The organism is Streptomyces sp. NPDC091376, assembly GCF_044757085.1.
GTDB classification, from domain to species: Bacteria; Actinomycetota; Actinomycetes; order Streptomycetales; family Streptomycetaceae; genus Streptomyces; species Streptomyces pratisoli.
Map to the genome: position 1 here is coordinate 57,672 of NZ_JBIVUF010000015.1, position 115,343 is coordinate 173,014.

Here is a 115,343-nt window from a genome sequence, read left to right on the forward strand (position 1 = left end):
CGATCCGGATCCGGGCCTCGGTGCGGGTGCTGAAGGTGTGCCGGTGGACGTACTCGACCTTCAGCACGTTGTTGAACGCCTCGCTGACGGCATTGTTGAATGGAAAGTGAAGCGTGAAATGAAGGACACTGGTTCCACGGACGCCGCAGCCGTTGTAGCGGCCGAATGGCGGGCGATCCTGGAGTTCGACCCCGACCTCATCGATCCTGCAATGGTCCGAGCCGCTTACGCCCAGCCCGGCTGCAGGAACTGTATCCGCGCGTCAGCCACGGGATCCTGCACCTGAGCCGGTGCACGGGCTTCCCCTCATCGCATGACGTCCCCCTGGTGTACCCCCTGGTCAAGGGAGGCTTCCAAGTCTCCGGCGCATCCGACACCGGAGTCCTGGGCGAGGTGGCCACGGTCGAGGAGGCGTTCGCTCTGGTGGCGGTCAACCTGCCGGAAGGCTGCGGACCAGCCATCATCGGAACGGCCAACGACCTGTGACCGCAGACAGTGCGACCCCCCAGTGGCTGGAGGAGGGCTCCTTGGGACAGGGAACGGGGAAGTTCATCGGGCGTGGCTGGAGGCCGGGACGGGAGGCGGGGCGACGGGTGTGGTGCCGTGCTGTTGCTTGCCTGTCGGGGTGGCGACGTAGAGGGCGCGGCGGGTGCGGGCGGGGACGTCCTGGACGGTGCGCTGCAGCGGTTCGGTGGAGATGAGCGAGGCGGTGAAGGCCGCGACGAGCGTGGTGGGCGTACCGAACGAGAAGCGCGCCGTCCAGTGCGGCTCGCTGGGGTACCCGCCCCAAGCAGGCCAGGCCAGTTCGCCGGAACCGCTGGTGGCGTAGCGGTGGCGTACACCGCCGAGTCCCTCCGGGGTGAGGAATGTCTGCGTGCCGTCGGTCCTTACGGCGTGGCTCCAGCCGCGGGTGAGCAGAGGCGCGTACGCCTCGTACCGCGGTATAACGCCCACACCGCACATCCAGCGCACCCACCAATCCCCAGGTCAGAGCCCTTGCTTCGCCGGCTCCAGGATCGCGACGCACTCCACATGGTGCGTCATCGGAAACAGGTCGAACGCCCTCAGCGTCCGCGGCCTGTACCCGTTCTCGCGGAAGTACGCCAAGTCCCGTGCCAGTGCCGCCGGGTCGCACGCCACGTACGCGATGCGGCGGGCGCCGAGGTTCGAGACGTACTCGACGGTGGACCGGCCGGCTCCCGCGCGGGGCGGGTCGAGGACGACGAGGTCGGCCTCGGTGATGCCGGTGCGCGGGAGGACGGACTCGACCTTGCCCTGCTCGATGCGGACGCGCGGGAGGTCCTGGAGGTTGTGGCGGGCGTCCTCGACGGCGCGCTTGCCGGACTCGATGCCGAGGACCGCGCCCTTCTCGCCGACGCGCTGGCCGATGGCGCCGGCGAACAGGCCCACGCCGCAGTAGAGATCGAGGGCCGTGTCGCCCTTACGGGGCAACAGGCCCTGCATCACGGCCTCGACGAGGGTCTGCGCGGCCTTCGGGTGGACCTGCCAGAAGCCGCCCATCCCGACGCGGTAGGTGCGGTCGTCGGCCCGTTCGCGGACGAAGGGGCGGCCGTGGACCCGGTGGACGCTCTCGTCATTCTCGTGGATCCGGAGGACGGAGACCGGCTTGTCGAGCTCCACGATCGGCAGCCGCGCGCCGGGGCGCGGCGTGAGGATCACCTGGCGGTCGCCGGAGCCGGTGGCGGCGATGGCCTCGATCGACGCCATGCCCTCCCAGGTGCGCTTCTCGATGCCGAGTTCGGTGACTCCCGGCGCCGCGATCATGCAGTGCTCGACGGGCTCGACCTCGTGGGAGCGGTGGCGGCGCAGTCCCGCCCGGCCCTCGGCGTCGACGGCGTACTGGACGCGCGTGCGCCACGCGGGCACCTCGCCGGCGGGCAGCTTGTCGCCCTCCGCCGGCATGACCGTGCCGTCCCAGCCGGCCTCCTCGGGGGTGAGGCTCGCGAGACGCTTCAGCTGCTCCGTGACGACCTCGCCCTTGAAGCGGCGCTGCGCGCCCGGCTTGGCGTGCTGCCAGTCGCAGCCGCCGCACCTGCCGGGTCCCGCGAACGGGCACGGCGCCTCGACGCGGTCCTTGGACGCCTCCAGGACGCGTACGGCGTCGGCGCGCAGATAGCGGGAGCCCTCCTCGCCCTCGGTGACGCGGGCGACGACCTTCTCGCCGGGCAGCGCGTGCCGGACGAAGAGGACCTGCCCGGCGTCGGTGCGGGCGATGCAGTGGCCGCCGTGCGCGACGGGGCCGATCTCGACCTCGTACTCCTGCCCGACGAGCGAGGCATCGGAAGCGTTCGGCATGACGGGGTGACTCCAGGGATACGAGAGGGGCTGTCGTCCGTGCGCGGACGACAGCCCCCCAGTCTACGTGGGTGCGAGGGCACCTCAGCCCTTGCTGCTGGGCTCCTTGGGGCGCTCGTTCACCGGCCCGCGGCGGACCGAGCCCGGCGCGTTCCAGTCCTGGCGCTTCTTGGCCCGCTTCTTCGCGAGTTCGGAGGACTCCAGCTGGTACGGGACGGAGGTGACCATGATGCCGGGGGTGAACAGCAGCCGGCCCTTGAGGCGCAGCGCGCTCTGGTTGTGCAGCAGGTGCTCCCACCAGTGGCCGACCACGTACTCGGGGATGATCACGCTGACCGCGTCCCGCGGGCTCTCGCGCCGCAGGCCCTTCACGTAGTCGACGATCGGCCGGGTGATCTCGCGGTAGGGCGAGTGGAGGATCTTCAGCGGGACGTTGATGCCGCGCCGCTCCCACTCGTCCTTGAGCGCCTTCGTCTCGGCCGGGTCGACGTCGATGCTGAGCGCCTCCAGCCGGTCGGAGCGCATCAGCTTGGCGTAGGCGAGGGCGCGCAGGGTGGGCCGGTGGACCTTGGACACCAGGACGATGGAGTGGACCCTGGAGGGCCGCACACTGTCGTCGCTGGGCTCGTCGGGCGCGGCGATCTCCTCCGCGACCCGGTCGTAGTGCCTGCGGATCGCGCTCATCGTCACGTAGAAGATCACCATGCCGAGCAGCGCCACCCAGGCACCGTGAGTGAACTTGGTGACGAGAACGACGACCAGCACCAGCCCGGTGAAGAAGGCACCGAACGTGTTGATCGCCCGCGAGCGGATCATGTGGCGCCGCTTGGCCGGGTCGCGCTCGGTCTTCAGATGGCGGTTCCAGTGCCGGACCATGCCGGTCTGGCTGAGCGTGAAGGAGACGAAGACGCCGACGATGTACAGCTGGATCAGCTTGGTCGAGTCGGCTCCGTACACCCAGACCAGCAGGATGGCCGCGCCGGCCAGCAGCACGATGCCGTTGGAGAAGGCGAGCCGGTCACCGCGGGTGTGCAGCTGGCGCGGCAGGTAGCGGTCCTGGGCGAGGATCGAGCCGAGCAGCGGGAAGCCGTTGTACGCGGTGTTCGCCGCCAGGAAGAGGACGAGCGCGGTGGCCGCGGCGAGGACGACGAAGAAGAACGTGTCGTCGCCGAAGACGGCGGCCGCGACCTGGGAGATCACCGGGTTCTGGACGTAGTCGGAGCCGACCGGTTCACCATTGCGGATCAGGTCGTGGGCGGGGTTCTCGGCCATCCTGACGTCGGTGGCCATGGCGAGGCCGATGATGCCGCAGAACATGGTGACGGCCAGCGCTCCCATGAGCAGCAGCGTGGTCGCGGCGTTCTTGCTCTTGGGCTTGCGGAAGGCGGGGACGCCGTTGCTGATGGCCTCGACGCCGGTGAGCGCGGCACAGCCGGACGAGAAGGCACGCAGCAGCAGGAAGACCAGGGCGAAGCCGGCCAGGCCCTGGTGCTCCGGCTTGATCTCCAGGTCGGCGGTCGGGGCCCGCATGGTGTCGTCGAGGACGAAGCCGCGGTACGCGCCCCAAATGATCATGATGAAGACGCCGAAGACGAAGACGTACGTCGGGATCGCGAAGAGCTTGCCCGACTCCTTCACGCCGCGCAGGTTCATCAGGGTCAGCAGCACGATGATGACGATGGCGCAGAGCACCTTGTGCTCGACGACGAAGGGGATCGCGGAACCGAGGTTCTCCACGCCGGAGGAGATCGACACGGCGACGGTGAGGACGTAGTCGACGAGGAGCGCGCTGGCGACGGTGAGACCGGCCTTGGGGCCGAGGTTGGTGTTCGCCACCTCGTAGTCGCCGCCGCCGCTCGGGTACGCGTGGACGTTCTGCCGGTACGAGGCGACGACGGTGAACATCAGGACCACGACGGCCAGCGCGATCCAGGGGCTGAAGTGGTACGCCGACACACCCGCGATGGAGAGGACCAGCAGGACCTCTCCGGGGGCGTACGCCACCGAGGAAAGCGGGTCGGAGGCGAAGACCGGCAGTGCGATGCGCTTCGGCAGGAGCGTTTCTCCGAGCCTGTCGCTGCGCAGCGCCCGGCCGATCAGGATCCGTTTGGGCACGTCGGTCAGTTTGGACACGCTGAGGATCGTAAGGGTTTCTCTTGACAGCGCCCAGCCGAGGCTGTCACTGCCGCCGAATCCGCCGTCCGTCGCGACGCTGCGCCGATGACGCGTGCACTCAGCGCTACGCCAGGTGCGGCGCCCCCGCCTTCGGCACCGCGGATGAGGGCAACGTCGGTGCCGCGTCATAAGCTCGTCAAGGGCAACCACCGCACACTGATGCCCCGTCGTTGCCCGGCAGAGCCGAGAGAGAAGAGTGAACAGGGTGTTTGCGCAGGTCAGCGGGTTGACCGGGATGACCAGGACTGCGGGGTAGTCAGGTGCACATCGTCATCATGGGCTGTGGGCGTGTGGGAGCGGCGCTCGCGCAGACCCTGGAGCAGCAGGGGCACACGGTCGCCGTCGTCGACCAGGACCCCACGGCCTTCCGCCGCCTGGGCGCCGGTTTCGGCGGCCGCCGTGTCACCGGTGTCGGCTTCGACCAGGACACGCTCCGCGAGGCTGGCATCGAGGAGGCCGGTGCGTTCGCCGCGGTGAGCAGCGGTGACAACTCGAACATCATCGCCGCGCGGGTCGCCCGCGAGATGTTCGGGATCGAGAACGTCGCGGCGCGGATCTACGACCCGCGTCGGGCCGAGGTGTACCAGCGCCTGGGCATCCCTACCGTGGCCACCGTCCGCTGGACGGCGGACCAGATGCTGCGCCGGCTGCTGCCGTCGGGCGCGGAGCCGCTGTGGCGCGACCCCAGCGGGGGCGTCCAGCTCGCCGAGGTGCACACGTCACCGGCCTGGATCGGGCACAAGGTGAGCAAGCTGCAGGAGGAGACGGGCGTGCGGGTCGCGTTCCTGACCCGGCTGGGCGAGGCGGTCCTGCCGACGTCCCAGACCGTGCTCCAGGAAGGCGATCTGGTGCATGTGATGATGCGGACGGACGAGGTCGAGAAGGTCGAGGCGGCGTTCGCCCAGGGTCCTGAGGAGGGCGGTCACTGATGCGGGTCGCGATTGCCGGGGCCGGCGCGGTGGGTCGTTCCATCGCGGGAGAGCTGCTGGAGAACGGGCACGAGGTGCTCCTCATCGACAAGGCGCCCACGGCCATCTCGGTGGAGCGGGTGCCGCAGGCGGAGTGGCTGCTGGCCGACGCCTGTGAGATCACGTCGCTGGACGAGGCGGCGCTGCAGCGCTGCAACGTCGTGATCGCGGCGACGGGTGACGACAAGGTGAACCTGGTCGTGTCGCTGCTGGCGAAGACCGAGTACGGCGTGCCGCGGGTCGTCGCCCGCGTGAACAACCCCAAGAACGAGTGGCTGTTCAACGAGTCGTGGGGCGTGGATGTCGCGGTGTCCACACCGCGTCTGATGTCGGCGCTGGTCGAGGAGGCGGTGAGCGTCGGCGACCTGGTGCGGCTGCTGCGCTTCAGCCACGGCGACGCCAACCTGGTCGAGCTGACCCTGCCGCCGGAGTCGGCGCTGGCCGGCACCCAGGTCGGCGATGTGGCCTGGCCCGAGGACACCTCGCTGGTGACGATCATCCGCGGCCCCCGGGTCCTCACCCCGCACAACGAGGAGACCCTGGAGCCGGGTGACGAGCTTCTCTTCGTGGCCGCCCAGGCGCGTGAGGAGCAACTGGAGGACCTCCTCTCGGTCCGCCGCGAGAACCCGACGACGACGGGCTGAAGCGGCCGGCCGGGACCGCCTCGGTCACGAACCGCGGACGAGGCGGCCGAAGGCAGGCAGAAGGGCTCGGGACCATGTGTCCCGGGCCCTTTCGCGTACGAGTCTGTGCCTCGTGCGCGTACTGCCTATGCCTCGTGCGCGTACTGCCTATGCCTCGTGCGCGTACTGCCTATGCCTCGCCGTCGCGCGCGGCGGCCTCCTTACGGGCCTCCTCCTCGCGCTCCTGCGCTTCCATCTCGGCGAAGACGTCGATCGGCGGCGGGGCCTTCGCCAGGAAGACCCAGGTCAGGTACACCGCCAGCAGGAACGGCGGGATCTTCAGGGTGACCAGCACCCAGCCGAGCTGTGTCGTGTCGGCCCACCAGTAGAGCGGGAAGAGGATCGCGCACTTGGCGAGCAGGATCAGACCCCAGGCCCAGCTGGCCTTGGCGTAGGCCTTCTTGCGGCCCGGGTTGCGGGTGCGCCAGGAGAGGTTCTCCTTGAAGACCGGGCCGAGGATCAGGCCGATCAGCGGCACTCCGGCCAGGGTGGTGATGATGTACGCGAGGGCCAGGCCCAGCGTGTACAGCATGCCCGGCAGGTAGAAGTCCTTCGCGTTGCCGGTCATCATCGCGAAGACGACGCCGAAGGCGACCCCGAAGACGCCGCTGAACGCGTGCTTCACGGTGTCCCTGCGGATCAGCCGCACGGCGACGAGGAGCAGCGACAGTCCGAGGGCCGCGATCGCCGAGAGGTGCAGGTCCTTGTTGATCGTGAAGATCGTGACGAAGAGCAGCCCGGGCAGGACCGTCTCCACCGTGCCCCGGATCCCGCCGAAGGCCTCGAAGAGGGCCGCTTCGGTCACGGCCCTGGACTGGTGGCCGTGGCCGTCGTGGTCCTGCTCCTGCTTGGTCGGCTTGTCGAGGGACGTCACCGGCTACTCCTGTCCGAGCGGTCGGAGCTCGTATTTGGGATTGAACAGCACCCGCCGGCCGTGACTCATGGCGATCCGGCCGGACGCGATCATCTTGCGGCCCGGTTCTATGCCCACGATGGAGCGCCGGCCCAGCCACACCACGTCCAGGGCGGCGGAGCCGTCGAACAGCTCCGCCTCCAGGGCCGGGACCCCGGCCCGCGGTCGCAGGGTGACCGTGCGCAAGGTACCAGTCACCTTCACGATCTGCCGGTCCCCGCAGTCGCAGATGGGGGTGCAGCCCGATGCCTGCGCGTCCTCCTGAAGCTCCTCCGATTCGAGTTCCTGCTGGGAGCTGGACAGACGGTCGAGCATCCGGCGGAAGCGGCCGGCCGGCTTCTCCGCGTTCCCGGATCGAGGTACAGCACTCATACCGAAAGCCTACCGGGGTGGTCCCCGGACATCGTCAAGAGCCGATCGGTGCCGGTCTGCGGTGGATCAGCGCTCGAAGCGGTAGCCCATGCCCGGCTCGGTGACGAAGTGTCTCGGGTGCGAGGGGTCGGCCTCCAGCTTGCGGCGCAGCTGGGCCATGTACACCCGGAGGTAGTTGGTCTCCGTGCCGTACGAGGGTCCCCACACCTCCTGGAGCAGCTGCTTCTGGCTGACCAGCCGGCCGGTGTTGCGGACCAGCACCTCCAGCAGGTGCCACTCGGTCGGGGTGAGCCGGACGTCGCGGCCGTCCCGGTTGACCTTCTTCGCGGCGAGGTCGACGGTGAAGTCCTCGGTCTCGACGACGACGATCTCGTCGTCACCGCCGGCCGGCTCGGCGCGGCGGACCGCCGCCCGCAGCCTGGCCAGCAGCTCGTCCATGCCGAAGGGCTTGGTGACGTAGTCGTCGGCACCGGCGTCGAGCGCCTCGACCTTCTCGTCGGAGGTGTGCCGGGCGGAGAGCACCAGGATCGGGACCCGGGTCCAGCCGCGAAGCCCCTTGATCACCTCGACGCCGTCCATGTCCGGCAGTCCGAGGTCGAGGACGACGACGTCGGGATGGCGTGCCGCGGCGAGCTGCAGCGCCGTCGCCCCGTCGGGGGCCGCGTCCACGTCGTACTTGCGCGCCTTCAGATTGATCACGAGGGCGCGTACGATCTGCGGCTCGTCGTCGACCACGAGCACTCGGGTCATTGAGTGCCTTCCTTCCGTCTTTCGTCCATGCGCCGGGGGTGGGTCCGTGCGTCGGGATGGTGGGTGCGCCGGGTCAGCCGATGACCTGGGCGGGGAGTTCGGAGCTGACCGGAGCGGTGCCGGACTCCGCCCGGAGGGTGAGGACCATCGTCAGACCGCCGCCGGGAGTGTCCTCGGCGGACAGTGTGCCGTCCATCGCCTCGGTGAAGCCGCGGGCCACGGCGAGGCCGAGCCCGACGCCGGAGCCGCGCGGGGCGTCGCCGTAGCGCTGGAAGGGCTCGAAGATTCGTTCCTTCGCGTCGTCCGGGACGCCTCGGCCGCGATCCACGACCCGTACCTCGACGCGGTTGCCGAGCGCGCTCGCGGACACCACGACGGGTGTCGCGTCGGGACTGTACTTGACGGCGTTCTCGACGATGTTGGCGACGGCCCGTTCCAGCAGCCCCTTGTCGACGCGCACCATCGGCAGTGTTTCGGGGATCTCCAGTTCGACACTTCCCTCGGGGACGCCGACGAGCGCCATGGGGACGACCTCGTCGAGGTCGATGTCGCGGATGAGCGCGGTGACGGTGCCGGTCTGGAGGCGGGACATGTCGAGCAGATTGCCGACGAGGTGGTCGAGCCGGTCGGCGCCCGCCTCGATGCCTTCGAGGAGTTCGGCCTGGTCGTCCTCGGACCATTCGACGTCGTCGGAGCGGAGCGAGGAGACGGCGGCCTTGATCCCGGCGAGCGGGGTGCGCAGATCGTGGCTGACCGCGGCGAGGAGCGCGGTACGGATCTTGTTGCCCTCGGCGAGCTTGCGGGCCTCCTCAGCGGCGCCGACGAGGCGCTGGCGGTCCAGGACGACCGCGGCCTGGGCGGCGAAGGCGCCGAGGACCCGCCGGTCCTCGGCGGGCAGGACCCGCCCGGACAGCGCCAGCGCCATGTCGTCGCCGACCGGCATGTCGACCTCGGCGTCCTCGGGGCGGCGGGCGGGGCTGGGTCCGACGCTGCCCGCACAGGTCCACGGTTCGACGTCGCTCTCCCGCTCCAGCAGCGCCACGGACTCCATGCCGAAGGTCTCGCGGACCCGCTCCAGCAGCGCCTCCAGGCTCGCCTCGCCGCGCAGCACGCTGCCGGCGAGGAACGAAAGGATCTCGGACTCGGCGCGCAGCCGGGCGGCCTGGTGGGTGCGGCGGGCCGCGAGATCGACGACGGAGGCGACCGAGACGGCGACCGCAACGAAGACGACGATGGCGACGATGTTCTTCGGATCGGCGATCGTGAACCGGTGGAGCGGCGGGGTGAAGTAGTAGTTCAGCAGCAGCGATCCGACCGCGGCGGAGGCGAGGGCCGGGAGCAGCCCGCCGAGGAGGGCCGCGGCCACGGTCAGCGCCAGGAACAGCAGCATGTCGTTGGCGAGGCCGAGGTCGGCGTCGGCGTGCGTGAGCAGCAGTGCCAGCAGGGCGGGTCCGGCCACGCCCACGAGCCAGCCCCAGATGATGCGGGAGCGGCCGAGGCGGGCGCCCCGGGCGACGGGGAGCCCGCGGCCCTTGGCGACCGCTTCGTGGGTGACGATGTGGACGTCCAGGTCGGGCCCGGACTCACGGGCGACGGTCGCGCCGACGCCGGGTCCGAAGACGTACTGCCAGGTCTTGCGGCGTGAGGAGCCCAGCACGATCTGGGTGGCGTTGACCCCGCGCGCGAACTCCAGCAGCGCGGACGGGACGTCGTCCCCGATCACATGATGGAACGTACCGCCGAGATCCTCGACCAGCGTGCGCTGGACCGCCAGCTCCTTCGGCGACGCCGCCGTCAGCCCGTCGCTGCGCGCGATGTAGACGGCCAGCACCTCCCCGCCCGCGCCCTTCTCCGCCAGCCGCGCGGCACGGCGGATGAGCGTGCGCCCCTCGGGGCCACCGGTCAGACCGACCACGATCCGCTCCCGGGCCTGCCAGGTCGAGCGGATGTTGTGTTCGCCCCGGTACTGCTGCAGGTACTCGTCGACGCGGTCGGCGACCCACAGCAGGGCCAGTTCCCGCAACGCGGTCAGGTTCCCCGGCCGGAAGTAGTTGGACAACGCCGCATCGACCTTGTCGGACTTGTAGATGTTGCCGTGTGCCATCCGCCGCCGCAGCGCCTGCGGCGACATGTCGACCAACTCGATCTGGTCCGCACGGCGCACGACCTCGTCCGGCACCGTCTCCCGCTGCCGCACCCCGGTTATCGACTCGACGACGTCACCCAGCGACTCCAGATGCTGGATGTTCACCGTCGAGACCACGTCGATGCCGGCCGCGAGCAGCTCCTCGACGTCCTGCCACCGCTTCGCGTTGCGCGAACCCGGCACGTTCGTGTGGGCCATCTCGTCCACCAGGGCGACCGCCGGACGCCGCTCAAGGACCGCGTCGACGTCCATCTCCGTGAACACCGTGTCGCGGTACTCGATCTCGCGGCGCGGGACCTGCTCCAGCCCGTGCAGCATGACCTCGGTACGCGGCCGGTTGTGATGCTCGACGAAGCCCACGACGCAGTCCGTGCCCCGCTCGATGCGACGGTGTGCCTCGGAGAGCATCGCGTACGTCTTGCCGACGCCCGGCGCCGCTCCCAGGTAGATCCGTAGCTTGCCGCGTCCCATGGCCTCATTGTCCTTCACCGGCAACCGCGCGTCGGTTGCTGCGCCCGTCACGGACGCCTTGTTGAAGTTACATCCATGAAATCGGGCAAATAGGACAGGTTGCGGTGCTCAGGGGCCTATTGACGCGATTCTGACGCCCCTGGCGAGAGCGCGGATCCGGTGGAACGACGGTGGGCCGCACCCCGGAATCCGGGGTGCGGCCCACCGCACGACAGACCGGCCCGCCCTTCGGGCGGGCATCCGGCTCAGCGCACCTCGGTGATCTCCGGGCCGCGCTGCAGCTGTCCCATGCCACCGGAGAAGCGGGACGTCTCCTGGTCCTCCTGCTGGACGCCCTCGGGCACCATCTGCGCATCGTTCGGCAGCTTCAGGACGATCGGGTCGCGGGGCGCCATCGGACCATCGCCGCGGACCACAACCGTGTCCCGGAAGATCTGCTCCAGCAGGCCGGCGGCCTGCGGCTGCACCGCACCCTGCCCGGAGATCACTCCACGCAGGAACCAGCGCGGCCCGTCGACGCCGACGAAGCGCACCAGCTGTACGCCACCGGTGCCGTCCGGCAGCTGGACCGGGACCTGGGCCCGCAGCTCCCAGCCGAGGGGACCCTCGACCTCGTCGATGATGCCGCCCTGCTGGGTGATGCCGGAGGCGATCTCCTCGCGGACCTCGCCCCAGATGCCCTCCTTCTTGGGCGCGGCGAACCCTTGCAGCTGGACCGCGCTGTCCCGCAGCACGACCGTCGCCGCCACGATCGCGTCGCCCGCGACCTCCACGCGCAGCTCCATGCCCTCGACACCGGGCACGAAGAGACCACCCAGGTCCACACGGCCCTCTTCGGGCTTGGAGACCTCGGAGACGTCCCAGGGGCCGTCGGGCCGGGGCTCCGGCGGAAGGTTCACCCGGCGCGGCGCGTCCTGCTCCGCCGCCTCGTCCGTGTCGAGCTCGTCGACGACCTGCTCGGCCTCGCCCGCCACATCCTCGGCGGCACCGCTCTTCTTGCGACGTCCGAACACGTCACTGTCCTTCCCGGTCGGATACGACCGAAGCGTATCTATTCCCACCCTGTGAGCCGCCCGAGCCGTCAACGGCGGCGTGACCGCCGGTGGACCCGAAGCCCCCCTCGGCCCGCGCCGAGCCGGGAAGCTCCGCCACCTCGTGGAAGCGCACCTTCTCGACCTGCTGGACGACCAGTTGGGCAATCCGGTCGAACCGCTCGAACCGCACGCTCTCACGCGGGTCCAGATTGACCACGATCACCTTGATCTCCCCACGGTACCCGGCATCCACCGTCCCTGGGGCATTCACGAGGGCGAGGCCGCACCGGGCCGCCAGCCCCGAACGCGGATGCACGAAGGCCGCGTACCCGTCCGGGAGCGCGACAGACACTCCCGTGGGCAGAACCGCGCGTTCGCCGGGTGCGAGCTCGGCGGCCTGTGTGGTCACCAGATCGACACCGGCATCGCCCGGGTGTCCGTATTGCGGAATCGGTACCTCCGGGTCCACGCGCCGGATCAGTACGTCGACGGGATCGCGCATCAGGGGTTCACCTCGAAGGCGCGGGCGCGCCTGACCTGGTCGGGGTCGGCCATCGCCGCCTGGATCTCCTCCGGGCGGCCGTTGTCGATGAAGTGGTCGACCTTGACTTCGATGAAGAGGGCCTCGGCGCGGACGGCCACGGGCCCGTCGGGGCCGCCGATCCGGCCGGTGGCCCGGGAGTAGATCTTGCGGCCGCTGACCGCGGTGACCTCGGCCTGAAGGAACAGCACCGTGTCCACGGGCACGGGACGCACGAAGTCGGTCTCCAGCCGTCCCGTCACCGCGATCACCCGCAGCAGCCAGTTCAGCGAGCCGAGCGTCTCGTCGAGCGCGGTGGTCAGGACACCGCCGTGGGCGAGGCCCGGCGCGCCCTGATGGGCGGGGGCCACGGTGAACTCGGCGGTGAGACTGACACCCTCGCCGGCCCGCGCCTCCAGGTGCAGCCCGTGGGGCTGCCCGCCGCCGCAGCCGAAGCAGTACTCGTAGTGCGCGCCGAGAAGCTCACCGGGAGCGGGCGCGTCGGGGTGCCGTACCGGCGCTATGGCGTCGGCCGGAGGGGTCAGTGCAGTGCTCACAGGCGCAGACCTTACCCGCGCGGCTACCCGCAGGTCGCGCCGTGCCAAGCTTGGTTTCATGCAGCCCTCCGCCACACCCGCCGGCTCCCCTGCCGCGCCCCGTTACGACGAGCGCCTGACCGCCCCCCGCTCCTGGTGGCTGATCACTGTCATGGTGGCGCTCTCGGGCGGGCTGGTGCTGCTTCCGCTGGGTCCGGTGCCGATGCTGGGCGGGCTCATCGCGGCGGGCGCGCTGGCGGCGGCCGCGGTGAGTTCGTACGGCTCCGCCCGGATCCGGGTGGTGGCGGGCTCGCTGGTCGCGGGCGATGCCCGGATTCCCGTGTCGGCACTCGGCGAGGCCGAGGTGCTGGACGCGGAGGAGGCGCGGGCCTGGCGCTCGTACAAGGCGGATCCGCGTGCCTTCATGCTGCTGCGCAGCTATGTGCCGACGGCGGTACGGGTGCCCGTCACGGACCCGCAGGACCCGACTCCCTACGTGTACGTCTCGACCCGCGACCCGCGGGGCCTGGTGGCCGCTCTGGACGCCGTACGGGCCGCCTGAGGCGACGCGGCCGGGGCGGGTGGTCGGAACGATGCCCGAGGCGGGTGGCCGGGACAACGCCGGAGGTGGGCGTTCGGGGCGACGCGGCGAAGCCGGCGGTCCGGCCGTCATCGCGCCGCGTCAGTGACCGAGTTCCTTGCGCAGCTCGGGCGGGATGCCGTGCGGCAGCTCCTCCGGCTGTTCGAGCCGGGGCTGCGGGGGCAGGGCGTCCCAGGAGACCTGGCGCTTGCGCAGATCCTTCCTGATGCGCTCCGCGAGCTTCCTGGTGTCGCGCCGGTTCATCACGGCACCGACCGCGGCACCGATCATGAAGGGCATCAGGTTCGGCAGATTCCGCACCATGCGCTTCATGATCTGCTGGCGCAGTTCGCGCTTCATATGGCCGCCGAGGGCGGCGTTGATCGTCGACGGTTTGGTCACGTCGACGCCGCGCTCCTCCGACCAGCTGTTCAGATACGCGACGGAGCGTTCCTTGAGATTGCCGGGCGCACGCAGGCCGTAGACCTCGTGCAGCTCGGCGATGAGCTTCAGCTCGATCGCCGCGACGCCGATGATCTCCGTGGCCAGTTCGGCCGGCAGCGCGGGCGGCACCGGCATCATGGCCGCGGCGCCGATGCCGGCGCCCACGGTCGAGGTCCCGTTGGCCGCGCCCGCGATCAGCTTGTCGGCGAGCTGCTCCGGGCCGAGGCCCGGGAACTGTGCCCGCAGGGTGGCGAGATCGCGGACCGGGATGCGCGGCGCGTACTCGATGAGCCGGTCGGCGATGAAACCGAGCGTCGCCTTGGCGGCCTCGCCGCTCTTGCGAACGCCGGTCCTGGCCGCCTCGCCGCTCCTGCGAACGCCGGTCCTGGCGACCTCGCCGCTCCTGCGCACTCCGTGCCTGACCGCGTCCAGGCGCCGAGCCCTGGTCGAGGGCTGTGCCTGGGGCGCGGCCTCGAGCGAGGCCGATCGGCCCCGCTCGTCGTCACGCACACCCGAAGAGGGCAGGTCGACATCGCCGTCCTGCCCGTCGGACGACTCGGCGCCGTCCCACGGGCCAGGACCGCCCGGATGTGCCTCCGGGGAGCCCTTGCGCCGGAAACGCCGCTTCGCCGGCCGGTCCGCCGGTCCGTCGCCTGCCATGCCGACCGGACCTCAGTCGCAGTCGCGGCAGATCGGCTGACCGTTCTTCTCTCGGGCCAGCTGGCTGCGGTGGTGCACCAGGAAGCAGCTCATGCAGGTGAACTCGTCGGCCTGCTTGGGAAGTACCCGGACCGCGAGCTCCTCGTTCGAGAGGTCGGCTCCCGGCAGCTCCAGGCCTTCTGCGGCCTCGAACTCGTCGACGTCGACCGTGGAGGTCGTCTTGTCGTTCCGCCTGGCCTTCAGCTCTTCGAGGCTGTCGGAATCGATGTCGTCGTCGGTCTTGCGTGGGGTGTCGTAATCCGTAGCCATGTCGCTCTCCCCCTCTGGGTGTTTGCGGTGTCTCAGCGCACGTAACGCGTGAGAGGCCGGACTTGTGCCCGACCTGAGGCGGAGATTTTGCCTCACATCAAGGTCTGTTACTCAATCGACACCCAATCCGACCCCTCAAGAGTGATCAGCTTGGATGGCGATCAGGACCGTACACGGTCCTAATGTCGCACTTCACGGGCGCCACCCCGTGTACTTCCCGTCATTCGGACCCCCGGAAACCCGGACGTTCCCGGCGTTCCCGAGGATCTTTGATGACGGAGAGTACATGGCCGGAAAATCGCCCCTGTGATCGATCACACATCGAACTTTCGGTCACGGGTCCCGAAAATTCCGCGTAAAGCGAACAGGGGGCGATTCCGGAGACGGTCTCGGAAACACGTCTCAGACCGGCAGGGTGACACGCATGACGAGGCCGCCGCCCTCGCGCGGCTCCGCGATGATACGGCCACCGTGGGCACGCGCGACGGATCGCGCGATCGACAGGCCGAGGCCCACGCCCTTGTCGCTTCCGGTGCGCTCCTGTCGAAGCCGCCGGAAGGGCTCGAAGAGATTGTCGATCTCGTACGCCGGCACCACGGGGCCGGTGTTCGCCACCACCAGCACCGCCTGGCCGTGCTGGATTCCCGTGGTGACGTCCACCCAGCCGCCCTCCGCGATGTTGTACCGCACGGCGTTCTGCACGAGGTTCAGGGCGATCCGCTCCAGGAGCACACCGTTGCCCTGGACGACGGCGAGCGCGCGCTCTCCGCGGATCTCCACGCCCTTCGCCTCGGCCTCCGTCCTGGTCTGGTCGACGGCGCGGCCCGCGACCTCGGCGAGATCGACCGGTTTGCGTTCGACGATCTGGTTCTCGCTGCGGGCGAGCAGCAGCAGGCCCTCCACCAGCTGCTCACTGCGCTCGTTGGTGGCGAGGAGGGTCTTGCCGAGTTGCTGGAGTTCGGGGGGGGCCTCCGGATCGGAGAGCTGCACCTCCAGCAGCGTGCGGTTGATCGCCAGGGGCGTGCGCAGCTCGTGCGAGGCGTTGGCGACGAACCGCTGCTGGGCGGAGAAGGCCCGCTCCAGGCGGTCCAGCATCTCGTCGAACGTGTCCGCCAGCTCCTTCAGCTCGTCGTCCGGCCCGTCCAGCTCGATCCGCCGCGTGAGGTCGGAGCCGACCACGCGGCGCGCGGTGCGGGTGATCTTGCCGAGCGGGGAGAGGACGCGGCCCGCCATGGCGTAGCCGAAGGCGAACGCGATGACGCTGAGGCCGAGGAGCGCGAAGAGGGAACGCGTGAGGAGCTCGTCGAGAGCGTGCTGGCGCTGCTCGGCGAAGCACAGCTTCAGCGCCTCGTTCCGCTCCTCGTTGTCGACCAGGCCGTTCAGTCGCGGACAGGTGGGACTGGTGATCGCGACGTCCGCGCCGGGCGCGGTGCGGACCTGGATGGACTGCTGGATCCCGTCGTGCAGCGCCTGGGCCGCCAGCAGATAGATGATCGACAGCAGCAGGATGCCGGCGATCAGGAACATCCCGCCGTACAGCAGGGTGAGCCTTATGCGGATCGTCGGGCGCAGCAGGGGCCCGACGGGCTCGCGCGGGTCCGAGGTGGGTTTCGGGGGCGCCGTGGGGGGCGCGGGTGCCGTCGCCACGGGGTCAGATCCGGTAGCCGGAGCCCGGGACGGTGACGATCACCGGGGGCTCGCCGAGCTTGCGGCGCAGGGTCATGACGGTGACGCGGACGACGTTGGTGAACGGGTCCGTGTTCTCGTCCCAGGCTTTCTCGAGGAGCTGCTCGGCCGAGACGACCGCGCCCTCGCTGCGCATCAGGACCTCCAGCACGGCGAACTCCTTCGGGGCCAGCTGGATCTCCTTGCCGTCGCGGAACACCTCGCGACGGTTCGGGTCGAGCTTGATGCCGGCGCGCTCCAGGACCGGCGGCAGCGGCACGGTCGTACGCCGGCCCAGGGCCCGGACGCGGGCGGTGAGCTCGGTGAACGCGAACGGCTTGGGGAGGTAGTCGTCCGCGCCCAGCTCCAGGCCCTCGACGCGGTCGCTCACATCGCCGGACGCGGTCAGCATCAGGACGCGGGTGGGCATGCCCAGTTCGACGATCTTGCGGCAGACGTCGTCGCCGTGGACGAAGGGGAGATCGCGGTCGAGGACGACCACGTCGTAGTCGTTGACCCCGATCCGCTCGAGGGCCGCGGCGCCGTCGTACACGACGTCGACCGCCATGGCCTCCCGGCGCAGTCCGGTGGCCACCGCATCGGCGAGCAGCTGCTCGTCCTCGACGACGAGTACGCGCACGTGGCTGGTCCTTCCTCTTGGGCTGCCCCGACTCCGTGATCAGGGCAGGTGAAAAGGTCAGTGGCGATTTCTGTGGCACTGACTGTGTGCCTCCATCCTGCCCCTTACGCGCGTAAACCGGCCGTAAGACGGAGAACGGTCCCCGGGCGCATCAGGAATTCACGGAACTCACGGCCGAGTTGAGGTTTCTCTGAGGAGGGGCCTGGGGAGGACGACTGCACACCCGCGATCACGCCATGTATGTGGCTTGCCACACCCCGCTCTCTGTCCCCCAGAGGTTGGGCGTGATCGACCCGCCACCGACCCACGACGAGGGGGCGCAACCATGGACGCATTCACCGCAGGACTACTGCAGCGCATCAAGGCCACGGAGACCGACCTCACGCGGGCCCGCGAGACGGGCGACGACTTCCTGGTGGACGTCGAGCAGGAAGAGCTGGACGACCTGCATCGCCTCGCCGCGGAGCACGGCGTGGAGGTCGGCGCCGTCAGCGCCTGACCACCCCGGGAAGGGCCCGGCGCCATGGGACGGCGCCGGGCCCTTCCGCATGCGCGGGCCGTTCCTCCCGCCGACGAGAGCGGGCCGGGCCCGCCCGGGGGACGCCCGCGGGCGTTCAGTCGTGCCAGGCACCCAGGTCGTCGAGGAGGCGCTGGAGAGGGGCGAAGACGCCCGGTGAGGCGGCGACGGTCAGGTCACCGGAGGCGGGCTCGCCGGGGCGGGAGCCGGTGAGGGCTCCGGCCTCGCGGGCGATGAGGTCGCCGGCGGCGAGGTCCCAGGGGTGGAGGCCGCGCTCGTAGTAGCCGTCCAGCCGGCCGGCGGCCACATCGCACAGGTCGACGGCGGCGGAGCCGCCGCGCCGGATGTCACGCAGGCGCGGGATGAGCCGCTGGGCGACGTCGGCCTGGTGGCTGCGTACGGACTGGACGTAGTTGAAGCCCGTCGACACCAGCGCCTGGTCCAGCGGCGGCGCGGGCCGGACCCGCAGCCGCCGGTCGCCGCAGTGGGCCCCGCGCCCGAGCACGGCCCGGTACGTCTCGCCCCTCATGGGCACCTCGACGACGCCGACGACCCTCTCGCCGTCCCGCTCGGCCGCGATGGACACGGCCCATGTCGGCAGGCCGTAGAGGTAGTTCACCGTGCCGTCGAGGGGGTCGATGACCCAGCGGACGCCGCTCGTGCCCTCCACCGACGCTCCCTCCTCGCCGAGGAAGCCGTCGTCCGGCCGGGCGTCGGACAGAAAGCCGGTGATCAGCTTCTCCGCGGCGATGTCCATCTCGGTGACCACGTCGATCGGACTGGACTTGGTCGAGGCGACGGCGAGATCGTCGGGCCTGCCGTCACGCAGCAGCGCACCTGCCCTGTGTGCGGCTTCCAGGGCCAGGGACAGGAGTTCGTCGAGCAGGGGGTCGGTCACCGGGGCTCCCGTGTTCGGATCGGCGCGTAGGGATCTGTACCTGCGGAGCTACGCGTAGGGACTGTCCGCGCCGGCCGCCGCCGGACGCTCGGACCGCGCCGGGCAGCACCCGATCGGACAGAGGTCGTGAGAGGGCCCGAGTGCCCCGAGCGCACACCGTTCCACCACCTTCCCCCGCTCGGTCGCCGCCCGCTCCAGCAGCAGATCACGGACGGCGGCCGCGAACCGCGGGTCCGCGCCGACGGTCGCCGAGCGCCGCACCACGAGCCCCAGCTCAGCGGCTTTGGCGGTGGCCTCCGTGTCCAGGTCGTAGAGGACCTCCATATGGTCCGAGACGAAGCCGATCGGCACCATCACGACCGCGGGCGCCCCTTCGCCGTGCAGCTCCTCCAGGTGGTCGCAGATGTCGGGCTCCAGCCACGGGATGTGCGGTGCGCCGCTGCGCGACTGGTAGACGAGCCGCCACGGGTACGCGATGCCCGTCTCCTCCCGTACGGCGTCGACGATCACCTGAGCCACGTCGAGGTGCTGCTTCACATACGCTCCGCCGCCGCCGTGCTCGGCGACCGGCCCCGAGGCGTCCGCCGCCGCGTCCGGGATGGAGTGGGTGGTGAAGGCCAGCCGCGCCCCCGCCCGTAGGTCCTGCGGCAGGTCGGCGAGCGAGGCGAGCACACCGTCGACCATGGGGCCGACGAAACCCGGGTGGTTGAAGTAGTGCCGCAGCTTGTCGACCCTCGGCAGCGGCAGTCGCTCGGCCTCCAGCGCGGAGAGCGCGTCCGCGAGGTTCTCGCGGTACTGCCGGCAGCCCGAGTACGAGGCGTAGGCACTGGTCGCGAGCACCGCCACCCGCCGCCGCCCGTCCATGACCATCTCCCGCAGGGTGTCGGTCAGATAGGGCGCCCAGTTCCGGTTGCCCCAGTACACCGGCAGGTCGAGGCCGACGCCCGCGAAGTCCTTGCGGAGCGCGTCGAGCAACGCCCGGTTCTGGTCGTTGATCGGGCTGATCCCGCCGAACCGGAAGTAGTGCTGACCGACTTCCTTGAGGCGCTCCCTGGGGATGCCCCGGCCGCGCGTCACGTTCTCCAGGAAGGGGACCACGTCGTCCGGGCCCTCGGGCCCGCCGAACGAGAGGAGCAGCAGGGCGTCGTAGGGAGCGGGGTCGCGAGGAGCGGGGTCGTGCTGTTCGGCCATGGTGCGATCCTCCCACCAGCGTCCGGCAACCGGGCAACCGCGTTGGAGTAAGGCTTACCTAACCCGTAAGCTGTTCCGGCCGATCACATTCCTTACGGAGCGCCCTCTTGCCCAGTCCCTACCGCGCGATATTCGCGGCCCCCGGCACCGTGGCGTTCTCCGCCGCCGGCTTCTTCGGCCGCATGCCGCTGTCCATGATGGGCGTCGGCATCGTGGCCATGGTGTCCCAGCTGACCGGGCGCTACAGCCTCGCCGGCTGGCTCTCCGCGACGCTCGCGCTCTCGGCGGCCGTCCTCGGCCCTCAGGTGTCCCGGCTGGTCGACCGGCACGGGCAGCGCCGGGTCCTCCGCCCAGCCCTGCTGGTCTCGGTGGCCGCGGTCGCGGGACTGCTGGTCTGCGCCCAGCAGGGCGCACCCAGCTGGCTGCTCTTCGTGTTCACCGCCTGCGCCGGCTGCATCCCCGCCGTCGGCGCGATGACCCGGGCCCGCTGGGCGGAGATCTACCAGGGTTCGCGGCGCGAACTGCACACGGCGTACGCCTTCGAGTCGATCGCGGACGAGGTGTGCTTCATCATCGGTCCGATCATCTCGATCGGGCTGTCCACGGTCTGGTTCCCGGAGGCGGGGCCGCTGCTGGCCACCGCGTTCCTCGTGATCGGCGTCCTGTGGCTGACGGCCCAGCGCGCCACCGAACCCGTGCCGCATCCGCGCGCGCAGGACAGCGGCGGTTCCGCGCTCCGCTCCCCCGGTCTGCGGGTCCTCGTCGGCACCTTCGTCGCGACCGGCGCGATCTTCGGCTCGGTGGACGTGGTGACGGTGGCCTTCGCCGAGGAGCAGGGCAGCAAGGCGGCGGCGAGCCTGGTGCTCGCGGTGTACGCGCTGGGCTCCTGCCTGGCCGGAGCGGTCTTCGGGCTGCTCCATCTCAAGGGTGAGCCGGCCCGCAGGTGGGTAGTGGGTGTCTGCGCGATGGCCGTGAGTATGATCCCCCTCCAACTGGCCGGGAATCTTGTGGTCCTGGCCGTGGCGCTCTTTGTCGCGGGCCTGGCCATCGCGCCGACGATGGTGACGACGATGGCCCTCGTCGAGGCACACGTACCACGCACCAGACTGACCGAGGGCATGACCTGGACCGGTACCGGACTCGCGGTCGGCGTCTCGCTCGGCCTGTCGGCCTCAGGATGGATGGTGGACGAGTACGGGGCCGGTGCCGCGTACGCGGTGCCCGCGGTGGCGGGAGCGCTCGCGGTCGTGGTCGCGGTCCTGGGGTATCGCCGGCTGCGCGAGCCGGTGCCGACGCGGGAGGGGCGGGATGACGAGCACATCCAGGACCACGACGGAGAACGCGTGGCGTAACTGGGCGGGTACGGTGACGTCGCACCCGGTGCGGGAGGTCACCCCCGCCTCGGCGGCCGAACTGGCCGAGGCCGTGCGCCGGGCAGCCGAGGACGGTCTGCGGGTGAAGACGGTCGGTACGGGCCACTCGTTCACCGCGATCGCCGCGACCGACGGTGTACTGGTCAGGCCCGATCTGCTCACCGGCATACGGGAGATCGACCGTACGGCGATGACGGTGACCGTCGAGGCCGGTACGCCGTTGAAGCGGCTGAACACCGCGCTCGCGCGTGAGGACCTGTCGCTCACGAACATGGGCGACATCATGGAGCAGACCGTCGCGGGCGCGACGAGCACCGGGACGCACGGCACGGGCCGCGACTCCGCCTCGATCGCGGCGCAGATCAGGGGCCTCGAGCTGATCACGGCCGACGGTTCGGTGCTGAACTGCTCCGAGAAGGAGAATCCGGAGGTCTTCGCCGCGGCCCGGATCGGCCTCGGTGCGCTGGGGGTGGTCAGCGCGATCACCTTCGCCGTGGAGCCGCTGTTCCTGCTGGCGGCCCGCGAGGAGCCGATGACCTTCGACCGGGTCACGGCGGAGTTCGACGAGCTGCACGCGGAGAACGAGCACTTCGAGTTCTACTGGTTCCCGCACACCGGCAACTGCAACACCAAGCGCAACAACCGCAGCGCGGGACCCGCCGCCCCGCCCGGAGCGGTCAGTGGCTGGATCGAGGACGAGCTGCTCTCCAACGGGCTGTTCCAGGTGGTCAATTCGGTCGGCCGCGCGGTACCGGCGACGATCCCCGCGATCGCGAAGCTGTCCAGCCGCGCCCTGTCCGCCCGCACGTACACGGACATTCCCTACAAGGTCTTCACAAGTCCCCGCCGGGTGCGGTTCGTCGAGATGGAGTACGCGCTTCCGCGGGAGGCGGCGGTCGGGGCACTGCGCGAGGTGAAGGCGATGATCGACCGCTCCCCGCTGCGGATCAGCTTCCCGGTGGAGGTGCGGACGGCGCCGGCCGACGACATCGCGCTCTCCACGGCCTCGGGCCGCGAGAGCGCGTACATCGCGGTGCACATGTACAAGGGCACCCCGTACCGCTCGTACTTCACCGCGGTGGAGCGGATCATGACCCAGCACGGCGGCCGTCCCCACTGGGGCAAGATCCACACGCGAGACGCGGAGTACTTCGAGAGCGTCTATCCGCGATTCGGCGAATTCACGGCGCTGCGTGACCGGTTGGACCCGGAGCGTGTGTTCGGCAACGACTATCTGCGGCGGGTGCTGGGCGCCTGAGGCGTGTCCGCTCCTGTGGGCGGGGGCGTGGGCTTCGAGGCCGGGGGCTGCGGGGGAGCCCCGCCGCCGGTGGACGCGGAGGGGGAGGGAGTGGGGGTGGGTTCGCCCTCATCTCCGTCGCCCCGGCCGCCCTCCGTGCCCGGGGCGGAACCGGAACCGTTGCTGCTGCCCGGGTCGGCACCACCGTCCGCACCCGCGCCCGGTTCGGTGCTGCTGCCGCCGCTGCCGTCCGGGTCGCCGGAGCCGGCGTCCGGCGTCGTACGCCCCTCCCCGCCCCCGTTCCCCTCGGGGCCGGCGGGCGAAGGGGACTCGTCCGGAGCGGAGTTGCCGCCTCCGCCGCCGCGCACGGCCGTGCCGACGGTGGTGCCCCGGCCTCCGCTCAGGTCCTGACCGGAGGCGAGTTCGTATCCGGTGATGCCGATCATCGCCACGGCGAAGACCACGGCGGCGGCGAGCAGGGACCTCTTCCAGCCGCGGACGCGGGTGCCGTGGGTGGTCGCCTCCCCGAACTCCCCGTGCGCGGAACCCGGCTCCTGCCGCGCGTTCGAACGGGGCGGCACCTCAACGCCCTTGGGGCGCACCTGATGGGTGACTTCGCGGATCTGTTCGCCGGTTCGCCTGAACAGGTGCTGGAAGACCGAGCCGCCGCAGGTGGCCACGACGCTCACCACCCCGGCGCCGAGGATCGTTCCGTAGACGCCGAGTTGGGAGGCGAGCACCGCCGCCGCGACCGCCGCGATCGCACTGCCCGCGACCTGCGGAACGTTCAGATCGAGCCGCCGTTCCTTGTGCTGTGCCGTGCCGTTGTCCCGCTTCTGATGCATCTCCAGCCTCTGCTTACCCATCTACCCCACCGTGCAACAAGAAGGGACATATAGGCGAATCGAATAGTTCCGATTCAGGAGATTCTGTGAAGCTTGCCACCCTCGAATTCGGGGTAGGGCGACCCAACTTCCGTCCCCCACGACAAGTTCGGCGGCGCGCCGGTCCACCCCGATGGCCCGAATGGAGTACTGTGGCGAGCCCTGGGTCCGGTCTCTCTCACGGGTGTACGGCCTCAGGGAAGGGGGCCGAAAGCGGCACTCGAACCGGCGGCGCCGCGGCATCGCACGGTCGCCTGCTGCACAGCGTGACGAACTCCGTCACGTTGCGTTGCGAAATAGGTAACCGTGCCATAACGGCGATCCAGGGCCCATGCCCGACACGCCGGGTAACTCGGCAAGGTTGTGGCAGGCTGCACCCGGGCAGGCCACACTCGACTAGCGGAAGCAGCGACGCACGTGACGTCGGCAGGCACCACCCGGGAGGTCCCCATGCCCGAACTGCGTGTCGTGGCCGTCTCCAACGACGGCACACGACTGGTGCTGAAGGCTGCGGACAGCACGGAGTACACGCTTCCGATTGATGAGCGGCTGCGCGCCGCCGTCCGCAACGACCGCGCCCGCCTCGGCCAGATCGAGATCGAGGTGGAGAGCCATCTCCGCCCCCGCGACATCCAGGCGCGTATACGCGCGGGTGCCTCCGCGGAAGAGGTCGCCCAGCTCGCCGGCATTCCCGTCGAGCGGGTGCGCCGCTTCGAGGGCCCCGTGCTCGCGGAGCGCGCGTTCATGGCGGAGCGCGCGCGCAAGACTCCCGTACGGCGTCCCGGCGAGAACACAGGACCACAGCTCGGCGAGGCGGTGCAGGAGCGCCTGCTGCTGCGCGGCGCCGAGAAGGACACCGTGCAGTGGGACTCCTGGCGCCGTGACGACGGCACATGGGAAGTGCTGCTGGTCTACCGGGTCGCGGGTGAGCCGCACTCGGCGAGCTGGACGTACGACCCGCCGCGGCGGCTCGTCCAGGCCGTCGACGACGAGGCGCGGGCGCTGATCGGTGAGACCGACGACGCGATCGCCGTCTCGCAGGAGCCGAGCTTCCCGTTCGTGCCGCGCATCGCCCGGCTGCCCCGTGACCGGCCGCTGGACCGCGCGCTCGATCGTGCACTGGACCGTCCGGCTCCCCTGCCGGCCGCCCCGGCACCGGAGCCGGAGGAGAGCGAGCGGGACTCGCTGACCAGCCTGCTGGAGGCGGTGCCGAGCTTCCGCGGGGACCTGGTCGTTCCCGAGCGGCCCGCCACGGAGGCGCCCGCCGGCGAGCCCGTCCAGGAGCCCGGGACCGAGGAGCCGCCCGCCCCGGCGGCATCCGCGGGTGCCGGCTCGGCGTACGCGGACGTGCTGATGCCCCGCTCGGTCACCGGCCACCGCGACCGCCTCACCGGCACCACGGACCGCCAGGCCGAGGCGGACGGCGTCCGCCCGGGGCGGCGGGCCGCAGTGCCGAGCTGGGACGAGATCGTGTTCGGCACGCGGCGGAAGAAGCAGGAGTAGGGAGTCCGGGGCTCCGCCCCGAACTCCTCGTCGGTCGCCTGCCGGGCTCCTCGGGAGCCCGGCAGGCGATCGGGCTATTGCGGGTCGGGCCCCGTGGCCACCGGGCGGGCCGGGTCAAAGGACCATTCCGACCACGAGCCCGCGTAGAGGGCGGCGGGGATGCCGGCGACGGCGAGGGCGAGGACCTCGTGGGCGCCGGAGACGCCCGAGCCGCAGTAGACGCCGACCTCGGGGGCGTCCATGGCGCCGAGACGCTTGAAGCGGTCCGCCAGGTCCTCCGCCGGCAGGAAGGTGGCGGCGCCGGCCATGACGTTCTCGGTCGTCGGTGCCGAGACCGCGCCGGGAATGTGCCCGCCGACGCGGTCGATCGTCTCGACGTCGCCCCGGTAGCGCTCGGCGGCCCGTGCGTCGAGCAGCAGCCCGGAACGGGCCAGTGCCGCCGCACCGTCCGCGTCGAGCAGCGGGAGGGCGCCCGGCACCGGAGTGAAGTCGCCGGGCTCCGGAGCGGAATCCTCCGTCGTCAGGGGGCCGTCCCACGCCTCCAGGCCGCCGTCCAGGACCCGTACGTCGGCGTGCCCGGTCCACCGCAGCAGCCACCACGCCCGCGCCGCGGCCCAGCCCTGGCCGCCGTCGTAGACGACGACCGGCACGCCGTTCGACACGCCCGCGCGGCGCATCGCAGCGCCGAAGGCCGCCGCGTCCGGCAGCGGATGCCGGCCACCCGCCCCGGGCGGCCCCGCCAGCTCGGAGTCGAGGTCGACGTACACGGCGCCGGGGATGTGCCCGGCCTTGTACGCGGCCCGCCCGTCGAAGGGAGCGGCGCCGGCCGCCTTGGCCGTGCTCAGCTGCCAGCGGACGTCGAGCAGCACCGGCGGCCGTGGACCGGCCGCCTCGCTCGCGAGTTCGGTTGCGGTGAGGATGGGGTTCATCACGCCATCTTCGCGCAGACGCGGCCGGCCCGTGACAGCGGTGGACGAGGAAGGGTGGGGCATGCCAGAACGGGCATCCTCCCCGTGGGATCCCGGGAAGCGAGCGGCGCGGCCGTGGCGCACCGCGTGCCCGGTGGTGCAAGCATCTGCACGGGGTGTACGACCGTCCCGTACGGCTTCTCGTACGGGTCCGTACCGCGGCCCCGTCCGGTCCCCCGCACGGCCACGACGACGATGGTCCGAGGAGAGAGTGACGATGACGACCGAGGCGACTCGGCGCAGACCCGGCACACCCTGCTGGGTGAGCCTCATGGTGCACGGACTTGACGCGACTCAGGAGTTCTACGGGGCACTGTTCGGCTGGGAGTTCGTCCCCGGTCCGCAGCAGCTGGGTCCGTACGTCCGCGCGCTGATCGACGGCAAGGAGGTGGCGGGCATCGGGCAGCTTCCGCCGGACCGCCATCTGCCGATCGCCTGGACGACGTACATGGCCTCGGACGACGTCGACGAGAGCGCCGAGCAGATCAGGATGTGCGGCGGCACGATCGGCGTCGGGCCGCTCGACGCGGCCGACGCGGGACGCCTCGTCATCGCGTCCGACCCGGAGGGCGCGGTCTTCGGCGTCTGGCAGGCCGCCGCCCACACCGGCACCGCTCTCTTCGGCACCCACGGCACGCCGGTCTGGAACGAGCTGGTGACCAGGGAGACTTCGGCGGTCGCCAAGTTCTACCAGTCGGTGTTCGGCTACGACCTGGAGCCGGTGGTCTCCGCCGACTTCGACTGTCTGACCCTGCATCTGGAGGCCCGGCCGGTGGCCTCGATCCACGGTGTGGGGCATGCGCTGCCCCGTGACAAGGGCTCGCACTGGATGACGTACTTCGAGGTCGAGGACACCGACGAGAGCACGGCCCGGGTGGTGGACCTCGGCGGCCATGTGCTCCGCGCGCCGCGCGAGGGCAGCAGCGGACGGCTGGCGACGGTCGCGGACCCGGAGGGCGCGGTGTTCACGATCGTACGCACCGCGACACCCGGCTGACGGGAGCCCGTGCGGCCGTCGGACCGCCTGACCCTCAGTCCTTGGGCGGCAGGCAGCGCGCCCGGCGTCGGGACGGCGGTCATGGCCTGACCAGCTCGCGGGTGATCTCCTGGGCCAGCTTCACGATGACGGGCATCGCGGCGGTGATGAACAAGGACCCGAAGGTCACGTCGCCGAGCGCGTAGAAGCACTCCTGTGTCCTGCCGTTGACGACGAACTGGCTGGTCTCGCGTGCCACGTGAAGGCCGCCGTGCGGATGCACCGAGGCCGCGGACGCCGTGACCAGGGACTGCACGAGGGGCGCCGCGGCCGTGGGTACCCGGTGCGGAGCGACGGAGGTGGCGTTCACCACCACGTCGGCGTGGAGCCGTCGGCCCTGCGTGGCGACGCCGAATCCCCGGCGGGTACGGCCGACCTCCTGCAGCCCGTCCATGATGCGCAGTTGGCCCGCTTCGCTCATGGCCAGCAGCCGGGCGGCGCTGGAGGGCGGCATCGGGCAGCACAGGGAATGGAGCGCGCGGTAGTGGTGGCGCAGGAGCCCGGCGCGCTCCCGCTCCGGCATCAGCGGCCAGACGTCGACGGCGACGGGCAGGGTGTGCTGCAGGATGCGCAGTCCGAGGGTCTGCGCGTCGTAGAGGTCCAGTTGGCGTCGTAGCCGGCGGGTGGGGTCCTCGCGCAGCAGGGCGAACTCGGTCTCGAGCTCGGCCGGGTGCTGTCCTGCGGCGGCGAGTTCGTCGTGCAGTACCTCAACGACCTGGGTGAGGCCGACCTGCCCGCGACGGCTCAGGGTGTGGAAGTGGTCGGGAGTGAAGTGCCGCATGGTGTGGGCGATCGGCCGCTGGCGCACCGCGGGCAGCACCCCGTGGCGGGAGAGCAGGTAGATCGGTCCTTGATGCCCGCCGGCCCGCAGGGCGAGACTCACATCCACGGCGGTCAGCCCCGTGCCGAGGACGGCGACGGTGGCCTGCGGGTCGATGCCGGCCAGGGCCTTGGACACCGGGTAGGGGTCGGGGACGAACCCGGGTTCCGGTCCGTCCAGACGGAATCCGTCGTACGGCGTGCCCGCTCCCAGGCAGAGGACGACGCGGTCGGCCCGGTGCTCCGTGCCGCGCTCCGTGGTCAGCGTGGCGCCCGCGGCCGACGGGGCGGCGTGGACCACCCGTTCGCGTACGACGTGGACGCTCCAGCCACGGTCCCTGAGCCCGGCCACGCCGTCGTGCGCCACCGACTCCAGATAGTCGCCGAAGAGTGTTCGAGGAGGGAAGGCCGCGGCGTTGAAGGGATCGGCCTGCTCCGTTGCTTCGGGTCGCCACCGGTGGCCATCGGAGAGCCACCGGTCGAAGTGATCGCGGTCCCCGGCGCGGACCGACATGGCACGCGAGGGGAGGTTCACCAGAATGCAGTCGGCGTCACGCTGGTAGGGGCGGCCTCGCCACAGGCGGTCGGACGGCTCGAAGACGGTGACGGCGGCCGGCGGCGCGGACGTCCGGGACAGTGCGTCCAGCAGACACACCGCTCCCCCGCCGCCCCCGACCACGGCGATCCTGCGCATGCGGCCCATGCCGTGCACCTTCCGTCGGCGCCTTTCCTCGGCCCGCGGTCACGCGTCCGATTCCCGCAGAGGCTGCCGGAGACATCTCCTATTGTGCTCCGGCGTGCACGGTCGGCCACCTGAGCCGGGCCGGCCGCACTCCCGGAGCGCGTCCCGGAGTGCGGCCGACGTGACCGAGAGTCATGGGTGTGCCGCGGCGCCGTTCAGAAGGGCAGCTTCCACTGCTCGTTCGGGGAGGTGGGAACGCAGTCGTAGAGGGCGAGTTGCGTACCGTCGGCGGAGTTGCCGCCCGGCACGTCCAAGCAGCGGCCCGACTGCGGATTGCGCAGCGTGCTGTTGGTGTGGACCTCCCACCTCTGTGCCCCGGTGCCGTTGCAGGTGTGGAGCTGCACCGGCGACCGGTTGGCGGTGGCGCCGCCCGCGATGTCCAGGCACTTGCCGAACGCGCGGATGGTCTGGCCCACCCGGCTCCACTTCTGGGCGTCGGTCCCGTTGCAGGTGTGGAGCTGGACGGGGGTCCCGTCGGTGGTGGCCGCGCCGCGGACGTCCACGCACTTGCCCGCCAGCCCGGTGATCGGGCCCGTCAGGCCTTTGATCCGCACGTTGCGGAACCGGACGTCGTCACCGGTGCCGTGGTTCTGCAGACCGATGTGGCCCTGCTGGAGGGAGCGCGCCGGATCGGTGTTGGTGAAGTCGTTGATCTTCACCCCGTTCAGGAACACCTGGAGGTGCTCGCCCTCCACGAGCAGTTCGTAGGTGTTCCACTCGCCCGGCGGGTTCAGCGCCCCGTCCCTGGCGGCGATGTCCGCCGACGCGAATCCGTAGACCGCGCCGGTGGTCCTGTCGGCCGTGTCGGTCGCGTCGATCTGGATCTCGTAGCCGTTGTCCACCGCCGACCAGGGGTCGGAGCTGGGCGGGAAGCCGATGAAGACGCCGGAGTTGTCGTCGCCGGGCATCATCCAGTCCAGCTTCAGCGAGTACGAGGTGTACTCCTGGGCGCTGTACCAGAGGAGGCCGAGCCCGCCGGTGGTGGTGAGCGTGGCGTCGGAGTTGGTGAAGGAGCCGGGCCCGGCTTGCGACCAGCCGGTCGTGGAGCCGTTGAAGAGCGTGGTGTAGCCGCTCTCGGGACGGCAGTCGGCGGCGGCCTGCCCGGCGGCGTACCGGATCCCGCCGAGCAGCTGGGCGCGGAACGCGCCGTCGGCGTACGACTGCTGGGTGTGTCCGCCGCCGGTGTAGAAGGACCGGCCGCCCTCGTACGTCTTGCACCAGGTGTGCGGGTGGTCCGCGCCCATGGTGCCGCCGTTGTACGAGGACTCGTCGAGCGTGGCGAGGACATGGGCCGTGGAGCGCGGATTAGTGCGGTAGTTGTACCACTCGTCGGTGCGCACCCAGCTCTGGCCGAGGTGCGAGGTGGCCGGGTGTGCCCGGTCCTCGACCCTGACGGTGGCCTGCTGGATCGCCGGGTGGGAGTCGAACCAGGCGCCCATGAGCTGCCCGTAGAACGGCCAGGAGTACTCGGTGTCGGCCGCGGCGTGCACGCCGACGAAGCCGCCACCGCCTCGGACGTAGGACTCGAACGCGGCCTGTTGGTTGGCGTTGAGCACGTCACCGGTGGTGTTGAGGAACACGACCGCCTCGTAGCCCGCGAGGTTCGAGGTGGTGAAGGCGGCCGGGTCCTCGGTGGCGGTGACGGTGAAGCCGTTGCCCGCGCCCAGGTCCTTGACGGCCTGGACGCCGGCGGGGATGGAGTCGTGCCGGAAGCCGGCCGTCCTGGTGAAGACCAGCACGTCGTAGGCGGTGTCGGCGGCATCCGCCTCGGTCGCCACGGGCGGGGCGAGAGCTGTCAGCGCGGCCGCGGCGACCGCGAGCGCGGTGCGTACGGACCGTCCCGGGATTCTCATGACATCACCCACTGCTCGTTGGGGGAGGTGGGGACGCAGTCGTAGAGGGCCAGTTGCGTACCGTCGGCGGAGTTGCCGCCCGGCACGTCCAGGCAGCGGCCCGACTGCGGATTGCGCAGCGTCCCGTTGGTGTGCGTGTCCCACCGCTGGGCGCCCGTCCCGTTGCAGCCGTACAACTGGACCGGCGTCCCGTTCGCCGTGGCACCGCCGGCCACGTCCATGCACTTGCCCAGGGCCTGGAAGGTCTGGCCGACCCGGCTCCACTTCTGCGCGTCGGTGCCGTTGCAGGCGTAGAGCTGCACAGGCGTGCCGTCCGCCGTGGCTGCCCCACGGACGTCCGCGCACTTCCCGGCGAGACCGGTGATCCGGCCCGGCTGCCCGAGGTCGAAGCTGTCCACGTCGTACAGCGCCCCGGAAACGGCGCCCTTGAAGACCAGGTACAGCGTGGTCGTGCCGGCCGGCGCGCCGCTCAGCGTGGCGTTGACCGTGGTGAACGTGTCCCAGGCGCCCGTCACCGGAACGGCGACCGAGCCCAGCAGTGTGCCGGTGGCGGAACCGGCCCGTACCTCCAGGGTGCCGCCGGCGCCCGCGGAGGAGACCCGTGCGGAGAGCCTCCTCGCGTCGCCCAGAGCGTAGGGAGTGAAGGCGATCGAGTCGCCGTTGTGGATGTCACCGACGGTCTTGCCGCCCTGGGCCGCCGGTTTGTTCATGATGGTGACTCCGGTGGAGGTGGAGAAGTGCTCCGCCTGGCGGTGGCGGGGCTGGGTGATGCTCTGCGCGTGCGTGGTGAGCGGGGGCCGGCCGCCCGCGCCCGCGTCGGTGTACTCGGCGTCCCACACCCCGAAGATGTTCGCCGCGTCGTCGTGCTCGCCGTCGACCGGCACGGTGATGGAGCCGGTGCAGCCGTTCTTCGAAGTGACGGCATGGCCGTGGTTGTCGTGACCCAGTACGTAGGTCATCTTGACCTTCGCGCAGTCGATCGTCCCGTCCTCGGGGTCGACGACGGTGATCTCGTACGGCACGCTGTCGCCGAAGGAGAAGAGGGTCCCGTCGACGGGCAGCTTCACGGTGACCGTGGGGGCGGTGTTGCCGACCGTGATCGGCAGGCTCGCGGTGCCGGTGTTTCCGTCGGGGTCGCGGACGGTGAGCACCGCGGTGTACTGGCCGTTGGCGGTGTAGGTGTGGCTGGGGCCGGCGGAGGTCGAGGTGGAGCCGTCGCCGAAGTTCCAGGAGTAGCTGAGGGCCCCGCCTTCGGGGTCGCTGGAACCGGCCGACGAGAAGGCCACGGTGAGGGGGGCCTGGCCGGAGGTCCGGTCGGCCGAGGCCTTGGCGACGGGCGAGCGGTTGCCGCCGCCGACGTACTCGATGCGGTAGAGCGCCGAGTTGGCGTCGCCGCTGAAGTAGCCCGTGCCGTAGTCGAGCACGTAGAGAGCGCCGTTGGGCCCGAAGGCCATGTCCATCACCTGGGTGCCGGACCAGGGGAAGGCTCCGATGGTGCCGGGCGTGCCGTTCGCGTTGACGTCGATCGTCTTGATCCAGCGGCGGCCGAACTCGCCGGCGAAGAAGTGGCCGTCGAGGTCCTGGGGGAACTTGACGTCCGAGGTGCCGGCGGCGTCGTACCGGTAGACCGGGCCACCCATCGGGGACTCCGAACCCGACCCGAACTCCGGCGGGCTGCCCGCCTCACCGCCGTAGCGGATCCACGAGGCCTTGGCGGCGGGCAGCGTGGTCAGGCCGGTGTTGCGGGGCGAGTTGTTCGACGGCCCGCCGGCGCAGTTGTACTTCGCGCCCGCCGGGCCGGACGGGAAGGTGTACTCGGTGTACGTCTCGGCCGTCGTGCCGGTGCCGGTGCAGTAGGGCCAGCCGTAGTTGCCGGGTGCGGTGATCCGGTTGAACTCGACCTGGCCGCCCGGGCCGCGGGTGGCCGAGGCTCCGCCGGCGTCGGGCCCGTAGTCGCCGACGTAGACGGTGCCGTTCCCCTTGTCCACGCTCATACGGAACGGGTTGCGGAAGCCCATCGCGTAGATCTCGGGCTTCGTGGCGGCGGTGCCTGGCGCGAAGAGGTTGCCCGAGGGTATGGAGTACGTGCCGTCCGCGTTCACCTTGATCCGCAGGATCTTGCCGCGCAGGTCATTGGTGTTCGCCGAGGTGCGCTGCGCGTCGAAGGCCGGGTTTCGGCCCGTGCGTTCGTCGAGGGGCGCGAACCCGTCGGACTGGAACGGGTTGGAGTCGTCGCCGGTGGAGAGGTACAGGTTGCCCGCTGCGTCGAAGTCGATGTCCCCGCCCACGTGGCAGCAGATGCCACGGTCGGCCGGGACCCTCAGCACGATCTTCTCGCCGGCGGTGTTGAGCGTCCAGTCGGCGTTGAGTGTGAACCGGGAGAGCCGGCTCTCGCCCTGCCAGGCCGACCAGTCGGTGCCGTCGGAGGGGGCGTCGCCCGCCGGGGTGGAGAGCGGCGGGGCGTAGTAGAGGTAGACCGCCCGGTTCGTGGCGAAGCCCGGGTCGACGCCGACGCCCTGCAGGCCCTCCTCGTCGTGGGAGTACACGGGCAGCGTGCCGATCACCGTGGTGGTGCCCGAGGGGTCGGTGCGGCGCAGTCTGCCGTCGCGCGAGGTGTGCAGCACCGAGGTGTCGGGCAGTACCGCGAGCGACATGGGCTCGCCCATGGACGCCTCGCCGCGGGCCATCTGTATCTGCTGGAAGTCGGCGGGGTCGACGGGCTCGTGGGCCTGTGCGGTGGTCTGCGGCAGGACGGTCACGACTGCGGCCGCCAGGAGCACCAGGGCCGGCCAGAGGGCTCTGAGGCGGTGCGCGCGCATGCGGGGGCTACGGGATACGGACATGGTTGTCCCCTATCTCCTGACTGTGGGGAAGCCAGGCAGGGCGCGCGCCGTCGCGCCGGATGCCATGGGTGAGCGGGACGTACGGCCGTGCCGATGGGGGCTGTTCTGCCGCAAAAGTAGAGGCTTTGCGCTGCCGCGCCAAGACCTTCGACGGCGCAGGTGCAGACTTTTTCCCGACTCGAACGAAAGTCTCAACTACCTTGCATAAAGCATGAGTTGAGGATCATCCCGGATCATCCGGTGCCGCTCTGCCGTCGCCCCCGGGACCGGGTCGCCCGGGGCCACGGCTCTTGCTGCGGGTGGTGGACCCGGCGGGCCGTGCGCCGCGCCCGGGCGGACCGACCGTCAGCGGGCGGTCCCGCTGTTCCCGGCCGGCGGTACGTCGCGGCGCAGCAGGTCCTCGTAGGACTCCCTGCGGACCACCGCGCGGGCCTCGCCGTCACCGCAGAAGACGACCGGAGGGCGGCGGGCGCCGTTGTAGTTGTTCGAGAGCGAGTAGCAGTAGGCACCCGTCACCGGGACGGCCACGACGTCACCGACCCGCGGGTCGCTCAGGGGCACGTCGCGGATGAGGGTGTCGCCGCTCTCGCAGTGGCGGCCCACGAGGTCGCAGGGCTCCCCGCCGCCGATCCGGGACGCGAGCGTCGCCTCGAACCGCTGGCCGTAGAGCATGGGTTCGAGGTTGTCCGCCATGCCGCCGTCGACGGCCACCAGGGTGCGCGGACCGGGCTTGACCGTGACCACGCGGTACAGCGTCGCGGCCGCCCCGGCCACCAGCGACCGGCCGGGCTCCAGGATCAGCCGGGCCCCGGCGGGAAGGTGCTCGCGGGCGGCGTCGGTGAGCGTACGTACGTACGCGTCGATCGTCGGCGGGCGGTCCTCGTAGGTGTAGCGGACGCCGAGGCCGCCCCCGAGGTCGTACACGGCGTGCTCTCCGAGTTCCGCGATGCCGCCCACCGCCTCCACCGACCGCCGGAACGGCTCGGTGTCGAGGAGTTGGGAGCCCACGTGGACGTGGAGTCCCTCCAGCCGCAGCCGGCTGCTCGCGCGCAGCCGCGCCACGGCCTCGACGGCCTGCGGGATCGCGAGGCCGAACTTGGAGTCGCGCCGGCCCGTGACCATCGCCTCGTGCGTGTCGGCGTCGACCTCCGGGATCACCCGCAGCAGGACGCGCTGGTGCCCCGTGGTGACGATCCGTTCCAGTCGGTCGACGTCGTCGAAGTTGTCCACGACGATCGTGCCGGCCCCGGCCTCCACGGCCATCGCCAGTTCCTCGTCGGTCTTGGCGTTCCCATGGACCACGATCTTCGCGGGGTCGGCTCCGGCGGCCAGCGCGGCGACCAGCTCGCCGCCGCCGGCCACGTCCACTCCGAGGCCCTCCTCGACCATGACGCGGACGACCGCGGTGCAGGGGAAGGACTTCGAGGCGAAGACGGCTTGGCTGTTCGGCCAATAGCGGGCCAGAGCCTCCGTGTACGCCCGGGCCCGACTGCGAAGGGCGTTCTCGTCCACCACGACCGCCGGGGTGCCGAAGCGGTCGGCCAGCTCGGTCACACGGCATCCGCCGATCGTCAGCTCACCGTCTTCTGCCTGGTCGGAGCCGGGAGGGAAGAGTCCGACGAGGTCGTCGGCGGTGGTGTTCGGTGCTGTGGTGACGGTCATGGAGGTGGAGTTCCCCTCGCTCGGCGGGCCGGATAGGTGGCTATCCTGGCAGTTGCCGGTCGACGTCCACTGCGTCCGATCACCCCATGAAACGAGGCTCTCGTTGTCCGATCTCACAAGTGCCGGCGGTGCCGCGACGCCGCCCGCTCCGGGCACCCTGGGGCAGCTGGTGGACGGCATCGGCGGGACCCGGATCCGGCTGCTCGTCGCCCCCGCCGGTCTCGGCGCACCCGTCAGCGGCACCGTGATCCACGATCCCGGCGACCCGCTTCCCCCGTCACCGGCGGCGGTGCTGCTCCTCGTCGGTTCCGGTGTCGGAAGCGCTTCGGACACGGACGTCCTGCGCGGCGCCGCGGAGGCCGGTTTCACGGCGGTCGTGGTCAAGCGACGGGGGCAGGACGCGCAACGCTTCCTCGACGAGGCGCGTTCCTGCGGCGTAGCGGTCCTCGCGGCCGACGACGAACTGCCGTGGCGCAGCGTCGATGCGACGCTCAGCTGCACCCTGGCCTCCTTCGGCAGCGGCGCGCTGACGGGGTCCGCCCCGCCGGGTTCGGTTCCGGCCGCCGGTGGGGAGCTGTTCGAACTCGCCGACGCCCTGGCCGTGGTGGTCGGCGGATCGGTGGCCATCGAGGACCTGGACCAGAACGTGATCGCGTACTCGAAGCTCACCGGGGTACGCATCGACGCCGTACGCGAACGAGGCATCCTCCAGCGCCGGGTGCCGGACATGCCGGAGCAGCGGCGCCAGTACCGCCAGGTGCTGGCCGCCGCGGGCCCGGTGCGCTTCCCCGCGATGGCGGAGGAACTCCCGCGCGCCGCCGTGGCGATCCGCGCGGGAACGCTGCCTCTGGGCACGCTGTGGGCCATCGAGCCGGAGCAGGGGCTGACGGCGAAGGCCGGGGAAGCCCTGGTGGAGGCGGCCCGGCTGGCCGCCCCGCATCTGCTGCAGGCGCTCAACCTCCCCGAGGCGGAGCGGCGGATGCGCCGCGACACCCTGCGCGCGGTGCTCAACAACGCCGGGCCGCCGCCGGACGAGGCCGCGGAGGCACTGGGGCTGCGGCCGGGGACGCGGTTCTGCCTTGCCGTCTTCGCGCCGGGCGGCGGGCAGACCGGCGCCGCCGGGAACGGCCGGCGCGGCGCCGCGGACGCCGCGCTGCTCACCCACGCCGAGTCGGTGCTGACCCGGCACTGCGCGGCCCACCGCGCGGACGCGACCGTCGCCGCGACGGCGGGTGCCGTGTACGTACTGCTGTCCGCGGCGGCGCCCGGCGTCGGCCGCCGGTTCGCCGAAGGGGCGCTGGTGGCACTGCGGCGGGCGGCGGGCGAGGACGTGCGCGCCGCGGTCACCCGCCCCTACGACGATCTCGGCCGGGCCGCGGCGCTCCGGCGCGAGGCCGACGCCATCCTGCGTGCGACGGCCGGCCGGGGCAGGAAGGATCCGGTCGCCACGACGGCGGACGTACGCCACCGGATCCTGCTGGACCGGCTGGGCGACGAGCTGGAGCGCGACCCCTGGCTGCGGCTCTCCGAGATCGACGAGCTCCTGGAGCACGACCGCACGGGCGGCACGGACTACGCGGCGACGGCCGTCGCATGGCTCGACGCCCTCGGCGACATCGCGACCGCCGCAGCACGGCTGAAGGTGCATCCGAACACCCTGCGCCACCGGCTGCGGCGGATTCGCGAACTCTTCCGTGTCGACCTCGACGACCCGGACGTCAGGCTCGCCGCCTGGCTCGAACTCAGACGTGCGGCGGAGTCCGGTCGGGCTCCCCGGCCTGCGGCGGCACCGGCTGCGCACCACCGGCGGTGACGGCGTCGCTCACCCCGGTCCCGTCGTCCGCACCAGGACCGCCGGGACCGCCGGACCGGCCGAGCCGCGAGTGACGGCGGCCGAACCCGAGGTAGAGCACGGCGGCCAGCAGCAGCCATGCGCCGAACAGGGTCCAGGTGATGCCGGGCAGCAGATAGGCCAGGTAGAGACAGGACAGTGCCGAGAGGATCGGCACCACGGGGTAGAGCGGCACCCGGAAGGGCCGTGGGGCGTCCGGTGCGATGCGTCGGAGCACCACGACCGCCGCCGCGACCGCCACGAACGCGATGAGCGTGCCCATGCTGGTGAGGTCGGCCAGGTGCTGCAACGGCACGAAGGCGGCCAGCAGTCCGACGCCCGCGCCCACGATCCAGGTGTTGCGCGCCGGGGTGTGACGCTTGCGGTCGACCCGGCGGAAGACCTCCGGGATGAGGCCGTCGCGCGCCATCGAGAACAGGATGCGGGTCTGCCCGAAGAGGGTGACCAGCACGACGCTGAAGATCGAGATCACGGCACCGGCCGACAGGACCAGCGCGGGCCATCCCGATCCGGTCACGTCCCGCAGGATCTCCGCGAGGACGGCCTCGCCGGCATCGGCCTGCTCACCGAAGCGGCCGACCGGCTGTGCTCCCACACCCGCGAGGGCGACGGCGACGTAGAGCGCCGTGACGGTGATCAGGGTGAACAGCAGCGCCAGCGGGATCGTACGGCTCGGATTGCGCACCTCTTCGCCGGCCGTGGAGACGGCGTCGAAGCCGACGAACGAGAAGAAGACACCCGAGGCGGCCACGGTGATGCCGCCGATGCCGTGCGGCGCGAACTCGGCGAAGTTGTCGCTGTCGAACGCCGTCAGGGCCACGGCGACGAAGAAGACGAGGACCCCGATCTTGATGCAGACCATGACCGCGTTCACCGCCGCGGACTCGCGGGTGCCGCGCGCCAGGAGGAGGGAGCACAGCAACACGACCACCAGCGCAGGGACGTTGACGTATCCCCCGTCACCCGGCGGACTGCTCAGCGCGGCCGGCATGGTGAAGCCGAAGAGCGAGCTGGTGACCTCGTTGAGGTACTGGCCCCAGCTCACCGCGACGGTCGAGACGGCGACGCCGTACTCGAGGATCAGGCACCAGGCGACGAGATACGCCGCGCCCTCGCCGAGCGAGGCGTAGGAGTACGAGTACGTGCTGCCCGACACGGGCACCGCTCCGGCGAGCTCCACGTAACACAACGCACCGAGTCCGGCCACCACAGCGGCGATGACGAACGACAGCACCACGGAGGGTCCGGCCTTGGGCACCGTCGTGCCCAGGACGAAGAAGATGCCGGTGCCCACCACCGAGCTGATGCCGAGCATGGTCAGCTGCCACAGGCCCATGGTGCGGCGCAGCCGCGGACCCGACGAGTCGCCCTCAGCCTCCGCGATCATGCTGTCCAGCGGTTTACGGCGACGCAACGCCGTGGCCATCGAGCCCATGGCTTCTCCTTCACGATCCCTGCGGAACCGCTCGTCCGAGCGGTTCCAGGGATCCTGCGGTCGCGAGAGGCCCGGAACAACGGCGTGGCCGCGCACACATGGCCCCCGGCATTGGCCGATCGGACATAGACAGCCCCGCGGCCGGAAGGACCGATCCGCAACTCGGCCGATCCGCAACTGGGCCGATCGGCCGCTCGGCTCCTCGGCGACGGCCCGCCGGGAAGCACGAACGGGCAGCGGGTCGGACGCCCGGTGCGACACGGGGTAACGAGCGCCCGCTGCGGCACCGGCGTAGAAAGGGAAGGGACGCCGCTACGACCCAGGGAGTGAACGGCCATGCAGATCGTTGTGGACCTCACGCGCTGCCAGGGCTATGCGCAGTGCGTCTTCCTCGCGCCGGACGTGTTCGAGCTGCACGGTGAAGAGGGGCTGCTGTACGCGCCGGCGGTCCCGGACGGCGAGGCCGATCACGTGCGCCAGGCCGCGGCGGCGTGCCCCGTCCAGGCCATCCTCGTCGGCGAGGCGGTGAGCGCCGGTGGCCGGTGATCTGCTGGACGGACGCATCGTCGTCGTCGGCGCGTCCCTGGCCGGCCTGAGGGCCGCGGAGACGCTGCGCGAGAAGGGCTTCAAGGGGTCGCTGACCGTGGTGGGCGACGAGCCCTACCCGCCCTACGACCGGCCACCGCTCTCCAAGCAGGTGCTGCTCGGCAAGGCGCCGGCGGACACGACGGAACTGCCGATGCGCCGGGACCCGGACGCCGACTGGCGGCTGGGAGTACGCGCCACGGGCCTGGACCTGCTCGAGAAGCGGGTGCTGCTGGCCGACGGCGAGTCGCTGCCGTACGACCGGCTGCTGATCACCACCGGGACCAGGGCACGGCCCTGGCCCAACCAGGAGGAGGGCTCCCTCGACGGGGTGTTCACCCTGCGCACCCGCGACGAGGGCGAGGGGCTGGCCGAGCGGCTGGCCGCCGGTCCGAAACGGGTGCTGGTGATCGGCGCCGGCTTCACCGGTTCGGAGATCGCCTCGGCCTGCCGGGAACGCGGACTGGACGTCACGGTCGCCGAACGCGGCCCCGCGCCCCTGGTGGGCGCGCTCGGCGGGACGCTGTCGAAGCTGGCGGCCGTCATGCAGCGCAACCACGGCGTGGATCTGCGGTGCGGGGTGACGGTCACCGCCCTGCGCGGCGACGGGAACGGCCGGTTCACCGGAGCGGATCTGTCCGACGGCAGCCAGGTCGACGCGGACGTGTGCGTCGTGGCGCTCGGGGCGGTCCGCAACGTCGAATGGCTGGCGGAGTCCGGGCTGGCGGCCGGCCCGCGCGGGATCACGTGCGACGCCGGGTGCCGGGCCTTCGACATGTACGGGATCGTCACCGACGACGTCTTCGTCGCGGGTGACGTCTCCCGGTTCCCGCACCCGCTGTTCGGATACCAGCTGCTCTCCCTGGAGCACTGGGGCAACGCCGTCACACAGGCCGAGGTGGCGGCCCACAACATGGTCAGTCCGGGGCCGCTGCGGCGCCCGCACCTCACCCTCCCGACGTTCTGGTCGACCCAGTTCGGGCTCAACATCAAGTCGGTGGGCGTGCCCACCTTCTCCGACCAGGTGGTCATCGCCCAGGGATCCCTGGAGGCACGGCGGCTGGCGATGGTCTACGGCTATCAGGGGCGGGTCACCGCGGCCGTCACCGTCGACATGGCCAAGTCGCTCGACTACTACAAGCATCTGATCGAGACGGCCGCTCCGTTCCCGCCCCCTCCCGGCGCGGCGGACCGTGCGATCGCGGCCGACTTCCCGGTTCCGTCCGACGTGCCGGATCCGAAGGGGCTGTCCCACGGCCCCACCGTGGCGCTCACCGGCCATCTGCCCGATCGCCGGCTGACGCTGGTGCACCCCGACGGCTGATCCACGTGCCGCCCGACCGCGAGGAGCCATGATGGACTCCGACACCTTGCTGGCCCGGATCTCCGACTACACGAACCGCCCCGACCCCTTCCCGCTGTACGCGGAGCTCCGCGAGGCCGGACCCGTGGTCCGGCAGGCGGACGGCAGCTGTCTGATCGGCACGTACCACGAGATCGCGAGTCTGCTCCACGACCCCCGGATGAGTGCCGATCCGCGCTCCGGCACCGCCTCGCCCCCTTCCGAGGAGCCGGCCCATCTGCCGTTCCTGCGGCTCGACGACCCCGAGCACCACAGGCTGCGCAACTCGGCCATGCGGCCGTTCGGCCCGCCGCACAGCCCGGGGCGGATCGACGCCATGCGCGACGGGATCGTCGAGCTCACCCAGCACCTGGCGGAGGGCTTCCAGCCGGGCCGGCAGATCGACGTCGTCGACGATTTCGCCTACCCGCTGCCCGTCACCGTGATCTGCCGTCTGCTCGGCGTCCCGCAGGAGGACGAGCAACTGTTCCAGGCGTGGACCGAGGTGCTCGTCGCGTCCGCGGACATCGGGCCCGAAGGCGACACCGCCGAACAGGACCGGGCGGCGACGCAGGCCCGGCAGGAGATGGGCCTGTACCTGATCAACCTCGCCGAACAGCGCCGCGGCGGTCCCACCGGCGACATGCTCTCCGACTTCATCAACGAACCGGACCCCGCCTTGCGGCTCACCGGCGAAGAACTGGCCGAAACCACCATGCTGTTGTTCATCGCCGGGCACGAGACCACGGTCAACCTGATCACCAACGGCGTCCTCACCCTGCTCCGTCAGCCCGAGCAGCTGGACCGGTTGCGCCGCGAACCCGGCCTGCTGCCGCAGGCGGTGGAGGAACTGCTGCGCTACGAACCCCCGGTTCACATGCGCGAGAGGATCCCCCTCGCCGACATCGACGTCGCCGGCACCACGATCGCCGCGGGCACGTCCGTCATCCTGGCGCTGGCCTCGGGCAGCCGCGACCCCAAGCGGTTCCACGAGCCCGACCGGTTCGACCCCACCCGCCCGGACAACCAGCACCTCGGCTTCGGCAGCGGTGTCCACCTCTGCTACGGCGCCCCACTCGCCCGCATCGAGGCCGAGGCCGCGCTCGGCGCGCTGATCCCCCACCTGAGCACGGCACGCCTCATCCAGGACCCACCCCCCTACCGCCAGAACGCCATGCTCCGCGGCCCGCGCCACCTGGCCGTCCAACTGTGACGCCGACTCGGCGGCGACACCGGGAAAGCAAGAACCCGCTCAGGCAGGGGTGACGGGCAGGACGTCGGGCGAGAGCACTCCCGCCTGGGCCACGGTGCTCGTCATGCGGCGGCGGTGGTGGCGGCGGCACAGGACCTCGTAACCGACCTCCTCGGCCGGGCGGTTGACGTCGCCCACGACGACCTGCTCGCCCTCGACGACCATGTGCCCGTCGACGGTACGTGCGTTGTGCGTGGCGCGGGCGCCGCACCAGCACAGGGCCTCCACCTGGAGCTGTTCGATCCGGTCGGCGAGCTCCATCAGCCGCTGCGAGCCCGGGAACAGCTTGGTACGGAAGTCCGTCGTGATCCCGAAGGCGAACACGTCCAGGCCCAGATCGTCCACGATCCGGGCGAGCTGGTCGATCTGCACGGGGGCGAGGAACTGCGCCTCGTCCACGATCACGTAGTCGGCCCTGCCGCCCTTGGACAGCTGGTCCACGAGGTAGGCGTACAGGTCCATTCCCTCGGTGGCCTCGACCGCCTCGGTGACCAGGCCCAGCCGCGAGGACAGCTTCCCCTCGCCCGCCCGGTCGTCGCGTGTGAAGATCACGCCCTGGAGCCCTCGGGCCGAACGGTTGTGGCCGATCTGGAGCGCCAGGGTGCTCTTTCCGCAGTCCATCGTTCCGGAGAAGAACACCAGCTCGGGCATGAGGACGTGACTGCCTTTCAGTTGTCGCTGTGGTCGGGGACGGTGGGGGCGAAGGTCAGGAGCGCACTTCGAGGAGCGGGACGAGCTGTTCGACCGGGGTCATCGAGCCGTGCATGCCGACCATCGCGGACTCGTTCGGCTCGTTCACGGACGCCGTGATCACGACGTCGTCGTGGGCCGCGGCGACGACGTCGCCGATGCGCCGGTAGACCCGCTCGTCGGTCCCCGGGCCGAACCAGCCCGCCGCGATCGCCTCGTCCCGGCTCGCCACCCAGAACCGGTCGCCGAGCACCTCGCGCCAGACGGCCAGCACATCGGCCTCGGCTCCCGGGACCGCGTAGACGTGGCGGGCGCGGCCCTCGCCGCCGAGCAGGGCGACACCGGCCCGCAGCTCCCAGTCCTCGTCGAAGTCGATCCGCGACTCCTCGTCGAACGGGATGTCGATCATGCCGTGGTCGGCGGTGACGTACAGCGCGCTGCGCGGCGGCAGCTGCTCCGCCAGACGCTGGACGAGGCGGTCGACGTACATCAGCTGGCCGCGCCAGGCGTCGGAGTCGACGCCGAAGCGGTGCCCCTTGCCGTCGAGCTCGCTGTAGTACGTGTAGACGAGGGACCGGTCGCCTGCGGCGAGCTGCTGCGCGGCGAAGTCCATCCGCTCCTCGCCGGTGAGCCGGCCGTGAAACGTTCCGCCACTCAGCGCGATCTTGGTGAGCGGGGTGTCCTGGAAGGCCGGGGAGGACACCTGTGCGGTGTGCACTCCGGCCTCGTCGGCGAGCTGGAAGACCGTCGGGTACGGCTGCCACACGCGCGGCGAGGTCCACGGCTTCCAGCGCAGCTGGTTCATCAGCTCACCGGTCTCCGGATTGCGCGCGGTGTAGCCGGGCAGGCCGTGCGCGCCGGGCGGCAGACCGGTGCCGAAGGAGGCCAGTGAGGTGGCGGTGGTGGCGGGGAAGCCGGCGGTCAGGGGCCGGCCGGTGCCGCCGAGGGAACCGGCGAGGAGCGAGGTGAGGTACGGGGCGTCCTCGGGATGGGCCCTGAGCTGCTCCCAGCCGAGGCCGTCGATCAGGAAGACGCAGGCCCGGTCGGCGGGGCCGAGCTCCGCGATGGTGTGGTGCAGGCCCGGGACGCCCTGTCCGGAGGCGATCGTCGGCAGCAGGTCGGCGAGCGAGGCCGAGCCGTACGCGGGGACGGGCGCGGTGTCGAGGGCGAGCGGGACGAGGTCCTCGGGCCAGTCGGGCTGGACCATCAGCGCGTGGCCGCCGTGGCGGCCGTGGCCTCGGAGAGCGCCTGGGCGAAGGCGAGCGTCTGGCGGACCGTCTCCGGTCCGTCCCCCGCCTCGCTGACCCGCAGGCTGAGGTCGTCCGCGGTGGAGCTTCCGGTGTAGCCGTGGTCGGCGTCGCAGTTGGGGTCGCCGCAGGCGGCGGGCTCCAGGTCGATACGGGAGACCGCGCCCCAGCCGATGGTGAGGACGACCTCGCGGGGCAGGGTGCCCGGGGTGTACGACTCGGGGTTGGCGACGACGCGGCTGACGACGACGGACGAGATCCTGGGGAGCTTCACCGACTCGGTGGAGGTGGTCGCGTACGGCGTCGGGGAGCTGCTGTCCGCGGTCTGCTCGTCGGTGTGGCTGACGATGAAGCGCGCGCCGGTCAGGACGAGGACGGTGACATGACGGCGGACCTCGTTGGCGTCGAACGTGGTCTCCTGGTGCACCAGGTACGACGCGATCGGCTCACCGCCGACCGCGGCCTCCACCGCTTCGGCCACGAGAGCCGGGTAGTAGCCGCTGCGCTCGATCGCCGCGCGCAGCCCCTGGGTCGTCGTACCGGTCTTCGCCATGGGCTCCATCCTACGGGGCCGCGGGACCCCTCAGTGCGCTCGGTGACGGCCGCTTCAGTAACTGGGGAGGGTGCGCGGCCCCAGGTCGGTGCGGGGCGGCGGCGGGGCGAGCCGTACGGCGGCCCCGAGCACGCAGAGTCCGTGCTGGGCGACGACGACCGGTTCGAGGCTGATCGCGACGACCTCCGGGTGGTCGTCGACCAGGCGGGAGACGCGCAGGAGGAGTTCTTCCAGGGCGGCCGTGTCGACGGGCGCGGAGCCGCGCCAGCCGAAGAGGAGCGGTGCGGTCCGGACGGACCGGAGGAGCTCGGCCGCGTCACGGTCGGTGGCCGGGACGAGACGGTGGGCCGTGTCGCCGAGCAGTTCGGTGGCGGGGCCGGCGATCCCGAAGGACAGCACGGCACCGACGGCCGGATCGATGGCGGCGCGCACGACGGTGTCCACGCCGCGCGGGACCATCGCCTGTACGACGGGCTGGAGCTCCGCCGGCTTGCCGAGAGTGTCCGTCAACTCGGTGTAGGCCTGCCGCACTTGGTACTCGTCGGCGAGGTCGAGCCGCACGCCGCCGAGATCGGGGCGGTGACGCAGGTGCGGGGCGGTGGTCTTGAGGGCGACGGGGTAGCCGAGGCGGGCCGCGGCGAGGGCGGCGGCGTCGGGGTACGGGGCGGGGAGGGTGGGGCGTACGGGAATGCCGTACCGCTGGAGCAGCCGCCGCGCGTCGTCCTCGCGCAGGGTGACACCCCGCTCTCCGGGTGCCTCCTCGAGCAGCCCCTCGATGAACGCGGCGGCCCCGCTCTCGTCGATGTCCTCGTACTGGGGCACCTTGCCCGGCTCCGCTGCCGCCCGCCGCCACTGCGCGTACCGCACGGCTTCCGCCAGCGCCCGTACGGCCCGCTCGGCGGCGGGGTAGGCGGGGATCCGCCCGGCGGTGGCGGGGACCTTCGCCGGGGTGGCGGGCGGGTCGTCCTGTCCCGCGCCCGCCAGGAGCGGGCCCGCCGTACCCGGCCCGGTGGGGGGAACGTCCCGCCGGGCACCGGCCGCGGGCCGGCCGGCCCGGTCCTGCCCGGTGGCCTGCGGGGCCGAGCTCGTCGCCGCGGCGAGGGCGTCGGCGAGGCCGCCGAGTTCGACGTGCACGACGAGCACGGGCTTCGCCGGGGCGGACGCCGTGGCCGCGCGGAGGGCCGCGGCGAGGACCTCGCCGTCGCCGGACTCGGTGACACCGTTCTCGCCGACCCAGGGGATCGCGTTGACGATCACCGCGTCGCACGCGTCGTCCCGCAGCGCCCCCGCCAGCGCGTCGCAGAAGTCCTGCGGCGTCGCCGCCGTCGTCAGGTCGCGCGGCCGCTGGGGCCGCAGTCCCTCGGTGAGGCAGGCGTCGTACGTCAGCAGCCCGAGCGACTCGGAGTTGCCCAGGATCGCCACACGTGGCCCGACCGGCAGCGGCTGGCCCGCCAGCAGCAGTCCCGCGTCGACGAGTTCGGTGACGGTGTCGACCCGGATCACGCCGGCCTGCCGCAGCAGCTCCGAGACGGTCGCGTACGGCACCCGCGTCGTCGGCACCGCGTGCCCGGGCGGTGCGCTCCCGCTGTGCCGGGCGCCCCGCACCACCACCACGGGCTTGACCGCCGCCGTACGCCGCGCGAGCCGGGTGAACTTCCGCGGGTTGCCGATGGATTCGAGGTAGAGCAGGACGACGTCGGTGTCCGGGTCGTCGTACCCGTACTGCAGGAAGTCGTTGCCGGAGACGTCCGCCCGGTTGCCCGAGGAGATGAAGGACGACAGCCCGGCGCCCCGTCGGTGCAGGCCGCTCAGCAGCGCTATGCCGATCGCGCCGGACTGGGTGAAGAGCCCGATCCGCCCGTGCGCCGGCGCCTGTGGCGCGAGGGACGCGTTCAGCCGGACACCGTCCGCGGTGTTGATGATCCCGAACGCGTTCGGCCCGATGATCCGCATCCCGTACGAACGCGCCTGCCGCACCAGTTCACGCTGCCGCTCCCGCCCCTCCCCGCCGCTCTCCGCATAGCCGGCGGCCAGCACGACCAGCCCCTGGACCCCGTGCTCGCCGCAGTCCGCGACGACGTCCGGCACCCGCTCCGCCGGTACGGCGACGATCGCGAGGTCGACCGGCTCGCCCGTCTGCGCCACGATTTCCGCGACCGAACGGTAGGCGGGCACCCCGTCCAGCTCGCGCATGTCCAGGACGAGGGCGCGGTTCACCGCGTACGTCCGCCCGGTGTACCCGGCGTCGAGGAGGTTCCGCAGCACCGTGCGCCCGACTCCGCCGGGCGCGCGCCCGGCGCCGATGACGGCCACGGACCGGGGCGCGAGCAGCCGCTGGACCGAGCGCGCCTCGGCCCGCTGCTCCCGGGCGCGCTGGACCGCCAGCGACTCGGCGGTCGGTTCGAGGTCGAGCGTGAGATGGACGGACCCGTCCTCGAAGCTGCGCTTCTGGGTGTAGCCGGCGTCCCTGAAGACCTTGATCATCTTGTTGTTGGCGGGCAGCACCTCCGCCGCGAACCGCCTGATGCCCCGTTCCCGCGCGACCGCCGCGATGTGCTCCAGCAAGGTGGAGGCGACACCCCGCCCCTGGTGCGCGTCCTGTACAAGGAACGCGACCTCGGCCTCGTCGGCGGGCGCGGACGCCGCCATTCCGTCGGCGTTGATGCGGTCGTATCGGACGGTCGCGATGAACTCCCCGCCGATCGTCACCGCCAGCCCCACCCGGTCCACGTAGTCGTGGTGCGTGAACCGGTGCACGTCCTTGGCGGAGAGCCGCGGGTACGGCGCGAAGAAGCGGTAGTACTTGGATTCGTCCGACACCTGCTCGTAGAAGCTGACGAGCCGCTCGGCGTCCTCGGTGGTGATGGGCCTGATGCGCGCGGTGCCACCGTCACGCAGCACCACGTCGGCTTCCCAGTGGTCGGGGTACGCGTGATCCGACGGGGTCTGCATGGGGCAAGAGTACGGCTCGGACACCGGTAGCGGAGCCCGGTCGGCGGGGGCAGGCTGAGAGGGCCGATCGACGCCCGCGCCCGGGCCGGAGGCCGGTAGGAGCGCACTCCGCGACACATGAGAGACTGGTCTAGACAACCGCTAAGACTTGAAGGGCACCACCATGGCTGAGCGCCGCGTCAATGTCGGCTGGGCCGAGGGCCTGCACGCCCGCCCCGCGTCCATCTTCGTTCGTGCCGCCACGGCCTCCGGCGTTCCCGTGACGATCGCCAAGGCCGACGGCACCCCGGTCAACGCCGCCTCCATGCTCGCGGTGCTCGGCCTGGGCGCCCAGGGTGGCGAGGAGATCGTGCTCGCTTCGGACGCCGATGGTGCGGACGCCGCCCTCGACCGTCTGGCGAAGCTCGTGGCCGAGGGTCTCGAGGAACTTCCCGAGACCGTCTGAGCCCACTGAATTCACGACGGAGCCGCGGCACCCGAAATTCCGGGTGCCGCGGCTCCGCTGTTTGTACGCGTGCCTAGGCGCCCCTTTTCGGGGGCAGCACGAAACCGGCCCCTGGAATTCCTCTCGCTCTTCGTATACGGCGTCGTTGTTAAAGGCGGCCGCCCGCCGTGTTTACGGAATGTTGCGAGGACCTCACACCGGCGGGAATCCGCAGCCGGTGCGCACCGGTCGTCCGTTCGGCGTGCAGGGCGGTGAGGGCCCGCGCCCGCTCCGCGTCGCCGCGCGCCACCGCGTCGACGATCGCGCCGTGCTCGGCCCAGGCCTCCACCGGCCGGGCGGGCGGCTCGACCGCGTACATCCAGGCGATCTTGTGCCGGAGCTGCGTGAGCAGGGCGGTGAGCCCCGGGCTTCCGCAGGCCTGCGCGAGTGTCTCGTGGAACCATGCGCCGAGCGAGCGCAGATCGTCGCCCTGCCCCCGCCGCGCCCGGTCCTGGCCGAGTCTGACCAGGCCGCGCAGCACCTTGAGATGGGCCTCCGAGCGCCGCTGGGCGGCCCGCGCGGCGCCGAGCGGCTCCAGCAGCAGCCTGATCTCCAGCAGATCGGCGGCCTCCTGCTCGGTGGGCTCGGCGACACACGCGCCGGCGTGCCGGCGAGTGACGACGAAGCCCTCCGACTCCAGGGTGCGCAGTGCCTCGCGGACCGGGACGCGCGAGACGCCGTAGCGGCGCGCCAACTGCTCCTCGGTGAGCCGGCTGCCGCGCTCGAAGGCGCCGGAGACGATGTCGTCGCGGATCGCCGTGCACACCGAGCGGGCAGGAATGCGCATACCGAACCTCCGCTTTAATCGCCGCGAAACCCAGTCGAGCGACGCCTGTTCGGCGACTCTATTCCAGGTGGCGCGATTTTCCGAAGGCCCCGAGGAATCCGCGGATATCTTTTGGCCGGAATACGCCGAAGACCCCGGCTCGGGAGGAACCGAACCGGGGCCTTGACGGAAGCGGGAGGGTCAGACCGCGACGCCGTGCGCACGCAGATAGGCGATCGGGTCGATGTCCGAGCCGTAGTCGGCGCCGGTCCTCGCCTCGAAGTGAAGGTGCGGGCCGGACGAGTTGCCGGTCGACCCGGAGCGGCCGATCTGCTGACCCGGGGTGACGCTCTGCCCGACCGAGACGCCGATCGAGGAGAGGTGACCGTACTGGGTGTACGTGCCGTCGTGCATCCGGATGACGACGTTGTTGCCGTACGCGCCGCCCCAGCCGGCCTCGACGACCGTGCCCATGCCGACGGCGACGACCTTGGTGCCGGAGGCGGCGTGGAAGTCGATCCCGGTGTGGCTGCCGGAGGACCACTGTCCGCCGCCGGCGTGGTAGCTGGTGCTGACGTAGGAGCCGGCGACCGGGAGCGTGTAGGTCAGCAGGCGCTTGCGCTCGGCCTCGCGGGCGGCGCGCTCACGGGCCTCACGGGCCTCCTTGACGCGGACCTCCGCCTTGCGCTTGGCCTCGGCCTCGGCCCGCGCCTGCTCGGCGGCCAGGGCGGCCTCCTGCTGCTGGGCGTCGGCCTGGGCGCCGATCTGGTCGGCGAGCGAGTCACTGGCGACGATGGCCTGGGTCAGGCCGGTGTCCTCCGCGGGGCGGATGTCCGCCTCGGCGGCGAGCGCCGGGGAGGCGAGGGTGCCGATGACGCCGGTGGTCGCGATGGCGGCGACGGACGCGACGCCCGCGCTCCTGCGCGACAGGCGGCTCGGACCACGATGCTTCCCGGTGGCACGGGTGAACGCCATGTAGTGGCTGATCCTTTCCTTCCTTCTCGCCTACCGGGTTAGCTGACGGGTTCGGAGCAGGAAGGTCTCCTACGGGCCCCTCCGCACGGGTGCGAAGGCGTCCGATTCACCCCAGGGGGACATGTGGGTCCCCGGCTCCCCAGGCTCACGCCCGACGGGGACTCGGCGATGGCTGTCCGATGCCGCGGGTGCGGCGCGTACGACTGGCGGACAGCGCAGAAGACGCTAAGCCGATCTTCGCGCAATCACCAAACAGACACCGGCATTTGTAGTGCACGCCACAGGGCAGACACATCGCCTCCCCAATAAAACGGACATACGGGAAGGCCCCGTTGGCGGGGCCAACGGGGCCTTCTGCGGTCCGCCCGGGGTCCGGGGGATGTCCTGCCGGGCGACCGGCCGGACGCCGGACGGGGCTCCGGTGGACGTCCGGTCGGCGTCCGGAACGGTCAATCAGCCAGTGACAACGGTCACTTCACCGATGCCGAGGGCCCGGACGGGCTCCTCGATCAGGGCGGCGTCCCCGACGAGGACGGTGACGAGCCGGTCCACCGGGAAGGCGTTGACGGCCGCGGCGGTCGCCTCGACCGTGCCGGTCTCGGCCAGCCGCGCGTACATCTGGGCCTGGAAGTCGTCCGGGAGGTGCTGCTCGACCTGGTCGGCCAGCGTGCCCGCCACGGACGCCGCCGTCTCGTACTTCAGCGGGGCCACACCCACCAGGTTCTGCACGGCCACATCGCGCTCCGCGTCGGTCAGCCCCTCCGCGGCGAGGGTGCGCAGCACCTTCCAGAGGTCGTCGAGCGCGGGGCCGGTGTTCGGGGTGTCGACCGAGCCGCTGATCGCGAGCATCGACGCACCGGTGGCCCCGCCCGGGGACGAGGGCGCGGCGGAGCGCAGCACCTGCCCGAAGGCCCGCACACCGTACGTGTAGCCCTTCTCCTCGCGCAGGACGCGGTCCAGGCGGGAGGTGAGCGTGCCGCCGAGGCAGTACGTGCCGAGGACCTGGGCCGCCCAGACCCGGTCGTGCCGGTCGGGGCCGATCCGGCCGATCAGCAGCTGCGTCTGGACCGCGCCGGGGCGGTCGACGATGACGACCCGGCCCCTGTCGTCGGCGGTGATCGGCGGCATCGGACGGCTCTCGGCCGTGTCACCGGTCCAGCCGCCGAGCGTGTCGGCCAGCACGGCGTCCACATCGACACCCGCGAGGTCGCCGACGATCACGGTGGTGGCCGTGGCGGGCCGGACGTGCGCCTCGTAGAAGGCCCGTACGGCGCCGGAGTCGATGCGCTCCACGGTCTCCTCCGAGCCCTGGCGGGGCCGGGACATCCGGGAGGAGGCGGGAAACAGCTGCCTGGAGAGCTCCTTGGCCGCGCGGCGGGCCGGATTGGCCGTCTCGTGCGGAATCTCGTCCAGCCGGTTCCGTACGAGCCGCTCGACCTCGCTGTCGGCGAACAGCGGGGCCCGCAGCGCCTCGGCGAGCAGCCCGAGGGCCTTCGTGAGCCGGGAGACCGGCACCTCCAGGGAGATGCGGACGCCCGGGTGGTCGGCGTGCGCGTCGAGCGTGGCGCCGCAGCGCTCCAGCTCGGCCGCGAACTCCTCCGCCGTGTGCTTGTCGGTGCCCTCGGACAGCGCCCGCGCCATGATCGTGGCGACGCCGTCCAGGCCCTCGGGCTCGGCGTCCAGCGGGGCGTCGAGGAAGATCTCGACGGCCACGACCTGCTGGCCGGGGCGGTGGCAGCGCAGCACGGTCAGCCCGTTGTCGAGCGTTCCACGCTCGGGGGCGGGGAAGGCCCACGGCTTGGCCTCGCCGGCCTGCGGCTGCGGATGGAAGTCCATGGTCACGGCAGCGTCGGTCACTGGTCCGCCCCCTCTGCGTCGTCGTTGTCCTCGGCGTCCTCGGCCGCGACGGGCTCATAGACCAGCACCGCCCTGTTGTCCGGGCGCAGCCGGGCCTGGGCGACGGCCTGCACCTCCTCGGCGGTGATGTCGAGCACCCGCCGGACGGCGCTGAGCGCCAGCTGGGGGTCGCCGAACAGCACGGCGTACCGGCACAGTTCGTCGGCGCGGCCCGCGACCGTGCCGAGCCGGTCCAGCCATTCGCGCTCCAGCTGGGCCTGCGCGCGCTCCATCTCCTCGGCCGTGGGGCCCTCGGCGGCGAACCGGGCCAGCTCGTCGTCGACGGCGGCCTCGATGTCCGGCACCTCGACGCCGGCGGACGTCTTCACGTCCAGCCAGCCGAGCGAGGGCGCGCCGGCCAGGCGCAGCAGTCCGAAGCCCGCGGCGACGGCCGTACGGTCGTGACGCACCAGACGGTTGTGCAGCCGGGACGACTCGCCGCCGCCGAGGACGGTCAGCGCCAGGTCGGCCGCGTCGCATTCGCGGCTGCCGTCGTGGGGCAGCCGGTAGGCGGCCATCAGCGCGCGGGCCGGGACCTCCTCCTCCACGACCTCGCGCAGCTGCTCCCCGATCACGTCGGGCAGGGACCCGTCGCGCGGGGGCTGCTTGCCGTCGTGCGTGGGGATGGACCCGAAGTACTTCTCGATCCAGGCGAGGGTCTGCTGCGGGTCGATGTCGCCGACGACCGACAGCACCGCGTTGTTCGGCGCGTAGTACGTGCGGAAGAAGTTCCGCGCGTCCTGAAGGGTCGCCGCGTCCAGATCGGACATCGAGCCGATCGGGGTGTGGTGGTAGGGATGGCCCTCCGGGTAGGCGAGGGCGGTCAGCTTCTCGAAGGCCGTGCCGTAGGGAACGTTGTCGTAGCGCTGGCGGCGCTCGTTCTTGACGACGTCCCGCTGGTTCTCCATGGACTCGTCGTCCAGCGCGGTCAGCAGCGAGCCCATGCGGTCGGCCTCCAGCCAGAGCGCGAGCTCCAGCTGGTGCGCGGGCATGGTCTCGAAGTAGTTCGTGCGCTCGAAACTGGTGGTGCCGTTGAGCGAGCCGCCCGCGCCCTGCACCAGCTCGAAATGGCCGTTGCCCGGTACCTGCGCGGAGCCCTGGAACATGAGGTGCTCGAAAAGGTGAGCCAGGCCGGTACGGCCCTTGACCTCGTGGCGTGAGCCGACGTCGTACCAGAGGCAGACCGCGGCGACCGGGGTCAGGTGGTCCTCGGACAGCACCACACGGAGGCCGTTGGCCAGCCGGTGCTCGGTCGCTGTCAGGCCGCCGGAGCCGGCCTGGGCTGTGGCCGTGTGACCCATGGGCATGTGGTCCCTTCGATCGCGTTGCAGGATGTCCTGCCACTGTATGCAAAGCGTGCGGGGACCCGGCGAGGTTCCCGGCGGTTCCACCCCGCTGTTCCGGGTCGCGGTCGGTCCTGTCAGTGGGACGGTCCACAATGGTCGGCGTCAGATCCCGTTCATGGTTCATGTTGGTGAAGGAGCCGCAGCAGCGATGGCCCGCCGCAGCACGAAGACGCCGCCGCCCGACGACTTCGAGGAGAAGATCCTCGACATCGACGTCGTGGACGAAATGCAGGGCTCCTTCCTCGAGTACGCGTACTCGGTGATCTACTCCCGGGCCCTGCCGGACGCCCGGGACGGCATGAAGCCGGTGCACCGCCGGATCGTGTATCAGATGAACGAGATGGGGCTGCGCCCCGACCGCGGCTATGTGAAGTGCGCCCGGGTCGTCGGCGAGGTCATGGGCAAGCTCCACCCGCACGGCGACGCGTCGATCTACGACGCGCTGGTGCGCATGGCCCAGCCCTTCTCCATGCGGCTGCCGCTGGTCGACGGCCATGGCAACTTCGGTTCGCTCGGCAATGACGACCCTCCGGCCGCGATGCGTTACACCGAGTGCCGGATGGCCGACGCGACGAGCCTGATGACCGAGTCCATCGACGAGGACACGGTCGATTTCTCGCCGAACTACGACGGTCAGGAGCGGGAGCCCGTCGCGCTGCCCGCGGCCTTCCCGAATCTGCTCGTCAACGGCGCCTCGGGGATCGCCGTCGGCATGGCGACCAACATGCCGCCGCACAATCTGGGCGAGGTCGTCGCCGCCGCCCGCCATCTGATCAAGCACCCGGGTGCCGATCTCGAGACGCTGATGCGCTTCGTTCCCGGTCCCGATCTGCCGACCGGCGGCCGGATCGTCGGTCTGGCCGGGATCAAGGACGCCTACGAGACGGGCCGCGGCACGTTCAAGATCCGCGCGACGGTGACGGTGGAGGACGTGACGGCCCGCCGCAAGGGCCTCGTCGTCACCGAACTGCCCTTCACCGTCGGCCCGGAGAAGGTGATCGCGAAGATCAAGGACCTGGTCGGCCAGAAGAAGCTCCAGGGCATCGCCGACGTCAAGGACCTCACCGACCGTGCGCACGGTCTGCGCCTGGTCATCGAGATCAAGAACGGCTTCATCCCCGAGGCCGTGCTTGAGCAGCTCTACAAGCTGACGCCGATGGAGGAGTCCTTCGGCATCAACAACGTGGCGCTGGTCGACGGCCAGCCCCTGACGCTGGGCCTCAAGGAGCTGCTGGAGGTCTATCTCGACCACCGATTCGAGGTCGTGCGGCGCCGCAGCGAGTTCCGGCGCGGGAAGAAGCGCGACCGGCTGCATCTGGTCGAGGGCCTGCTCGTCGCGCTGCTCGACATCGACGAGGTCATCCGCCTCATCCGCTCCAGCGACAACTCGGCGCAGGCCAAGGAGCGCCTCATCGCGCACTTCTCGCTCAGCGAGGTCCAGACGCAGTACATCCTGGACACCCCGCTGCGCCGGCTCACCAAGTTCGACCGGATCGAGCTGGAGAGCGAGCGGGACCGGCTGACCGCCGAGATCGCGGAGCTGACCCGGATCCTGGAGTCCGACACGGAGCTGCGCAAGCTCGTCTCCGCCGAACTGGCGGCGGTGGCCAAGAAGTTCGGCACCGAGCGGCGCACGGTCCTGCTGGAGTCGGCGGGCACCCCGGCGCCCGCCGCGTCCCTGCAGGTGGCCGACGACCCGTGCCGGGTGCTGTTGTCCTCCACGGGGCTGCTGGCCCGTACGGTCACCGGTGAGCCGCTGCCGGACGACGGCGACAGGCGCGCCAAGCACGACGTGATCGTGTCCGCCGTGCCGGCGACGGCGCGTGGCGACGTGGGTGTGGTCACCTCGGCCGGCCGGCTGCTGCGGCTGGCGGTGATCGACCTTCCGCAGCTTCCGGAGAGTGCCCACGCGCCGAGTCTGTCGGGCGGGGCGCAGGTCTCCGAGTTCCTGTCGCTGGAGAGCGAGGAGACGGTCGTCTGTCTCACCACTCTCGACGAGGCCTCCCCCGGGCTCGCGCTCGGCACGCTCCAGGGCGTCGTCAAGCGGGTCGTGCCGGACTATCCGGCCAACAAGGAGGAGCTGGAGGTCATCGCGCTCCGGGAGGGCGACCGGATCGTCGGCGGTGCCGAGCTGCGCACGGGCGAGGAGGACCTGGTCTTCATCTCCTCCGACGCCCAGCTGCTGCGCTTCCAGGCCTCCCAGGTCAGGCCGCAGGGCCGGGCGGCCGGCGGTATGGCGGGCATCAAGCTCGCGGAGGGCGCCGAGGTGGTCGCGTTCTCGGCGGTGGACCCGGCGGCGGACGCGGTGGTCTTCACTGCCGCGGGCTCGACCGGTGCGCTCGACGACTCGGTGACGTCGGCGAAGCTGACGCCGTTCGACCAGTACCCGCGCAAGGGCCGGGCGACCGGCGGTGTGCGCTGCCAGCGGTTCCTCAAGGGCGAGGACGTGCTGGTGCTGGCCTGGGCCGGTGCGGCTCCGGCGCGTGCGGCGCAGAAGAACGGCTCACCGACGGAGCTGCCGGAGATCGACCCCCGCCGGGACGGTTCCGGCGCGCCGCTGACGAAGCCGGTCGCGGCGCTGGCGGGCCCGGCGTCGTAGGGACGGCGTGTGCCGTGACGCCGACGGAGCGGCCCGGGTTCACTCCCAGGGCTGCTCCGTCGGTGCGTCCGGCTGCTCGGGCACGTACCGCAGGACGCCCCACATGCTGTGCTCTTCCGGGGCGTCCTGCGGGCCGGTGACCCTTGCGGCGTCCAGCTGCTTCAGCAGGGCCCCGGAGTCGGTGCCCGAGCCGATCAGCACGAGCTGGGACTGCCGCTCGGTGCTGTCCGCCGGCCAGGGTTCCGGGTAGAAACGCAGGAACCGGCCGACGGCGTGCACCGCGTAGCGATTGACGGGGTCCGCGTCGCCGAAGTCGGCGAACCCCTTGATCCGGTAGAGCCCTTCGGGCCGTGAGTCGAGGAAGTCGAGCAGCCTGCGCGGGTGAAGGGGCTCGGCGGCCGTGAACGAGACGGTCTCGTAGGCGGCGTGCAGATGATCGTGGTGGCCGCTCGCGCAGTCCTCGCCGGCCCCGCAGTCCTCGCCGTCCTCCTCGTGGAGGTCCTCGAAGGACAGCTGGCCCACGCGCTCGCCGCGCGGACGGCATTCGAAGAGCACCTCGGGATCGATACGCCCGTACGCCGCCGGGATCACGGCGGCGCCGTCGGCGAGGCCCGTGATCCGCTCCCTGAGCCGCTCCCGCGCCGGATCGCCGACCCGGTCCGTCTTGTTGAGCACGATCAGATCGGCGATGCCGAGGTGCCGCTCGATCTCGGGGTGCCGTTCCCGTGTCGCCTCGAACTCGGCCGCGTCGACGACCTCGACGAGCCCGCCGTACACGATCCGCTCGTTCTCACTGGCCAGGAGCATCCGGACGAGTTCCTGCGGCTCGGCGAGACCGCTCGCCTCGATGACGATCACATCGAGGCGGGCGGCGGGCCGGGTGAGCTTGTCCAGGAAGACGTCCAGTTCGCTCGCGTCGACGGCACAGCACAGACAGCCGTTGCCGAGGGACACCGTGGAGTCGCCGAGCCGGCCGGCCACGGTCATGGCGTCGATCTCGATGGACCCGAAGTCATTGACGATCGCGCCGATCCTGGTCCCGCGGCTCGCCCGCAGCAGATGGTTGAGCAAGGTCGTCTTGCCGGATCCCAGAAAGCCCGCGAAGACGATGACGGGGATCTGCGGACTGCTCAAGACGGCTCCTGCGGTGCTGGGGGTACGCGTCGGCCCTCCAGGATAGGGCGGGTCAGGAGGCCATCGGGAGCGGCTGGGGCGGGGGCGGTCCCACGTACCGGGCGGCCGGCCGGATGATCTTGGAGTCCTCGGCCTGCTCCAGGATGTTGGCGCTCCAGCCGACGACCCTGGCCGCGCAGAACGTCGGGGTGAACATCTCACGCGGCAGCCCGCACAGCTCCATGACGACACCGGCGTAGAACTCCACGTTCGTGTGCAGCTCCCGGCCCGGTTTGAGCTCCGCGAGGATCGCCTCGACGCGCGTCTCCACCTCGACCGCGAGGTCCACGAGCGGGCCGCCGAAGCTCTCGGCGAGGGAACGCAGCATGCGTGAGCGCGGGTCCTCGGTGCGGTAGACGGGGTGGCCGAAGCCCATGATGCGTTCACCCGCGAGGACCCGTTGCCTGATCCACGGGTCGATACGGTCCGGCGTGCCGATCGCGTCGAGCGTGTCCAGAGCCCGGCTCGGGGCTCCGCCGTGCAGCGGTCCGGACAGCGCGCCGATCGCACCGACCAGGCAGGCCGCTACATCGGCGCCGGTGGAGGCGATCACCCGGGCGGTGAAGGTGGAGGCGTTGAAACCGTGGTCGACGGTCGAGACGAGGTACTGCTCGACCGCCCTCGCACGGGCGGGGTCCGGCTGCGAACCGGTCAGCATGTAGAGGTAGTTGGCGGCGTACGACAGGTCCTCGCGCGGTTCGACGGGCTCCAGCCCCTGGCCGAGCCGGTACAGCGCGGTGAGCAGCGTCGGCACGGCGGCGCAGGCCGCGAGCGCGTCCGTGCGCCGGTGCTCGGCATCCAGGTCGTACACGGGCCGCAGACCGGCGGACGCCCCCAGGAGCGAGAGCGCGGTGCGCAGTCCGGCGAGCGGGCCGGAGACCCCGCCCGCGCGGGCGATCGCCGGCAGGGCCGCGCGTACATCATCGGGCAGCCGGCGCAGTGACACGGTCCGCGCCAGGAAGTCGGCGCGCTCTTCCGGGTCCGGCAGCCGGCCGTGGAACATCAGGTGCCAGACGTCCTCGAAGCCGCTGCTCTCCGCGAGTTCCACGGCCGAGTACTGGCGGTAGTGGTAGAAGCCCTCGCGTCCCCGTACGTCCCCGAGCGCGGTGTCGGTGACGACGACGCCCGCGAGTCCGCGCGGTACGTCGAGAGGTGCGGCGGCCCCGTTGGTGCTGTGCATGGTGTGGTCCTCCCTCGGATTGATTCGACTGTCCATGCTTGACTAGATCACTGTCAATATTGATTGAATCAATACATGTACGGTGTCCTCATGACGGATCAACCGGCGGACCGGGAGCGGCTCACCACCCGCGAGGCGGCCGAACGGCTCGGTGTGAAGCCCGAGACGGTGTACGCGTACGTCAGCCGCGGGCAGCTCACCAGTCGCCGCGACCCCGGTGGGCGCGGCAGCACGTTCGACGCCAAGGAGGTCGACGCGCTCGTCCGCAGGGGGCGCCGTGAGCCCGCCGCGGGCGGCGATGCCACACAGCGCATCCGTACCGGCATCACGCTGATCGACAAGGACCGGTACTACTACCGCGGGGTGGACGCGACCGAGCTGGCCCGTCGCTACCACTACGAGGAGATCGCCGACTGGCTCTGGACCGGCAACCTGCGGGCGGGCATCCGGTTCAACGCCCCGCCCGAGCCGCTCGCCGCGGCCCGGAGCGCGGTGGCGGCGCTGCCCGGGCACAGCGGCTCGACCGACCGGCTCCGCGTTGCCGCGATCGCCGCGGCGGCCGCGGATCCGCTGCGCTTCGACCTCGGCAGGGAAGCGGTGCTCGGCAGCGCCCGCTCACTGATCCCCACCCTCGTCGACGCGTTGCCCGTGGTCGGCCGGGAGCATCGCGGCGAGGGCCGCCTCGCCTGGCGCCTGTGGTCACGGCTCACTGCCGAACGGCCCGACGAGACAGCCCTGCACGCCCTCGACATGGCCCTCTCGCTGCTGATCGACCACGACCTCGCCGCCTCGACCCTCGCGGTGCGGGTCGCGGCCTCGGCCCGCGCCCATCCGTACGCCGTCGTGTCGGCGGGGCTCGGCGCGCTCGACGGCCCGCTGCACGGTGCCGCCAGCGGGCTCGCCCACCGGATGCTCGCCGAGGTCCTGGAGCGCGGGAGCGCGGCCCCCGTCGTCGCCGATCATCTGCGCGCGGGCCGCCGGGTGCCGGGCCTCGGCCACCGGCTCTACCCGGCTCAGGACCCGCGCGCCGAGGCCCTGTTCGACGTGCTGGCCACGCTCCCCGCGGCCCGCCCCGCGCTGGCCGCCGCCCGCGAGGTCGAGGCGACGACCGCCCGCCAGATGGAACTGCACGCCAATGTGGACCTGGCGCTCGCGGTCCTGTCGGTGTCGTGCCGCATGCCCGCCGAGGCGGGCGAGACCGTCTTCGCCGTGGCACGCACGGCGGGCTGGATCGCCCACGCACTGGAGGAGTACGAGGAGCGGCCCCTGCGCATGCGCCCCAGCGGCCAGTACACCGGACCGCGGCCGCCGAGGCCGCTGCCCTGAGTGCGCGGAACGCCGGGGCCCGGGCGCATCGATGAGCCGCCGGGCCGACGGGCGACCGGACCGACGGGCGACCGGCGACCGGCGACCGGACCCACGCACGGGCAGGACGCACGAGCCGGACGCACGGGCCGGAGCCGTCAGGCCGACGGGCGACCGGGCCCACGGCCTGACCGCCGTAGCGACCGCCCGCCGGCGCCCCGCCCGGCGCCCCGCCCTGTGCCCGCCGCCGCACCCGTAGCGTCCCCGGGCATCGGTCCCGCACCGCCCGGCGCCGTCTCAGGCCCGTAGCCACACGGCGGTGTCCCGGGGCAGCCCTCCCTCCTCCAGCGGACCGCTCGTCAGCAGGACGGAGTCGTGTGCCGGCAGGGCCACCCGGTCCGCGCCCAGGTTCACCACGCACACCAGCCCGTCCTGCCGGGCGAAGGCCAGCACTCCGGGCGGGTGGGGCAGCCATGTCAACGGGCCGTCGCCGAAGCCCGGTTCGGTGCGACGCAGCCGCAGGGCGCGCCGGTAGAACGTGAGCATCGAGTCCGGGTCCGCGGCCTGGCGGTCGGCGGCGTACGCGTCCCAGTCCGCCGGCGGCGGCAGCCACGGCTCGGCGGCCGGCGGCGCGCCGGTCCACGGCAGCGACACCCGGCAGCCGTCGCGGCCGGGGTCCGTACCGCCGGAGCGGAAGTGCATCGGGTCCTGGATGCGGTCCCTCGGGATCTCCGCCTCCGGAAGGCCGAGCTCCTCCCCCTGGTACACGTAGACGGACCCGGGCAGCGCCAGCGAGAGCAGCGCGGCGGCGCGGGCCCGCCGGGTGCCGAGGCCGAGGTCCGTCGGGGTGCCGAAGGCTTTGGTCGCGAAGTCGAAGCCGGTGTCCTCGCGTCCGTAACGCGTGACCGTGCGTGTCACGTCGTGGTTGCACAGCACCCAGGTGGCCGGGGCCCCCACGGGCGCGTGCTCGGCGAGGGTCTCGTCGATGGTGCGGCGCAGCCGCTCCGCGTCCCAGGGGCAGGCCAGGAAGCTCAGGTTGAACGCGGTGTGCAGCTCGTCGGGCCGCAGGTAGCGGGCGAAGCGCTCGGAGTCCGGCAGCCAGACCTCCCCGACGAAGATGCCGTCGTACTCGTCGGCCACCGCGCGCCACGAGCGGTAGATGTCGTGCAGCTCGTCCCGGTCGATGTAGGGGTGCGGGTCGCGGCCCGGGGCGAAGTCGGGCAGGTACGCGTCCTTGGCGAGCAGCGCCGCCGAGTCGATCCGTACGCCCGCGACGCCGCGCTCGAACCAGAAGCGCAGGATCTCCTCGTGCTCACGCCGCACCGCCGGATGCGCCCAGTTCAGGTCGGGCTGCTCGGGAGCGAAGAGATGCAGGTACCACTCCCCGTCGGGCACCCGGGTCCAGGCCGGGCCGCCGAACTCCGACTCCCAGTCGTTGGGCGGGCGTTCGCCGTCCGGGCCCCGACCGCGTCTGAAGTGGAACAGCGCGCGCTCGGGGCCCCCGGGACGGGCCGCCAGGGCCGCCCGGAACCACACGTGCTGGTCCGAGACATGGTTGGGAACGATGTCGACGATCGTGCGGATGCCCAGCTGCCTGGCCTCGGCGATGAGTTTCTCGGCCTCGCCGAGGGTGCCGAAGGCCGGGTCGATGGCGCGGTAGTCGGCGACGTCGTACCCGCCGTCCGCGAGCGGGGACACGTACCAGGGGGTGAACCAGAGCGCGTCGACGCCCAGTTCGGCGAGGTAGGGCAGTCTGGTCCGGACTCCGGAGAGGTCACCCGTGCCGTCCCCGTCTCCGTCGGCGAAGCTGCGTACGTACACCTGGTAGATGGCGGCCGAGCGCCACCAGTCCGGTTCCGATGCGGACACGGTTGATCCTTTCGGGGTGCGAGGGGCGTCAGCCCTTGAGTCCGCCAGCCGTCAGTCCGCTCATGATGTTCCGCTGGAAGACCAGGAAGATCAGCAGCGTGGGCACGGACGCGATGGTGAGGGCCGCGATGAGGACGTTCTCCGGTACTCCGCTGGCGAGGGAGTAGATCCCGACGTTGAGGGTCTGCTTCGTCGGGTCGGGGAGGGTGAGCATCGGCCAGAGGAAGTCCTTCCAGACGCCGACGACCGCGAAGATGGAGACGACGCCGAGGACGGGCCGGGAGATGGGCAGCACCACGGACCACAGGGTGCGCACCCGCGATGCCCCGTCGATGGACGCGGCGTCGAGCAGCTCTCGCGGGATCGAGTCGAAGAACCGCTTGAGCAGGAAGATGTTGAAGGCGTTGGTGACGGCCGGAAGCCAGATCGCCCAGGGAGAGTTCAGCAGGTTCCGCTCCACGATCGGCACGTCCAGCACCGTCAGGTACTGCGGGACGACGAGGACGGTCGCCGGGATCATCAGGGTGGCGAGCATCATCCCGAGGATCGCCCTGCCGAACAGGGGCCGGAGCCTGGAGAGCGAGTACGCGGCCGCGACATCGAGCACGAGCTGGAACGCGAGTGCCCCGAAGGCGTAGTACAGCGTGTTGAACAGCAGCCTGGCCAGGTCCATCACCTCCCATGCCCTGGCGTACGTCTCCGGGTGCAGCGAGCCGGGGACGAGGGTCGGCGGCGACTGCACGACCTCCTGGGTGGACTTCAGCCCGCCGGTGACCATCCAGTACAGCGGTCCGAGGAAGACGACCGTGAAGAGGACGAGGACCAGCGCGAGGACGGTCCAGTAGACGTACCGGGCGTGCGGCCGGGCCAGTTGTGCGGGTGAGATGAGCGTCCGGGTGGTCATGTGCGTCGCGCTCCCCCGTTCATGCGTCGTCGGCGGTGCGGCTCAGGCGTACGTAGGCCGCCGAGAAGCCGGCCAGCAGTACGAGCAGCACCAGGCCGAGCGCCGCCGCGGCCCCGTAGTCGTTGAAGTTGAAGGCGTACTGGTAGATGAGATAGACGACGGTCGTCGTGGACCCCTCGGGGCCCGCGCCGTTCGTCAGCAGGAACGGCTCCGTGAAGACCTGCATGGTCGCGATGATCTGCATCAGCAGCATCAGCGAGAGGATGAGCCGCGTCTGCGGGACGGTGACGTGCCAGATCTTGCGCAGCAGTCCCGCACCGTCGAGTTCGGCCGCTTCGTAGAGCTCGCCCGGGACGGCCTGGAGGGCGGCCAGGTAGATGAGCGTCGCGCCGCCCATGTTCATCCAGGTGGCGGCGATGACGACGGAGAGCATCGCGGTGTCCGGGTCCTGGAGCCACTGCTGCTGCGGCAGGTGGAGGGTGTCGAGGATGCTGTTGAACAGGCCGTACCCGGGGTCGTAGAGGTACTTGAAGAGCAGGACGGACGCGACCGGCGGCAGCATCACCGGCAGATAGACCAGCAGCCGCAGATAGGCCTGGGCGTGCCGGAACTCGTTGATGACGAGCGCGACGACGAACGGGACGGCGAAGCCCAGGACGAGGGCGAGGCCGGTGAAGAGGAGAGTGCCCCGCCACGCCTGCCAGAAGGCGGGGTCGGCGAAGACCGTCCTGAGGTTGTCCCAGCCGGCCCAGGTGGTGCGTCCGTCCTCGGTCTTCTGGAAGGCCAGCAGGAACTCCCTGACCATCGGGTACCAGGAGAAGAAGGAGAAGCAGAGGACGGCGCCGATCAGGAAGGAGTGCGCGGAGAGGTGGTGGCGCAGGGCTCGCAGGAACGCCTCGCGGGACGTCGCGCGCGGGCGGGAGCCGGAGGCACGGCGGACCCGCGCCTCCGGCTGCTCGCTCGTGGAGAGTGTGGGGGCCGACATGGGCTACTGGTTCGCCAGGATCTGGTTCACCTGCTGCTCGGCGGTGGAGAGCAGTTTGTCGATGTCGGCGTCCTTGTTGGTGAGGATCCCGGACATCACGTTGTCGAGGACCTTGTAGATCTCCTGGGCCTTGGGCGGTTCGGCCTTGCCCTTGACGGGGTTGTCCATGAACGCCTTGAAGTTGGCGACCGGCATGGTGGCGTGCTCGGCGCGCTGGGCGTCGTCCTTGGTCTTGCTGTCGCGCAGCCAGAAGTTCGGCTGCGGGAGTCCGACGGGCAGTCCGTCCGCCTTGGTGCGTGACCACGCGAACTGGCCCTTGCCGACGGTGAGGTTCTTGAAGTTCAGCCAGGCGATCGCGGCCTTGATCTTGTCCGGGGAACTCCCCTTCTTGATCATGTAGTTGTTGCCGCCGAAGAGCGTGGCCTTCTCACCGGGGATCGGGCCCATGCCGAAGTTCTCATACTTCGCGCCGAGTTGCTGGACCATGTACGTGATGTCGTCGGGCGCGGCCAGGAACATGCCGAGCTTGTCGGAGGCGATCTGCTTCTGCAGGTCACCCCACTTGAGCAGCTGGGTCTGGCCCATGCTGTTGTCGTCCCAGCGCATCGCGTGGAGGTTCTGGGCGATCTGCCTGCCCAGTTCGTTGTCGAACACGGCCTTGGTGCCGCTCGCGTCGACGATGTCACCGCCGAGGCCGTAGGTGGTGGCGGTGAAGTGCCAGCCGCCGGTGTTCCCGGCGCTGTACTCGCCGAAACCGGCGATGCCCTTGCCGAGGCCGGCGATGGCCTTGGCGGCGGTGCGGACCTCGGCCCAGGTGCGGGGCGGGTTGTCCGGATCGAGACCGGCCTGCTCGAAGAGGCTCCGGTTGATCAGCAGACCCATGGTGTAGTTGCTGGTCGGGAGGCCGTAGAGCTTGCCCTCCTTGGTGAGCGAACTCATGACGTCCGGGTCGATGTCCCCCAGCGCCGGGACCGTCCTGTCGGTGACGTACGCGGAGATGTCGGCGGCGCCGTCGTTGTCGAGCACCTGCTCCAGGTCCGTGAAGTAGGTGTAGAACACGTCCGGCTGCGACTTGGCCTTGAGCATCGCGGTGAAGCGGGGCGGCTCCAGGCACTGCCCGGGCGTCGACTTCCCCTCGATCCTGACGTTCGGGTACGTCTTGCTGAACGTCCTGACGTCCTCGTTCCACTCCTTGAGCTCGGCGGCCTTGGCGGGCGGCGGCATGCAGTCGATGGTCAGCGTCACCTTGGCCTTGGGGTCCAGGGGCGCCGACGGATCGGAGGAGCCGCCTCCCTCCGAGTCCCCGCCGCCGTTGTCGCTGCTGCTCGTGCCGCAGGCGGCGAGCGACGCGGTCAGCGCGAGGGCGGTCAGGAGGGCGGCCGCGGAGGTGCGGCGGGTGCGACACGTGCTACGCGAACGACGGAACCGGGCACTTCTCATCGGTGGTCCCCTTCGGGCATGAGCGTGGAAGGCCTTCAGCAGACGCACTGCTGGCGGCGTCGCTCACTCAACCACCGACAACAGATGGCCGCAATATGTCGCGCAGGCTTTGTAAAACATCGACAGGGATACGCAGATCAGCGAGGCACCTGTGCCGTGGAGCCGCGTACCACCAGTTCCGGCTCGAAGAGCAGCTCGTCGGGAGGTACGACGCCGCCCTGGATCTGGGCACAGAGCAGCTCGACGGCGGCCCGGCCCATGGCCTCGATGGGCTGGCGGACGGTGGTCAGCGGCGGCTCGGTGCAGTTCATGAAGGCGGAGTCGTCGTAACCGACGACCGACACGTCACCGGGGACGGTGAGGCCGCGCCGGCGGGCGGCCCGCACGGCACCCAGCGCGAGTGGGTCGCTCGCGCAGATGATGCCGGTGACCCCACGGTCGATGAGGCGCGTGGCCGCGGCCTGCCCACCCTCCAGGGAGAACATCGAGCACTCCAGGAACTCCTCGGGCAGCTCCCGCCCGGCGGCCCGTGCGGCCGCCTGCGCGGCGGCACGCTTGCGCCGGGACGGCACATGGTCCGGCGGGCCGAGGACGAGTCCGATCCGCTCGTGCCCGAGCGACGACAGATGGCGCCAGGCCTGCTCGACGGCGACGGCGTCGTCGCAGGCGATGCAGGGGAAGTGGAGGTTGTCGATGGAGGCGTTGACGAGGACGACCGGGATCTTCCGGTCGGCGAGCCTGCGGTAGTGGTCGTGCGGGGCGTCCGCCTGGGCGAACAGCCCGCCGGCGAAGACCACCCCGGACACCTGCTGCTGAAGCAGCAGATCGACGTAGTCCGCCTCGGAGACGCCGCCCTTGGTCTGGGTGCAGAGCACCGGTGTGAGCCCCTGCTGAGCCAGCGCACCACCGATGACCTCGGCGAACGCGGGGAAGATGGGGTTCTGCAGCTCCGGCAGCACCAGCCCGACGAGCCGGGCGCGCTCGCCCCGCAGCTGGGTGGGCCGCTCGTAGCCGAGGACGTCCAGCGCGGTCAGCACGGCCTGGCGGGTGGCGTCCGAGACGCCCGGCTTGCCGTTGAGGACCCGGCTGACCGTGGCCTCGCTGACTCCCACCTTGTTCGCCACCTGAGCAAGTCGTCGCGTCATGAACGCAAGACTAGCGCAAGGCATGCAAACGGCTTGCGTCCATCGTCATGCTCTGCGGTAAGCGGTTTGCACATCGCGTGAGCCCGGAGGTGCGTGAGCTGCGTCTCGGGAGGAGCGAGGGATTTTCCGAAGGGCGTCCAGGCCCTTTACCGTGCATGTGTATGAGCCCCGCACCGACCGGCCGCACAGGCGCACCGCCGAGACGGTGGCGGTTCGGCTGGCCGCGGCGGGTCTTCGCGCAGGTCCTGCTGATGCAGCTGGCCATCGCCACCGGTGTCACCGTCCTGGCCACCGGCCTCTTCCTGGCTCCGCTCAGCGCCCAGCTGGACGACGAGGCGATGCGCCGTGCGCTCGCCATCGCCGAGACCACGGCGTCGCCGAAGGTCGCCGAGGGCCTCCTCACCTCGCAGCCGTCCGTACGCGGACCGGTCCAGCGCGAGGCGGAGCGCATCCGGCACAGCACCGGCGCCGAGTACGTCGTGATCATGGACGCCCGCGGGGTGCGCTGGTCGCACACCGACCCTGGACAGATCGGCGAAGTCGTCTCCACCGACCCCAGCCGGCCGCTCGCGGGCGGACATGTCATGGAGATCGACAGCGGTACGCTCGGCCGCTCCGCCCGCGGCAAGGTCCCGCTCCGTGACGACGAAGGCCGGATCATCGGCGCCGTCTCGGTCGGCATCGAGTACGACAGCGTCCGCGACCGGCTGCTCGCCGCGATCCCGGGGCTGCTCGCCTACGCGGGCGGCGCACTGGCCGTCGGCGCCCTCGCCGCGTACATGATCTCCCGACGGCTCCAGCGGCAGACCCACGACCTCGCCTTCTCCGACATCTCGGCGCTGCTCGCCGAGCGGGAGGCGATGCTGCACGGCATCCGCGAGGGCGTGGTCGCCCTCGACCGGTCGGGCCGTGTCCGGCTCCTGAACGACGAGGCACAGCGTCTGCTCGGTCTCGGCCCCGAGGCCACCGGCCGGCCGCTGGACGAGGTCCTCGGCGAAGGCCGCACGACGGATGTGCTGGCCGGCCGGGTCACCGGCGAGGACCTGGTGACCGTGCGGGGCCATCGGGTGCTCATCGCCAACCGGATGCCGACCGACGACGGGGGCGCGGTCGCCACGCTCCGCGACCGCACCGAACTGGAGCAGCTCGGCCGTGAGCTGGACTCCACCCGTGGTCTGATCGACGCGCTCCGCGCCCAGGACCATGAGCACGCGAACCGTATGCACACGCTGCTCGGGCTGCTGGAGCTGGAGATGCACGAGGAGGCCGTGGAATTCGTGACCGAGGTCGTGGGCGTGCACCGCGCCACCGCGGAGCAGGTCACCGAGAAGGTCCACGATCCCCTGCTGGCCTCGCTGCTGGTCGGCAAGGCGACGGTGGCGGCCGAGCGGGGCGTCTCGCTGCGGATCGCGCCCGGGACGCTGCTGCCCGATCGACTGGTGGACCCGCGCGGGCTGGTGACCGTCGTCGGCAATCTCGTCGACAATGCGCTGGACGCGGCGGCCGGGTCCGAGGACCCGCGCATCGAGATCGAGCTGCTCGGCGAGGGCCGCACCGTCGTCCTGCGCGTCTCCGACAGCGGGCCGGGGGTGCCTGCGGAGCGGCGCGACCTGATCTTCACCGAGGGCTGGTCCACCAAGGAACTGCCGGCTCACGGCAAGAGAGGGCTCGGGCTCGCTCTGGTCCGGCGCTTCGCGGAACGGCAGGGCGGCAGCGCCCGGGTCACCGGGGCGGGCCAGGACCTGGGCGGCGGCGCGGAGTTCACCGTCGTGCTGCCCGAAGCCCTGGCGGAACCGGGGCTGGAGCCGGGACTCGCGACGGTGGGAGAGACTCGATGACCGCGGTGCCCGACGCGCCGATCAACGTCCTGGTCGTGGACGACGACGTCCGGGTCGCGAAGATCAACGCGGCGTACGTGACCAAGCTGCCCGGATTCCGGGTCGCGGCCCTTGCCCACTCGGCCGCCGAGGCGCTCGCCCGTATCGCCGAGGTGCCCGTGGACCTGATCCTGCTGGACCACTACCTCCCGGACGAGAACGGGCTCGCGGTCGTCCGGGAACTGCGCCGCCTCGGACTGCAGACGGACGTGATCATGGTGACCGCCGCCCGTGATGTGGCCACCGTCCAGGCGGCCATGCGGCACGGCGCCCTCCAGTATCTGGTGAAGCCGTTCACCTTCGCCGGCCTGCGCACCAAGCTGGAGGCGTACGCGGCCCTGCGCCGCACCCTGGAGGGCGGCGGCGAGGCCGAACAGGCGGAGGTGGACCGCATCTTCGGCGCCCTCTCCGCCACGGCCTCCCCGGACCTCCCCAAGGGCCACTCCCCCACCACCGCAGGGCTCGTCCGCAAAGTGCTCCTGGCCGCCGATGCCCCGCTCTCGGCCCAGGAGATCGCCGAAAGCGCCGGCGTCAGCCGCCAGACGGCTCAGCGCTATCTCAAGCTCCTGGAACGCTCGGGCCGTGTCCGGCTCTCCCTGCGCTACGGCGAAACGGGCCGCCCGGAGCACCGCTACGCCTGGACGGCGAGCGGCCGGAACCAGTCCTGACCTCGGAACCATTTCTCGGCCGGGGCTCTGGTCCGGTCACACCGCGCCCGCCCCCGTGAGCGCCCGTACCTCCGTCTCGGCGTGCTTCGCCTCGTCCGGCTCATCCGCCGAGGTGATCGTGCCGATCCAGCCGGCCAGGAAGCCCAGGGGGATGGAGACCAGTCCGGGGTTCTGCAGGGGGAAGAGATCGAAGTCCAGCCCCGGGAACAGCGCCTCCGGGGTGCCGGAGACCACGGGTGAGAGCAGCACCAGCAGTACCGCCGGGATCAGTCCGCCGTACACCGACCACACTGCGCCGCGGGTGGTGAAGTTCCGCCAGAACAGCGAGTAGAGCAGCACCGGGAGATTGGCCGAGGCGGCGACCGCGAAGGCGAGACCCACCAGGAAGGCCACATTCAGGTCGCGGGCGAGCAGGCCGAGCGCGATCGCGGCCGCGCCGATGCCGGCCGCGGCGAACCGCGCCACCGCGACCTCGCTGTGCTGCTTCGCGTGGCGGCGCTTCAGGGACGCGTACAGATCGTGCGCGACCGACGCCGAGGACGCGAGCGTGATCCCCGCGACGACTGCGAGGATCGTCGCGAAGGCGACCGCGGCGACGACGGCGAACAGCACCGTGCCGCCGGTGGAGCCCGCGCCTCCGCCGAGATCGAGGGCGAGCAGCGGAACCGCCGTGTTCCCCGCGGCGTTCGACGCGCGCACGTCGTCCGTGCCGAGGATGGCCGCCGCGCCGAAACCGAGCACGATCGTCATCAGGTAGAAGCTGCCGATGAGTGCGATGGACCAGACGACCGAGCGGCGGGCGGCCCGCGCGGTCGGGACGGTGTAGAAGCGGGACAGGATGTGCGGCAGTCCGGCGGTACCGAGCACGAGTGCGAGTCCGAGGCTGATGAAGTCCAGGCGCGCGGTCCAGTCCCCGCCGTACCGCAGTCCCGGCGAGAGGAAGTCCTTGCCGTGACCGCTCTGTTCGGCGGCGGTGTTGAGCAGCTGGTTGAAGTCGCCGTGGAAGCGCGTCAGTACGAGCACGGTGAGCACGATCGCGCCCGCCATCAGCAGTACGGCCTTCACGATCTGGATCCACGTGGTGGCCCGCATACCTCCCAACGACACATAGACGATCATCAGCGCGCCGACACCGATGACGGTCCATGAGCGTGCGGCCTCGCTCGTCCCGCCGAGGAGCAGAGCCACCAGACTCCCCGCCCCCACCATCTGCGCCAGCAGATAGAGAACGGAGACGGTGACCGAGGAAGTTCCCGCCGCGATACGGACCGGTCGCTCGCTCATCCGGGCGGCGACGACATCGGCGAGCGTGAACCGCCCGCAGTTGCGGACGAGTTCGGCGACGAGCAGCAGAACGACCAGCCAGGCGACGAGGAAGCCCACGGAGTAGAGCATTCCGTCGTAGCCGTAGAGCGCGATGAGTCCCGAGATCCCGAGGAAGGAGGCGGCCGACATGTAGTCGCCGGCGATGGCGAACCCGTTCTCCATGGGCGAGAACAACCGCCCGCCCGCGTAGAACTCCTCCGCCGAGCCCCGGCGGTTGCGGCTCACCCAGGTGGTGATCGCCAGGGTCACCACGATGAAGGCGCTGAACAGCAGCAGCGCCAGGGTCTGGTGGTCGCCGGTCAACGCTCGCTCTCCCGCGTCGCCTCGGTCGCACGTGCCGCCTCGGTCCCATGTGCCGGCATGGCGCCACTCCCCGGCATGGCGCCGTGAGCCGGCTCCGCGCCGTGGGCCGAGCCCGTCACCCGTGCCGGTCCCGCCCCGGGTGCCGGTTCCGTGTCACGTGTCCGGTCGAAGACCGTCCACCGCAGATCCAGTGCCGCACGGTCCCTGCGCAGCCGGGCGTGCCGTGCGTAGGCCCAGGTCAGCAGGAAGGTGCTGAGGAACTGCCCGAGCCCTGCCACCAGGGCCACGTTCACCGCCCCGGCGACCGGCCTCGCCATCAGCCCGGGTGCTGCGGTGGCCGCGACGACGTACGCCACGTACCAGGCGAAGAAGGCGAGAGTGGCCGGGACGACGAACCGCCGATAGCGGCTGCGCACCTCCTGGAAAGCGGCACTGCGGTGCACTTCCAGGTAGATGTCGCTCGCCCGATGGCGGTGCTCCCCGGCTCCGGCGGCCTGGGGCGCGGTCGGCCCGGACCCACCCGCTCCGTCCAGTTCACCCCAGCCGGAGGCCAGCGCGTCGTACCACGGGTCGTCGATGCGCACCGCCTCGGCGCCCCGGCCCTGCTGCTTCTCCACGCTCTGCTCTTCTCCTTGTCAGCGAACCATTTCGGTCGCGTGCCCAAGGATGGACAGAACGGGGAGATCCCGGACTCTTCTCTCCTTCTCTTCACCCCATCAGGTGACGGACGTTGTCGCTCCGCCCCTGAACGTGCTGTCAGGCGTCGATGCGTGAGCGGTCCAGCGTGGCCGCGGAGCTGGTGATGAACTCCTTGCGCGGCGCGACCTCGTTGCCCATCAGCAGGTCGAAGACGTGCTCCGCCGACTCCAGATCGCCGATGTTGATCCGGCGCAACGTGCGGTGACGCGGATCCATCGTGGTCTCCGCGAGCTGGTCGGCGTCCATCTCGCCGAGGCCCTTGTAGCGCTGGATGGAGTCCTTGAAGCGGATGCCCTTGCGCTGGAACTCCAGCAGCGTGGAGCGCAGTTCGTTGTCCGAGTAGGTGTACACGTACTTGTCCTGGCCCCGCTTGGGCTGGATCAGCTCGATCCGGTGCAGCGGCGGCACGGCGGCGAAGACCCGGCCCGCCTCGACCATCGGCCGCATGTACCGCTGGAAGAGCGTGAGCAGCAGACAGCGGATGTGGGCGCCGTCGACGTCGGCGTCGACCAGCAGGACGATCTTGCCGTACCGGGCTGCGTCGATGTCGAAGGTCCGGCCGGAGCCCGCCCCTATGACCTGGATGATCGCTCCGCACTCGGTGTTCTTGAGCATGTCGGAGACGGACGACTTCTGCACGTTGAGGATCTTGCCGCGGATCGGGAGCAGGGCCTGGAACTCGGAGTTCCGGGCGAGCTTGGCCGTACCGAGCGCCGAGTCGCCCTCGACGATGAAGAGTTCGCTCCGCTCGACGTCGTCGCTGCGGCAGTCGGCGAGCTTGGCCGGCAGCGAGGAGGACTCCAGGGCCGTCTTCCGGCGCTGCGCCTCCTTGTGCTGGCGTGCCGCGATACGCGTACGCGCGGCGGCGACGGCCTTCTCCAGGACCGCGCGGGCCTGCGCCTTCGCATCGCGCTTGGTGGAGGTCAGGAACGCCTTGAGCTCCTTGGCCACGACATTGGCGACGATGCGGTTGGCCGCGGAGGTGCCGAGGACCTCCTTGGTCTGGCCCTCGAACTGCGGCTCGGCGAGCCGCACGGTCACGACGGCGGTCATGCCTTCGAGTGCGTCGTCCTTGACGATGTCGTCCTCGGCGACGCGCAGCAGCTTCGCGGAGCGCAGCACCTCGTTGACCGTCTTGGTGACGGAGCGCTCGAAGCCGGTGACGTGGGTGCCGCCCTTGGGGGTGGCGATGATGTTGACGAACGACTTGACCGCGGTGTCGTAACCGGTGCCCCAGCGCAGGGCGATGTCGACGGTGAGGTCCCGGGTGACCTCGGTCGGTGTCATGTGGCCGCGGTCGTCGAGGACCGGCACGGTCTCCTTGAAGGTGCCGTTACCGGTCAGCCGCAGAACGTCACATACGGCCTTGTCCTGGGCGAGGTACTCGCAGAACTCGCTGATGCCGCCGTCGAAACGGAAGATCTCCTGCGACTTGCCCTCGCCCTCCAGGTCGCGCTCGTCACGGACGACGATGGTGAGACCCGGCACGAGGAAGGCGGTCTGACGGGCACGCTGGTAAAGCGTGTCCAAGGAGAGCTTGGCGTCCTTGAGGAAGATCTGCCGGTCCGCCCAGTAGCGTACGCGCGTGCCGGTACGGGTCTTGGGCACCCGCTTGCCCTTGATCAGCCCGTTGGCCGGATCGAAGGGCGCGTCGGGGCCCGACTCGGTGAACATGCCGGGCACACCGCGCCGGAAGCTGATCGAGTGCGTCGCACTGCCGCGGTCCACCTCGACGTCGAGGCGGGCGGAGAGGGCGTTGACGACGGAGGCTCCCACGCCGTGCAGACCGCCGGAGGCCGCGTACGAGCCGCCGCCGAACTTTCCGCCGGCGTGCAGCTTGGTCATGACGACCTCGACGCCGGACAGACCGGTCTTGGGCTCCACGTCGACGGGAATGCCCCGGCCGTTGTCCCGGACCTCCACCGAGCCGTCCTCGTGGAGGATCACCTCGATGTGGTCGCAGTACCCCCCGAGGGCCTCGTCCACCGAGTTGTCGATGATCTCCCACAGGCAGTGCATGAGGCCACGGCTGTCGGTGGATCCGATGTACATACCCGGTCGCTTGCGAACCGCCTCGAGCCCCTCGAGGACGAGCAGGTGCCGCGCGGTGTAGTTGGAACCGTCACGGTCTGCGGTCAGCAGCGCACTCGACGGCACGGACGTTTCGGCGGTCACGCGGTTCGCTCCTCGCTGAATTTGAATCTGGCCCTGTGGGGGTAAGGGCCCGGCATCGGTCGCCGGTCAGAGGGTACCGAGGCCTGGTAGAGCCGATGTAACGCCACCCTCATGATTCAACATGCTAGTCCAGAGTCGCATACACGTTCGATCCCTCGATGGAGTGACGCGCACATCACGTTCCCTTCCGGGCATGAACCATTTAGGCTCCGGGCACGTCCTCATGAACAACCGGCAACCCCGCCGGGAGGACTGAACGACCGAGACAAGCAAGCGAAACCGTAGTGCGAAGCAATACGGCACATTCGCCGCCAACCGGCAGCAGACAGCCACCTTGAGAAGAAGTTTCAAGGAAAAGGCACGAGCGGGAACGTTTTCGGCCTGGTTGGATGTTGACCCTGGTACGACAGCTCGTCGAGCTAGAGAAGAGGCGACGTGACTACTGTTCTGACCCCCGCGAGCCCCCTGACGGCCGCTGACCGCTGCGACCGCTGCGGTGCCCAGGCGTACCTGCGAGTCGTCCTGACAAGCGGCGGTGAGCTGCTCTTCTGTGCCCACCACGGGCGCAAGTTCGAGCCGGAACTCAAGAAGATCGCCGCTGAGATACAGGACGAGACGGACCGACTGACGGCCGTACCGGCCGGCGCCGGAGAAGACGAGCGCTGACCCCGCCCCTCCCACCGACGAGCCAAAGGGCCGGTCCGGGACCGGCCAATGGGCGGCCACCCCCTCGCAGGGGTGGCCGCCCATTCTCGTAACTCTGAGCCGCACAGCGGTTTACGGTGCGCCACCACACGTGAGCCATGCACCGTCGTCCATATCCTCGAACCCGTCATTTCCTCTTCGCGCCCGGTCACCGAAAGCGTTCGATATGTGACCAACTGCTCCTGGCCTCACAGCTTGTCGGCCATCGTGGGCAGCACCTCGGAGACCCGGGTGTAGACCCCAGGGCTGTCCGCGCGGCCACATCCGCTGCCCCAGGACACGATCCCGATCAGCCGCCCCTGCGCCACCAACGGGCCACCGCTGTCTCCCTGGCAGGCATCGTGCCCGCCCTTCGCGTCCCCGGCGCACAGCATCGTGGCGGGCATGTAGCGGCCTCCCAGCGCGGTGCCGGGATACGCCCGCGCGCACACCGTGTCCGGCTGCACCTGCACGGGCGCGGCGCGCAGCGCGGAGGCGTACGTACCGGCCCCTGTCGTGTCGCCCCAGCCGTAGACCGCCGCGGCGGTACCCGGTGTGTTCGCGGCATCACCACGGGTCGCCGTCTTGATGACATGGCCGGCGGGCAGCGCGCTCGCCAGCGTCAGCACGGCCAGGTCCGAGGAGCTCGTCCGCGGGTCGTACGCGGGAGCGACCAGCACCTGCTGGACCTGGACCTCCTGACCGCCCGGCGCCCGCAGATCCTCGCGCCCGGCGATCACTCGCAGATCCTTCACCTCGCTCACGGTCGCCCCGAGCACCTCCCTGCCGAGACAGTGGGCCGCCGTGAGCACCTTCGTCGGCGCCACCACGACACCGCCGCAGAACTGACCGGCCCGGATACCCCCGAACCGGTCACGGCTGGACAGGGCGACGACCCAAGGCGTGTCGGCGGACCGCACCGGAGCACCTCCGATGATCACGCTGTCGGCAGCCGCCGGAGCCGGGGAGGCGAGCGGCGCCAAGGCGGCCGCGGAGGCCAGGGCCAAGGCGCCCGTCAGGGCTCGGGGGATGGGGCGTCGCATGGGCGGTCTCCTGACTCTCCGGTGATCTGCGTCCACTCAGGGTCGATCAGACCGCCACGGTCCGCACCCGCGCGACATCGGTGAGCAACCGGTCCTGGCCGCGCCGCGGTCGCCGTCCCTCGCCGAAAAGGCCGAGGGCCCGGTTCCCTCGCGGGATCCGGGCCCTCGTACGGGCGATGCCGCCCTCGTTCTTCCTAGTCCAGGTAGTCGCGCAGCACCTGGGACCGCGACGGGTGGCGCAGCTTCGACATCGTCTTGGACTCGATCTGACGGATGCGCTCGCGCGTCACGCCGTAGACCTTGCCGATCTCGTCGAGAGTCTTCGGCTGGCCGTCGGTGAGACCGAAGCGCATGGAGACGACTCCCGCCTCGCGCTCCGACAGGGTGTCGAGCACCGAGTGCAGCTGCTCCTGGAGGAGCGTGAAGCTGACCGCGTCGGCCGGGACGACCGCCTCGGAGTCCTCGATCAGGTCACCGAACTCGCTGTCTCCGTCCTCACCCAGCGGGGTGTGCAGGGAGATCGGCTCACGGCCGTACTTCTGGACCTCGATGACCTTCTCCGGGGTCATGTCGAGTTCCTTGGCCAGCTCCTCCGGGGTGGGCTCGCGGCCCAGGTCCTGGAGCATCTGGCGCTGCACACGCGCGAGCTTGTTGATGACCTCGACCATGTGCACCGGGATACGGATGGTGCGGGCCTGGTCGGCCATGGCGCGGGTGATCGCCTGACGGATCCACCAGGTGGCGTACGTGGAGAACTTGTAGCCCTTGGTGTAGTCGAACTTCTCGACGGCGCGGATCAGACCGAGGTTGCCCTCCTGGATCAGGTCCAGGAAGAGCATGCCGCGGCCGGTGTAGCGCTTGGCGAGCGAGACGACCAGCCGGAGGTTGGCCTCCAGCAGGTGGTTCTTGGCTCGGCGCCCGTCCTCGGCGATGATCTCCAGCTCGCGCTTGAGCTTCGGGGCGAGCTTGTCGGAGTTCGCCAGCTTGTCCTCGGCGAACAGGCCCGCCTCGATGCGCTTGGCCAGCTCGACCTCCTGCTCGGCGTTGAGCAGGGGGACCTTGCCGATCTGCTTGAGGTAGTCCTTCACCGGGTCGGCAGTGGCACCGGCCGCCGCGACCTGCTGCGCGGGGGCGTCGTCCTCGTCCTCGTCGGAGAGGACGAAGCCGGCGCTCTCGGTGCCCTCGGGCTCGTCGGCGCCCGCCTTGCCGGGCTGCGCCTCCTCGAGTGCTTCCTCGCCCTCGGCCGGCTCGTCGGTGTCCTTCTTGGCGGCGGTCGTCTTCTTCGCGGCCGTCGTCTTCTTGGCGGCGGTCTTCTTGGCCGCCGTCGTCTTCTTGGCCGCGGTCTTCTTCGCCGCGGCCTTCTTCGCGGGCGTCGCGGTCTCGTCGGCAGTGTCACCGACGGTTTCGTCGGCCGTGGCCGCCGGTGCGGCGGTGGCCGCGACGGTCTTGGCCGTGGCCGTCTTGGCCGCGACGGTCTTGGTGGCGGTGCGCTTCGCCGGGCTCTTCGCTGCGACGCTCTTGCGGGTGCGCTTGGGCGACTCCGCGGCACTGACCATCAGCGTCACACCCTCTTCCTCGAGGATCTGGTTGAGGCTGCGCAGAACATTCTTCCACTGGGTTGGCGGAATCTGGTCAGCCTCGAAGGCCCGACGCACGTCATCGCCGGCGATCTGCCCATCAGCCTTTCCCCGCTCGATGAGCGCCATCACAGACTCGGACTCGGCGATCTCCGGCGGGAGCGTACGGGATGTGCTGGCCGACACGAACAACCTCTCGGAACGATGGAAAACGGCTTCCGGCCCCGCCCATGATCGGGCCGGAGCCGACGACCGCCGGTTGGGGATGTACCGACGGCGCGGGCTGGACCTCAGAGCTGAACAGCGTCGTGAACGACGTCTGTATTCCCTCCTCGGCTGTCACCTCTTAGGTCATCGCACTGTTTCGAGGAGTGTTACGCCCAATCCGCGTGGCCCGAGTCACACCTCATTTGCGACTAAACGACCAAATGGGGAGTTCGCTCCATATTCGCCTCCACAATCGTGTCGCCGGACCCGAGGGTCCGGCGACACACGATGGGTACGCCTCGGAACGCCCCGGCCGCGGCCGCGGTTCAGTGCTCGCGCGGGGCGGGCACGACGCGCTCCACCTCCGGGTGGACGGTGAGCAGTTGGCGCATGGCCGACTCGGCGCCGTGCGCGTCGCCGGCGGCCAGGGCGTCGACGATCCTGGCGTGGTGCGCCAGGGACGCCTCGGAAGGGCGGTCACAGCCGGCGACCGGCCCTCCGGAGACCTGGAGAGCGGCGGCGACGATGCCGGACAGGTGCTCCAGCATCCGGTTGCCCGCGACCTGGATGAGGAGGGAGTGGAACTCGGCGTCGGCGCGCGTGAAGGTGATTCCGTCACCCTGTGTGAGCGAGTGACTCATGATCTCGACCATGTCGCCGAGCCGCTGCTGCACGTCCTCCCGGCCGTGGCCCGCGGCGAGCCGGGCCGCCAGCGGCTCGATCGTCCAGCGGAGCTCGCTCAGCTCACGGCGCTGGTCGTCACGCTGCGGGCCGAAGGCGCGCCATTCGATGATGTCGGGGTCGAGCAGATTCCAGTCGCTGACCGGGCGGACCCGGGTGCCGACGTTCGGGCGGGCACTGACCAGGCCCTTGGCCTCGAGGACGCGCAGCGACTCCCGGACCACGGTGCGGGAGACCTCGAAGCGCTGGCCGATCTCCTCGGGTACGAGCGGACGGTCGGCCCCGAGGTCGCCGGAGACGATCATCTGGCCCAGCTGCTGGACGAGTTGACCGTGCAGCCCGCGACCCCGGCTGCCCGCCGTACGGCGGCCGGCCCGGCCCAACTCGGTTTCCGTGGCGTCCCAGGCCGGGGGTCCGACGCGGTCGACGCCGGGCACCTCCGGGTAGGGGTAGCGGTCGAGATCGCCCGGGCCGGCGAGGCCGGACTCGGCGGGGCGGGCGGCGGTCATCATGGTGTGCGCAAGGGTACTCACGCATCCTTTGTCGGCGCGCCCCCTGCCGCCCTTGAGGTCTTTGGTGAAAAGCACACGAAAGGGTGATCGGCGCCCACCTCTCAATTGACGCCTTATAGGGAAGAAACGGTCATTCCCCTGGGAGTTACGGGCAGCTCATCGCACTGCGAACCGAACTGGTCACCAACGCGCCCTGCCGCGAAGGCCGATGAACAGATACGTGCAGAGCAGAACCGAGAACGACAATGCCAGTGCCGTGCCCACGGGTTGGACGAGCATGCGCAGCCCCGCCAGCAGCCAGCGGTCCACCTCGTAGGGCCACTGCACCCACAGCAGCTCACGCAGACGGATCGGGAGTCCGGCGACCGAACGCCCGGACGCGCCTGCGAACGCCTTCTGCACCAGCGGAACCATGACCATCGGTACGGCCAGCACGGCCGCCACTCCCGGGGCCGTGCGCCGGAAGATCCCCGCGGCGAGCAGCCCGGACCAGGCGCAGCCGACCAGGAGGCCCGTCCAACTCGCCGACAGTGAAAGCCAGTTCTCCGGCAGGGGCAAGGGCTCGGTCCCGTAGAGAAGCCACAGCACCTGCGCGTCGAGCACGACGACGGCGCAGCCGATCAGCAGCGCGGTGAGGGCCGACACCGTGAGTTTGGCGAGCAGCAGACCGAGGCGGCGGGGGACCGTTCCGCCGGCGGCCGCCAGCGCCGGGTAGCGGAACTCCTCTCCGAAGGAGAGCGCACCGAGCAGACCCGCAGCCAGCGCGGCGGGCGGCAGCGGCAGCGGTCCTGGCCATGCGGCCAGGAGGCTCGGCAGCGATGTGCGGCCGGTCTGCGCGAGGAGCGCGGAGAGCACGGCGGAGACGACGAGCACGGCCGCCACGATCACAGGGGTCGTCCGGACACCGAGAAAGCGCCGCAGTTCGTACCGCAGCGGCTGAAGCGGCTGCAGGGGCGCACGCCGAGGGCGGGAGGGGAGACGGGGACCTGGGACCCCTCGCGTCGCGTGGGAGGGCTCTCCTGGGCCGCGCGGGCCGGCGTCGGCGGGGGCGGGTGGTGCGGACGCGGCGGCGGGAGCGTTCGGTACGGGCGTGGTCGGGGTGCGCGTGGTCGGCGTGCGGGGGGTCGCGGTGGCGTGTGGAGTGGTGACGTGCGGGGTCGTGACGTGCGGGGTGGTGACGGGGCCTGCGTCGCCGATCTCCTGGGCGAGTTGGTGGACGAGGATGCCGTGCCGGAAGGCGGTCTCGCCGATCTCGGCGCAGCTGCTGCCGTACACGGAGAGCCGGCCGCCGCCCTCGGTGACGACTTCGACGGAGCGGCGTGCGGCCCGCGCCTCGCGGCCTACCACCGTGGCGAGCCGTGCCGCGTGCGGAGTGCGGACCGCGACACGTGGCCGCAGCCGGGTGCGGGCGAACTCGGCCACGTCCTGGTCGGCGACGAGCCGGCCCCTGTCGATGGTGACGACGTGATCGGCGGTCCGGGCGGCCTCCTTGGGGTCCGCGGTCGTGTAGAGAACGGTCCCGCCGTGCGCGGCATGAGCACGCAGCAGTCCGAACAGCCAGCTGTTCTCACGCGGCGAGAGGCCGCGGGCGGGATCGTCGAGCAGCAGGGTGTGAGGGTCCCCCAACAGGGCGGCGGCGAGGCCCAGTCTGCGGTCCATGCCGAGCGAGAGTGTGCCGAGCCGCGCGTCGCGCAGGGCGGCGATGCCCACGACGTCGAGCATGTCGTCGGCGCGTGAGACGGGCACTCCGGCGGCGGCACAGAGCATCCGGAGCTGACCGCGTGCGGTGCGGGCAGGATGGCCGGGAACCACACCCAGCAATGCACCCACTTCCCGGGCGGGACCCGAGATGGTGTGCAGGGGGCGGCCGCGGAAGTACGTGACGCCACGCCCCGTCTCCAGTTCGAGCATCAGACGCAGGGCCGTCGTCTTGCCCGAACCCGGGGCCCCGAGCAGCGCGGTGACGTCGCCGGGCCGTGCCTCGAAGGTCAGATCGTCCACCATGGGCGGGAGGTGTCGGCGGGGCGTGCTGGTGAGTCCGATGGCCTGGAGCATCGCTTCCCTCGCGGAGGTGGGACCGCTCGGCGGCTGGGCGGTACGCGGCAAGTGCGGATACCGCAGCACGATAACGCGACATTTCGGACTTGGTACGCAGCATCGGGGCCGGGTGTCAGACCGTCGGAACGCGCTGACGAGCGCGGGACGGAGGAGGCCTACCTAGGGAGACGGAGTCGCAGGGCGTCGCGAGCCCAGCGAGACCCGCCGGACACTCCTAGATCTCGGGGCGCAGCATGGGCGGATTCAGGAGGGTCGCGCCCCCGGCCCTGAACAACTGTGCAGGGCGCCCGCCCTGGCGAGTCGTGGTGCCTCCCGAGGGTACGAGGAAGCCCGGCGTGCCGGTCACCTTGCGATGGAAGTTCCGGGGATCCAGCGCGACGCCCCACACCGCCTCGTACACCCGCCGCAACTCGCCGACGGTGAACTCCGGCGGGCAGAACGCCGTGGCCAGTGACGAGTACTCGATCTTGGAGCGGGCCCGCTCCACGCCGTCGGCCAGGATCCGGGCGTGGTCGAAGGCGAGAGGCGCGGCCTGCTCGTCGTCCCGGGCGCCGTTCTCCTGGTTCAGCAAGCTCTCGACGGGCGCCCAGCGCGCGCTGTTCGCGTCGCCGCCGGCGCGCGGCGCCGGCAGATCCGGGGAGAGAGCGAGATGCGCGACGCTCACCACCCGCATGCGGGGGTCCCGCTTCGGGTCGCCGTAGGTGGCGAGCTGTTCCAGATGGGCCCCGTTGGCGGGCGCGGGCGAACCGGGGTCGTGCACGCACAGCCCCGTCTCCTCGACGAGCTCGCGCGCCGCCGCGCCCGCGAGGTCCTCGTCGGCCCTGACGAAGCCCCCGGGCAGTGCCCAGCGCCCCTGGTACGGCGGCTCTCCGCGACGGACGACCAGGGCACACAGCGCATGGCGCCGCACGGTGAGCACGACCAGGTCGACGGTGACAGCGAAGGGCGGAAAGGCCGACGGGTCGTAGGGCATGCCGCGATCATAGTCGTCTCCCTGACGATAAACACTCCCTTCGTGATCGGGAATGACGACTTCTTCATGCGCCGGCCCCATCCGGTCACACGCCCAACTGGAGTCCGTCGGCAGCTTCCTCGACCATCCCGAGTCCGAGCCTGCTGACGCGCACCGCGAACGGCTCCCCGGCGACCCGGAGCCCGGACAACCGCGCGGCGCCGAGGGGCGCATTGCGCAGCGGACGCAGAGCGACCGTGCCCGCCGGGGCGTCCGGCCCGATACCCGCGAGCGCGCCGAGGAGGTGGATGCCGACCGCGGCGGACACGGCCGCCGGGCGACACGCGGCAGGGTGCGGAAGCGGCACGGCGCCTGTCGTGCGCTGCTCCCCCGCGTACATGTCCGGGAGCCGATGGCCGAATGCCTGCGCGGCATCGAGGAGCCCGCGGAGCAGGGAACTCGCTTCCTTCTCGTAGCCGGCTGCTGCCAGGCCGGCGACCGCCACGGCCGTCTCGTGCACCCGCACCGCCCCGGACCGGTGGCCGTACGGATTGTGGCCCGGCTCCTTGGCACCGAGGCTGCGCAGTCCCCATCCGGTGTCGAGGTCGGGGGCGCCGAGGAGGCGTGCCAGCTGCTCCGTCTGCACCTTGTCGAGCAGACCGGGTGCGGGACGGCCGCCGCTGGTCAGCCCCGTGTCCAGGAGGTGCGCCGCGCCCCCGCCGAGATGAGGCACCGGCCGGCCGTCGCGGGCGCGCGCGGCCGCGGGCCTGCCACCCGTGCGGTCGTCGATCCAGAACGCCTCGCGGAACGCACGGCGCATGGCACCGGCCCGCTCCCGCCACCAGCCCGCCCCCGGCCGTCCGGACGCCTCCAGCAGGTCGGCGCCCAGCACGGCTGCCCGGTGCGCATGGGCCTGTGTCTCGGCACGCCGCGTCCCGGCGGGGCCCGGCTCGGACAGCAGCCCGTCCTCACCCGCGGCTGTACGCAGCCAGCGCAGACAACGCTCGGCCGCGGGCAGCAACTCGTGCAGCTCCTGCTCGGGGAGCCCCCAGCGCCATGCTTCGGCGAGAACGGCCGGAAAGGCGAGCGTCGCTTCGATTCCAGTGCAGTTGGGCGGGAGATGCGGGCCGGCGTCCCGGAACGGTCCGGGGATCCGGCCGGCGTCCCGGCCCGTTCCACCGAGCTGGGTCCTGGCGAGCGTGCGCAGCGTACCCGTGGCCAGACGCGTGCCGACCGGGAGCGCCATGCGCACCGCCCAGAGCGCTTCCGCGGGCGCGAGACCGCAGCGCCACGGCACACCCGCCGCGGGATACACGTCACGGGGATGGTCCTGGTCGCGCAGGAGCAGCGCCTCCAGGTCGGCCAGGCATGTCCGCAGCAGGCTCCGGACACGCGGATCGTCGCCCTCGACCTCCGCCTCCGCCGGTGGACCGCCTCCGTGGCACAGGGGACGCCGCACCATCCCCTCCGAGCGGACGCGGACTTCGATGGTGTGTGTCCCACCGGGTGCCAGCTCGACCTCCCATCGCAGCAGTCCGGCCGAGGCGAGAGCGTCCTGGGGAGGAGGGGACGCTGTGACGGCGGCGCGACAGCCGGTCGTGGACCAGCGCAGTCCCCCGTCGTGGACGCCGGCAGGCAGCTCCGGCCCGGCACGGCCCGTCGCCACCGCGGCCAGCTCCGCGAGATCGGTGCCGAGTGCGAGCTCGACCGGGAGCCTGACGGTCCGGGCGGACCAGCTGCGCAGCACGATGCGTTCGCTGCCGTCGGCATCCCGCGATCGCTCCACACCGATCTCGGGATCGGGCCCTGCGTCGCCATGGGTGCGTGCCACGCCGAAGAACGTTGCCCGGTTCGCGGAGACGAGTCGTCCCTGGACCATGACCGGTTCGCGTCCGGCGATCCGCAGCCGGCTGCGCGACAGCAGCCTCCGGCCCGCGCGATAGACCCCTTCCAGTCCTTGGCCGGTGAGCTGGCCGTGCTCCGCGGACACCGCCAGGCTCGGCAGCGCGACGCACATGAGGGTGTGGTGCAGCGGTGGCGGGTCTCCCGCCGGCCGTCCCGGGTTGCCGGTTGAAGCAGCACCGGGGTGGGTGCTTCGGCCCGGGCTCGACCGTGCGCTGCTGGCGGGCGCCGAACGTGCCGGCGGAACCGTTGACGGGGCGGTGAGCCAGGCCGTGCCGAGACGCGGGCCCGGTGCCGAGGCCTGAGGTGGGTCGCTGAGAGCCATGTGGGGTCTGCTGTGCCTTCTGTGGGCTCCGGGCAGCCGCGTCGGGGACGGCGGCACGGGGCGTAGGACATCGCCACCCAGGTGAACGGCCGCGCATACTGCGGGGTCACGCCGGTCATCACCGGGAGCCCGCATCGCGCTCACCGGATCGCCTGGTGGAGCGCGCCCTGCTCCGGGCCCGCGGGACACCGGGATCCGGCGCGGGGCTCTTCCTGCCGTCGGCCGGACGCGCTGTCCGGGGGCGCGACCGGGGGCGCCGACTCCCGGCGCGGGTCGCCGTGCGTTCCGGTGGCCCCGCCGGCCCGGTAGGCCCCGGCACCGCAGGCGCCTGTGCCGGCGCTTCCGGCGCGGCCGCCCGGGCTCCGACGGCGTCCACGGCGCCGCCCATGGTCTGCGTGCGCAGGCAGCGGCGCAGGTCCTCGGGGTCCAGCCCTTCGTTGCACGCCTGGTGGAGCAGTCGCGCGAAGACGTATTCGGGGTCGACGCGCAGGGCGAGGCTGAGCGCGACCCGCGCACCTGGTTCGTCCCCGGTCGACCAGGACACCCAGCCTGCCAGCGAGAGCGGTGCCGCCGCGTGCTCCGCGTAGGGACCGACGCAGCGGCGCGCCAGCGCCCGCCACAGCCTCAGCGCGCGGTGCGCCTGCGGCCCTTCCATCCAGGCCGCGGCCAGGTCCCGGGTCTCCCGGTCCTGGAGGCCGAGGATCACGGCGGCCGCCTCGTCGTGGGAGATGAGCTTGTCGTCGCCCGCATCCGCCGTCGACGGGCCGACCCCCAACGTCGCCCTGTCTCCCAGACGTTTCATCAGCCTGCGAGCGAGCCCCAGAGTCTCCGCCCCGACCTCCTCCTTGCTCCCGCCGTGCAGGATCCTCGGCACGAGGAGGGCGCCGGCGGAGTCAAGGGCCCGCTCCTGATCTGCCGCGGCCGGGGTCCGCAGCGGCTCCAGGCGCGCCTCCATCTCCCGCAGCGATCCCCGGACCTGGATGCCTGCATAGGCCGCGGCGGCGGCCATCACCGATGTGCCCGGCATCGCCATGGCCGTCCCCTCCGCCGGACAGCAACGGGAGTCCGGGCACGAGTAGCTCCAGAAACGGCCGCCGGAGATGCAGAGCGCCTCCAGGACGGGAACGTCCAGGGCGCCGCAGGACGTCCGGAGCCACTGCGCGAGGGGCCGCAACCGCTCCATCACCGCCCGGCCCGTCTCCCCTTCCGCCGGGTCCCGGCAGAGGAAGACGACGATGCCGTCGGGCCGGGTACCGCGGCGCTCGCTCCCTTCGATAAGGCATTCGGCGAGGTGCTGAGCGACGGGCAGCCACTCGTGCGGTGAGTCGGGAATACCCAGCCTCAGACGGCCGCCGAAGCGGCCGCGGTCGCCGTGGAGCGCGACGAGCACGATCGAGTCGGTCGGATGGAAGCCCAGCATGTACGGCAGGGCATCGGCCAGTTCGGCAGGTCCGCGCAGCGTGATCTGCTGCTGGTCGTCGTCGGCCGGCCCGGTGGGTTCGTGGTGCTTGTTCATGGCACGACGGTCCCGCGACCGCCACGACTCCGCGACCCCTGTGGATAACGTTATCCACAGGCCGGGTGCCTCGTTCGCGCTTTGTCCGTGCCATCGGGTTGCATGGAGGCATGACCAACGCAGACCGCGCAGAGCTCAAGGCATCGGCCGACTCCGTACTCGCACGCCTCGTCGGCGACACCACCGGCGCCGCCAGGCTGCGCGAGGACCAGTGGCGGGCCATCGAGGCGCTCGTCGCCGACAAGCGCCGAGCGCTGGTCGTGCAGCGGACCGGCTGGGGCAAGTCCGCCGTGTACTTCGTCGCGACCTCCCTGCTGCGCGAGCGTGGCAGCGGTCCGACGGTGATCGTGTCGCCGCTGCTCGCGCTCATGCGCAACCAGGTCGAGGCGGCCGCCCGCGCGGGTATCCGGGCGCGGACGATCAATTCGTCGAACATGGAGGAGTGGGACACGGTCCAGGCCGAGGTCGCCGCCGGCGAGGTCGACGTTCTGCTGGTCAGTCCTGAGCGGCTCAACAATCCCGATTTCCGGGACCAGGTGCTGCCGAAGCTCGCCGCCGCCACGGGGCTTCTCGTGGTGGACGAGGCCCATTGCATCTCGGACTGGGGCCATGACTTCCGGCCCGACTACCGCCGGTTGCGGACGATGCTCGCCGATCTTCCGTCCGGCGTTCCGGTGCTGGCCACCACCGCCACGGCCAACGCACGCGTGACCGCGGACGTCGCTGAGCAGTTGGGCACCGGCGCGGGCACCGACGCGCTGGTGCTGCGCGGGGCGCTGGACCGGGAGAGTCTCAGCCTGAGCGTGCTTCAGCTCCCCGACGCGGCCCACCGCCTGGCCTGGCTGGCGGACCATCTCGGCGAGCTCCCCGGCTCCGGAATCATCTACACCCTCACCGTCGCCGCGGCCGAGGAGGTCACGGCGTATCTGCGGCACTGCGGGCACACGGTGGCGTCCTACACGGGCCGCACGGAGAACGCGGACCGCCAGCAGGCGGAGGAGGATCTGCTCGCCAACCGCGTCAAGGCCCTGGTGGCCACCTCCGCGCTGGGCATGGGCTTCGACAAGCCCGACCTCGGATTCGTGGTCCACCTCGGCTCGCCGTCGTCACCCATCGCCTACTACCAGCAGGTGGGCCGGGCCGGCCGCGGTGTGGAGCACGCCGAGGTGCTCCTCCTGCCCGGCAAGGAGGACGAGGCGATCTGGCAGTACTTCGCCTCGGTCGCGTTCCCACCGGAGGATCTTGTGCGCCGCACCCTGGATGTGCTGGCGCAGGCGGACCGGCCGCTCTCGCTGCCCGCCCTGGAGCCTCTGGTCGAGCTGCGGCGTACGCGGCTGGAGACGATGCTCAAGGTCCTCGACGTGGACGGAGCGGTGCACCGTGTGAAGGGCGGCTGGACGGCGACCGGGCGGCCTTGGACGTACGACTCCGAGCGCTACGCGTGGGTGGCGTGTCAGCGAGAGGCCGAGCAGCAGGCGATGCGTGACTACGCGTCGGCGGTGGGGTGCCGCATGGAGTTCCTGCGGCGGCAGTTGGACGATGAGGAGGCCGCCCCGTGCGGCCGCTGCGACAACTGCGCGGGAGCCCGCTTCGACGCCGCGGTGTCCGGCGCCGCGCTGGACGCCGCACGCGGAGAGCTCGGCCGTCCGGGCGTGGAGGTCGAACCGCGAAAGATGTGGCCGACCGGGCTCCCGGCCGTCGGCGTCGACCTCAAGGGACGCATCCCGACCGGCGAACAGGCCTTCGCGGGCCGGGCGCTGGGGCGGCTCTCCGACATCGGATGGGGCAACCGGCTGCGCCCCATGCTCACCCCTCATGCCCCCGACGGGCCGGTTCCGGACGACGTGGCCCATGCCGTCGTGAGTGTGCTGGCCGACTGGGCCAAGGGTCCGGGTGGCTGGTCGTCGGGAGCCGACGACGCGCCCTCCCGCCCCGCCGGGGTCGTCACCGTCGCCTCGCGCTCCAAGCCCACACTCGTCGGGTCCCTCGGGTCCCGGATCGCCGAGGTCGGCCGGATGCCCTTCCTCGGCACCGTCGAGTACGTGCCCGGGGCCGAGGACACACACATCTCACGGACGAACAGCGCCCAGCGGGTGCGAGGGCTGCACGAAGCCCTGGTCGTTCCGCCCGCTCTGGCCCGGGCAGTGGCCGAGGCACACGGTCCCGTGCTGCTCATCGATGATCTTTCGGACAGCGGCTGGACCATCGCGGTCGCGGCACGGCTGCTGCGGCGGGCCGGAGCAGAGGGGGTGTTTCCGCTGGTCCTGGCGGTTCAAGCGTGAATGACGCGTGACAAGGAGTCCCGATGGGCAGGGATATGACCACCATTTCTGCCCATTCCAGTCAGCGGTCTCAATTGCTCGTTGCCGCTTGCCCCTGGGCCCGCAAGAATTGGAGGCACCGCCCCCGCACGGTGCCATCGCGGACCGGAAGTGCTGTGCCGCGGTGCGCCCTCACCCGACTCTGCCCGCACTGTGGGCGCGAATGCGAAGGGAGGACCGTGACCTTCGGATTCGCTTCGTCCGCAGCCACCACACTCGGTGGATCCGCCGATTCCGCCAGCCGTCTGGCCAGGATGCTGGAGCCCGCCGAGTGGGCGGAAGCCGGGATCCCTCTCCTGCGCAACCCACGCGAGGTAGTGAGCGGCCTGCACATCCGTCATCAGCCCATGCCGTCGACCGCCGTCGTCGCCGTGCTCGACCATGAGGAACGGCTCATCGCCAGCGCCTCGTTCGCCCGTCGCCCCGTCCTGGCGGATGGCTGGGAACTGCGCAACGCACTGCTCGCACAGCTGCGCCGGGTCATCCCGCACGACCTGCGCCGTCGGGCTCCGGTGCGTACCGCCGTGCTCCTCTACTGCCGTGACGGCGACGAGAGATGGACGGAGGAGGACGGGGCCTGGATGTGGGGGCTGCGGGACGCGTGCACGTTGCACGGCCTGCGCTGTGGTGCGTACATCACGCTGACGAGCGGCGGTTGGCAGGTGCTGGGTGAAGGGCGCGGCGGACGCCGGCCCAACTCCGAGTCCCCGCCGAGTGGTTTCGCGGACATCGTGGCCGGTCCCGGTCCGGTGCCGTTGCGGACCGCGAGCGGTGCAGCCGAAGCGCTCCGCCGTACGGCGGCACGCTGAGACCACCCCTGGGCAGCCCCTGACGGAGCTGCGGCGCATGCGCGTCACACCGGTCGGCAGCTCTGGGTCTGCGGGTACGCCGCACCGGCCTCCGTGCAAGGTGGCGCGGCAACGGCACGGCCGCGACACCGCGCGCCGGACGACGGCGCCTCGCGGCAGGGGGCAGGCGTAGCACCGGACGTGCCTGGTGCCGGGCCGGCCCCAGCCGGTTCGGCGCGCTGTGCCTGTCGGCTCAGACGCCCGCGCCGAGTGCCGCGTTGATCCGCTGCGGGTCGCCGCACACGATGAGCAGTGCGCCGGCGCGGCCCATGGCGACGGGCAGCATGCCTGCGGTGCCGTCGTCGCTGCCGCCGTTGACGGCTACGACGACCACGGGACGGACCGACGCACGCTGCGCCGAGGCGGCGTCCGCGTAGAAGACGTCGTCACCGGCGTCGAGCTGGGCCCAGTAGGCACTCTCGCCGAAGGACAGTTCATGCGCCGCCCAGGGGTGCTGCTCCCCCGTGGTCAGCACGAGGATGTCACCCGGAGCACGTCCGGTGTCGAGCAGCAGGTCGACGGCCTCGTCGGCGGCGTCGAGCGCACCCTCGGCGGAGGCGGGGATGATCTGGATCTGCGGCATGGAAGGACTCTCCGGCCGTGGCGACTGGGTCGACGCGGCGGAGGTGTGTATGCGCTGCGCGGACGGCGTGGACCTCGCCGGACCGGGGCCTGGGCGACCGGGACGGGGAGCGGCCGCGTTGCGCGGACCGGGTACGGGACGAGGGGTCGGCGCGGTGCGGCCTGCGGCCGGAGTGGCGCGGGGACCCTGGGCACTCTCGTGAATCTGAGGCTCCTCGGGGATGAGAGGCATGGGTGGATATCTATCAAACGCCGGTGCGAGCGGCATCGGCGGGTGGGCACATAGGTGCGACCGGGCCCTTCGGCCCATTCGCACGGCGGTCTGGCGCCGCCCGGTTCAGAAGTCGAAGCCGAGTTGCCCTCCGCTTTCCAGGGCGGCCGTCTCCACGGAGATCCGGATCTTCTTGAGATGCCGCCACCGGGGCATCGCGTCGAGATAGGCCCAGGAGAGGCGGTGGTACGGCGTGGGGCCGAGCTCCTCCAATGCCGCCTTGTGCACGGGCGAGGGGTAGCCGGCGTTGTCGGCGAAGGCGAACCGTTCGTACGCCCCCGAGTCCAGCCCCAGCTCGGCCATCAACGCGTCCCTGTGCACCTTGGCGATGACGGACGCGGCCGCGACCGCGACACACGACTGGTCACCTTTGATGACCGTCCGGACCTGCCATGGCGTCCCCAGGTAGTCGTGCTTGCCGTCGAGAATCACCGCGTCGGGTCGTACCGGCAGCGCGTCCAGGGCACGCACGGCGGCCAGCCGCAGTGCCGCGGTCATTCCCAGCTCGTCGATCTCCTCCGGAGAGGCGTGCCCGAGGGCGTGCGAGGTGACCCACTTCTCCAGCTCGGCCGCCAGTTCCGTACGGCGCCTGGGGCTGATCAGTTTGGAGTCGGTGAGCCCCTGGGGCGGTCTGCGCAGCCCGGTGACGGCGGCGCACACCGTGACCGGCCCGGCCCACGCTCCTCGCCCGACCTCATCGACTCCGGCGATGATCCTGGCACCGGTGGTGGCCCGGAGCGAGCGCTCAACGGTGTGGGTGGGTGGTTCGTACGGCATGGCGCCAGACAGGTTACGCCGCCGCGCCCGGCCACAAAACCCCGGGATCCCGTCTCCGGCGCCTTCCGTCCGTCAGCCCTTGCGCGGGCACAGCAGAGGGATCATGACCCGATCGATCATCTCGGCGATGTCCGCATCTCCCCATTCGCTCCCGCACACCTTGGAGCGATACATCATCATCGCCGGGATGACATCGAAGACCATGTCGTCCAGGGCGTCGGGACGCACGTCACCCCTGTCGACACCGCGGTCCACAACCTGCCGGAAGAGACGGACCGAGGGCTCGATCACACCGCTGACGATCAGCGCGTGGAAGCGCTCTGCCGTGGACGCGTCGCATTCGTGAAGGACTGCGCGCAGCGCGAACCCGGGCTTCGAGTACATCGCCGTCCGCATCCGCCGGCAGAGCTGGTAGAGGTCCTCCCGGACGCTCCCCTGATCGGGCGCGTCCTCGAGCGAGGGAAGCCCCGCCCGTAGGGCGTCCTCGACCAGGTCCTCCTTGGAGGGCCAGCGACGGTAGACGGCGGCCTTGCCGGTCTGGGCACCGGCGGCGACGCCCTCCATGGTGAGGCCGCCCCAGCCGACCGTACTCAGCTGCTCGAGCGCGGCGTCGAGGATCGCCCGCTCGAGCACGGGCCCACGGCGGCGCAATGACACCGACTGCGGCCGAGCGGCGGCCGCAGATCGCGAAGTAACCATCAACAACTCTCCATCGCAGTGCGGTAATGCGGCAGTGCAGTGAACGCTTGCGTTCACTGTTGGGGACTCACTACCGTGAACAACGCAGTGAACGGACCCGTTCACTAACTCATGTGTGGGGGGACCATGGTGACCACCTCTCAGCTAGAAGCACTGCGCAAGCCGGGCTCCGCCCGCCGGGAGGGGCGACCCGGAATCGCCCTCACCGTAATCGCCGCCTGCCAACTCATGGTGGTACTCGACGCGACGATTGTGAACATCGCGCTTCCGCATATCCAGGACGCGCTCAGTTTCTCGACCACCGATCTCTCCTGGGTGCTCAGCGCCTACACACTGACGTTCGGCGGCCTGCTGCTCCTCGGCGGCCGGGCCGGCGACATACTCGGCCGTCGGCGCGTGTTCATGACCGGCATCCTCGTCTTCACGCTCGCCTCGCTGCTCGGCGGACTCGCCCAGGAGCCGTGGCAGCTGCTGGCGGCCCGCGCGCTCCAGGGTGTCGGCGGCGCGATCGCGTCACCGACGTCACTGGCACTGATCACGACGACGTTCCCCGAAGGGCCCGAGCGGAACCGGGCGTTCGGCGTCTTCGCTGCCGTCTCGGCCGGAGGAGGCGCCATCGGGCTGCTGACCGGCGGCATGCTCACGGAGTGGCTCGACTGGCGCTGGGTCCTCTTCGTCAACGTCCCGATCGGCATTCTGATCGCCTTCCTCGCGCCGCTGTACATCAACGAGTCGGAGCGGCACCCCGGCCGCTTCGACGTGGCGGGGGCGCTGACCTCCACCGCCGGCATGGCCTCGCTGGTCTACGGATTCATCCGGGCCTCCGAGGAGGGCTGGCGGGACGCGCTCACCCTGGGATCGTTCGGTGCGGCGGTCGTCCTGCTCGGCGCCTTCGCGGTCGTCGAGTCACGAGCGCGCGAGCCGATCACACCGCTGAGGATGTTCGCCGACCGGAACCGGTCGGGTACATACCTCATCATGCTGAGTCTCGCCGCGGCGATGTTCGGCATGTTCTTCTTCATCGTGCTGTTCGTGCAGAACGTGCTCGGCTACAGCCCGATCCAGGCCGGTCTGGCCTTCCTCCCGGTCACGGTCGCGATCATCACCGGCGCGGGCCTCTCGCAGCGGTTGCTGCCCGTGCTCGGCCCCAAGCCCTTCATGGTCACCGGTTCCGCCATCACCGGAGTGGGTCTCCTCTGGCTGACCCTCATCGGCCCGGACAGTTCGTATCCGAGCGGGGTCCTCGGCCCGATGGTGCTCTTCGGCTTCGGCATGGGCCTCAACTTCGTGACGCTGACGCTGACCGCCGTCTCGGGCGTCGCACAGCACGAGGCGGGCGCGGCCTCCGGGCTGCTCAACGCGACACAGCAGGTCGGTGGTTCGCTCGGGCTGTCCATCCTGGTCACCGTGTTCGGTACGGCGAGCCGCGACGAAGCGGAGAAGCAGATTCCGTCGTTCATGGCACAGGCGACGCCTGAGCAGCAGGCGGAGTTCGCCAGGACGCAGGAGCTGCCGGCCCCCTGGGGCCACGAAGTGCTCACCGAGGGCATATCGAGCTCGTTCGTCGCCGCGGTGGCCATGGTGCTCCTGGCACTGGCCACGGCGGTGCTGGTGATCCGGGTCCGCAAGAGCGACCTGGACGCGCTCAGCGGCAACGCGGGAGCCGGCGGGCCGGTCGCCTAGCGACAGCGGCCGAAAGTCACGGAGTTCCGCCGTTCCGGAGTCCGGAAGTCAGGAAGTCAGGAAGTCAGGAAGTCAGCGGGTGCGGTCCGTCCACGGGGGTACGGACCGCACCTCGAGCCACGCTCAGTCCATGCCGGTGCCCGGATCGAAGTCGCCGTAGTCGTCGAACTCGGCGTCCCCGTCGTACTCCTCACGGCCGTCGCCGAACTCGCCGTACCTGTTGTCTTCCGCGCACGACGACTCGCGGATCACGACAGGCCGCTCCTCCAGAAGGTCCCTGGCCCGTGTCTCGCCCCAACTGGTCGCGTACCAGGGCTGGTCCGTGTCGCGGAGATCGCGGTCGATCTCCTTCAGCGCACAGGAGCGCAGCGGCTCGGGCAGTGCGTCGAGGGCGGGAACGGCGTCCGCCGACAGGTCCTGGAGATAGCTGATGTCGATCTTGTTCGTTCGCTCGTAGCGCTGAACGTTGCGCTCGGCCACGAGGGCGTCGGGCGATACGAGACCGAAGGCGAGGACGGCGGCCGCGGCGCTGCCCACGACGGTACGCGGCAGCCAGCGGCTCCCGAAGAGCCCCGCCGCGATGATCAGGACGAGTACCACCCCGAGCCACAGTTCCATCGCGGCCACGGATATCCGCAGCCGGGTCAGGCCGTACGCGTCGACGTACAGGTCCAGCCTGCGCAGGGCGGAGACCACCACGACCAGCGTGAGCACACAGAGCGTGCCGAGCACCGCACGTACGAGGGTGCGGTCTTTCGCGCCCGCGCGCGGGGCCCAGCGCAGGGCGAGTCCGATGACGAGCAGCGTGAGCAGCGTGGCCCAGAGGAGCTGCCAGAACCCCTGCCGTGCGTACTCGGCGTAGGTCAGTCCCGTCTCGCTCAGGACCTTGTCGTAGCCGCCGAAGAGGACGGCGAGCTGGACGGCGATGAAGGCGGCGAAGAGCAGATCGAGGACGATCAGGGGAAGCGCCCACTCGACACGTCCCCGCGCCGTGCCGGGACGCACGGCCAGTCGGTCCCAGCGCAGCGGGGCCGCGGCGGTGTAGGCGGCGGCGAGTGTCCCGGCGAGCCCGACGAGGAACAGGAGCGTACGCCAGGGCGCGTCGGTGCCGGAGACATCGGGCATCAGGTCGCCCAGCAGATCGGCGAAGGCCGCGTCGGCGCCGGCGAACAGCGCGCCGAACACGATCAGCAGGACCGCCGCCACCACGATCGCACGGACCGCGGGCCCCCACCGTCCACGTGAACCCGCGGCGCGCTCACGTACTCCGAGCCAGCCCCAGACCAGGCCGGTGACCAGTGAATCGAGCACGCCGACCGAACCGAGGACGGCACCCGGCCAGGTACGCCCGCCGTGGAGGGCGAGCGAGCCGAGAGCCAGCGCCGAGACGACGGCGAGGAACGTGGGCCAGCCCGCGTCACGGACGGCCGGAACGACGAGCAGCGCGAGAACGCCCACCGCCCAGACCGCGGTCCAGGGACGGAGCCGCCGGCCGGCCGTGCGAGCGGCGAAGAAGGCGGCGAGCGCGGCGGGCACGGCCACGATCAGCAGATTCACCCCGAGGCCCTCGCCGAGCAGCAGGGCGCAGAGCAGCGCGGTGGCGAGAGCGCACCAGAGCGTGCCGACACCTACGGGGTGCCGTCGGGTCGGCCTGATGGAGGCGAGCCAGGGCTCGGGCGGCGGAGTCGGTTTCCACGGATGCGAGTGCTGCGGGATCTGCGCGTACTGCGGGTGCTGTGCTCGCGCCCGCCCGGGGCCGTGCCCGGCCCACTGGCCCTGACCGGGCACCAAGTGAGGCGCGCCCCATGCCCCACGGCCGGGTGCGTCGTGCGGCCGCGCTGCGCCCTCGGTCCGGCCCTGGTGCGGTGTCCCCGCCACGGCCTCGCTCGGGCGCTGCTCCTGACCCGGACCGCCGGCCTGGCCGGGGCTTTCGTCCTGGACCTGGTTGTCGTCCTGGCCCCGCCCCTTGTCCTCGACCTGGCCCTGGCCCTGGTGGCGGCTCAGGCTCTCGTCCTGGCCCTGGTCCTTGTCCAGAACCGGGCCCGAGGACGGATGCGGACCGGCAGCGCGGTCCTGGGCGTGCGGTTGGGCACCGGACTGCTCCTCCGGGGGCGACCCGGTGTCCTGCGGTTGCGGTGCGGACGGTACGTCTGACACGGGACCCCCTCCCGGCCGGGTCCCGTCGCGTGACCACATGGCCACGCCCACGTCCCGGCGTCTCCTCGGCCGCGCCCTTCATGATCAACGCTGCGGCGTGGCCGAAAGGCTAACCCCGTAGACACCGGCCGGCCCCGTCCAAGTGGGGTTGTGGCAGGACCGTGACAGTCCGGCCTTCTGTCCCTCGGCCCGCCACTTCCCGCCTCGTCCCGCCCTGTCCCGTCCGGGCGGACTCGGCCGTGCCTCAGCCGACCCGCGCCGGCAACCAGCCGGGCAGGTCCTCGGTCCGCTCCAACCAGTGCGCGGGAGGAGCCCCGGTCTCGGCCGCAGCGACCACTCCACCGGCGATCGCACAGGTCGTGTCGACGTCCCCGCCGACCTGCGCGGTCGTCCAGAACGTCCGCTCGAAGTCACCGAGGGCCCGCGCAGCGGACCAGAGCGCGAACGGCACGGTGTCGTGCGCGCTCGTACGGCGCCCGCTGCCGAGCACCGCGGCCACCGTGCCGGCGTCGCCGTAGTCGAGCATGTCGCGCGCCCGTCGTAGCCCGGCTCCCACCGCACTGCGCGGCACGAGCGCGACCACGCCGTCCAGCAGCTCGGTGGGCGAGGGCGGCCCGTCCGGGGAAGCCACGAGCGCCGCGGCCGCCGCGACGGCCATCGTGCCCACCACGGCCTCACGGTGCTGGTGGGTGACGTACGAGGAGATCTCGGCCTGATGCGTGGCCTGCTCGGGGTCGTCGGCGTACCAGGCCCCGAGCGGGGCGATGCGCATCGCCGCACCGTTGCCCCACGAGCCCTGTCCGTTGAACAACGAAGAGGCGAGCTCGCGCCAGTCACCGCCTTCACGGACCAGCCGCAGCATCCGGTTCACCGCGGGCCCGTAGCCCCGGTCGAAGTCATGGTGACCGGCGAAGGAACCGGCCAGCACGTCCTGGTCGACCCGGCCGTGCGCGGCCAGCACGGCCACCACCGAACAGGCCATCTCGGTGTCGTCGGTCCACTGCCAGGGTCCTGGCGGCAGCTCGCGCCGCTTCAGCAGCGGATAGTTCGAAGGTACGAAGAACTGGGAGCCCAGGGCGTCTCCCACGGACAGCCCACGCAGACTGGCCAGGGCGCGGTCGAAGCGCCGGTCGAGAGAGGAATCAGCGGTCATCGCACGGGCCACTCTATCCGGTGATCCCATAAGGCTCAGGTGTGCACCAGCGCTCGAAGGGCCTGTCCAGCGTGTACCGCCCGTCCTTGCCCAGCTGCAGCACACGCGTCTCGCCGTTGTCCGGATTCGACAGGGACTCGAATTCGGCCACCGACCAGTGGAACCAGCGCATGCAGAACAGGCGCATGGTCAGTCCGTGGGTGACGAGCAGAACGTTGGGCGGATGGTCGGGGGCCTCGAAGCTCCGGTAGAGACTCTCCAGGAACGCGCCCACCCGGTCGTACACGTCGGCACCCGACTCACCCTGTGCGAAGCGGTAGAAGAAGTGACCGTAGGCATCGCGATAGGTCTTCTGCAGACGAACGTCGTCCCTCTCCTGCCAGTTCCCCCAGTCCTGCTCGCGCAGCCGGGGCTCCTCCCTCACCCTGACGAGCCGGGGATCGAGGCGGAACGCCCGGAGGGTCTCGTGCGTGCGTCGATAAGGCGACACATAGACACTGACCTGCTCATCGCCGAACAGCTCACGCAGCCGCCCGCCGGTTTCCCCGGCCTGACGCCGCCCGCGCTCGGTGAGTCTCAGCGCATGATCGGGTTCGCGCTCGTACACGGAGTCGTCGGCGTTCCCTTCGGACTCTCCGTGCCGGACAAGGACGATGCGCCGTGGTCGTGCCATAGGACAAACCCTAGATCGGGCCGGGGCCGGCCGAGGAGCGCCCCGGGGGCTACGTCCGCGTGTCCGCGTGTCCGCCGGGCCGCTCACACGGTCCAGGAGGCTTCCAGCTCGACCACGTCCCCGGCCAGGGCGGCGACGTCCGCGTCCGTCTGTGCGCGAAGCGACAGCCGTTCCACCCGCTCCACCCGGTACTTGCCGTGCTCAGCGGCGGACTGCCACATCGACAGCACCAGGAACTCGTTCCCCGGTGCCTCGCCGAAGAGCCCCCGCACCATACCGGGCGAACCCGCCATCGCCGGGTTCCACACCTTCTCCTGCATCAGGGAGAAGTGCTCCACCCGGTGCTCGTGCACCCTGCAGTGGGCCACCCGTACGACATCGGCGTCGGTGAAGCGCGGTTCGAAGCCGGTCTTCACGTCGAAGCGATGGTCGAAGAGCTTCGCCTGGGCGTCCTTGTACGTGCCGGACTGCGCGGTCGCCAGGCGGTCGTACGAGCGCGCCATGAACGAGTCGTAGAACGCGCGGGTCTCCCAGAACGCGAACACGTGGGCGACATCGGGCCGCCCTCTGCTCCACCCGCCGCCCTGTCCCCGGAATCCCGGCTCACCCAGCAGCCCCGCCCATTTCCGCTGCCCGCGCTCGAACCCTCGACGGTCCACGACGGTGCAGCGAATCCACTTGACCAGCACCGCGCCATCGTACGGCTCAGGACGTGGCCATAGTCACTCTCCGGCAGAAGGGGATACCGCCCGTCACCCCACCGTGGGGTTTCGAGCACGCCACCGTGCGGTTCGAGCCGTCCGTCCACAGCCCACGCCGTGCCGCAACTGCCGCGTGACACCATGGCAGTTCGCACATGGCACGGGGAGTTGACGTCCGCAGCTGCCCACAAAGCCGTCCACAAGGAGGGAAGTCGGGTGAGCAGTCTCAGCAAGGGGCTCCGGAAGGTCCAGGTGACGCTGAAGTGGGACCCGAGCCCCATCGGAACACCCGCCCACGATCTCGACATCGTGGCCGCGACGTACACGGCGGACGCCCCGCACGGGAAGCCCGCGTATCTGGTGCACTTCGGCAGCCGGTCGCCCGACGGGACCATCACCCTCAACAGGGACAGCCGGACCGGGCAGGGGTTCGGCGCGGACGAGGTGATGACCCTGGAGCTCGACCGCCTGGCCACGGAATGCACGAGGGTCGTGGTCGGAGTCGTCATTCAGCAGCGAACCGGCGAGAAGTCCTTCTCCGACATCGAGAACACCGGCGTCCGGATACTCGAAGGCCCCGTCGAGCTCGCGAACGACGACCTCTCGCGCCTCCCGGACGCCAGCGCCGCGACGATCGGCGAGTTCACCCGGGACGACGCGGGCGAGTGGCAGCTGCGCACGATCGTCCGCGGTTTCGACGCCGGTCCTGCGGAGTTCGCCGAGCTGATGGGCCTCGAATCCCCCTGAAACAAGCGCGCGGGGCACTCAGCACTCTGCCCCCCGTGCCAGACCTGGTGACTGCCCACCAACGCGGAAGGGAGGGCGCCGACCCGCCGGCCGACGCCCTCCCTTCCTACGATCACGCGTCCTTCGATGACACGGCGGATTCAGCCACGCCGGATGCGACACTGGCAGGGGGCCCTGGCGTGCTCTATTCCTCGCCGAGTGGCAACCGGTCGGCAAACGCCGGCAGTCGACGGCCTGAGGCCGTCTCTACGAGCCGGACAATCCCGGGATCCTTCGCCGCGAGGGCATCCCTCGCTACCTCGCACCAGTCATCACGCGCGAGAAGAGCCAGGTAGCCGTCCTTATAGGGCTGCCATCGCCGAGCGGGCCCGATCGAGCCTGAGTCACCATGTTCCCCCAAACTGCTCGCCAGCCACGCAGCGATGCAGTAGCGACTGCCCGAAGGCCTCAAACGCTCCAGGTGACGTAGATGTGCAGCCAGCACCGACTCGGCATGGGGATAGCGCGAAAGTGTCACTCCCATGCCTTGGCTGTAGGTCATCACCAGCAACAGCCTGCCGGTGTGGTCAGTGATCTCGTCATCCACGCTGGGCCCGGTGATCACTTCATGAAGGCCAGAGGTCTGGGCCACACTGCCGACGTAGTACGCGTTGAGGAAGTCGCCATCACATGCGCTGCGGAGGAGCCAGGGCCGCGCCACGGGATCGTCAAGTCGACAGAGGGCTTCCACGACGTAGACCCGTCCCCAGCCGGTGACTCGATCAGCGAGCCAGAGAAGGGCCTCGGTGCCTCCAGGCAGTCTTTCCAAGACGCGTGCTGCGAGGGGACCAAAACGGTTGGACAGCAGGCCGATCGATTGGATGAGGGGGATGTCGTCGACCGTTCCCACGGCGGCGACCAGGGCGAGCCCCATGGTGACCGAGCAGCGATCGGTTCCGTGTCGGACCAGCCAGCGGCCCGTCTCACGAGCGAGGTCCCTGTCCGCCCGCTCAGCAGCGGCAGCGACGTGTTCGTTGGGGTGAATGGGAACGTAGACGTTGTGGAAGGCGTCGGCCAATTCGCTTGGAAGGGCAGTGCTACGAGCAAAGTAAGCGTCCAGAATGAGCGCCGCGTCCTTACCAGCCAAGCGCCGATCCTCCGGCGCCTCCGGCCGAGGCAGACGACGGTGCAGCGCGTCGTCGGGATACGGTTCCCCGTCTCGCGGTAGCGGCTCACCCGGTGCCAGCCGGTGCAGCAGAAGCGCGTGCTCGAACAGTGTTGTCCGTGATCCGGGCAGTCCCATCCCGGTCGTCTCGCTCATCGGCGGACGGAGGACTCGATTCTCTTGATCATGGCCCGGAGCATGCCACGCCATGGCCGCTGCCACAAGCAGCTTCCCCTCTCCATCAGCATTCGCTACAGAGGTCGCTGGCGGGCTTCGGCGCGATACGCGCTCTCCGAACGCAGTCGTGGTGCACCAACCGCAGAAGGGAGGGGCGCCGGCCCAAGGCCGACGCCCCTCCCTCACAGAGATCACGCTTCGGGTTCAGCTACGTCGTATGTTGCACCCGACGCAGTTCCGCCCAGTTTCAGCTGCAACCGCTCGTCGAGCCGCAGCCCTCGCAGATGTAGCAGGAGCCCGCGCGCTGCATCTTCGTGCCGCAGGAGAAGCACAGCGGCGCGTCCGCGCTGATGCCGAGCTGCATCTCGACGAGCTCGGCGGAGGTGTGCGCCTGCTTCGGGGCCGGGACCTCGGCCTGCTGCGGGGCGACCGCCTTCAGGGTCTCCTGATGGCGCGGGGCGGACTGGGCCAGGCCCTCGACGTCCATGTCGACATCGTCGACGGACTGCTCGTACGAACCCGTCTCCAGGTGACGCTGGCGCTCCTCCGCGGAGTGGATGCCGAGCGCCGACCGGGTCTCGAAGGGCAGGAAGTCCAGCGCCAGGCGGCGGAAGATGTAGTCGACGATCGACTGCGCCATCCGCACGTCCGGGTCGTCCGTCATACCGGCCGGCTCGAAGCGCATGTTCGTGAACTTCGAGACGTAGGTCTCCAGCGGCACGCCGTACTGCAGACCGACCGAGACGGCGATCGAGAAGGCGTCCATCATGCCCGCGAGGGTCGAGCCCTGCTTGGACATCTTCAGGAAGACCTCGCCCAGACCGTCGTCCGGGTAGGAGTTGGCGGTCATGTAGCCCTCGGCGCCGCCGACCGTGAAGGAGGTGGTGATGCCGGGACGACCCTTCGGAAGGCGCTTGCGGACCGGGCGGTACTCGACGACCTTCTCGACCGCGGTACGGATGGTCTCCTCGGCCTTCTCGGTGATCTCGGCCTTCTCCTCCTCCTTCTTCTTGGCGGAGAGGGGCTGGCCGACCTTGCAGTTGTCGCGGTAGATCGCAAGCGCCTTGACGCCCATCTTCCACGCCTCGAAGTAGACCTCTTCGACGTCCTCGACGGTGGCCGTCTCGGGGAGGTTGACGGTCTTGGACAGCGCGCCGGAGATCCACGGCTGGATGGCCGCCATCATCCGGACGTGGCCCATCGCGGAGATGGAGCGCTCGCCCATGGCGCAGTCGAAGACCTCGTAGTGCTCGGTCTTCAGGCCCGGGGCGTCGATCACATTGCCGTGCTCGGAGATGTGGGCGACGATCGCCTCGATCTGCTCCTGCTGGTAGCCGAGGCGACGCAGCGCCTGGGGCACGGTGCCGTTGACGATCTGCATCGAGCCGCCGCCGACCAGCTTCTTGAACTTGACCAGCGCGAGGTCGGGCTCCAGGCCGGTGGTGTCACAGGACATCGCGAGACCGATGGTGCCGGTCGGGGCGATGACGGAGGCCTGGGAGTTGCGGAAACCGTTCTTCTCGCCGAGGCGGATCACGTCCTGCCAGGCCTCGGTCGCCGCGGCCCAGATAGGGGTGTCCAGGTCGTCGACGCGGACGGCCGTGGTGTTGGCGTCGGCGTGCTGCTTCATGACGCGCTTGTGCGGCGCGGCGTTGCGGGCGTAGCCGTCGTACGGGCCGACGACCGCGGCGAGCTCGGCGGAGCGGCGGTACGACGTGCCGGTCATCAGCGAGGTGATGGAGCCGGCCAGGGCACGGCCGCCGTCGGAGTCGTACGCGTGGCCGGTCGCCATCAGCAGGGCGCCGAGGTTGGCGTAGCCGATGCCGAGCTGACGGAAGGCGCGGGTGTTCTCGCCGATCTTCTGGGTCGGGAAGTCGGCGAAGCAGATGGAGATGTCCATCGCGGTGATGACCAGCTCGACGACCTTGGCGAAGCGCTCGGACTCGAAGGACTGGTTGCCCTTGCCGTCGTCCTTGAGGAACTTCATCAGGTTCAGTGAGGCCAGGTTGCACGACGTGTTGTCCAGGTGCATGTACTCGCTGCACGGGTTCGAGCCGTTGATCCGGCCGGACTCGGGGCAGGTGTGCCACTGGTTGATCGTGTCGTCGTACTGGATGCCCGGGTCGGCGCAGGCCCAGGCGGCCTCGGCCATCTTGCGGAAGAGGGACTTGGCCTCGACCTCTTCGATGACGTCACCGGTCATGCGGGCACGCAGCCCGAACTTGCCGCCGGACTCCACGGCCTTCATGAACTCGTCGTTCACACGGACCGAGTTGTTGGCGTTCTGGTACTGGACGGACGTGATGTCGTCGCCGCCGAGGTCCATGTCGAAGCCCGCGTCGCGAAGGGCGCGGATCTTCTCCTCTTCCTTGACCTTGGTCTCGATGAAGTCCTCGATGTCGGGGTGGTCGACGTCGAGGATGACCATCTTGGCGGCTCGACGGGTGGCACCACCGGACTTGATCGTTCCGGCGGACGCGTCGGCACCGCGCATGAAGGAGACCGGGCCCGACGCGTTGCCGCCGGAGGACAGCAGCTCCTTGGAGGAGCGGATACGGGAGAGGTTCAGGCCGGCGCCGGAGCCGCCCTTGAAGATCATGCCCTCTTCCTTGTACCAGTCGAGGATCGACTCCATGGAGTCGTCGACGGACAGGATGAAGCAGGCGGAGACCTGCTGCGGCTGGGGCGTGCCGACGTTGAACCACACCGGAGAGTTGAAGCTGAAGATCTGGTGCAGGAGGGCGTACGCCAGCTCGTGCTCGAAGATCTCCGCGTCCGCGGGCGAGGCGAAGTAGTTGTAGTCCTCACCGGCCTTGCGGTACGTCTTCACGATCCGGTCGATGAGCTGCTTGAGACCGGTCTCGCGCTGCGGAGTGCCGACCGCCCCGCGGAAGTACTTGCTGGTGACGATGTTGACCGCGTTCACCGACCAGAAGTCCGGGAACTCGACGCCACGCTGCTCGAAGTTGACCGAGCCGTCGCGCCAGTTGGTCATGACGACGTCACGGCGCTCCCAGATCACCTCGTCGTACGGATGCACGCCGGGGGTGGTGTGGACGCGCTCGATGCGCAGACCCTGCCGGGCCGCTGCAGCCTTGGATCCCTTGGCTCGGGACCCTCGTGCCGGGCCGCTCGTCGTCTCTGTCATGCCGCCTCCCATATACGGGCGAAAACGCCCTGAAGTGCCCAGATCTTCCCGTGGCACGCTTTGTCTGTTGCCCGGAAGCCGCGCCGCGTCGCGCAGCATCCGTGACAGGTCTCCTGCCGCTCCGAAGTCGATCGCCCGGCCCGCTCGCGCGGGGCCGATCGATCAGTCGGCGGCTTTGACGGGCTCGGGGACCTCGCTGGTCACACCGGGCCCGCCGTCCTCTGCGGGCGGCCGCCGCACGCGGAGCTCCGCGATGGCGGCCTCGAAGTCTTCGAGCGAGTCGAACGCTCGGTACACGGACGCGAAACGCAGGTACGCGACGAGGTCGAGCTCCTGCAAGGGGCCGAGTATGGCCAGCCCCACGTCGTGGGTGGTCAGCTCGGCGCTGCCGGTGGCGCGCACCGCTTCCTCGACCCGCTGGCCGAGCTGAGCGAGAGCGTCCTCGGTGACGGGCCGCCCCTGGCACGCCTTCCGCACGCCGGAGATGACCTTGGTGCGACTGAAGGGTTCCGTCACCCCACTGCGCTTGATCACCATCAGCGACGCGGTCTCGACCGTCGTGAATCGACGGGAGCAGTCGGGGCACTGGCGGCGACGGCGGATCGACGTGCCGTCGTCGGTGGTCCGGCTGTCGACGACACGACTGTCAGGGTGCCTGCAGAAGGGGCAGTGCATGGTTCCCGACCCTCCTTCACAGCACGACTGAATAGCCTCACAGGGGCGGTCCAGCCCCCCCCTCGAAGCAGCCACAAGCATAGGCGATCGCCACGGTCTTGATGGACCGGGGACCACAACTTCTAGGCGGCCAGGACAATCCAACCACTAGATCTGGGGTTTCGCCGCCAATCCCCGCACCAGCGCGTGTCGCGCGCCGAGCGCGTGCCCGCACGACCCGCCGGGGCCCGCAGGGCCGGCCATGAGCCTACGGGAGCCGCGCGGCGCGCCCGGTTCCGGGGCCACGCTCGCCGGATTCCCGAGCCGCGCTCACCCGATTCGCGGGCCGCGGATGACACACTGGGCTTACATCCCACGGCTCCACGCTCCGGCCGTGAGGGCTACCGTGGTGGCCTCGATCGCCGGCGCGATCACAGCCCGCCTATACACCCAGTCACCAATCAGTGTCAGCCGATCTGCGCTTTTTCACTCGAACGTGTGTTTGGCGCAACCTTTCGAAAGCAACTACCGTTGTCCAGCTAGGGAGACCATCTCGAGAGGGGCCGACGTGACCACCACCGCAGACAGTGCCACCATCACTGCCCAGGACCGCTCCCAGAACCGATTCGAGCCGGTGCATGCCATGAATGACGCAGTCACGACCCCGGAGGGCGCCGAGCCCTCGCGACCTGGGCGTTCGCTGCCCGGCCGACCTCCAGGGATCCGCGCCGACAGCTCCGGTCTCACGGACCGGCAGCGAAGGGTCATCGAAGTCATCCGCGATTCCGTGCAGCGGCGGGGATACCCGCCGTCGATGCGGGAGATCGGCCAGGCGGTGGGTCTCTCCAGCACCTCGTCGGTCGCCCATCAGCTCATGGCGCTGGAGCGCAAGGGCTTCCTCCGCCGCGACCCGCACCGCCCGCGGGCGTACGAGGTGCGCGGCTCCGACCAGACCGCCACACAGGCGACGGACACGACGGGCAAGCCCGCGGCGTCGTATGTGCCCCTGGTCGGCCGTATCGCCGCCGGTGGCCCCATCCTCGCCGAGGAGTCGGTCGAGGACGTCTTCCCCCTCCCTCGGCAGCTGGTCGGCGACGGCGAGCTGTTCGTGCTCAAGGTCGTCGGCGACTCGATGATCGAGGCCGCCATCTGCGACGGCGACTGGGTCACCGTCCGCCGTCAGCCGGTCGCGGAGAATGGTGACATCGTCGCGGCGATGCTGGACGGAGAGGCCACGGTCAAGCGCTTCAAGCGCGAGGACGGCCACGTCTGGCTGCTCCCGCACAACGCTGCCTATCAGCCGATCCCCGGTGACGAGGCAACGATCCTCGGCAAGGTGGTGGCAGTGCTTCGGCGGGTGTGAGCACACACCGTCGGCTCTGACCGGGCCCCGGGACCCACTGCGCCGGTCCCGGGGACCCTTTTTGCCCTCTGTCCTGTGCCTCTGCCCGGCGCCTTCGCCCTACGTCGCATCCTTCTTCGCCACGGCATCGATCGCCGCCAGAGAGCGGCGCACCTGGTTACGGTCCGTGGTGTACCAGAAGTCGGGCAGTGAGGCCTTCAGATAGCTTCCGTAGCGGGCCGTGGCCAGCCGCTGATCGAGTACGGCGACCACACCCCGGTCCCCCGTCGCCCGTACGAGACGGCCGGCACCCTGCGCCATCAGCAGCGCCGCATGCGTCGCCGCGACTGCCATGAAGCCGTTGCCCCCTGCCTCCTCGACCGCCTTCTGACGGGCGCTCATCAGCGGGTCGTCAGGTCGCGGGAAGGGAATCTTGTCCATCACCACCAGCTGGCAGCTGGAGCCTGGGACGTCGACGCCCTGCCACAGCGAGAGGGTGCCGAACAGACAGGTCCGAGGATCCGCCGAGAAGTTCTTGATCAGCTCGCCGAGGGTCTCTTCGCCCTGGAGCAGGATGGGGAACTCCGGGATGCGGGTGCGAAGCTCCTCGGCCGCGAGCTGAGCAGCCCGCATGGAGGAGAACAGACCGAGCGTGCGGCCGCCCGCAGCCTGGATCAGCTCGGTGAGCTCGGTGAGCATGTCGTCACGATCGCCGTCCCGAGCCGGGCGGGCCAGATGCTTCGCCACGTACAGGATGCCCTGCTTCGGGTAGTCGAACGGCGAGCCGACGTCGAGCCCCTTCCATACGGGCAGCTCGTCGCCCACCGTGCCCTCCGGGGCCAGCCCGAGCGACGCGCCGACACCGTTGAAGTCGCCTCCGAGCTTCAGCGTCGCGGAGGTGAGGACCACCGAGCGGTCGGCGAAGAGCTTCTCGCGGAGCAGTCCGGACACGGAGAGCGGAGCGACCCGCAGGGATGCCCCGAAGCGGTCGTGGCGCTCGTACCAGACGACGTCGTACTCGGATCCGTTGGTGATGCGCTCGGCGACGTCATGGACGGACTCGACCGAGGCGAGGGCCTGCTTGCGGACAGCGTCCTCGTCCTGGACGGACTTGTCGCGGGTGGAGCCGAGCGCCGAGATGACCGTACGAGCGGCGTCGCGCAGCGCCATCAGCGCATAGCCGAGGTCCTCCGGGATCTCTTCCAGACGGCCGGGGAGCGCCAGCTCCATCAGCCGCTCGAAGCCCTCGGCCGCGGTCTGGAGCTGGTCGGCCGCCTTCTCGTTGACCAGCTTCGCTGCGCGCCGCACCGCGCGGTTGACCTGGCCGGGGGTGAGCTCGCCCGTGGCGACCCCGGTGACCCGGGAGACCAGCTCATGGGCCTCGTCCACGATCAGCACCTCGTGCTGCGGCAGCACGGGAGCGCCTTCGATGGCGTCGATGGCGAGCAGGGCATGGTTCGTGACCACGACCTCGGAGAGCTTGGCGCGCTCCCGTGCCATCTCGGCGAAGCACTCCGCTCCATAAGCGCACTTACTGGCGCCCAGACATTCCCGCGAGGACACCGAGACCTGTGACCACGCACGGTCGGAGACGCCAGGGGTGAGGTCGTCGCGGTCGCCCGTCTCCGTCTCGTCCGCCCAGTCCCGCATCCGGAGAAGGTCCTGGCCCAGCTTGCTGGTGGGCGCGGCCGCCTCGAAGGGGTCGAAGAGCCCTTCTTCCTCTTCCTGCGGAACGCCCTCGTGGAGGCGGTGCAGGCACAGATAGTTCGACCGGCCCTTGAGCATGGCGAACTCGGGCCGGCGGCGCAGCAGCGGATGCAGTGCGTCCACCGTGCGTGGAAGATCGCGCTCGACGAGTTGCCGCTGCAGCGCGAGCGTCGCCGTGGCGACCACCACGCGCTCCCCGTGGGCCAGAGCGGGCACCAGATAGCCGAGGGACTTTCCGGTACCGGTGCCGGCCTGGATGAGCAGATGGGACCCGTCGTCGATGGCCGCGGCGACGGACTCGGCCATGGTGACCTGGCCGGGCCGCTCGACCCCGCCGACGGCGTCGACCGCGGCGTGGAGGAGCTCGGGGAGGGATGGCTTCGTCATAGACCGTCCACCCTAAGGGGCGCCACTGACAGCGCGATCACATTCCGGTACGGCCAGGATCGTCAGCCCGCGCTCAGCGGGTTGCGGACCGTGCCGTGGACGGCGGCGTGCGGTCGCTCGGAGCGGTCCCGGTAGCCGTCGAGGTGGAGCCTGTTCCTGTTCAGGCAGAGGCGCTCGATGCGCGGAGTGAGCAGATCGAACAGCTCGTACCGGTCCTTCTGCTCCGGGAAGCGCGCGTGGTACCGCAGGATCTCCGCCCGTACGAGGGACCAGAACTCGTCCTCCGTCACCCCCAGTTGTTCCTCGCACAGCGGAGCGAGATAGCGGAAGACGCCGACGAAGAGTCCGGAATGGATGAACTGGGTGAGGAAGGCGGGCTCCTCGGTGAGGAGGACCTCGCGTACGTCCTCGGGCATGGTGTCGTGCTCCGGCAGGGGCTGGGCACTGACGTTCACATCGTCGACGAAGTCCTTGATCGCGAGCCGCACGGGCACGTCGTGGTCGTCGAAGACGACGATGACGTTCTCCCCGTGCGGGGAGAACACCGTGCCGTAGCGGTAGAGGAAGTGCAGCAGGGGCGGCAGCAGTGCGGCGAAGAGGTGCCGCAGCCATACGGTGGCGGCCAGCCCGGATCGCTCGACCAGCTCGGCGGTGAACGCGCGCCCCTCGGGGTCGGTGTGCGTGAGCGAGGCGAGGGTACGGGCCCGCTCCCCCGGCGGCAGCCGCAGGGGTTCGCGCCAGATCGCTCCCAGGAGCTCCTTGTACTGGTACGGGACCTCGGGGAGACGGTCGTAGTGCGGGTGCTCGACCGTGACGGAGGCGACCTCGCCGAGCAGGATCACCCCGCATTCGTCCCGCAGGAAGGGGTCGGCGTCGCGCAGCCCGTGGACCCAGGCGGTGACGGCCGGCGCGGCGAGGGTGCGCTCGGTGGGCAGCCCGCGCCAGACGAGGGTGTTGAGGACGGAGAGGGGAAGCTTGACGGTGTGCCGGTCGGGGCGGCTGGTGTTGAGGAAGGTACGGATGGACTGCTGGGGCAGCCGGAGGTCGCCGTCCGTGGTGAGCGGGATGATCTCGCCGCGGGCGATGGAGGGGGCGTAGAGGGGCAGGAGCACCTGGTCCCATTGCCATGGGTGCACGGGCAGGAAGAGGTAGCCGGCGGGGTCGGCGCCGCGGGAGCGGAGGGCGGCGCTGAAGGCGTCGCGTACGGCTGGGTCGAGCTCCGTGGCGTAGAGGCGGTCTGGGGTCGCGAGCCCGGGTACTCCGCGATAGGCGGCGAGGCGGGTGCTGACCGCGATCCAGGGCAGCCGGGCCGGCGTGCGTGCCTCGGGGGTCCAGCGGGCGGCGTCACGGGCGGAGAAGCCGAGGCGGCCCTTGTTGAGGACGAGCCAGGGGTGGCCCGTCTGGTGGCCTTCCAGCGCGGCGTAGTCGAGTTCGGCGAGCCGAGCGGCGAGGAGGGCGGTGTGGTCCAGCCTGCAGTCGGCCGCCAGTGTGGTGTTCAGTTCGCGTACGAGGTGACCGAGCGTGGCGCCGTCGAGGGAGAGGAGCCGCCGGGCTCCGACGAGGAACCGCAGCGGGTCGGTGAGGGCGGCTCCGTCGCATTCGACGGAGCCGGGGGCGACCTGCCAGCTTCCGTACGCGCCGCGCCGGGCCCGGAAGGAGAGGGTTTCGCCGTCGTCGAGGCGGAGGGCGTAGCGGTCGTCGCCACCCTGGGGCAACGGCTCGATGATCTCCTCGTAGGCGAACTCACTGATCATCTTGGCGAGGAGACGGCGGGCGGCCCGGTGCCAGGTGCCCGGGTTCAGTTCCGCCGGCGCGAGCAGAGCGGGCGGCTCCTCGGAGTCGGGAGAGGCTGGGGGCTTCGGCACGGGGACTCCTCGAATGGGACCGATGCGGTCGAGTGGAACCGATGCGGGGCGAGCGGTGTATGTAGAGCAGCGGGTCGTTCACAGCACTTTGCTCAGGGCTCGGTCGCGGACCATGAGCGCGGCCCGCTTGTCAGGGAGGTCGACCTCCGCGGAGAAGCGGAAGCCGGCGCTCAGGAAGGCGGATACGGAGGGGGTGTTGCGCAGGTCGGGTTCCGCGATGACGCGCGCGCAGTGGGGACGGTGGTCGAGCACGTGATCGGCCGCGGCTCTGAGCAGCGTGGTGCCGACGCCACGGCCGCGGTCGGCCACGCCTCCGATGAGGAGGTGGATGCCGGTGTCGTGTGGGCGGGCCGGATAGTGGCGGGCGAGCAGGTCGAGGTCGGCGCGATAGATCTCGAAGTAGCTCATCGCCACTCCGTCGAGGAGGCCGAGACACGGGACGCTGCGACCGTCGCCGGTGAGCTGGGATCCGAGGTGGGTCTCGGTGACCGACTCGGGCCCGGCGAGTTCCCAGAAGGCCGCGACCGCCGGATCGTTCATCCAGCGGCTGATCAGCGGCAGGTCACGCTCGATACGGACGGGTACGAGCTGGAAGGAGCCGATGGGGGTGGCGACCGCACCCCAGTCGGCGAGGGTGTCGAGGAGGTCCTCGCCGGTGAAGGCCCCATGGTCAGGACCGTTGGCGACGGGACTTCCGCCCGGTGGTGGGACGAAGGGCTCGACGGCCACCGGGGTGGGGCTCTCGGGCGGCTGCTCCTGTCCGAAGAGCGCGACGAGTTCATCGGGCAGCCTCAGTTCCAGGGTGTCCTCCACACTCCCGTCGGCGGAGGGGGCGGAGGGAGTTCCGCTGTCGGCGCTCGCGTCGGCGGGAGGCATGGGTGGCGCTCTCCTCTCAGCAGTTCGGACGGTCGGTCTCGGGGTGCCGGGCCGGAGTGGTCGGTGTGCTTCAGGAATGGAGGGGGTTGGCGATGGTGACGTAGACGGACTGGGTGTCCACCGGGCCGACCAGTTCGTCGAGGCCATGGAGTCGGGTGAGGAGATTGGCCTTGCAGCGCAGGGCCGGCTTCTCCAGCAGTTGCGCCGGCAGGGGTGAGCCCAGGTCACTGACCGAGGCGAGGAACCGGCGGAAGGCGGCGAGGAGTACGCGCTCGTCGGCGAGGCGCTGAGCTCCGAAGGCGCCGATGAGACCGAGGACGTTGTTGATGCCGAGGTAGTAGGCGAAGCGCTCGTCCGTGACGGCGTCCGGGACGAAGGTGTCGCTGGCGCTGCCGATCCCGGGGAGCCGGCGTTCGAGCGCGGCACGGTGCGACTCACGGAAGTAGTAGCCCTGATTGTCGCGGTAGCGGCCGCCGACCGGCCAGCCTTCGAGGTCGAGGATCACCAGGGTGTTCTGCTGGTGGGCCTCCAGGGCGACTCCGGCAGTGGCGTCCAGCCAGAGCACGGGGCGTACGACCTGGTCGAGGTAGCGCAGGAACCACTCGGCGGCGACAGCACCGGTGGGCCGGCCGGTGCGGGTGGCCAGGTGGTTCACGATCTCGGCGAGGCGCGAGTGCGTGTGGGAACGGCCGGGCCATGGACGGGGGGCGGTGAGGCCCGCGATGCAGACGGCGTCGTCCCCGGCGCCGAACGGGTTGTGACGGATCATGACGTCCAGTCCAGGCAGCGCTGCCCCGTCGGTGGTGTCGACGGCGAGCCATGCGGGGTCGCGGACGATGTCGAAGCGGGGGTGGGCCGCCCTCCACTGCTCGGCCAGGCCGCTTCGGAGAAGGCGGTGGACCTCCACGCCGCGGTGGAGTTCCTTGCGGAGGTTCTCACGACGGGAGTTGGTGATGCGTACGCCGAGGGAGAGCTTGAGCATGGCGGAAGCGCCGGGCTGGTGCACGGTGCGGACGGACGAGGTGGGATGCCACGGTTCGCCGCCGGGGCCGAGATCGTGGAGGAGACCGGCGTCGAGCAGGTTGGCGACCGCGGGGCGGTGCCCCAGTTCGCGGGCCTGCCAGGGATGGAGCGGCAACGGCACGGTATTCACGGGAAGTTGGAGATCACCGGACAGCCGGCGGGTGAGCTGCTCGGCCGGGACGAGGCGGCCCTCTTCCGTCCAGGCCGACTCGCAGGCCAGGACGGTCCGGTCGACGGCCATCCAGTGGAGCGGGAAGGAGCCGTACAACTCGGGTGAGTAGAGCCGGGCTTCGGCGTCGGAGAGCCCTTCGCGGCTCTTGGGAGTGGGGTGGAGCGGATGACCGAGGATCAGTGACTGCTCGGCGGTCAGGAACAGGTCGGCGCCGGCCTGCGGGGCGGGGCGGCGGCGGCGGTCGTCGATGAAGTCGGCCGTGCGGCGGACCGAGTCGGCGACCCGCCCGGTCAGATCGACTCCTTCCGACCGGCTGCGGTCCGCCTGACCGTCTGGCTGCGCGACGACGTGTGCGTCGCGGGCGTCGGCCGGTGCGGAGGCGCCGTCGGCCCCGCCCGGCTCGCGACTGAGGAGGGCCGCGACGGTGACGGCGTCGGCCGGTGGTGCGCCGGCCGGGGCGCCTTCGAGCATGGGCGCCCCGAAGCGGTGCCAGCCTGTGATGGACCAGTAACGGACAGGGACGAGCAGGGCGGTGCCGCTGGCGTGGAGTGGGACACGCAGGGTGCTCCCGGCCGGCCTGGCGAGGTTGACCTCCCGCACCCAGCAGCGCAGCAGGCTCTCGACCGCGGCTGTGTCGGCGGCAACGAGCGGGTCCGGATGATCCAGCGGGTCGTGGTGGTCCACCGGGCCGGCTGCCTCGGTGGCCGGGGCCGCGGCGCGGACGGTGGCTGTTGCCGGGGAGGGAGCGGGGTGGGGGGCGACTGCCGTTGCACTCGGGGACCCCGACAGTTGTCGCGGTACCGTCGCCGGCTCGACCGTGCGGGGGACGGCCGTCCCGTTCTGCCCTTTGTACTGGTCGGCGGTGGGGCTGCCGTCGGGCTCGGGTGCGTCGGGAGCGGGAATGCGGTTCACGGGGGGACTTCCTTGTGATGTCGTCCGGGGTCAGCTGGACGGTCCGGTTTCGTGGCGGCGCCGCGGTGAGTTCTCGGCCGCTTCCAGGGCGTCGGCGAAGCGGTCGAGCACCGCGTCGGCCTGTTCGTCGGTGAGCGTGAGGGGAGGCAGCAGGCGGACCACACCCGCATGGCGACCACCGAGTTCGACGATCAGCCCGCGGCGCAGGCATTCCTGCTGCACCGCGGCGGCGAGGGAGGGGTCGGCCGGTGGGGCGGCGGCGTGCGGGTCGTCGCTGTCGGGGTCGACGAGCTCGACGCCGATCATCAGCCCGCGCCCGCGTACGTCACCGATGCACCGGTGGGTCGCGGCGAGGCCCTGGAGCCGGCCGAGCATGCGGGCGCCGAGAGTGGCGGCCCGTTCGGCGAGGCGGTTCTCACGGACGAAAGCCAGTGTGGCCGCGCCGGCCGCCATGGCGAGCTGATTGCCGCGGAACGTACCGGCGTGGGCGCCGGGCTGCCAGGTGTCCAGTTCGGAGCGGTAGACGATCACGGCAAGGGGAAGGGAGCCGCCGATGGCCTTGGACAGGACCATCACATCGGGGACGATCCCACTGTGCTCGACCGCCCAGAAGGCGCCGGTGCGGCCCACGCCGGTCTGCACCTCGTCGGCGATGAGCGGGATGGAGCGCGCGGCGGTGATCTCACGCATCCGGCGCAGCCAGGCGTCGGGGGCGGGGATGACTCCGCCCTCGCCCTGCACCGGTTCGAGGATCATGCCGGCCGGGGCCGGGACGCCTCCCTTGGGGTCGTCCAGGAGGTTCTCGGTCCAGCGGGCGGCGAGTTCCGCGCCCCGTTCCCCGCCGATCCCGAAGGGGCAGCGGTAGTTCTGCGGATACGGCAGCCGTGTCACCCGGACGTCGGTGGCGCCACCGGAGGCGCCGAGGGCTCCCGCCGTCATGCCGTGGTAGGCGCCCGTGAAGGCGAGCAGTCCGGTACGGCCCGTCGCGGTGCGGACGAGTTTGAGAGCGGCCTCGACGGCATCCGTACCCGCCGGTCCGCAGAACTGGATGCGGGCGCCGTCGGCGAGCGGGCGTGGCAGCGTGGCGAACAGTTCCGTGATGAAGGCGTCCTTGACCGGAGTGGCGAGGTCGAGAACGTGCAGCGGAGCACCCGAGGCGAGGACCTTCTTGATCGCTTCCAGGACGACGGGGTGGTTGTGCCCCAGGGCCAGCGTCCCGGCGCCCGAGAGGCAGTCGAGGTACCTGCGTCCGTCGGCCCCCTCGATCGTCAGTCCCCTGGCCCGTACGGGAACGATGGGCAGCGAGCGGGCATAGGTCCGGGCCGCCGATTCGCGCAGGGACTGGCGCCGCAGGATCCCTTCATGGGCGACGGGCTGTGCCAGCGGGGCAGGTTCGATCACGGGCACGGCTCTATGTCCTCCGGCTGTCACAGTTGTGTCGCGCGTCGGTACAGCGGTCGACCGCCGCACCACGTGGGTGAACGCTGATCCTGCGTCCCCCGTACGTACCAACGACGCCGGAAGCGGGGGATCACGGTCATTCCGGAAGATCCTTGCGGCGAGGAACCACCGCCCTGCCGCGCACCGTCCCCATCGTCACCGGCATAGTGGGGGGCCGCAATTGCGCACCGGCAGCGTCGCCGGGGTGCGCGCAAGCGGTCCGTTCGTACACGTCACTCATGAAGTCCCAGGGGGATCACCACATGCGACTCAATCGCCCGACCTTCGCTGCGCGCAGTGGGAGGAGCGCCCGTCGCAAGAGCTCTCCGGTGTTCGCGGCGGCCGCTGTCGCCGCGGCGCTCACGCTGACCGCTACGGCCTGCGGTCCGAGCGAGGACAACGCGGGCAACAAGCCCACCGCGTCGCCCACCGGGCAGTCCACCGACGGAAAGATCACGATTCCGGACGATCTCAAGGACCGGCTCAAGGAGCACGGGATCGACCTGGACAAGTGGCGGAACGGCGAGTGGAAGAACTGGGACAAGGACAAGTGGCTGCGTGAGGCCAAGGACTACGTCAACCCGATCATCGAGGACCTCTGGGACGCGGACCGGATGCGGGACGCCGAGCAGCCCAACAAGCCGGTCGAGGAGGAGGACATCTCCGGTGACGAGGGTGTCACCGACCCGACTCCGCGGCCGGTCGACGCCCAGGGCGTGAGCGCGCCGTACCACGACAACGCCCCCGAGGCCGGGAAGGTGTTCTTCGACGGCCCCAAGGGTTCGATGGTGTGTTCCGCGACCGTCGTGAAGGACCCCGCGAACCCCGGTAAGTCCAACATGGTGTGGACCGCGGGCCATTGTGTGCACGCGGGCAAGGAGGGCGGCTGGTACCGCAACATCGCCTTCGTCCCCTCGTACAACGACAAGGCCAAGCCCTCCACCAAGGGCGACACCAAGGAGGAGATAGCTCCTTACGGTGTGTGGTGGGGCGACTGGGCGCAGACGTCGGAGCAGTGGATCTCCCAGGGCGCCGCTACGGGCGGCCAGGGCGCGCCGTGGGACTTCGCGGTGCTCCATGTGACCCCGGAGAAGGGTGGCAACGGCAAGTCCCTGGAGGAGACGGTCGGTTCGGCCCTCCCGGTGGACTTCAACGCGCCGGCCGTGCCGAAGATCGGCGGCATGACGGCGACCGGCTTCCCGGCGGCGCCGCCGTTCGACGGTGAGCGGATGTTCCAGTGCGAGGACAAGCCGGGCAGGCTGTCGCTCAGGGCGAACGAGCCCACGATGTACCGCATCGGCTGCACCATGACCGGCGGCTCCTCCGGCGGCGGCTGGGTCGCGGCGGGCAAGGACGGCAAGCCGGCGCTGGTGTCCAACACCTCCATCGGCCCGGTGACGGCGGGCTGGCTGGCCGGACCGCGCCTCGGCGACGAGGCCAAGAGCATCTACGACGCGGTCAGCAAGAAGTACGCGGGCCGGTAGCCGCGGCGACCGCCACCCGTCGCTGGGGCCTTCGGAGCGATCCGGAGGCCCCAGCGGCGTCGATCTGCCGTATCCCTCTGCCGCCTCCATCGCCACATCCAACTGTGACGTCCCGTCCGCGGCGTCCAGCGCCGGTGCGCGTGGAGACTCCGTGCAGGTGGAGGCGGGTGGCCGACTCTGGCGGACCGGGCGGCTCTAAAGTGGGGCCCGACACGGGCGGTCCTCCGGATGACCGCCCTTTCGCGTGCCGCGCACGTGACACGTTCATGGCAAACGCACTTCAGGGGGAATCGTTTCTATGCGATCCGTACGTCCGCTGCTGGCCGCCACCGGCCTCGTCGCGGCCCTCGCACTCTCGGCCACCGCATGCGGTCCGGGCGAGGACGAAGCCGCCGGCAAGCCCTCCGCGTCCGCCGCCGCCGGGGACAACGGCGGCGCCGGCATACCCGCGGACCTGGCCGACAAGCTCAAGGAGCACGGTGTCGACCCGGACAAGTGGAAGAACGGCGAGTGGAAGAACTGGGACAAGGACGCCTGGCTCCGTGAGGCCAAGGACTTCGTCAACCCGGTGATCGAAGGCCTGTGGAAGCCGGAGCGGATGATGGAGGCCAAGTCTCCGCAGAAGACGATGGCCGCCGGTGACTTCTCGGGCGACCAGGGCGTCACCGACCCGGAACCGCGGCCCGTGCGGGCCCAGCCCGAGGAGAGGCCGTACCACAAGAACGCGGCGCCGGTCGGCAAGGTGTTCTTCGACGCGCCCGAAGGCACGATGGTCTGCTCGGCGACCATCGTGAAGGACCCGAAGAACCCGGGCAGGTCCAACCTCGTGTGGACCGCGGGCCATTGTGTGCACGCGGGTCAGGGCGGCGGCTGGTACCGCAACATCGCCTTCGTCCCGGCGTACAACGACCTCGGCAAGTCCCCGGCGCAGCTCGAGAAGGCACAGCCGCAGGAGATCGCCCCGTACGGCGTCTACTGGGCGGACTGGGTCTCGACGTCCGGTGAGTGGATCTCCGAAGGCGGTCCGACGGGCGGCGGCGGAGCCCCGTACGACTACGCCGTGATGCATGTGAAGCCGGAGCGGGGCGGCAAGTCCCTCGAGGAGACGGTCGGAGTCGCGCTCGATGTCGACTTCGACGCTCCCGCGGCGAAGGACATCTCCGCCATGGGCGCCTGGGGTTACCCCGCGGCGCCGCCCTTCGACGGCCTGATCATGCACAAGTGCGTGGACCGTCCCGGCCGGCTGTCCATCAGCCCCGGTACGCCGACGATGTGGCGCATCGGCTGCACCATGACGGGCGGCTCCTCAGGCGGCGGCTGGTTCATCACGCAGCCGAACGGAAAGCCGGCGCTGGTCTCCAACACCTCCATCGGCCCGGTGACTTCGGGCTGGCTGGCCGGACCGCGCCTCGGCGACGGGGCGAAGGAGATCTACACGTCGATGGGTGAGAAGTTCGCGGGCCGGTAGCCCTCGGACATGTGCGAAGGCCCGCCCCCTCAAGGAGGGGGCGGGCCTTCGTCCGTCATACAGTGCGGGCTCAGTGCGTCACGGGCGCATACGGCCCGAGGGCTGCCGCCAGCTCCTCGTGGACGCGTGCCTTGAGCAGCGTGCCCTCGGAGGTGTGCTCCTCGGAGAGCACCTCACCGTCGGCGTGCACCCGCGAGACGAGCGCTCCCTGCGTGTAGGGCAGCAGGGCCTCGATCTCGACCTGCGGCCGCGGGAGTTCGGCGTCGATGATCGCGAGCAGTTCGTCCATGCCCGCGCCCGTACGGGCCGACACGGCGATCGCGTGCCGCTCTATGCGCAGCAGGCGCTGCAGCACCAGTGGATCGGCGGCGTCCGCCTTGTTGATCACGACGATCTCGGGCACGTCCACGGCACCGACATCACGGATCACCTCACGCACGGCGGCGAGCTGCTCCTCCGGAGCCGGATGCGAGCCGTCGACCACGTGCAGGATGAGATCGGATTCGCCGACCTCCTCCATGGTGGAGCGGAACGCCTCGACCAGGTGGTGCGGCAGATGCCGGACGAATCCGACGGTGTCCGCCAGCGTGTACAGCCTGCCGCTCGGAGTCTCGGCCCGGCGCACGGTCGGGTCCAGCGTGGCGAACAGCGCGTTCTCCACCAGGACGCCGGCGCCGGTGAGTCGGTTGAGCAGCGAGGACTTGCCCGCGTTGGTGTATCCCGCGATCGCGACCGACGGGACCTTGTGCCGCTTGCGTTCCTGCCGCTTGATCTCGCGGCCGGTCTTCATCTCCGCGATCTCCCGGCGCATCTTCGCCATCTTCTCGCGGATCCGGCGCCGGTCCGTCTCGATCTTGGTCTCACCGGGGCCTCGGGTGGCCATGCCACCACTACCGCCGCCACCCATCTGCCGGGACAGCGACTGACCCCAGCCCCGCAGCCGGGGCAGCATGTACTGCATCTGTGCCAGCGCCACCTGCGCCTTGCCCTCCCGGGACTTGGCGTGCTGCGCGAAGATGTCGAGGATCAGGGCAGTGCGGTCGACCACCTTGACCTTGACGACGTCCTCGAGATGGATCAGCTGGCCCGGGCTGAGCTCACCGTCGCACACGACGGTGTCGGCTCCGGTCTCGAGCACGATGTCGCGCAGCTCGTTGGCCTTGCCCGAGCCGATGTAGGTGGCCGGGTCCGGCTTGTCACGGCGCTGGATGACACCGTCGAGCACGAGCGCACCGGCGGTCTCGGCGAGAGCCGCCAGTTCCGCGAGGGAATTCTCCGCGTCCCGGACGGTCCCGGAGGTCCATACGCCGACCAGCACCACGCGCTCCAGACGCAGCTGCCGGTACTCGACCTCGGTGACGTCCTCGAGCTCGGTGGAGAGGCCCGCCACACGCCGCAGGGCGGCGCGCTCGGAGCGGTCGAACTGATCGCCGTCCCGCTCTCCGTCGATCTCGTGGCTCCAGGCGACGTCCTCTTCCATCAGGGCATCGGCCCGAAGGCTCTCGGTGCGGGTGGTGTCCGCGAAGCTCTGCGCGTCCTGGGAAGGGGATGAAGAGGAGGTCATTGGATCCTTACGTCGATGGAAAGCTGGTACGGAACGCACCATACGCTGGTTACAACGCGTCACTGTCCTGGAAGATTCCCGGTGACCGCGTCCCGGAGGGCGATGCTCGGAGGGCAGGGCCCGGCGGCGTCGCCGACATGTCGATGGTCGCACGGCGCCGCCATGGCCGTCACCCAGGTT

General features: G+C 70.8%; 91 protein-coding genes, 1 pseudogene and 1 riboswitch (1 of these 93 only partly in view). Of the genes and pseudogenes, 27 read left to right on the top strand and 65 right to left on the bottom strand.

What is annotated here, in order from left to right:
* On the bottom strand, positions 1–67 hold the 5' end (the start) of the coding sequence (locus ACIQMR_RS28095) for an IS3 family transposase (RefSeq protein WP_401392914.1). The gene continues 146 nt to the left of window position 1, outside the view; the window shows 67 of its 213 coding nt (coding positions 1–67); it begins with the start codon at positions 65–67; the stop codon falls past the left edge of the window.
* Between ACIQMR_RS28095 and ACIQMR_RS28100 the strand changes: the two genes are divergently transcribed.
* Together ACIQMR_RS28100 and ACIQMR_RS28105 are read left to right on the top strand one after the other, a co-directional pair.
* Positions 44–286 carry a hypothetical protein gene (locus ACIQMR_RS28100; protein WP_401393249.1) on the top strand — a complete coding sequence of 81 codons (243 nt, stop codon included), beginning with the start codon at positions 44–46 and terminating at the stop codon, positions 284–286. The genes ACIQMR_RS28095 and ACIQMR_RS28100 overlap by 24 nt on opposite strands.
* Positions 283–486: a DUF6193 family natural product biosynthesis protein gene (locus ACIQMR_RS28105; RefSeq protein WP_401393225.1), complete on the top strand. Its 204-nt coding sequence runs from the start codon at positions 283–285 to the stop codon at positions 484–486. The genes ACIQMR_RS28100 and ACIQMR_RS28105 overlap by 4 nt, the downstream gene beginning before the upstream one ends.
* 63 nt (positions 487–549) lie before the next feature.
* On the opposite strand, the gene ACIQMR_RS28110 is transcribed toward ACIQMR_RS28105, so the two are convergent.
* The 3 genes from ACIQMR_RS28110 to ACIQMR_RS28120 all read right to left on the bottom strand — a co-directional run bounded on the left by ACIQMR_RS28110 (position 550) and on the right by ACIQMR_RS28120 (position 4,449).
* A complete protein-coding gene (locus ACIQMR_RS28110) occupies positions 550–954 on the bottom strand; it encodes a DUF317 domain-containing protein (protein ID WP_401392917.1) in 405 nt (134 codons plus the stop codon).
* A gap of 33 nt (positions 955–987) precedes the next feature.
* Positions 988–2,316 (bottom strand): class I SAM-dependent RNA methyltransferase, encoded by a 1,329-nt coding sequence (locus ACIQMR_RS28115; protein WP_401392920.1) that lies wholly within the window; start codon positions 2,314–2,316, stop codon positions 988–990.
* Between the two features lie 84 nt (positions 2,317–2,400).
* Positions 2,401–4,449, bottom strand: a complete 2,049-nt coding sequence (locus ACIQMR_RS28120) for an APC family permease (protein ID WP_401392923.1) — start codon at positions 4,447–4,449, stop codon at positions 2,401–2,403.
* A 302-nt stretch (positions 4,450–4,751) separates the two neighbouring features.
* On the opposite strand from ACIQMR_RS28120, the gene ACIQMR_RS28125 reads away from it, so the two are divergent.
* Together ACIQMR_RS28125 and ACIQMR_RS28130 are read left to right on the top strand one after the other, a co-directional pair.
* A complete protein-coding gene (locus ACIQMR_RS28125) occupies positions 4,752–5,420 on the top strand; it encodes a potassium channel family protein (protein ID WP_401392926.1) in 669 nt (222 codons plus the stop codon).
* Positions 5,420–6,103 (top strand): TrkA family potassium uptake protein, encoded by a 684-nt coding sequence (locus tag ACIQMR_RS28130; RefSeq protein WP_266388226.1) that lies wholly within the window; start codon positions 5,420–5,422, stop codon positions 6,101–6,103. Before ACIQMR_RS28125 ends, ACIQMR_RS28130 begins: the two co-directional genes overlap by 1 nt.
* 169 nt (positions 6,104–6,272) lie before the next feature.
* Here ACIQMR_RS28130 and ACIQMR_RS28135 read toward each other — a convergent pair whose 3' ends face one another.
* The 7 genes from ACIQMR_RS28135 to ACIQMR_RS28165 form a co-directional block, all read right to left on the bottom strand.
* Positions 6,273–7,016 (bottom strand): DUF3159 domain-containing protein, encoded by a 744-nt coding sequence (locus ACIQMR_RS28135; RefSeq protein ID WP_401392929.1) that lies wholly within the window; start codon positions 7,014–7,016, stop codon positions 6,273–6,275.
* A 3-nt stretch (positions 7,017–7,019) separates the two neighbouring features.
* A complete protein-coding gene (locus ACIQMR_RS28140) occupies positions 7,020–7,427 on the bottom strand; it encodes an OB-fold nucleic acid binding domain-containing protein (protein WP_401392932.1) in 408 nt (135 codons plus the stop codon).
* Between the two features lie 66 nt (positions 7,428–7,493).
* Positions 7,494–8,177: a response regulator gene (locus ACIQMR_RS28145; protein ID WP_401392935.1), complete on the bottom strand. Its 684-nt coding sequence runs from the start codon at positions 8,175–8,177 to the stop codon at positions 7,494–7,496.
* Positions 8,178–8,250: 73 nt separating this feature from the next.
* Positions 8,251–10,794 (bottom strand): ATP-binding protein, encoded by a 2,544-nt coding sequence (locus ACIQMR_RS28150; RefSeq protein ID WP_401392938.1) that lies wholly within the window; start codon positions 10,792–10,794, stop codon positions 8,251–8,253.
* Between the two features lie 245 nt (positions 10,795–11,039).
* A complete protein-coding gene (locus tag ACIQMR_RS28155; protein ID WP_401392941.1) occupies positions 11,040–11,807 on the bottom strand; it encodes a DUF3710 domain-containing protein in 768 nt (255 codons plus the stop codon).
* Between the two features lies 1 nt (position 11,808).
* Complete coding sequence (dut, locus tag ACIQMR_RS28160; RefSeq protein ID WP_266388242.1) at positions 11,809–12,330, bottom strand: dUTP diphosphatase; 522 nt, start codon at positions 12,328–12,330, stop codon at positions 11,809–11,811.
* Positions 12,330–12,872: a PaaI family thioesterase gene (locus ACIQMR_RS28165; RefSeq protein WP_401393228.1), complete on the bottom strand. Its 543-nt coding sequence runs from the start codon at positions 12,870–12,872 to the stop codon at positions 12,330–12,332. The genes dut and ACIQMR_RS28165 overlap by 1 nt, the downstream gene beginning before the upstream one ends.
* Before the next feature lie 91 nt (positions 12,873–12,963).
* Here ACIQMR_RS28165 and ACIQMR_RS28170 point away from each other — a divergent pair, with 91 nt between their 5' ends.
* Positions 12,964–13,446: a DUF3093 domain-containing protein gene (locus ACIQMR_RS28170; protein WP_401392944.1), complete on the top strand. Its 483-nt coding sequence runs from the start codon at positions 12,964–12,966 to the stop codon at positions 13,444–13,446.
* A gap of 120 nt (positions 13,447–13,566) precedes the next feature.
* Here the strand turns inward: ACIQMR_RS28170 and ACIQMR_RS28175 are convergent, their stop codons facing one another.
* The 4 genes from ACIQMR_RS28175 to ACIQMR_RS28190 form a co-directional block, all read right to left on the bottom strand.
* Positions 13,567–14,568, bottom strand: coding sequence for a hypothetical protein (locus tag ACIQMR_RS28175; RefSeq protein ID WP_401392947.1), 1,002 nt, complete (start codon positions 14,566–14,568; stop codon positions 13,567–13,569).
* A 12-nt stretch (positions 14,569–14,580) separates the two neighbouring features.
* Positions 14,581–14,877, bottom strand: a complete 297-nt coding sequence (locus tag ACIQMR_RS28180) for a DUF4193 domain-containing protein (RefSeq protein WP_017946571.1) — start codon at positions 14,875–14,877, stop codon at positions 14,581–14,583.
* Positions 14,878–15,279: 402 nt separating this feature from the next.
* Entirely contained in the window at positions 15,280–16,524 is a 1,245-nt protein-coding gene (locus tag ACIQMR_RS28185) for a sensor histidine kinase (protein WP_401392950.1), read from the bottom strand.
* A gap of 4 nt (positions 16,525–16,528) precedes the next feature.
* The gene (locus ACIQMR_RS28190; protein WP_266388256.1) at positions 16,529–17,182 is read right to left on the bottom strand and encodes a response regulator transcription factor; all 654 of its coding nucleotides are present in this window, start codon (positions 17,180–17,182) and stop codon (positions 16,529–16,531) included.
* A 325-nt stretch (positions 17,183–17,507) separates the two neighbouring features.
* Between ACIQMR_RS28190 and ACIQMR_RS28195 the strand changes: the two genes are divergently transcribed.
* A complete protein-coding gene (locus tag ACIQMR_RS28195; RefSeq protein ID WP_266388259.1) occupies positions 17,508–17,681 on the top strand; it encodes a hypothetical protein in 174 nt (57 codons plus the stop codon).
* A 115-nt stretch (positions 17,682–17,796) separates the two neighbouring features.
* Here the strand turns inward: ACIQMR_RS28195 and ACIQMR_RS28200 are convergent, their stop codons facing one another.
* Positions 17,797–18,597 carry an inositol monophosphatase family protein gene (locus ACIQMR_RS28200; protein WP_401392953.1) on the bottom strand — a complete coding sequence of 267 codons (801 nt, stop codon included), beginning with the start codon at positions 18,595–18,597 and terminating at the stop codon, positions 17,797–17,799.
* A gap of 48 nt (positions 18,598–18,645) precedes the next feature.
* Entirely contained in the window at positions 18,646–19,788 is a 1,143-nt protein-coding gene (locus tag ACIQMR_RS28205) for a ferrochelatase (protein ID WP_401392955.1), read from the bottom strand.
* A 107-nt stretch (positions 19,789–19,895) separates the two neighbouring features.
* Between ACIQMR_RS28205 and ACIQMR_RS28210 the strand changes: the two genes are divergently transcribed.
* Positions 19,896–21,140, top strand: coding sequence for an MFS transporter (locus tag ACIQMR_RS28210; RefSeq protein WP_401392957.1), 1,245 nt, complete (start codon positions 19,896–19,898; stop codon positions 21,138–21,140).
* A complete protein-coding gene (locus ACIQMR_RS28215; RefSeq protein ID WP_401392960.1) occupies positions 21,097–22,419 on the top strand; it encodes a D-arabinono-1,4-lactone oxidase in 1,323 nt (440 codons plus the stop codon). The genes ACIQMR_RS28210 and ACIQMR_RS28215 overlap by 44 nt, the downstream gene beginning before the upstream one ends.
* Here ACIQMR_RS28215 and ACIQMR_RS28220 read toward each other — a convergent pair.
* Positions 22,392–23,264, bottom strand: a complete 873-nt coding sequence (locus ACIQMR_RS28220; protein ID WP_401392963.1) for a hypothetical protein — start codon at positions 23,262–23,264, stop codon at positions 22,392–22,394. The genes ACIQMR_RS28215 and ACIQMR_RS28220 overlap by 28 nt on opposite strands.
* 435 nt (positions 23,265–23,699) lie before the next feature.
* On the opposite strand from ACIQMR_RS28220, the gene sepH reads away from it, so the two are divergent.
* Complete coding sequence (gene sepH / locus ACIQMR_RS28225; protein ID WP_358670623.1) at positions 23,700–24,785, top strand: septation protein SepH; 1,086 nt, start codon at positions 23,700–23,702, stop codon at positions 24,783–24,785.
* 74 nt (positions 24,786–24,859) lie between these two features.
* On the opposite strand, the gene ACIQMR_RS28230 is transcribed toward sepH, so the two are convergent.
* A complete protein-coding gene (locus tag ACIQMR_RS28230) occupies positions 24,860–25,714 on the bottom strand; it encodes a sulfurtransferase (protein WP_401392966.1) in 855 nt (284 codons plus the stop codon).
* A 256-nt stretch (positions 25,715–25,970) separates the two neighbouring features.
* On the opposite strand from ACIQMR_RS28230, the gene ACIQMR_RS28235 reads away from it, so the two are divergent.
* Positions 25,971–26,750 carry a VOC family protein gene (locus ACIQMR_RS28235; RefSeq protein ID WP_401392969.1) on the top strand — a complete coding sequence of 260 codons (780 nt, stop codon included), beginning with the start codon at positions 25,971–25,973 and terminating at the stop codon, positions 26,748–26,750.
* 79 nt (positions 26,751–26,829) lie between these two features.
* On the opposite strand, the gene ACIQMR_RS28240 is transcribed toward ACIQMR_RS28235, so the two are convergent.
* From ACIQMR_RS28240 to lysA, 4 genes are all read right to left on the bottom strand, one after another.
* Entirely contained in the window at positions 26,830–28,311 is a 1,482-nt protein-coding gene (locus tag ACIQMR_RS28240; RefSeq protein ID WP_401392972.1) for an FAD/NAD(P)-binding protein, read from the bottom strand.
* Between the two features lie 194 nt (positions 28,312–28,505).
* Positions 28,506–30,203: a ThuA domain-containing protein gene (locus tag ACIQMR_RS28245; RefSeq protein ID WP_401392975.1), complete on the bottom strand. Its 1,698-nt coding sequence runs from the start codon at positions 30,201–30,203 to the stop codon at positions 28,506–28,508.
* Positions 30,200–33,046, bottom strand: a complete 2,847-nt coding sequence (locus ACIQMR_RS28250; protein ID WP_401392978.1) for a PQQ-dependent sugar dehydrogenase — start codon at positions 33,044–33,046, stop codon at positions 30,200–30,202. Before ACIQMR_RS28250 ends, ACIQMR_RS28245 begins: the two co-directional genes overlap by 4 nt.
* Before the next feature lie 345 nt (positions 33,047–33,391).
* Entirely contained in the window at positions 33,392–34,708 is a 1,317-nt protein-coding gene (lysA, locus tag ACIQMR_RS28255; protein ID WP_401392981.1) for a diaminopimelate decarboxylase, read from the bottom strand.
* A 103-nt stretch (positions 34,709–34,811) separates the two neighbouring features.
* Between lysA and ACIQMR_RS28260 the strand changes: the two genes are divergently transcribed.
* Entirely contained in the window at positions 34,812–36,521 is a 1,710-nt protein-coding gene (locus tag ACIQMR_RS28260; RefSeq protein ID WP_401392984.1) for a PucR family transcriptional regulator, read from the top strand.
* On the opposite strand, the gene ACIQMR_RS28265 is transcribed toward ACIQMR_RS28260, so the two are convergent.
* A complete protein-coding gene (locus ACIQMR_RS28265; protein WP_401392987.1) occupies positions 36,451–37,995 on the bottom strand; it encodes an APC family permease in 1,545 nt (514 codons plus the stop codon). The two genes, ACIQMR_RS28260 and ACIQMR_RS28265, sit on opposite strands and share 71 nt — an antisense overlap.
* A gap of 336 nt (positions 37,996–38,331) precedes the next feature.
* On the opposite strand from ACIQMR_RS28265, the gene ACIQMR_RS28270 reads away from it, so the two are divergent.
* Genes ACIQMR_RS28270 through ACIQMR_RS28280 form a run of 3 tightly spaced genes read left to right on the top strand, consistent with a single transcriptional unit; the run spans position 38,332 to position 41,135 of the window.
* On the top strand, positions 38,332–38,541 hold the full coding sequence (locus ACIQMR_RS28270) for a ferredoxin (RefSeq protein WP_266388293.1): 210 nt from the start codon (positions 38,332–38,334) through the stop codon (positions 38,539–38,541).
* Complete coding sequence (locus tag ACIQMR_RS28275; RefSeq protein WP_401392990.1) at positions 38,531–39,904, top strand: NAD(P)/FAD-dependent oxidoreductase; 1,374 nt, start codon at positions 38,531–38,533, stop codon at positions 39,902–39,904. Before ACIQMR_RS28270 ends, ACIQMR_RS28275 begins: the two co-directional genes overlap by 11 nt.
* Before the next feature lie 31 nt (positions 39,905–39,935).
* Complete coding sequence (locus ACIQMR_RS28280; RefSeq protein ID WP_401393231.1) at positions 39,936–41,135, top strand: cytochrome P450; 1,200 nt, start codon at positions 39,936–39,938, stop codon at positions 41,133–41,135.
* Positions 41,136–41,174: 39 nt separating this feature from the next.
* Here the strand turns inward: ACIQMR_RS28280 and ACIQMR_RS28285 are convergent, their stop codons facing one another.
* The 4 genes from ACIQMR_RS28285 to ACIQMR_RS28300 are packed head-to-tail and all read right to left on the bottom strand — an operon-like array spanning position 41,175 to position 46,616.
* On the bottom strand, positions 41,175–41,825 hold the full coding sequence (locus ACIQMR_RS28285) for a thymidine kinase (RefSeq protein ID WP_401392993.1): 651 nt from the start codon (positions 41,823–41,825) through the stop codon (positions 41,175–41,177).
* 55 nt (positions 41,826–41,880) lie between these two features.
* The gene (locus tag ACIQMR_RS28290) at positions 41,881–43,071 is read right to left on the bottom strand and encodes an alkaline phosphatase family protein (RefSeq protein ID WP_401392996.1); all 1,191 of its coding nucleotides are present in this window, start codon (positions 43,069–43,071) and stop codon (positions 41,881–41,883) included.
* Positions 43,071–43,664 carry a DUF5998 family protein gene (locus ACIQMR_RS28295; RefSeq protein ID WP_266388308.1) on the bottom strand — a complete coding sequence of 198 codons (594 nt, stop codon included), beginning with the start codon at positions 43,662–43,664 and terminating at the stop codon, positions 43,071–43,073. Before ACIQMR_RS28295 ends, ACIQMR_RS28290 begins: the two co-directional genes overlap by 1 nt.
* A 54-nt stretch (positions 43,665–43,718) precedes the next feature.
* Positions 43,719–46,616: a GNAT family N-acetyltransferase gene (locus ACIQMR_RS28300; RefSeq protein WP_401392999.1), complete on the bottom strand. Its 2,898-nt coding sequence runs from the start codon at positions 46,614–46,616 to the stop codon at positions 43,719–43,721.
* 163 nt (positions 46,617–46,779) lie between these two features.
* Here ACIQMR_RS28300 and ACIQMR_RS28305 point away from each other — a divergent pair, with 163 nt between their 5' ends.
* Positions 46,780–47,061, top strand: a complete 282-nt coding sequence (locus ACIQMR_RS28305) for an HPr family phosphocarrier protein (protein ID WP_401393002.1) — start codon at positions 46,780–46,782, stop codon at positions 47,059–47,061.
* A gap of 148 nt (positions 47,062–47,209) precedes the next feature.
* Here the strand turns inward: ACIQMR_RS28305 and ACIQMR_RS28310 are convergent, their stop codons facing one another.
* The 4 genes from ACIQMR_RS28310 to ACIQMR_RS28325 all read right to left on the bottom strand — a co-directional run bounded on the left by ACIQMR_RS28310 (position 47,210) and on the right by ACIQMR_RS28325 (position 52,038).
* A complete protein-coding gene (locus tag ACIQMR_RS28310) occupies positions 47,210–47,887 on the bottom strand; it encodes a GntR family transcriptional regulator (RefSeq protein WP_401393005.1) in 678 nt (225 codons plus the stop codon).
* A 180-nt stretch (positions 47,888–48,067) separates the two neighbouring features.
* Positions 48,068–48,841, bottom strand: coding sequence for a M23 family metallopeptidase (locus tag ACIQMR_RS28315; RefSeq protein ID WP_401393007.1), 774 nt, complete (start codon positions 48,839–48,841; stop codon positions 48,068–48,070).
* Between the two features lie 12 nt (positions 48,842–48,853).
* Positions 48,854–49,019: riboswitch (cyclic di-AMP (ydaO/yuaA leader) on the bottom strand.
* A gap of 275 nt (positions 49,020–49,294) precedes the next feature.
* The gene (locus tag ACIQMR_RS28320; RefSeq protein ID WP_401393234.1) at positions 49,295–50,677 is read right to left on the bottom strand and encodes a M16 family metallopeptidase; all 1,383 of its coding nucleotides are present in this window, start codon (positions 50,675–50,677) and stop codon (positions 49,295–49,297) included.
* A 17-nt stretch (positions 50,678–50,694) separates the two neighbouring features.
* The gene (locus ACIQMR_RS28325; protein ID WP_401393010.1) at positions 50,695–52,038 is read right to left on the bottom strand and encodes a M16 family metallopeptidase; all 1,344 of its coding nucleotides are present in this window, start codon (positions 52,036–52,038) and stop codon (positions 50,695–50,697) included.
* Between the two features lie 193 nt (positions 52,039–52,231).
* Between ACIQMR_RS28325 and ACIQMR_RS28330 the strand changes: the two genes are divergently transcribed.
* Positions 52,232–54,682, top strand: coding sequence for a DNA topoisomerase (ATP-hydrolyzing) subunit A (locus ACIQMR_RS28330; protein ID WP_401393013.1), 2,451 nt, complete (start codon positions 52,232–52,234; stop codon positions 54,680–54,682).
* A 39-nt stretch (positions 54,683–54,721) separates the two neighbouring features.
* Here ACIQMR_RS28330 and ACIQMR_RS28335 read toward each other — a convergent pair whose 3' ends face one another.
* Positions 54,722–55,816 carry a CobW family GTP-binding protein gene (locus tag ACIQMR_RS28335; protein ID WP_401393016.1) on the bottom strand — a complete coding sequence of 365 codons (1,095 nt, stop codon included), beginning with the start codon at positions 55,814–55,816 and terminating at the stop codon, positions 54,722–54,724.
* Positions 55,817–55,868: 52 nt separating this feature from the next.
* Positions 55,869–57,035, bottom strand: coding sequence for a citrate synthase (locus tag ACIQMR_RS28340; protein ID WP_401393019.1), 1,167 nt, complete (start codon positions 57,033–57,035; stop codon positions 55,869–55,871).
* Between the two features lie 90 nt (positions 57,036–57,125).
* Between ACIQMR_RS28340 and ACIQMR_RS28345 the strand changes: the two genes are divergently transcribed.
* On the top strand, positions 57,126–58,361 hold the full coding sequence (locus ACIQMR_RS28345; RefSeq protein ID WP_401393022.1) for a citrate/2-methylcitrate synthase: 1,236 nt from the start codon (positions 57,126–57,128) through the stop codon (positions 58,359–58,361).
* 276 nt (positions 58,362–58,637) lie between these two features.
* Here ACIQMR_RS28345 and ACIQMR_RS28350 read toward each other — a convergent pair whose 3' ends face one another.
* The 5 genes from ACIQMR_RS28350 to ACIQMR_RS28370 form a co-directional block, all read right to left on the bottom strand.
* Entirely contained in the window at positions 58,638–60,209 is a 1,572-nt protein-coding gene (locus ACIQMR_RS28350; RefSeq protein ID WP_401393025.1) for a glycoside hydrolase family 13 protein, read from the bottom strand.
* 28 nt (positions 60,210–60,237) lie between these two features.
* Positions 60,238–61,113, bottom strand: coding sequence for a carbohydrate ABC transporter permease (locus ACIQMR_RS28355; RefSeq protein WP_401393028.1), 876 nt, complete (start codon positions 61,111–61,113; stop codon positions 60,238–60,240).
* Positions 61,114–61,132: 19 nt separating this feature from the next.
* Complete coding sequence (locus tag ACIQMR_RS28360) at positions 61,133–62,098, bottom strand: carbohydrate ABC transporter permease (protein WP_401393031.1); 966 nt, start codon at positions 62,096–62,098, stop codon at positions 61,133–61,135.
* 3 nt (positions 62,099–62,101) lie between these two features.
* Positions 62,102–63,538, bottom strand: a complete 1,437-nt coding sequence (locus ACIQMR_RS28365) for an extracellular solute-binding protein (protein ID WP_401393034.1) — start codon at positions 63,536–63,538, stop codon at positions 62,102–62,104.
* A 137-nt stretch (positions 63,539–63,675) separates the two neighbouring features.
* Entirely contained in the window at positions 63,676–64,683 is a 1,008-nt protein-coding gene (locus tag ACIQMR_RS28370; protein ID WP_358669847.1) for a LacI family DNA-binding transcriptional regulator, read from the bottom strand.
* A gap of 161 nt (positions 64,684–64,844) precedes the next feature.
* On the opposite strand from ACIQMR_RS28370, the gene ACIQMR_RS28375 reads away from it, so the two are divergent.
* Both ACIQMR_RS28375 and ACIQMR_RS28380 read left to right on the top strand, forming a co-directional pair.
* Positions 64,845–66,521: an ATP-binding protein gene (locus ACIQMR_RS28375; RefSeq protein ID WP_401393037.1), complete on the top strand. Its 1,677-nt coding sequence runs from the start codon at positions 64,845–64,847 to the stop codon at positions 66,519–66,521.
* Positions 66,518–67,228 carry a response regulator gene (locus ACIQMR_RS28380; protein WP_401393040.1) on the top strand — a complete coding sequence of 237 codons (711 nt, stop codon included), beginning with the start codon at positions 66,518–66,520 and terminating at the stop codon, positions 67,226–67,228. Before ACIQMR_RS28375 ends, ACIQMR_RS28380 begins: the two co-directional genes overlap by 4 nt.
* A 36-nt stretch (positions 67,229–67,264) precedes the next feature.
* Here the strand turns inward: ACIQMR_RS28380 and ACIQMR_RS28385 are convergent, their stop codons facing one another.
* From ACIQMR_RS28385 to ACIQMR_RS28395, 3 genes and pseudogenes are all read right to left on the bottom strand, one after another.
* On the bottom strand, positions 67,265–68,857 hold the full coding sequence (locus ACIQMR_RS28385) for a cation acetate symporter (RefSeq protein ID WP_401393043.1): 1,593 nt from the start codon (positions 68,855–68,857) through the stop codon (positions 67,265–67,267).
* Positions 68,858–68,997: 140 nt separating this feature from the next.
* Positions 68,998–69,474: pseudogene (locus ACIQMR_RS28390) on the bottom strand (DUF485 domain-containing protein); the annotation flags it as partial.
* A 139-nt stretch (positions 69,475–69,613) separates the two neighbouring features.
* Positions 69,614–71,731, bottom strand: coding sequence for a type IIA DNA topoisomerase subunit B (locus ACIQMR_RS28395; protein WP_401393046.1), 2,118 nt, complete (start codon positions 71,729–71,731; stop codon positions 69,614–69,616).
* A 435-nt stretch (positions 71,732–72,166) separates the two neighbouring features.
* On the opposite strand from ACIQMR_RS28395, the gene ACIQMR_RS28400 reads away from it, so the two are divergent.
* Complete coding sequence (locus ACIQMR_RS28400; RefSeq protein WP_266388359.1) at positions 72,167–72,397, top strand: hypothetical protein; 231 nt, start codon at positions 72,167–72,169, stop codon at positions 72,395–72,397.
* 227 nt (positions 72,398–72,624) lie between these two features.
* Here ACIQMR_RS28400 and ACIQMR_RS28405 read toward each other — a convergent pair whose 3' ends face one another.
* From ACIQMR_RS28405 to ACIQMR_RS28435, 7 genes are all read right to left on the bottom strand, one after another.
* Positions 72,625–73,458: a S1 family serine peptidase gene (locus tag ACIQMR_RS28405; protein ID WP_401393049.1), complete on the bottom strand. Its 834-nt coding sequence runs from the start codon at positions 73,456–73,458 to the stop codon at positions 72,625–72,627.
* A gap of 194 nt (positions 73,459–73,652) precedes the next feature.
* Positions 73,653–75,221, bottom strand: coding sequence for an RNA polymerase sigma factor (locus ACIQMR_RS28410; RefSeq protein WP_401393052.1), 1,569 nt, complete (start codon positions 75,219–75,221; stop codon positions 73,653–73,655).
* A 347-nt stretch (positions 75,222–75,568) separates the two neighbouring features.
* Positions 75,569–76,456: a FadR/GntR family transcriptional regulator gene (locus tag ACIQMR_RS28415; RefSeq protein ID WP_358669860.1), complete on the bottom strand. Its 888-nt coding sequence runs from the start codon at positions 76,454–76,456 to the stop codon at positions 75,569–75,571.
* Between the two features lie 159 nt (positions 76,457–76,615).
* Positions 76,616–78,490: an ATP-binding cassette domain-containing protein gene (locus ACIQMR_RS28420; RefSeq protein ID WP_401393056.1), complete on the bottom strand. Its 1,875-nt coding sequence runs from the start codon at positions 78,488–78,490 to the stop codon at positions 76,616–76,618.
* 217 nt (positions 78,491–78,707) lie between these two features.
* Positions 78,708–79,466, bottom strand: coding sequence for an NUDIX domain-containing protein (locus tag ACIQMR_RS28425; protein WP_401393059.1), 759 nt, complete (start codon positions 79,464–79,466; stop codon positions 78,708–78,710).
* An 85-nt stretch (positions 79,467–79,551) separates the two neighbouring features.
* The gene (locus ACIQMR_RS28430) at positions 79,552–81,462 is read right to left on the bottom strand and encodes a glycogen debranching N-terminal domain-containing protein (protein WP_401393062.1); all 1,911 of its coding nucleotides are present in this window, start codon (positions 81,460–81,462) and stop codon (positions 79,552–79,554) included.
* A 328-nt stretch (positions 81,463–81,790) separates the two neighbouring features.
* On the bottom strand, positions 81,791–83,188 hold the full coding sequence (locus ACIQMR_RS28435) for a DUF4192 domain-containing protein (protein WP_401393064.1): 1,398 nt from the start codon (positions 83,186–83,188) through the stop codon (positions 81,791–81,793).
* Between the two features lie 110 nt (positions 83,189–83,298).
* Here ACIQMR_RS28435 and ACIQMR_RS28440 point away from each other — a divergent pair, with 110 nt between their 5' ends.
* Together ACIQMR_RS28440 and ACIQMR_RS28445 are read left to right on the top strand one after the other, a co-directional pair.
* Positions 83,299–85,470, top strand: coding sequence for a RecQ family ATP-dependent DNA helicase (locus tag ACIQMR_RS28440; protein ID WP_401393067.1), 2,172 nt, complete (start codon positions 83,299–83,301; stop codon positions 85,468–85,470).
* Between the two features lie 218 nt (positions 85,471–85,688).
* Positions 85,689–86,318 carry a hypothetical protein gene (locus tag ACIQMR_RS28445; RefSeq protein WP_401393069.1) on the top strand — a complete coding sequence of 210 codons (630 nt, stop codon included), beginning with the start codon at positions 85,689–85,691 and terminating at the stop codon, positions 86,316–86,318.
* Positions 86,319–86,550: 232 nt separating this feature from the next.
* Here ACIQMR_RS28445 and ACIQMR_RS28450 read toward each other — a convergent pair whose 3' ends face one another.
* The 3 genes from ACIQMR_RS28450 to ACIQMR_RS28460 all read right to left on the bottom strand — a co-directional run bounded on the left by ACIQMR_RS28450 (position 86,551) and on the right by ACIQMR_RS28460 (position 88,686).
* Positions 86,551–87,171 (bottom strand): hypothetical protein, encoded by a 621-nt coding sequence (locus ACIQMR_RS28450; protein WP_401393071.1) that lies wholly within the window; start codon positions 87,169–87,171, stop codon positions 86,551–86,553.
* Between the two features lie 105 nt (positions 87,172–87,276).
* Positions 87,277–87,987: a ribonuclease HII gene (locus tag ACIQMR_RS28455; protein ID WP_401393074.1), complete on the bottom strand. Its 711-nt coding sequence runs from the start codon at positions 87,985–87,987 to the stop codon at positions 87,277–87,279.
* A gap of 72 nt (positions 87,988–88,059) precedes the next feature.
* Positions 88,060–88,686 (bottom strand): TetR/AcrR family transcriptional regulator, encoded by a 627-nt coding sequence (locus ACIQMR_RS28460; protein ID WP_401393077.1) that lies wholly within the window; start codon positions 88,684–88,686, stop codon positions 88,060–88,062.
* Between the two features lie 126 nt (positions 88,687–88,812).
* On the opposite strand from ACIQMR_RS28460, the gene ACIQMR_RS28465 reads away from it, so the two are divergent.
* Positions 88,813–90,369, top strand: a complete 1,557-nt coding sequence (locus ACIQMR_RS28465) for an MFS transporter (RefSeq protein ID WP_401393080.1) — start codon at positions 88,813–88,815, stop codon at positions 90,367–90,369.
* 123 nt (positions 90,370–90,492) lie between these two features.
* Here the strand turns inward: ACIQMR_RS28465 and ACIQMR_RS28470 are convergent, their stop codons facing one another.
* The 4 genes from ACIQMR_RS28470 to ACIQMR_RS28485 form a co-directional block, all read right to left on the bottom strand.
* Positions 90,493–92,247, bottom strand: a complete 1,755-nt coding sequence (locus tag ACIQMR_RS28470) for a DUF4153 domain-containing protein (protein WP_401393237.1) — start codon at positions 92,245–92,247, stop codon at positions 90,493–90,495.
* A 523-nt stretch (positions 92,248–92,770) separates the two neighbouring features.
* On the bottom strand, positions 92,771–93,679 hold the full coding sequence (locus tag ACIQMR_RS28475) for an ADP-ribosylglycohydrolase family protein (protein WP_401393083.1): 909 nt from the start codon (positions 93,677–93,679) through the stop codon (positions 92,771–92,773).
* A gap of 13 nt (positions 93,680–93,692) precedes the next feature.
* Positions 93,693–94,352 (bottom strand): histidine phosphatase family protein, encoded by a 660-nt coding sequence (locus tag ACIQMR_RS28480; RefSeq protein ID WP_401393085.1) that lies wholly within the window; start codon positions 94,350–94,352, stop codon positions 93,693–93,695.
* Between the two features lie 83 nt (positions 94,353–94,435).
* Positions 94,436–95,041, bottom strand: a complete 606-nt coding sequence (locus ACIQMR_RS28485) for a YdbC family protein (protein ID WP_266388410.1) — start codon at positions 95,039–95,041, stop codon at positions 94,436–94,438.
* A gap of 228 nt (positions 95,042–95,269) precedes the next feature.
* Here ACIQMR_RS28485 and ACIQMR_RS28490 point away from each other — a divergent pair, with 228 nt between their 5' ends.
* The gene (locus tag ACIQMR_RS28490; RefSeq protein WP_401393088.1) at positions 95,270–95,800 is read left to right on the top strand and encodes a TerD family protein; all 531 of its coding nucleotides are present in this window, start codon (positions 95,270–95,272) and stop codon (positions 95,798–95,800) included.
* Between the two features lie 184 nt (positions 95,801–95,984).
* Here ACIQMR_RS28490 and ACIQMR_RS28495 read toward each other — a convergent pair whose 3' ends face one another.
* From ACIQMR_RS28495 to nrdR, 3 genes are all read right to left on the bottom strand, one after another.
* Entirely contained in the window at positions 95,985–97,100 is a 1,116-nt protein-coding gene (locus ACIQMR_RS28495) for a hypothetical protein (protein WP_401393091.1), read from the bottom strand.
* A gap of 268 nt (positions 97,101–97,368) precedes the next feature.
* Entirely contained in the window at positions 97,369–100,269 is a 2,901-nt protein-coding gene (locus tag ACIQMR_RS28500; RefSeq protein ID WP_401393093.1) for a vitamin B12-dependent ribonucleotide reductase, read from the bottom strand.
* Between the two features lie 162 nt (positions 100,270–100,431).
* Positions 100,432–100,944, bottom strand: a complete 513-nt coding sequence (nrdR, locus tag ACIQMR_RS28505; RefSeq protein ID WP_266388418.1) for a transcriptional regulator NrdR — start codon at positions 100,942–100,944, stop codon at positions 100,432–100,434.
* A 547-nt stretch (positions 100,945–101,491) separates the two neighbouring features.
* Here nrdR and lexA point away from each other — a divergent pair.
* Entirely contained in the window at positions 101,492–102,286 is a 795-nt protein-coding gene (gene lexA, locus ACIQMR_RS28510) for a transcriptional repressor LexA (protein ID WP_401393097.1), read from the top strand.
* A 99-nt stretch (positions 102,287–102,385) separates the two neighbouring features.
* Here the strand turns inward: lexA and ACIQMR_RS28515 are convergent, their stop codons facing one another.
* From ACIQMR_RS28515 to ACIQMR_RS28535, 5 genes are all read right to left on the bottom strand, one after another.
* Positions 102,386–104,359, bottom strand: a complete 1,974-nt coding sequence (locus ACIQMR_RS28515) for an ATP-dependent DNA helicase (RefSeq protein WP_401393100.1) — start codon at positions 104,357–104,359, stop codon at positions 102,386–102,388.
* Between the two features lie 62 nt (positions 104,360–104,421).
* Positions 104,422–106,224, bottom strand: a complete 1,803-nt coding sequence (locus tag ACIQMR_RS28520) for an IucA/IucC family protein (protein WP_401393103.1) — start codon at positions 106,222–106,224, stop codon at positions 104,422–104,424.
* 78 nt (positions 106,225–106,302) lie between these two features.
* A complete protein-coding gene (locus ACIQMR_RS28525) occupies positions 106,303–107,100 on the bottom strand; it encodes a GNAT family N-acetyltransferase (protein WP_401393106.1) in 798 nt (265 codons plus the stop codon).
* A 70-nt stretch (positions 107,101–107,170) separates the two neighbouring features.
* On the bottom strand, positions 107,171–109,207 hold the full coding sequence (locus tag ACIQMR_RS28530) for an IucA/IucC family protein (protein ID WP_401393109.1): 2,037 nt from the start codon (positions 109,205–109,207) through the stop codon (positions 107,171–107,173).
* A 30-nt stretch (positions 109,208–109,237) separates the two neighbouring features.
* Positions 109,238–110,614, bottom strand: a complete 1,377-nt coding sequence (locus tag ACIQMR_RS28535; RefSeq protein WP_401393112.1) for a diaminobutyrate--2-oxoglutarate transaminase family protein — start codon at positions 110,612–110,614, stop codon at positions 109,238–109,240.
* Positions 110,615–110,910: 296 nt separating this feature from the next.
* Here ACIQMR_RS28535 and ACIQMR_RS28540 point away from each other — a divergent pair, with 296 nt between their 5' ends.
* Together ACIQMR_RS28540 and ACIQMR_RS28545 are read left to right on the top strand one after the other, a co-directional pair.
* The gene (locus tag ACIQMR_RS28540) at positions 110,911–112,131 is read left to right on the top strand and encodes a trypsin-like serine peptidase (protein ID WP_401393115.1); all 1,221 of its coding nucleotides are present in this window, start codon (positions 110,911–110,913) and stop codon (positions 112,129–112,131) included.
* Positions 112,132–112,429: 298 nt separating this feature from the next.
* Positions 112,430–113,599 carry a trypsin-like serine peptidase gene (locus ACIQMR_RS28545; protein ID WP_401393118.1) on the top strand — a complete coding sequence of 390 codons (1,170 nt, stop codon included), beginning with the start codon at positions 112,430–112,432 and terminating at the stop codon, positions 113,597–113,599.
* 70 nt (positions 113,600–113,669) lie between these two features.
* Here the strand turns inward: ACIQMR_RS28545 and hflX are convergent, their stop codons facing one another.
* Positions 113,670–115,163 (bottom strand): GTPase HflX, encoded by a 1,494-nt coding sequence (gene hflX, locus ACIQMR_RS28550; protein ID WP_401393121.1) that lies wholly within the window; start codon positions 115,161–115,163, stop codon positions 113,670–113,672.
* Positions 115,164–115,343 lie beyond the last annotated feature (180 nt).

Excerpts from the sequence above, each read along its gene's own strand:
- ACIQMR_RS28170 (WP_401392944.1), top strand. The coding sequence starts at position 12,964 with ATGCAGCCCTCCGCCACACCCGCCGGCTCCCCTGCCGCGCCCCGTTAC.
- ACIQMR_RS28430 (WP_401393062.1), bottom strand. The coding sequence starts at position 81,462 with ATGTGCGTCGCGCTGCCGAGCCTGGCGGTGTCCGCGGAGCACGGCCAG.
- ACIQMR_RS28280 (WP_401393231.1), top strand. The coding sequence starts at position 39,936 with ATGGACTCCGACACCTTGCTGGCCCGGATCTCCGACTACACGAACCGC.
- ACIQMR_RS28115 (WP_401392920.1), bottom strand. The coding sequence starts at position 2,316 with ATGCCGAACGCTTCCGATGCCTCGCTCGTCGGGCAGGAGTACGAGGTC.
- ACIQMR_RS28475 (WP_401393083.1), bottom strand. The coding sequence starts at position 93,679 with ATGACCGCTGATTCCTCTCTCGACCGGCGCTTCGACCGCGCCCTGGCC.
- ACIQMR_RS28355 (WP_401393028.1), bottom strand. The coding sequence starts at position 61,113 with ATGACCACCCGGACGCTCATCTCACCCGCACAACTGGCCCGGCCGCAC.
- ACIQMR_RS28145 (WP_401392935.1), bottom strand. The coding sequence starts at position 8,177 with ATGACCCGAGTGCTCGTGGTCGACGACGAGCCGCAGATCGTACGCGCC.
- dut (WP_266388242.1), bottom strand. The coding sequence starts at position 12,330 with ATGCGCGATCCCGTCGACGTACTGATCCGGCGCGTGGACCCGGAGGTA.
- ACIQMR_RS28245 (WP_401392975.1), bottom strand. The coding sequence starts at position 30,203 with ATGAGAATCCCGGGACGGTCCGTACGCACCGCGCTCGCGGTCGCCGCG.
- ACIQMR_RS28315 (WP_401393007.1), bottom strand. The coding sequence starts at position 48,841 with ATGGCGTTCACCCGTGCCACCGGGAAGCATCGTGGTCCGAGCCGCCTG.
- ACIQMR_RS28320 (WP_401393234.1), bottom strand. The coding sequence starts at position 50,677 with ATGGACTTCCATCCGCAGCCGCAGGCCGGCGAGGCCAAGCCGTGGGCC.
- ACIQMR_RS28465 (WP_401393080.1), top strand. The coding sequence starts at position 88,813 with ATGGTGACCACCTCTCAGCTAGAAGCACTGCGCAAGCCGGGCTCCGCC.
- ACIQMR_RS28340 (WP_401393019.1), bottom strand. The coding sequence starts at position 57,035 with ATGCACAGCACCAACGGGGCCGCCGCACCTCTCGACGTACCGCGCGGA.
- ACIQMR_RS28420 (WP_401393056.1), bottom strand. The coding sequence starts at position 78,490 with ATGCTCCAGGCCATCGGACTCACCAGCACGCCCCGCCGACACCTCCCG.
- ACIQMR_RS28460 (WP_401393077.1), bottom strand. The coding sequence starts at position 88,686 with ATGGTTACTTCGCGATCTGCGGCCGCCGCTCGGCCGCAGTCGGTGTCA.
- ACIQMR_RS28305 (WP_401393002.1), top strand. The coding sequence starts at position 46,780 with ATGGCTGAGCGCCGCGTCAATGTCGGCTGGGCCGAGGGCCTGCACGCC.
- ACIQMR_RS28150 (WP_401392938.1), bottom strand. The coding sequence starts at position 10,794 with ATGGGACGCGGCAAGCTACGGATCTACCTGGGAGCGGCGCCGGGCGTC.
- ACIQMR_RS28380 (WP_401393040.1), top strand. The coding sequence starts at position 66,518 with ATGACCGCGGTGCCCGACGCGCCGATCAACGTCCTGGTCGTGGACGAC.
- ACIQMR_RS28220 (WP_401392963.1), bottom strand. The coding sequence starts at position 23,264 with ATGGGTAAGCAGAGGCTGGAGATGCATCAGAAGCGGGACAACGGCACG.
- ACIQMR_RS28235 (WP_401392969.1), top strand. The coding sequence starts at position 25,971 with ATGACGACCGAGGCGACTCGGCGCAGACCCGGCACACCCTGCTGGGTG.
- ACIQMR_RS28365 (WP_401393034.1), bottom strand. The coding sequence starts at position 63,538 with ATGAGAAGTGCCCGGTTCCGTCGTTCGCGTAGCACGTGTCGCACCCGC.
- ACIQMR_RS28330 (WP_401393013.1), top strand. The coding sequence starts at position 52,232 with ATGGCCCGCCGCAGCACGAAGACGCCGCCGCCCGACGACTTCGAGGAG.
- ACIQMR_RS28360 (WP_401393031.1), bottom strand. The coding sequence starts at position 62,098 with ATGTCGGCCCCCACACTCTCCACGAGCGAGCAGCCGGAGGCGCGGGTC.
- ACIQMR_RS28285 (WP_401392993.1), bottom strand. The coding sequence starts at position 41,825 with ATGCCCGAGCTGGTGTTCTTCTCCGGAACGATGGACTGCGGAAAGAGC.
- ACIQMR_RS28545 (WP_401393118.1), top strand. The coding sequence starts at position 112,430 with ATGCGATCCGTACGTCCGCTGCTGGCCGCCACCGGCCTCGTCGCGGCC.
- ACIQMR_RS28230 (WP_401392966.1), bottom strand. The coding sequence starts at position 25,714 with ATGAACCCCATCCTCACCGCAACCGAACTCGCGAGCGAGGCGGCCGGT.
- hflX (WP_401393121.1), bottom strand. The coding sequence starts at position 115,163 with ATGACCTCCTCTTCATCCCCTTCCCAGGACGCGCAGAGCTTCGCGGAC.
- ACIQMR_RS28480 (WP_401393085.1), bottom strand. The coding sequence starts at position 94,352 with ATGGCACGACCACGGCGCATCGTCCTTGTCCGGCACGGAGAGTCCGAA.
- ACIQMR_RS28450 (WP_401393071.1), bottom strand. The coding sequence starts at position 87,171 with ATGCCTCTCATCCCCGAGGAGCCTCAGATTCACGAGAGTGCCCAGGGT.
- ACIQMR_RS28195 (WP_266388259.1), top strand. The coding sequence starts at position 17,508 with ATGGACGCATTCACCGCAGGACTACTGCAGCGCATCAAGGCCACGGAG.
- ACIQMR_RS28140 (WP_401392932.1), bottom strand. The coding sequence starts at position 7,427 with ATGAGTGCTGTACCTCGATCCGGGAACGCGGAGAAGCCGGCCGGCCGC.
- ACIQMR_RS28205 (WP_401392955.1), bottom strand. The coding sequence starts at position 19,788 with ATGGCCGAACAGCACGACCCCGCTCCTCGCGACCCCGCTCCCTACGAC.
- ACIQMR_RS28325 (WP_401393010.1), bottom strand. The coding sequence starts at position 52,038 with ATGGGTCACACGGCCACAGCCCAGGCCGGCTCCGGCGGCCTGACAGCG.
- ACIQMR_RS28130 (WP_266388226.1), top strand. The coding sequence starts at position 5,420 with ATGCGGGTCGCGATTGCCGGGGCCGGCGCGGTGGGTCGTTCCATCGCG.
- ACIQMR_RS28215 (WP_401392960.1), top strand. The coding sequence starts at position 21,097 with ATGACGAGCACATCCAGGACCACGACGGAGAACGCGTGGCGTAACTGG.
- ACIQMR_RS28270 (WP_266388293.1), top strand. The coding sequence starts at position 38,332 with ATGCAGATCGTTGTGGACCTCACGCGCTGCCAGGGCTATGCGCAGTGC.
- ACIQMR_RS28495 (WP_401393091.1), bottom strand. The coding sequence starts at position 97,100 with ATGAGCGAGACGACCGGGATGGGACTGCCCGGATCACGGACAACACTG.
- ACIQMR_RS28345 (WP_401393022.1), top strand. The coding sequence starts at position 57,126 with ATGACGGATCAACCGGCGGACCGGGAGCGGCTCACCACCCGCGAGGCG.
- ACIQMR_RS28375 (WP_401393037.1), top strand. The coding sequence starts at position 64,845 with ATGAGCCCCGCACCGACCGGCCGCACAGGCGCACCGCCGAGACGGTGG.
- ACIQMR_RS28370 (WP_358669847.1), bottom strand. The coding sequence starts at position 64,683 with ATGACGCGACGACTTGCTCAGGTGGCGAACAAGGTGGGAGTCAGCGAG.
- ACIQMR_RS28425 (WP_401393059.1), bottom strand. The coding sequence starts at position 79,466 with ATGCCCTACGACCCGTCGGCCTTTCCGCCCTTCGCTGTCACCGTCGAC.
- ACIQMR_RS28180 (WP_017946571.1), bottom strand. The coding sequence starts at position 14,877 with ATGGCTACGGATTACGACACCCCACGCAAGACCGACGACGACATCGAT.
- ACIQMR_RS28300 (WP_401392999.1), bottom strand. The coding sequence starts at position 46,616 with ATGCAGACCCCGTCGGATCACGCGTACCCCGACCACTGGGAAGCCGAC.
- ACIQMR_RS28440 (WP_401393067.1), top strand. The coding sequence starts at position 83,299 with ATGACCAACGCAGACCGCGCAGAGCTCAAGGCATCGGCCGACTCCGTA.
- lysA (WP_401392981.1), bottom strand. The coding sequence starts at position 34,708 with ATGACCGTCACCACAGCACCGAACACCACCGCCGACGACCTCGTCGGA.
- ACIQMR_RS28525 (WP_401393106.1), bottom strand. The coding sequence starts at position 107,100 with ATGCCTCCCGCCGACGCGAGCGCCGACAGCGGAACTCCCTCCGCCCCC.
- nrdR (WP_266388418.1), bottom strand. The coding sequence starts at position 100,944 with ATGCACTGCCCCTTCTGCAGGCACCCTGACAGTCGTGTCGTCGACAGC.
- ACIQMR_RS28240 (WP_401392972.1), bottom strand. The coding sequence starts at position 28,311 with ATGGGCCGCATGCGCAGGATCGCCGTGGTCGGGGGCGGCGGGGGAGCG.
- ACIQMR_RS28295 (WP_266388308.1), bottom strand. The coding sequence starts at position 43,664 with ATGGCGAAGACCGGTACGACGACCCAGGGGCTGCGCGCGGCGATCGAG.
- ACIQMR_RS28435 (WP_401393064.1), bottom strand. The coding sequence starts at position 83,188 with ATGAACAAGCACCACGAACCCACCGGGCCGGCCGACGACGACCAGCAG.
- ACIQMR_RS28290 (WP_401392996.1), bottom strand. The coding sequence starts at position 43,071 with ATGGTCCAGCCCGACTGGCCCGAGGACCTCGTCCCGCTCGCCCTCGAC.
- ACIQMR_RS28515 (WP_401393100.1), bottom strand. The coding sequence starts at position 104,359 with ATGACGAAGCCATCCCTCCCCGAGCTCCTCCACGCCGCGGTCGACGCC.
- ACIQMR_RS28540 (WP_401393115.1), top strand. The coding sequence starts at position 110,911 with ATGCGACTCAATCGCCCGACCTTCGCTGCGCGCAGTGGGAGGAGCGCC.
- ACIQMR_RS28265 (WP_401392987.1), bottom strand. The coding sequence starts at position 37,995 with ATGGGCTCGATGGCCACGGCGTTGCGTCGCCGTAAACCGCTGGACAGC.
- ACIQMR_RS28310 (WP_401393005.1), bottom strand. The coding sequence starts at position 47,887 with ATGCGCATTCCTGCCCGCTCGGTGTGCACGGCGATCCGCGACGACATC.
- ACIQMR_RS28455 (WP_401393074.1), bottom strand. The coding sequence starts at position 87,987 with ATGCCGTACGAACCACCCACCCACACCGTTGAGCGCTCGCTCCGGGCC.
- ACIQMR_RS28500 (WP_401393093.1), bottom strand. The coding sequence starts at position 100,269 with ATGACAGAGACGACGAGCGGCCCGGCACGAGGGTCCCGAGCCAAGGGA.
- ACIQMR_RS28405 (WP_401393049.1), bottom strand. The coding sequence starts at position 73,458 with ATGCGACGCCCCATCCCCCGAGCCCTGACGGGCGCCTTGGCCCTGGCC.
- ACIQMR_RS28250 (WP_401392978.1), bottom strand. The coding sequence starts at position 33,046 with ATGTCCGTATCCCGTAGCCCCCGCATGCGCGCGCACCGCCTCAGAGCC.
- ACIQMR_RS28175 (WP_401392947.1), bottom strand. The coding sequence starts at position 14,568 with ATGGCAGGCGACGGACCGGCGGACCGGCCGGCGAAGCGGCGTTTCCGG.